Origin of the sequence: Brevundimonas sp. NPDC090276, assembly GCF_044772165.1 — a bacterium.
GTDB lineage: Bacteria > Pseudomonadota > Alphaproteobacteria > Caulobacterales > Caulobacteraceae > Brevundimonas.
This window is the reverse complement of the sequence record NZ_JBIVYK010000001.1, coordinates 500,678-614,039: the sequence shown is the minus strand read 5'-3', so window position 1 is coordinate 614,039 and position 113,362 is coordinate 500,678. Positions and strand designations below refer to the sequence as shown.

The 113,362-nt window shown below is 65.6% G+C and carries 101 protein-coding genes (2 of these 101 cut by a window edge); 56 read left to right on the top strand and 45 right to left on the bottom strand.

Annotated elements, in window-relative coordinates; all coding sequences use genetic code 11:
• From ACIQTU_RS02860 to ACIQTU_RS02830, 7 genes are all read left to right on the top strand, one after another.
• Positions 1–407, top strand: partial view of a ribonuclease D gene (locus ACIQTU_RS02860; RefSeq protein ID WP_400542033.1) — the 3' portion only. It extends 208 nt beyond the left edge of the window; the window shows 407 of its 615 coding nt (coding positions 209–615); the start codon falls outside the window, past its left edge; the stop codon is at positions 405–407.
• Between the two features lie 7 nt (positions 408–414).
• Positions 415–1,077, top strand: a complete 663-nt coding sequence (gene lptC, locus ACIQTU_RS02855) for an LPS export ABC transporter periplasmic protein LptC (RefSeq protein ID WP_400542030.1) — start codon at positions 415–417, stop codon at positions 1,075–1,077.
• On the top strand, positions 1,074–1,556 hold the full coding sequence (locus ACIQTU_RS02850) for an LptA/OstA family protein (RefSeq protein ID WP_400542027.1): 483 nt from the start codon (positions 1,074–1,076) through the stop codon (positions 1,554–1,556). The genes lptC and ACIQTU_RS02850 overlap by 4 nt, the downstream gene beginning before the upstream one ends.
• A gap of 6 nt (positions 1,557–1,562) precedes the next feature.
• Positions 1,563–2,360, top strand: a complete 798-nt coding sequence (gene lptB, locus ACIQTU_RS02845) for an LPS export ABC transporter ATP-binding protein (protein ID WP_400542024.1) — start codon at positions 1,563–1,565, stop codon at positions 2,358–2,360.
• Between the two features lie 107 nt (positions 2,361–2,467).
• Positions 2,468–3,982 carry an RNA polymerase factor sigma-54 gene (gene rpoN, locus ACIQTU_RS02840; protein WP_400542021.1) on the top strand — a complete coding sequence of 505 codons (1,515 nt, stop codon included), beginning with the start codon at positions 2,468–2,470 and terminating at the stop codon, positions 3,980–3,982.
• Positions 3,983–4,058: 76 nt separating this feature from the next.
• Complete coding sequence (gene hpf, locus ACIQTU_RS02835) at positions 4,059–4,709, top strand: ribosome hibernation-promoting factor, HPF/YfiA family (protein ID WP_400542018.1); 651 nt, start codon at positions 4,059–4,061, stop codon at positions 4,707–4,709.
• Between the two features lie 76 nt (positions 4,710–4,785).
• A complete protein-coding gene (locus ACIQTU_RS02830; RefSeq protein ID WP_400542015.1) occupies positions 4,786–5,250 on the top strand; it encodes a PTS sugar transporter subunit IIA in 465 nt (154 codons plus the stop codon).
• A gap of 107 nt (positions 5,251–5,357) precedes the next feature.
• Here ACIQTU_RS02830 and ACIQTU_RS02825 read toward each other — a convergent pair whose 3' ends face one another.
• Both ACIQTU_RS02825 and ACIQTU_RS02820 read right to left on the bottom strand, forming a co-directional pair.
• Positions 5,358–5,609 (bottom strand): DUF1150 family protein, encoded by a 252-nt coding sequence (locus tag ACIQTU_RS02825; protein WP_400542012.1) that lies wholly within the window; start codon positions 5,607–5,609, stop codon positions 5,358–5,360.
• A 59-nt stretch (positions 5,610–5,668) separates the two neighbouring features.
• Entirely contained in the window at positions 5,669–6,088 is a 420-nt protein-coding gene (locus ACIQTU_RS02820; RefSeq protein WP_400542009.1) for an Hsp20 family protein, read from the bottom strand.
• A 205-nt stretch (positions 6,089–6,293) separates the two neighbouring features.
• On the opposite strand from ACIQTU_RS02820, the gene ACIQTU_RS02815 reads away from it, so the two are divergent.
• Positions 6,294–6,968: an OmpA family protein gene (locus ACIQTU_RS02815; RefSeq protein WP_400542006.1), complete on the top strand. Its 675-nt coding sequence runs from the start codon at positions 6,294–6,296 to the stop codon at positions 6,966–6,968.
• Between the two features lie 79 nt (positions 6,969–7,047).
• Here the strand turns inward: ACIQTU_RS02815 and ACIQTU_RS02810 are convergent, their stop codons facing one another.
• The 3 genes from ACIQTU_RS02810 to ACIQTU_RS02800 form a co-directional block, all read right to left on the bottom strand.
• A complete protein-coding gene (locus ACIQTU_RS02810) occupies positions 7,048–8,355 on the bottom strand; it encodes a UDP-glucose dehydrogenase family protein (RefSeq protein WP_400542003.1) in 1,308 nt (435 codons plus the stop codon).
• A 175-nt stretch (positions 8,356–8,530) separates the two neighbouring features.
• Complete coding sequence (locus ACIQTU_RS02805) at positions 8,531–9,691, bottom strand: outer membrane beta-barrel protein (RefSeq protein WP_400542001.1); 1,161 nt, start codon at positions 9,689–9,691, stop codon at positions 8,531–8,533.
• A 167-nt stretch (positions 9,692–9,858) separates the two neighbouring features.
• Complete coding sequence (locus ACIQTU_RS02800; protein ID WP_400543742.1) at positions 9,859–12,045, bottom strand: AGE family epimerase/isomerase; 2,187 nt, start codon at positions 12,043–12,045, stop codon at positions 9,859–9,861.
• Between the two features lie 148 nt (positions 12,046–12,193).
• Here ACIQTU_RS02800 and argB point away from each other — a divergent pair, with 148 nt between their 5' ends.
• The 4 genes from argB (at position 12,194) to ACIQTU_RS02780 (ending at position 17,112) form a co-directional block, all read left to right on the top strand.
• Entirely contained in the window at positions 12,194–13,123 is a 930-nt protein-coding gene (gene argB, locus ACIQTU_RS02795) for an acetylglutamate kinase (protein WP_354087261.1), read from the top strand.
• Positions 13,124–13,131: 8 nt separating this feature from the next.
• Positions 13,132–13,830 (top strand): pyrimidine 5'-nucleotidase, encoded by a 699-nt coding sequence (locus tag ACIQTU_RS02790; RefSeq protein ID WP_400541998.1) that lies wholly within the window; start codon positions 13,132–13,134, stop codon positions 13,828–13,830.
• Positions 13,827–14,696 (top strand): 2,3,4,5-tetrahydropyridine-2,6-dicarboxylate N-succinyltransferase, encoded by an 870-nt coding sequence (gene dapD / locus ACIQTU_RS02785; RefSeq protein ID WP_400541995.1) that lies wholly within the window; start codon positions 13,827–13,829, stop codon positions 14,694–14,696. Before ACIQTU_RS02790 ends, dapD begins: the two co-directional genes overlap by 4 nt.
• A 343-nt stretch (positions 14,697–15,039) precedes the next feature.
• Positions 15,040–17,112: a S8 family peptidase gene (locus ACIQTU_RS02780; protein ID WP_400541992.1), complete on the top strand. Its 2,073-nt coding sequence runs from the start codon at positions 15,040–15,042 to the stop codon at positions 17,110–17,112.
• A 77-nt stretch (positions 17,113–17,189) separates the two neighbouring features.
• On the opposite strand, the gene ACIQTU_RS02775 is transcribed toward ACIQTU_RS02780, so the two are convergent.
• Positions 17,190–18,362, bottom strand: coding sequence for an acetyl-CoA C-acetyltransferase (locus ACIQTU_RS02775; RefSeq protein WP_400541989.1), 1,173 nt, complete (start codon positions 18,360–18,362; stop codon positions 17,190–17,192).
• Positions 18,363–18,513: 151 nt separating this feature from the next.
• Between ACIQTU_RS02775 and ACIQTU_RS02770 the strand changes: the two genes are divergently transcribed.
• The 3 genes from ACIQTU_RS02770 (at position 18,514) to ACIQTU_RS02760 (ending at position 20,270) form a co-directional block, all read left to right on the top strand.
• Positions 18,514–19,224 (top strand): hemolysin III family protein, encoded by a 711-nt coding sequence (locus ACIQTU_RS02770; RefSeq protein WP_400541986.1) that lies wholly within the window; start codon positions 18,514–18,516, stop codon positions 19,222–19,224.
• Between the two features lie 72 nt (positions 19,225–19,296).
• Positions 19,297–19,914: a polyhydroxyalkanoate synthesis repressor PhaR gene (phaR, locus tag ACIQTU_RS02765; protein ID WP_400541983.1), complete on the top strand. Its 618-nt coding sequence runs from the start codon at positions 19,297–19,299 to the stop codon at positions 19,912–19,914.
• Entirely contained in the window at positions 19,911–20,270 is a 360-nt protein-coding gene (locus ACIQTU_RS02760; RefSeq protein WP_400541980.1) for a hypothetical protein, read from the top strand. The genes phaR and ACIQTU_RS02760 overlap by 4 nt, the downstream gene beginning before the upstream one ends.
• 145 nt (positions 20,271–20,415) lie before the next feature.
• Here ACIQTU_RS02760 and ACIQTU_RS02755 read toward each other — a convergent pair whose 3' ends face one another.
• A complete protein-coding gene (locus ACIQTU_RS02755) occupies positions 20,416–20,841 on the bottom strand; it encodes a hypothetical protein (protein WP_400541977.1) in 426 nt (141 codons plus the stop codon).
• 79 nt (positions 20,842–20,920) lie between these two features.
• Complete coding sequence (locus tag ACIQTU_RS02750) at positions 20,921–21,673, bottom strand: glycosyltransferase family 2 protein (protein ID WP_400541974.1); 753 nt, start codon at positions 21,671–21,673, stop codon at positions 20,921–20,923.
• A 105-nt stretch (positions 21,674–21,778) separates the two neighbouring features.
• Between ACIQTU_RS02750 and ACIQTU_RS02745 the strand changes: the two genes are divergently transcribed.
• From ACIQTU_RS02745 to ACIQTU_RS02690, 12 genes are all read left to right on the top strand, one after another.
• Complete coding sequence (locus ACIQTU_RS02745; RefSeq protein ID WP_400541971.1) at positions 21,779–23,452, top strand: ArnT family glycosyltransferase; 1,674 nt, start codon at positions 21,779–21,781, stop codon at positions 23,450–23,452.
• On the top strand, positions 23,452–24,375 hold the full coding sequence (locus ACIQTU_RS02740; RefSeq protein WP_400541968.1) for a hydroxymethylglutaryl-CoA lyase: 924 nt from the start codon (positions 23,452–23,454) through the stop codon (positions 24,373–24,375). Before ACIQTU_RS02745 ends, ACIQTU_RS02740 begins: the two co-directional genes overlap by 1 nt.
• Before the next feature lie 72 nt (positions 24,376–24,447).
• Positions 24,448–25,785, top strand: coding sequence for a glycosyltransferase family 4 protein (locus tag ACIQTU_RS02735; RefSeq protein WP_400541965.1), 1,338 nt, complete (start codon positions 24,448–24,450; stop codon positions 25,783–25,785).
• Between the two features lie 55 nt (positions 25,786–25,840).
• Positions 25,841–28,525: a hypothetical protein gene (locus ACIQTU_RS02730; RefSeq protein WP_400541962.1), complete on the top strand. Its 2,685-nt coding sequence runs from the start codon at positions 25,841–25,843 to the stop codon at positions 28,523–28,525.
• Positions 28,525–30,030, top strand: coding sequence for a hypothetical protein (locus ACIQTU_RS02725; protein ID WP_400541959.1), 1,506 nt, complete (start codon positions 28,525–28,527; stop codon positions 30,028–30,030). Before ACIQTU_RS02730 ends, ACIQTU_RS02725 begins: the two co-directional genes overlap by 1 nt.
• Positions 30,027–31,148, top strand: coding sequence for a hypothetical protein (locus ACIQTU_RS02720; protein ID WP_400541957.1), 1,122 nt, complete (start codon positions 30,027–30,029; stop codon positions 31,146–31,148). The genes ACIQTU_RS02725 and ACIQTU_RS02720 overlap by 4 nt, the downstream gene beginning before the upstream one ends.
• A complete protein-coding gene (locus ACIQTU_RS02715) occupies positions 31,142–32,224 on the top strand; it encodes a hypothetical protein (protein WP_400541954.1) in 1,083 nt (360 codons plus the stop codon). Before ACIQTU_RS02720 ends, ACIQTU_RS02715 begins: the two co-directional genes overlap by 7 nt.
• A gap of 4 nt (positions 32,225–32,228) precedes the next feature.
• Positions 32,229–33,323, top strand: a complete 1,095-nt coding sequence (locus ACIQTU_RS02710; protein WP_400541951.1) for an NAD-dependent epimerase/dehydratase family protein — start codon at positions 32,229–32,231, stop codon at positions 33,321–33,323.
• Positions 33,320–34,042: a class I SAM-dependent methyltransferase gene (locus tag ACIQTU_RS02705; protein WP_400541948.1), complete on the top strand. Its 723-nt coding sequence runs from the start codon at positions 33,320–33,322 to the stop codon at positions 34,040–34,042. Before ACIQTU_RS02710 ends, ACIQTU_RS02705 begins: the two co-directional genes overlap by 4 nt.
• A complete protein-coding gene (locus ACIQTU_RS02700; protein WP_400541945.1) occupies positions 34,032–35,405 on the top strand; it encodes a glycosyltransferase 61 family protein in 1,374 nt (457 codons plus the stop codon). The genes ACIQTU_RS02705 and ACIQTU_RS02700 overlap by 11 nt, the downstream gene beginning before the upstream one ends.
• A 108-nt stretch (positions 35,406–35,513) precedes the next feature.
• Positions 35,514–36,212, top strand: coding sequence for a hypothetical protein (locus tag ACIQTU_RS02695; RefSeq protein WP_400541943.1), 699 nt, complete (start codon positions 35,514–35,516; stop codon positions 36,210–36,212).
• Between the two features lie 257 nt (positions 36,213–36,469).
• Entirely contained in the window at positions 36,470–36,937 is a 468-nt protein-coding gene (locus ACIQTU_RS02690; protein ID WP_400541942.1) for a hypothetical protein, read from the top strand.
• On the opposite strand, the gene ACIQTU_RS02685 is transcribed toward ACIQTU_RS02690, so the two are convergent.
• The 13 genes from ACIQTU_RS02685 to rfbC form a co-directional block, all read right to left on the bottom strand.
• The gene (locus ACIQTU_RS02685) at positions 36,912–39,020 is read right to left on the bottom strand and encodes a tetratricopeptide repeat protein (RefSeq protein ID WP_400541939.1); all 2,109 of its coding nucleotides are present in this window, start codon (positions 39,018–39,020) and stop codon (positions 36,912–36,914) included. The two genes, ACIQTU_RS02690 and ACIQTU_RS02685, sit on opposite strands and share 26 nt — an antisense overlap.
• Positions 39,013–41,472 carry a glycosyltransferase gene (locus ACIQTU_RS02680; RefSeq protein ID WP_400541936.1) on the bottom strand — a complete coding sequence of 820 codons (2,460 nt, stop codon included), beginning with the start codon at positions 41,470–41,472 and terminating at the stop codon, positions 39,013–39,015. The genes ACIQTU_RS02685 and ACIQTU_RS02680 overlap by 8 nt, the downstream gene beginning before the upstream one ends.
• A gap of 81 nt (positions 41,473–41,553) precedes the next feature.
• A complete protein-coding gene (locus ACIQTU_RS02675) occupies positions 41,554–42,624 on the bottom strand; it encodes a hypothetical protein (RefSeq protein ID WP_400541933.1) in 1,071 nt (356 codons plus the stop codon).
• On the bottom strand, positions 42,621–44,261 hold the full coding sequence (locus ACIQTU_RS02670; protein WP_400541930.1) for an AMP-binding protein: 1,641 nt from the start codon (positions 44,259–44,261) through the stop codon (positions 42,621–42,623). Before ACIQTU_RS02670 ends, ACIQTU_RS02675 begins: the two co-directional genes overlap by 4 nt.
• Positions 44,262–44,307: 46 nt before the next feature.
• Positions 44,308–45,402, bottom strand: coding sequence for a hypothetical protein (locus ACIQTU_RS02665; protein WP_400541927.1), 1,095 nt, complete (start codon positions 45,400–45,402; stop codon positions 44,308–44,310).
• A complete protein-coding gene (locus ACIQTU_RS02660) occupies positions 45,399–45,716 on the bottom strand; it encodes an acyl carrier protein (RefSeq protein WP_400541924.1) in 318 nt (105 codons plus the stop codon). Before ACIQTU_RS02660 ends, ACIQTU_RS02665 begins: the two co-directional genes overlap by 4 nt.
• A 14-nt stretch (positions 45,717–45,730) precedes the next feature.
• A complete protein-coding gene (locus tag ACIQTU_RS02655) occupies positions 45,731–46,900 on the bottom strand; it encodes a hypothetical protein (protein WP_400541921.1) in 1,170 nt (389 codons plus the stop codon).
• Entirely contained in the window at positions 46,897–48,858 is a 1,962-nt protein-coding gene (locus tag ACIQTU_RS02650) for a rhamnan synthesis F family protein (protein ID WP_400541918.1), read from the bottom strand. The genes ACIQTU_RS02655 and ACIQTU_RS02650 overlap by 4 nt, the downstream gene beginning before the upstream one ends.
• Before the next feature lie 135 nt (positions 48,859–48,993).
• The gene (locus ACIQTU_RS02645; RefSeq protein ID WP_400541915.1) at positions 48,994–49,899 is read right to left on the bottom strand and encodes a hypothetical protein; all 906 of its coding nucleotides are present in this window, start codon (positions 49,897–49,899) and stop codon (positions 48,994–48,996) included.
• Positions 49,881–50,564, bottom strand: coding sequence for an ABC transporter ATP-binding protein (locus tag ACIQTU_RS02640; RefSeq protein ID WP_400541912.1), 684 nt, complete (start codon positions 50,562–50,564; stop codon positions 49,881–49,883). The genes ACIQTU_RS02645 and ACIQTU_RS02640 overlap by 19 nt, the downstream gene beginning before the upstream one ends.
• Complete coding sequence (locus ACIQTU_RS02635) at positions 50,561–51,742, bottom strand: chain-length determining protein (RefSeq protein ID WP_400541909.1); 1,182 nt, start codon at positions 51,740–51,742, stop codon at positions 50,561–50,563. The genes ACIQTU_RS02640 and ACIQTU_RS02635 overlap by 4 nt, the downstream gene beginning before the upstream one ends.
• 40 nt (positions 51,743–51,782) lie before the next feature.
• Positions 51,783–52,559: an ABC transporter permease gene (locus ACIQTU_RS02630; protein ID WP_400541906.1), complete on the bottom strand. Its 777-nt coding sequence runs from the start codon at positions 52,557–52,559 to the stop codon at positions 51,783–51,785.
• A gap of 117 nt (positions 52,560–52,676) precedes the next feature.
• Entirely contained in the window at positions 52,677–53,249 is a 573-nt protein-coding gene (gene rfbC / locus ACIQTU_RS02625) for a dTDP-4-dehydrorhamnose 3,5-epimerase (protein ID WP_400541903.1), read from the bottom strand.
• Between the two features lie 203 nt (positions 53,250–53,452).
• Here rfbC and rfbB point away from each other — a divergent pair, with 203 nt between their 5' ends.
• The 3 genes from rfbB to rfbA are packed head-to-tail and all read left to right on the top strand — an operon-like array spanning position 53,453 to position 56,275.
• Positions 53,453–54,511 (top strand): dTDP-glucose 4,6-dehydratase, encoded by a 1,059-nt coding sequence (gene rfbB, locus ACIQTU_RS02620; RefSeq protein WP_400541900.1) that lies wholly within the window; start codon positions 53,453–53,455, stop codon positions 54,509–54,511.
• Complete coding sequence (gene rfbD, locus ACIQTU_RS02615) at positions 54,504–55,406, top strand: dTDP-4-dehydrorhamnose reductase (RefSeq protein ID WP_400541897.1); 903 nt, start codon at positions 54,504–54,506, stop codon at positions 55,404–55,406. Before rfbB ends, rfbD begins: the two co-directional genes overlap by 8 nt.
• The gene (gene rfbA, locus ACIQTU_RS02610) at positions 55,403–56,275 is read left to right on the top strand and encodes a glucose-1-phosphate thymidylyltransferase RfbA (protein WP_400541895.1); all 873 of its coding nucleotides are present in this window, start codon (positions 55,403–55,405) and stop codon (positions 56,273–56,275) included. Before rfbD ends, rfbA begins: the two co-directional genes overlap by 4 nt.
• Before the next feature lie 13 nt (positions 56,276–56,288).
• On the opposite strand, the gene putA is transcribed toward rfbA, so the two are convergent.
• Entirely contained in the window at positions 56,289–59,405 is a 3,117-nt protein-coding gene (putA, locus tag ACIQTU_RS02605) for a bifunctional proline dehydrogenase/L-glutamate gamma-semialdehyde dehydrogenase PutA (RefSeq protein ID WP_400541892.1), read from the bottom strand.
• 117 nt (positions 59,406–59,522) lie between these two features.
• On the opposite strand from putA, the gene ACIQTU_RS02600 reads away from it, so the two are divergent.
• Positions 59,523–59,984: an Lrp/AsnC ligand binding domain-containing protein gene (locus ACIQTU_RS02600; RefSeq protein WP_400541889.1), complete on the top strand. Its 462-nt coding sequence runs from the start codon at positions 59,523–59,525 to the stop codon at positions 59,982–59,984.
• A 6-nt stretch (positions 59,985–59,990) separates the two neighbouring features.
• On the opposite strand, the gene ACIQTU_RS02595 is transcribed toward ACIQTU_RS02600, so the two are convergent.
• Positions 59,991–60,701: an FkbM family methyltransferase gene (locus ACIQTU_RS02595; RefSeq protein WP_400541886.1), complete on the bottom strand. Its 711-nt coding sequence runs from the start codon at positions 60,699–60,701 to the stop codon at positions 59,991–59,993.
• A 408-nt stretch (positions 60,702–61,109) separates the two neighbouring features.
• Here ACIQTU_RS02595 and ACIQTU_RS02590 point away from each other — a divergent pair, with 408 nt between their 5' ends.
• The gene (locus ACIQTU_RS02590) at positions 61,110–62,195 is read left to right on the top strand and encodes a glycosyltransferase family 4 protein (RefSeq protein ID WP_400541883.1); all 1,086 of its coding nucleotides are present in this window, start codon (positions 61,110–61,112) and stop codon (positions 62,193–62,195) included.
• Positions 62,196–62,277: 82 nt separating this feature from the next.
• Here the strand turns inward: ACIQTU_RS02590 and ACIQTU_RS02585 are convergent, their stop codons facing one another.
• The 4 genes from ACIQTU_RS02585 to phnC form a co-directional block, all read right to left on the bottom strand.
• Positions 62,278–63,348: a substrate-binding domain-containing protein gene (locus ACIQTU_RS02585; RefSeq protein WP_400541880.1), complete on the bottom strand. Its 1,071-nt coding sequence runs from the start codon at positions 63,346–63,348 to the stop codon at positions 62,278–62,280.
• A gap of 108 nt (positions 63,349–63,456) precedes the next feature.
• Positions 63,457–64,200 (bottom strand): phosphonate ABC transporter, permease protein PhnE, encoded by a 744-nt coding sequence (gene phnE / locus ACIQTU_RS02580; protein ID WP_400543739.1) that lies wholly within the window; start codon positions 64,198–64,200, stop codon positions 63,457–63,459.
• A gap of 65 nt (positions 64,201–64,265) precedes the next feature.
• Positions 64,266–65,270, bottom strand: coding sequence for a phosphate/phosphite/phosphonate ABC transporter substrate-binding protein (gene phnD / locus ACIQTU_RS02575; protein ID WP_400541877.1), 1,005 nt, complete (start codon positions 65,268–65,270; stop codon positions 64,266–64,268).
• Positions 65,267–66,064 (bottom strand): phosphonate ABC transporter ATP-binding protein, encoded by a 798-nt coding sequence (gene phnC / locus ACIQTU_RS02570; RefSeq protein ID WP_400541874.1) that lies wholly within the window; start codon positions 66,062–66,064, stop codon positions 65,267–65,269. The genes phnD and phnC overlap by 4 nt, the downstream gene beginning before the upstream one ends.
• Positions 66,065–66,326: 262 nt before the next feature.
• Here phnC and ACIQTU_RS02565 point away from each other — a divergent pair, with 262 nt between their 5' ends.
• The 6 genes from ACIQTU_RS02565 to ACIQTU_RS02540 all read left to right on the top strand — a co-directional run bounded on the left by ACIQTU_RS02565 (position 66,327) and on the right by ACIQTU_RS02540 (position 71,587).
• A complete protein-coding gene (locus ACIQTU_RS02565) occupies positions 66,327–67,589 on the top strand; it encodes a type III PLP-dependent enzyme (protein WP_400541871.1) in 1,263 nt (420 codons plus the stop codon).
• Between the two features lie 76 nt (positions 67,590–67,665).
• Positions 67,666–68,760, top strand: coding sequence for a deoxyhypusine synthase (locus ACIQTU_RS02560; RefSeq protein ID WP_400541868.1), 1,095 nt, complete (start codon positions 67,666–67,668; stop codon positions 68,758–68,760).
• Between the two features lie 165 nt (positions 68,761–68,925).
• Positions 68,926–69,234, top strand: coding sequence for a ribonuclease (locus ACIQTU_RS02555; RefSeq protein WP_400541865.1), 309 nt, complete (start codon positions 68,926–68,928; stop codon positions 69,232–69,234).
• Between the two features lie 72 nt (positions 69,235–69,306).
• Positions 69,307–69,807: a hypothetical protein gene (locus ACIQTU_RS02550; protein ID WP_400541863.1), complete on the top strand. Its 501-nt coding sequence runs from the start codon at positions 69,307–69,309 to the stop codon at positions 69,805–69,807.
• The gene (locus ACIQTU_RS02545) at positions 69,807–70,616 is read left to right on the top strand and encodes a phosphatase PAP2 family protein (RefSeq protein WP_400541860.1); all 810 of its coding nucleotides are present in this window, start codon (positions 69,807–69,809) and stop codon (positions 70,614–70,616) included. Before ACIQTU_RS02550 ends, ACIQTU_RS02545 begins: the two co-directional genes overlap by 1 nt.
• Complete coding sequence (locus ACIQTU_RS02540) at positions 70,616–71,587, top strand: right-handed parallel beta-helix repeat-containing protein (protein ID WP_400541857.1); 972 nt, start codon at positions 70,616–70,618, stop codon at positions 71,585–71,587. The genes ACIQTU_RS02545 and ACIQTU_RS02540 overlap by 1 nt, the downstream gene beginning before the upstream one ends.
• Here ACIQTU_RS02540 and aguB read toward each other — a convergent pair whose 3' ends face one another.
• The 5 genes from aguB to ACIQTU_RS02515 all read right to left on the bottom strand — a co-directional run bounded on the left by aguB (position 71,588) and on the right by ACIQTU_RS02515 (position 78,845).
• Positions 71,588–72,454 (bottom strand): N-carbamoylputrescine amidase, encoded by an 867-nt coding sequence (gene aguB, locus ACIQTU_RS02535; RefSeq protein ID WP_400541854.1) that lies wholly within the window; start codon positions 72,452–72,454, stop codon positions 71,588–71,590.
• Positions 72,455–72,456: 2 nt separating this feature from the next.
• Positions 72,457–73,458 carry an agmatine deiminase family protein gene (locus ACIQTU_RS02530; protein WP_400541852.1) on the bottom strand — a complete coding sequence of 334 codons (1,002 nt, stop codon included), beginning with the start codon at positions 73,456–73,458 and terminating at the stop codon, positions 72,457–72,459.
• 186 nt (positions 73,459–73,644) lie between these two features.
• Entirely contained in the window at positions 73,645–76,059 is a 2,415-nt protein-coding gene (locus ACIQTU_RS02525) for a TonB-dependent receptor (RefSeq protein WP_400541849.1), read from the bottom strand.
• Positions 76,060–76,229: 170 nt separating this feature from the next.
• Positions 76,230–77,426, bottom strand: a complete 1,197-nt coding sequence (locus ACIQTU_RS02520; RefSeq protein WP_400541847.1) for a capsular biosynthesis protein — start codon at positions 77,424–77,426, stop codon at positions 76,230–76,232.
• A 264-nt stretch (positions 77,427–77,690) separates the two neighbouring features.
• Positions 77,691–78,845 carry an outer membrane beta-barrel protein gene (locus ACIQTU_RS02515; RefSeq protein ID WP_400541844.1) on the bottom strand — a complete coding sequence of 385 codons (1,155 nt, stop codon included), beginning with the start codon at positions 78,843–78,845 and terminating at the stop codon, positions 77,691–77,693.
• Between the two features lie 200 nt (positions 78,846–79,045).
• On the opposite strand from ACIQTU_RS02515, the gene ACIQTU_RS02510 reads away from it, so the two are divergent.
• From ACIQTU_RS02510 to ACIQTU_RS02500, 3 genes are all read left to right on the top strand, one after another.
• Positions 79,046–79,948 (top strand): SDR family NAD(P)-dependent oxidoreductase, encoded by a 903-nt coding sequence (locus ACIQTU_RS02510; RefSeq protein WP_400541842.1) that lies wholly within the window; start codon positions 79,046–79,048, stop codon positions 79,946–79,948.
• On the top strand, positions 79,941–80,258 hold the full coding sequence (locus tag ACIQTU_RS02505; protein WP_400541839.1) for a hypothetical protein: 318 nt from the start codon (positions 79,941–79,943) through the stop codon (positions 80,256–80,258). Before ACIQTU_RS02510 ends, ACIQTU_RS02505 begins: the two co-directional genes overlap by 8 nt.
• Before the next feature lie 153 nt (positions 80,259–80,411).
• Positions 80,412–81,614, top strand: a complete 1,203-nt coding sequence (locus tag ACIQTU_RS02500; RefSeq protein ID WP_400541836.1) for an acetyl-CoA C-acyltransferase — start codon at positions 80,412–80,414, stop codon at positions 81,612–81,614.
• On the opposite strand, the gene ACIQTU_RS02495 is transcribed toward ACIQTU_RS02500, so the two are convergent.
• Positions 81,608–82,315, bottom strand: coding sequence for a helix-turn-helix transcriptional regulator (locus ACIQTU_RS02495; protein WP_400541833.1), 708 nt, complete (start codon positions 82,313–82,315; stop codon positions 81,608–81,610). The two genes, ACIQTU_RS02500 and ACIQTU_RS02495, sit on opposite strands and share 7 nt — an antisense overlap.
• A 111-nt stretch (positions 82,316–82,426) precedes the next feature.
• On the opposite strand from ACIQTU_RS02495, the gene ACIQTU_RS02490 reads away from it, so the two are divergent.
• A complete protein-coding gene (locus ACIQTU_RS02490) occupies positions 82,427–83,038 on the top strand; it encodes a glutathione S-transferase family protein (protein WP_400541830.1) in 612 nt (203 codons plus the stop codon).
• 3 nt (positions 83,039–83,041) lie between these two features.
• On the opposite strand, the gene ACIQTU_RS02485 is transcribed toward ACIQTU_RS02490, so the two are convergent.
• The 3 genes from ACIQTU_RS02485 to otsB are packed head-to-tail and all read right to left on the bottom strand — an operon-like array spanning position 83,042 to position 86,993.
• Positions 83,042–84,448 carry a trehalose-6-phosphate synthase gene (locus ACIQTU_RS02485; RefSeq protein ID WP_400541827.1) on the bottom strand — a complete coding sequence of 469 codons (1,407 nt, stop codon included), beginning with the start codon at positions 84,446–84,448 and terminating at the stop codon, positions 83,042–83,044.
• Positions 84,445–86,232, bottom strand: a complete 1,788-nt coding sequence (locus tag ACIQTU_RS02480) for a glycoside hydrolase family 15 protein (protein ID WP_400541824.1) — start codon at positions 86,230–86,232, stop codon at positions 84,445–84,447. Before ACIQTU_RS02480 ends, ACIQTU_RS02485 begins: the two co-directional genes overlap by 4 nt.
• Positions 86,229–86,993, bottom strand: a complete 765-nt coding sequence (gene otsB, locus ACIQTU_RS02475; protein ID WP_400541821.1) for a trehalose-phosphatase — start codon at positions 86,991–86,993, stop codon at positions 86,229–86,231. Before otsB ends, ACIQTU_RS02480 begins: the two co-directional genes overlap by 4 nt.
• A gap of 183 nt (positions 86,994–87,176) precedes the next feature.
• Between otsB and ACIQTU_RS02470 the strand changes: the two genes are divergently transcribed.
• The 4 genes from ACIQTU_RS02470 to ACIQTU_RS02455 are packed head-to-tail and all read left to right on the top strand — an operon-like array spanning position 87,177 to position 91,131.
• Positions 87,177–88,169 (top strand): SIS domain-containing protein, encoded by a 993-nt coding sequence (locus ACIQTU_RS02470; RefSeq protein ID WP_400541818.1) that lies wholly within the window; start codon positions 87,177–87,179, stop codon positions 88,167–88,169.
• On the top strand, positions 88,169–89,443 hold the full coding sequence (locus ACIQTU_RS02465; RefSeq protein ID WP_400541815.1) for a glycosyltransferase family 4 protein: 1,275 nt from the start codon (positions 88,169–88,171) through the stop codon (positions 89,441–89,443). The genes ACIQTU_RS02470 and ACIQTU_RS02465 overlap by 1 nt, the downstream gene beginning before the upstream one ends.
• A gap of 29 nt (positions 89,444–89,472) precedes the next feature.
• Positions 89,473–90,618 (top strand): polysaccharide biosynthesis/export family protein, encoded by a 1,146-nt coding sequence (locus ACIQTU_RS02460; protein WP_400541813.1) that lies wholly within the window; start codon positions 89,473–89,475, stop codon positions 90,616–90,618.
• A gap of 3 nt (positions 90,619–90,621) precedes the next feature.
• Positions 90,622–91,131 (top strand): hypothetical protein, encoded by a 510-nt coding sequence (locus tag ACIQTU_RS02455; protein ID WP_400541811.1) that lies wholly within the window; start codon positions 90,622–90,624, stop codon positions 91,129–91,131.
• A gap of 3 nt (positions 91,132–91,134) precedes the next feature.
• Here the strand turns inward: ACIQTU_RS02455 and ACIQTU_RS02450 are convergent, their stop codons facing one another.
• The 6 genes from ACIQTU_RS02450 to rpmH form a co-directional block, all read right to left on the bottom strand.
• The gene (locus ACIQTU_RS02450; protein WP_400541808.1) at positions 91,135–92,088 is read right to left on the bottom strand and encodes an LLM class flavin-dependent oxidoreductase; all 954 of its coding nucleotides are present in this window, start codon (positions 92,086–92,088) and stop codon (positions 91,135–91,137) included.
• A gap of 60 nt (positions 92,089–92,148) precedes the next feature.
• A complete protein-coding gene (locus ACIQTU_RS02445; RefSeq protein WP_400541805.1) occupies positions 92,149–92,652 on the bottom strand; it encodes a DUF3617 domain-containing protein in 504 nt (167 codons plus the stop codon).
• A gap of 72 nt (positions 92,653–92,724) precedes the next feature.
• Positions 92,725–93,396, bottom strand: a complete 672-nt coding sequence (yihA, locus tag ACIQTU_RS02440; RefSeq protein ID WP_400541802.1) for a ribosome biogenesis GTP-binding protein YihA/YsxC — start codon at positions 93,394–93,396, stop codon at positions 92,725–92,727.
• A gap of 4 nt (positions 93,397–93,400) precedes the next feature.
• The gene (gene yidC, locus ACIQTU_RS02435) at positions 93,401–95,197 is read right to left on the bottom strand and encodes a membrane protein insertase YidC (protein WP_400541799.1); all 1,797 of its coding nucleotides are present in this window, start codon (positions 95,195–95,197) and stop codon (positions 93,401–93,403) included.
• A 5-nt stretch (positions 95,198–95,202) separates the two neighbouring features.
• On the bottom strand, positions 95,203–95,631 hold the full coding sequence (rnpA, locus tag ACIQTU_RS02430; RefSeq protein ID WP_346506622.1) for a ribonuclease P protein component: 429 nt from the start codon (positions 95,629–95,631) through the stop codon (positions 95,203–95,205).
• 32 nt (positions 95,632–95,663) lie between these two features.
• A complete protein-coding gene (gene rpmH / locus ACIQTU_RS02425; RefSeq protein ID WP_003164000.1) occupies positions 95,664–95,798 on the bottom strand; it encodes a 50S ribosomal protein L34 in 135 nt (44 codons plus the stop codon).
• 167 nt (positions 95,799–95,965) lie between these two features.
• Here rpmH and ACIQTU_RS02420 point away from each other — a divergent pair, with 167 nt between their 5' ends.
• The 3 genes from ACIQTU_RS02420 to ACIQTU_RS02410 all read left to right on the top strand — a co-directional run bounded on the left by ACIQTU_RS02420 (position 95,966) and on the right by ACIQTU_RS02410 (position 98,844).
• Positions 95,966–96,697: a TVP38/TMEM64 family protein gene (locus ACIQTU_RS02420; RefSeq protein ID WP_400541791.1), complete on the top strand. Its 732-nt coding sequence runs from the start codon at positions 95,966–95,968 to the stop codon at positions 96,695–96,697.
• Positions 96,694–98,190, top strand: a complete 1,497-nt coding sequence (locus tag ACIQTU_RS02415) for a sensor histidine kinase (protein WP_400541788.1) — start codon at positions 96,694–96,696, stop codon at positions 98,188–98,190. Before ACIQTU_RS02420 ends, ACIQTU_RS02415 begins: the two co-directional genes overlap by 4 nt.
• Before the next feature lie 141 nt (positions 98,191–98,331).
• Positions 98,332–98,844 (top strand): cell wall hydrolase, encoded by a 513-nt coding sequence (locus tag ACIQTU_RS02410; protein ID WP_400541785.1) that lies wholly within the window; start codon positions 98,332–98,334, stop codon positions 98,842–98,844.
• Between the two features lie 335 nt (positions 98,845–99,179).
• Here ACIQTU_RS02410 and ACIQTU_RS02405 read toward each other — a convergent pair whose 3' ends face one another.
• Both ACIQTU_RS02405 and ACIQTU_RS02400 read right to left on the bottom strand, forming a co-directional pair.
• Complete coding sequence (locus ACIQTU_RS02405; RefSeq protein ID WP_400541782.1) at positions 99,180–99,677, bottom strand: hypothetical protein; 498 nt, start codon at positions 99,675–99,677, stop codon at positions 99,180–99,182.
• Between the two features lie 111 nt (positions 99,678–99,788).
• A complete protein-coding gene (locus ACIQTU_RS02400; RefSeq protein WP_400541779.1) occupies positions 99,789–102,785 on the bottom strand; it encodes a TonB-dependent receptor in 2,997 nt (998 codons plus the stop codon).
• A gap of 223 nt (positions 102,786–103,008) precedes the next feature.
• Here ACIQTU_RS02400 and ACIQTU_RS02395 point away from each other — a divergent pair, with 223 nt between their 5' ends.
• The 4 genes from ACIQTU_RS02395 (at position 103,009) to ACIQTU_RS02380 (ending at position 107,867) form a co-directional block, all read left to right on the top strand.
• The gene (locus tag ACIQTU_RS02395) at positions 103,009–104,685 is read left to right on the top strand and encodes an FAD-binding dehydrogenase (protein WP_400541776.1); all 1,677 of its coding nucleotides are present in this window, start codon (positions 103,009–103,011) and stop codon (positions 104,683–104,685) included.
• Positions 104,686–104,709: 24 nt separating this feature from the next.
• Positions 104,710–105,588, top strand: a complete 879-nt coding sequence (locus tag ACIQTU_RS02390; protein ID WP_400541774.1) for a bile acid:sodium symporter family protein — start codon at positions 104,710–104,712, stop codon at positions 105,586–105,588.
• 75 nt (positions 105,589–105,663) lie between these two features.
• Positions 105,664–106,194, top strand: a complete 531-nt coding sequence (locus ACIQTU_RS02385; protein ID WP_400541771.1) for a PadR family transcriptional regulator — start codon at positions 105,664–105,666, stop codon at positions 106,192–106,194.
• A 68-nt stretch (positions 106,195–106,262) separates the two neighbouring features.
• The gene (locus ACIQTU_RS02380) at positions 106,263–107,867 is read left to right on the top strand and encodes a M20/M25/M40 family metallo-hydrolase (RefSeq protein ID WP_400541768.1); all 1,605 of its coding nucleotides are present in this window, start codon (positions 106,263–106,265) and stop codon (positions 107,865–107,867) included.
• 68 nt (positions 107,868–107,935) lie between these two features.
• Here the strand turns inward: ACIQTU_RS02380 and ACIQTU_RS02375 are convergent, their stop codons facing one another.
• A complete protein-coding gene (locus tag ACIQTU_RS02375) occupies positions 107,936–110,278 on the bottom strand; it encodes a TonB-dependent receptor (protein ID WP_400541765.1) in 2,343 nt (780 codons plus the stop codon).
• A gap of 291 nt (positions 110,279–110,569) precedes the next feature.
• Here ACIQTU_RS02375 and ACIQTU_RS02370 point away from each other — a divergent pair, with 291 nt between their 5' ends.
• The 3 genes from ACIQTU_RS02370 to ACIQTU_RS02360 all read left to right on the top strand — a co-directional run.
• The gene (locus ACIQTU_RS02370; protein WP_400541762.1) at positions 110,570–112,015 is read left to right on the top strand and encodes an aldehyde dehydrogenase family protein; all 1,446 of its coding nucleotides are present in this window, start codon (positions 110,570–110,572) and stop codon (positions 112,013–112,015) included.
• Positions 112,016–112,291: 276 nt separating this feature from the next.
• Positions 112,292–113,290, top strand: coding sequence for a biotin synthase BioB (bioB, locus tag ACIQTU_RS02365; protein WP_400541759.1), 999 nt, complete (start codon positions 112,292–112,294; stop codon positions 113,288–113,290).
• A protein-coding gene (locus tag ACIQTU_RS02360; RefSeq protein ID WP_400541756.1) for an 8-amino-7-oxononanoate synthase crosses the window boundary here: on the top strand, positions 113,287–113,362 show its 5' end (the start). It continues 1,061 nt past the right edge of the window; only the first 76 of its 1,137 coding nucleotides appear in the window; the start codon lies at positions 113,287–113,289; its stop codon lies off the right edge, out of view. Before bioB ends, ACIQTU_RS02360 begins: the two co-directional genes overlap by 4 nt.

Here is a 113,362-nt window from a genome sequence, read left to right as displayed (position 1 = left end):
CCAAGGTGCTGAAGCTCTTCCACTTCGGCCGCTTCGACATCGGCATGTTCGACCTGCACCTCGGCGTCGAGACCCGTCCGGTCTATTGCACCAAGATCGCCTCCAAGCTGGCCCGCACCTATACCGACCGTCACGGCCTGAAGGACGTGGCACGCGAACTGGCCGGGGTGGACATGTCCAAGGCGCAGCAAAGCTCGGACTGGGGCTCGCCCGTCCTGTCGCAGGCCCAACTGGACTACGCCGCATCCGACGTCCTCTATCTGCACGCCATCAAGGCGAAGCTGGACGTCATGCTGGAACGCGAAGGCCGCGCCGAGTTGGCCCGCGCCTGTTTCGATTTCCTGCCCACGCGTTCGCGTCTCGACCTGGCCGGTTGGGACGAGATCGACATCTTCGCGCACGCCTGAGGAAGACATGAGCGACCGCGACGCCCAGGAAGCGCGCAAGCGCGCCGACGAGGCCCGGGTCGCCCAGGCCGGCGAGCGCTGGCGCGCGCGCTCGCGCCGGGTCAAGCTGTACCGCCGCATCCTGCCCATCATCATCCTGATGCTGGCGGGCGGCGCCCTGACATGGACCGTGTTCCGCACCGTCATGTCCGGCGTCGAGCGCAAGGCCAGTGAAACGCGCGAGATCCGCCTGGACAACCCCATGTTCCACGGCCAGGACGCGCAAGGCCGGTCGTTCGTCATCGGGGCCCAGGGCGCCATCCGCGATCCGGCCACCGGCTATTTCCGCCTGGTCGGCCCCCTGCTCCGCCTGAACCTGGGCGGCCGCAAGGTGACGGAACTGACCGCCGACGGCGGCACCTATATCGAGACCAGCCGCAAGGTGGTGATCGGGCCAAACGTCAAGATCTCGGACGGCGGTTCCGGCTTCGTCCTGACCACGCCGGAAGCCGTGGTCGACACCAGTACGGGCGTGGTGACAGGCGACAAGGGCGTCCAGGGGCAAGGACCTCTTGGAACGATCAATGCTTCGTCCTATGCCATCTACGATCAAGGCCAACGGGTCGTCTTCAGCGGCCAGGGCGACAACAAGATAAGCGGCACCATCAAGCCCGCGGGATCCGACAGATGACCATGTCCAAGTCGAACACCATGATCGCAGGCGCCGCCCTGCTGCTGGCCCTGACGGTCCCCGCAGCCTCGGGGGCGCAAGTCCGCGCCGACGCCTCGAAGCAGCCGGTCCAGTACGGGGCCGACGGCGGCGAGTACACGCCCAACGGCTTTTCCCTGCGGGGCCGGGCCGAGTTGACCCAGGGCGGCAACCGTCTGCGCGCCGACGCCATCACCGGCGTCACGGCCAACGGCGACCTGAGCCGGGTCGAGGCGACGGGCAACGTCTATTTCGTCACCCCGGACCAGAGCATGCGCGGCGACCGCGCCGTCTACACCCTGAGCAACGCCGAGGTGGTGGTGACGGGAGACGTCATCCTGACCCAGGGCAAGAACGTTCTGACCGGCAACCGCCTCGTCTACAACGTCCGCACCGAGACCGCCCGCATGGAAGGCGGCAACGGTCGCGTGCAGGGCGTCTTCTATCCGCAAGGGAACTGACCCCGCTTGGCGCGCAAGGAACTCTCAGCCCTCAACCTGGATCAGGTGGACGCCGACGACGCGCCCGCCCCTGAGGAGGCGCGCCAGACCGGCCTGCGCGTCGAGCACATCGCCCGCAGCTTCGGCCAGCGCCAGGTGGTCAAGGACGTGTCCCTGACGGTCCAGCGGGGCGAGGTCTGCGGCCTGTTGGGACCCAACGGCGCGGGCAAGACGACCTGCTTCTACATGATCACCGGCCTGATCCCGGCAGACAGCGGCTCGATCTGGCTCGATGGCCAGGAGATCACCCAGCAGCCCATGTATCAGCGCGCCCGCATGGGCCTGGGCTATCTGGCTCAGGAAGCCTCCATCTTCCGCGGCATGACGGTCGAGCAGAACATCAAGGCCGTGGTCGAACTGCGCGAGAAGACCGCCGCCGGCGTGCGCGAGGAAACCAGCCGCCTGCTGGAAGAACTGCGCATCGACCATCTGCGCCACGCCCCGGCCACCGGCCTGTCGGGCGGCGAGCGTCGCCGCGTCGAGATCGCTCGGGCCCTGGCCGCCCGCCCCAGCTTCATGCTGCTGGACGAGCCCTTCGCCGGCATCGACCCCCTGGCGATCGCCGACATCCGCCACGTGATCCGCTACCTGTCCAGCCAGGGCATCGGCGTGCTGATCACCGACCACAATGTCCGCGAGACCCTGGACATCATCGACCGCGTCTCGATCATCTCGGCCGGTTCGGTCCTGTTCGAAGGTACGGCCGACGAGGCCGTTCGCGACCCCGAGGTCCGCCGCGTCTATCTGGGCGAGATGTACGGCTGACGCCCTGCGACCATCGGGCGAACGCGCCGTTCGCCAGACGTTAAACTCTCTGCCCCACGATCCCAGCAAGAACCGGGCCAAAGGCTCGCGGGAGGGATTGAAACGACGTGATCGGTCAAAGGCTTGAGGTCAGACAGGGTCAGGGGCTGGTCATCACGCCCCAGCTGCAGCAGGCGATCAAGCTGCTGCAACTGTCGAATCTCGAGCTCGAAGCCTTCGTCGAGGGCGAGCTGGAGCGGAACCCCCTGCTGCAACGCGACGAGGGCGATCCGAGCGGCGAAGGCTCAGTCGAGCCTGTCGAAGCCTCCGCGCCCGGCGAAAACGCCGAACTGCAGTTCACCGAGCCCTCGGGCGAGGCCGAACGGGCCATGGATGCCCGCACCGAGGATCTCTACGATGATGCGCCCGGCGAACGTGACGCCGAACGCAAGCGCGATGCAGGCGAGGCCGGCGAACAACCCGGCCTGTCCGAGTGGTCGCGCGCCGGCAGCGGCGGTGCGCTGGACGGCGACGACATGGAGCGCCCCGACACGCGTGACCTGACCCTGTGGGAGCACCTGCAGGCCCAGGCCTCGTCGGCCGGGTTCAGCGCCGCCGACCACGCCATCGCCCTGACCCTGATCGACGCCACCGACGAGGGCGGCTATCTGCGCGGCGAGCTTCAGGAGATCGCCGACCGGCTGGGCGTGGACCTGGCCCGCATCGAGGCGGTGCTGGCTGTCTGCCACGGCTTCGAGCCGACCGGCGTCATGGCCCGCTCGGCGCCCGAGTGCCTGAAGCTGCAACTGATCGAGCGCAACCGCTTCGATCCGGCCATGGAAGCCCTGCTGGACAATCTGGAGCTGCTGGCGCGACGCGACCTCCCTGCCCTGCGCAAGGTCTGCGGCGTCGACGCCGACGACCTGAACGACATGATCGCCGAGCTGAAGGCCCTGACGCCGCGCCCCGGCGCCGGCTTTGGCGGCGAGCCGGCCCAGACGGTCGTGCCCGACGTCCATGTGCGCCCCGATCCTGCCGGCGGCTGGCGGGTGGAACTGAACAGCGACACCCTGCCCCGCCTGCTGATGGACAAGCGCTATCACGGCGTGGTCGCGGCCGGCGCCCGGTCAGAAACCGAAAAGGCCTATGTCGCCGAGTGCGCCGCCCAGGCCAGTTGGCTGGTCAAGTCGCTGGACCAGCGCGCCAAGACCATCCTCAAGGTCAGTTCCGAGATCGTGCGCCAGCAGGACGCCTTCCTGGCCTTCGGCGTCGAGTTCCTGCGCCCGCTAAATCTGAAGACGGTGGCCGACGCCATCGGCATGCACGAATCGACGGTCAGCCGCGTCACCTCGAACAAGTACGTCGCCACCCCGCGCGGCGTTTTCGAGCTGAAATTCTTCTTCACCGCCGCCATCCAGTCGTCCGACGGCGGCGCGCTTCACTCGGCCGAAGCCGTCCGTCATCGGATCAAGACGATGATCGATAACGAGGCGGCCGACGGCGACGTGCTGAGCGATGACCGTATCGTCGAAATTCTTAATGAGACCGGCATCGACATCGCCCGCCGCACCGTGGCGAAATACCGGGAAGCCCTTAGAATTCCGTCCTCTGTCCAGCGTCGACGGCTGCTGAAGGCCGGCTAATCACGCTGCGGCGAAGCGTCACCACAAATCGGTGATCGGCGTTGACACCAAACGCAACCCGTCGCGTTCTATGCCTATGCAGATCCAAGTCAGCGGCAAGCAAGTGGATGTCGGCGAAGCGCTAAGCTCGCGCATCTCCCAGGAACTCGAAGAGGGAATCGGCAAGTATTTCGCCCGTGGCGGCGATGACGCCGAGGTCGTGGTGTCCAAGGACCGCCACGGCTTCCGCGTCGATTGCTGGGTCCGTCTGGCCTCCGGCCAGAGCCTGGTCACGACCGGATTCGGCGGCGACGCCCAGGCCGCCTTCTCGGACAGCCTGGACAAGCTGGAGAAACGCGTCCGCCGCTACAAGCGCCGTCTGAAAGACCACCACATCGGTCCCAGGGGCCTTTCGCCCGAGAAGACCGAGGACGCGGCGCGCGAAGTCGCCGCCATGACCGTCTTCCGCAACCCCGACACCGTAGAGGACGAGGCCTTTGGCGACGCCGGGGCAGCGGATGAGCCGCCGCCGGTGGGCATGGTCATCGCCGAAACCGAGTCGGAAATTCGCACCATCACGGTCGGCCGCGCGGTGCTGGAACTGGACATGACCGGCTATCCGATCGTGATGTTCCGCAACGCCGCTCACGGCGGTCTGGCGGTCGTCTATCGCCGCCCGGACGGCAATGTCGGCTGGATTGACCCGGAGCGGACGCTCAAACCGGCGGCGAACGGCTCAGGATCGTAAGGCTTCCACGCGGAGGGCGAAGGCGCTAGAAGACGCCCGCCCTTCCGCAATGTCGGGTTCGAGCTTCGGGGTCATCATGGACATCGCTGATTTGCTGTCGTCGGGCGGGATCGTCCTGCGAGGCGGCGTCTCATCCAAGCGCCAGGCGCTTCACACCGTGGCCGAGGCCGCATCCATCGCCCTGGGCATCGACGAAGGCCGGGTGCTGGACGCCCTGCTGGAACGCGAAGCCCTGGGTTCCACGGGCCTGGGCTCCGGCGTCGCCGTGCCCCATGCCCGGGTTCCCGGCCTGGATCGGGTCTGCGCCGTCTTCGTGCGGCTGGAAACGCCGGTGGCCTATGAGTCGCTCGACGATCGCCCGGTGGACCTGTTGTTCGCCCTGTTCGCCCCGCTGAACGCGGGCGCCGAGCATCTGCGGGCGCTGGCGGCGGTGTCCCGCGCCATGCGTTCGCCGGAACTGCGCGAGCACCTGCGTCAGGCCCGCACCATCGACGCCGTCCGCGCCCTGTTCGTCAAGGACGTCCCGGCCAGCGCCGCCTGAGCCAGGCGGCGCCCTAGCCAAGCGCCGAACGCGCGCAAGCAGGCCAATGGCCGGTAGCGCACCAAAATCGCGCTCAAGTAGGCCGAACGGCCGATAGCGCCCTAAAACTAATGAACCGAGACGGGCTCCAACTCGTGCGCCGCAGCAGCGGCGAAGGCCGTCTCGCGATCCAGCATGACCGCCAGCCGTTCGCCGTCCGCGCCGTGGACCGCATAGAGAATCTGTTCAGGATCAATGTCGATGCCCGGGGCCTCGATGTGGGCGTCCACCATCACGTCCGAAGCGCGGATCGCGCGCACATAGACAAGATCGGGCGCCCCCAGGCCGGCGAAGTCTTTGTTGGTCATAACAGGCGTCATAGGACCGCCTCCTTACGCTTGACTAAACGCCCGGCGCGCCGAGCGGTTCGACGGCTGACTCAGCCCGTCGTAATGGGAATTCGACGAATCTGCCGGTCCTGTTCGGGCCGGACCATGTCCACGTGAAGCAGGCCATGTTCGAGGCGCGCCTCGGCCACCTCCAGCCCATCCGCCAGAACGAAACTGCGGACAAAGCCACGCGCCGCGATGCCGCGATGCAGGAAGGCCTGCTCGCCCTTGCCGGCGTCGTCGCGCTTGCCCGCGATTGTCAGCTGGCGGCCTTCAAGGGTGACAGCCAGTTCGTCTGGCGCGAACCCGGCCACAGCCAGACTGATGCGCACCGCCGCTTCGCCGAGTTGCTCGACATTATAGGGAGGATAGCTCTCCGCCGCCGCCTTGGCGGCGCGGTCGATCAGGGCGCGGGTATGGTCAAAGCCCAGCAGAAAGGGGCTGTCGAACAGGATGGTGCGTGTCGTCATGGGGCCCTCGCAAACAAGCGACCTCAGCCGTCTGCGCCCTCCCTGAAGCGGCAAGGACGCCCGACCGTTTGCAACAAATGGTTATCCACGACGGATCGGTCAACAGCCCGGCTGGCTCCGGCCATTGTTCACGTGACATACAGGTAGGAGCCTTCACTTTGAGGCCCGATTTTAGCGGTCTGTCCGCTCCTCCAAAGGATAATTCATGCGCGCCAAGCTCATCGTCGTCAGCGTCAGCCTCGCCGCCCTGCTGGGCGCTGCCGCCTGCACCACGACCGATCCCTACAGCTCGACCCCGAACCGTAACAACACCGCGACCGGCGCCATCGCCGGCGCTCTGGGCGGGGCCGTTCTGGGCTATCTGACCAACACCTCCAGCGGCGAACAGGGCCGCAAGAACGCCCTGATCGGCGCTGGCGTCGGCGCGCTCGCAGGCGCGGGCGTCGGCCAGTACATGGACCGTCAGCAGCGCGCCCTGGAAGCCGAACTGTCGGGCACCGGCGTCGGCGTGGCGCGCCAGGGCGACGTCCTGGTGCTGCGTATGCCGTCCGACGTGACCTTCGCCACCAGCCAGTCGGCCGTGGACAGCCGCTTCCTGCCCGTCCTGGCCGACGTGGCGCGTGTGCTGAACGAATATGATCGCTCGATGGTCGACGTCATCGGCCACACCGATTCCTCGGGCGGCGACGCCATCAACCAGCCGCTGTCCGAGCGCCGCGCCTCGTCGGTAGCCGCCTACCTGATCGACAACGGCGTGATCCGCGAGCGCCTCTATGTCGCCGGCAACAGCGCGCGCAACCCGATCGGCGACAACAGCACGGTCGACGGCAAGGCCAAGAACCGCCGCGTCGAAATCCTGATCCGCCCCTTCACGGGCTGATCCGGCGGCTTCGGCTGAAACGGCAAAGGGCGGCGCGATGCGCCGCCCTTCTTTGTTGCGGTCGCGCTTAGCGGGCGCTCTAGGGCCGCCCGATGGATGAGTAGCGGAAGCCGCGCGCCTTCATGTCCTCAGGGCGGTAGACGTTGCGCAGATCGACCATGACCGGCTGTTTCAGCAACAGCTTGATCCGGTCCAGGTCCAGGGCGCGGAACTGGTCCCACTCGGTCAGGATGACCACCACGTCAGCGCCCTCGACCGCGTCATAGGGCCCGTCGCGGAAGATCACCCCGTCCAGCAGCTTGGCGGCTTCATGCATGCCCTCGGGGTCGAAGGCCTGAACCGTCGCACCCTTGGCGATCAGGGCCGGGGCCACATCCAGCGACGGGGCGTCGCGCATGTCGTCGGTGTTCGGCTTGAAGGTCAGGCCCAACAGGGCGACCGTCTTGCCCTTCAGATCCGCGCCGCCTAGCGCCGCCGCAACGCGATCGGCCATGGCCTTCTTGCGCGCATCATTGACCTCGACCGTGGTCTCGATCAGGCGCAGCGGCGAACCCGCGTCGGTCGCCGTACGCACCAGGGCCAGGGTGTCCTTGGGGAAGCAGGAGCCGCCGTAGCCTGGTCCCGCGTGCAGGAACTTCGACCCGATGCGGTTATCCAGCCCTATGCCGCGCGCCACCTGCTGCACGTCGGCGCCCAGGCTTTCGCACAGGTCGGCCATCTCGTTGATGAAGGTGATCTTCAGCGCAAGGAAGGCGTTGGCCGCGTACTTGGTCAGCTCCGACGTGCGACGGCCGGTGAACAGGATCGGCGTCTCGTTGAGGTTCAGCGGGCGATACAGTTCGGCCATGACCGGGCGGGCGCGCTCGTCCTCAAGCCCGACCACGACGCGGTCCGGGCGCTTGAAGTCGCCGATGGCGGCGCCCTCGCGCAGAAACTCAGGGTTTGAGACCACGGCGAAATCGGCGTCGGGGCGGCGGGCGCGGATAATGCGTTCGATCTCGTCGCCAGTGCCGACCGGAACCGTCGACTTGGTGACGATGACGGTGAAGCCTTCGATCAGATCGGCGATCTCTTCGGCGGCGGCATAGACGTAGGACAGGTCGGCGTGGCCGTCGCCACGCCGCGAGGGCGTGCCCACGGCGATGAACACCGCGTCGGCCTTGCGGATGGCCTCCGCGCCGTCCAGGGCGAAGGACAGCCGCCCGTCGCGCACGTTGGCGGCGACCAGATCCTCGAGCCCCGGCTCATAGATCGGCATCTGACCGGCGTTCAACTGATCGATCTTGCCCGCGTCCTTGTCGACGCAGGTCACGACATGGCCGAAGTCGGCGAAACAGGCCCCTGAGACAAGGCCGACGTAGCCGGTGCCGATCATTGCGACGCGCATGCGCTCATCCTCTTGATGCAGTCAGGCCGAAATAGCGTTCAAGCATGACCATTTCCAGTCGACCGCCCAAGCCCTGGGCAAAGAAAAAGGGCGGTCGACCCGAATGGATCGACCGCCCTCAATCTAATCGACCTTCAAGGTCATCGGGACCAGTCGGAACCGGTCCCTCTGAGACTTAGAAGTTGATGTCGATGGTGGCGCGACGGTTCAGCGGCTCACGCACGCCGTCAGCCGTCGGCTTGGCCAGGTTGGTTTCACCCTTGCCGTCGAGGGCGATCACGCCGCCGTTGACGCCTTGAGCGACCAGAGCGTCAGCGACGGTGCGCGAACGACGGTTGGACAGACCCAGGTTGTAGGCCGGCGAACCCGAGGTGTCGGTGTAGCCGACGACCAGAACGCGGGTCGGAGCGCCCGACTTGGCGTAGTTGGCGGCCTGCGTCACCACCGAACGGGCTTCAGCCGTCAGGTCCGAGCGATCCCAGTCGAAGTAGACCACGAACTGACGCGCAGCCGGCTTGGCCGGAGGCGGCGGAGGCGGCGGAGGCGGCGGCGGCGGCGGCGGCGGCGGGGGCGGGGGGGGCGGCGGCGGCGGGGGAGCCACCGGCTCGGCGCCGAAGGCGTAACGCAGACCCAGGGTCACGGTGTGCGACTGGTCATAGTCGCCCGACAGTTCGCCGAACTGGATGGCGCCCGCACCCGAGGAGATCGTGTTGAACGAGGCGTCGCCCGTCAGGTAGCGGTAGGTCAGGTCGATGTTGGCGCGGTCCGAAACGGACCAGGCCAGACCGGCGATCGCCTGAGCGGCGAACTTGGTCGAGCTGTCGTCAGCGACGAAGCTGACCGCCGGGGTGGCGCGCAGACGACCGGCGGTGTCGACGTTGACGTGGTTCACGCCGACGCCCAGACCGACGAAGGGACGGATGCCCCAGGCCGAATAGCCGAAGTCATAGATGACGTTGGCCATCACGGCGGTCGACTCGATGTCGCCTTCCGGGGAATGGCAAGGGCCGGTGGCCGGCGTCAGGTTGCACAGGCCCTGCGTACCCGAGACGGCGCGCACGGTGCCGATGTCGCCCGAGCGATAGCCGCCTTCGAGCTCGACGCGCCAGTTGGGGTTGAAGCGATAACCGAGGCGAGCAAACGCGGCCCAGCCGTCGTTCACTTCCCAGTTCCAGTTGGCGCCGTTGGTCGAGGCTTCCGTGTTGATGTCGTCGATGATGTGGTAGCCGGCGTCGATGGCGCCGTACCAGCCATCAGGCTCAGCCGAAGCGGCGCCCGCCGACAGGGCCAGAGCCGCCGCCGCGCTGGATGCCAGGATCAAACTCTTGACGCGCATATTTGCGGCCCTCCGAGATCTGTTGTTCGAAGACGACGGACACGTCGCCTACCCGGTCCTTATCAGCGTTGCCGTGGGCGGTCGAGCCGCAAACGTTGCCTTTACCAAAGGTTGCATCTCGACCGTGGCCGGAGCGCTACACAAGCCTTATCAATAGACAAATTCTGTTAACCTAATGGACCAACCCCGTCCGTATCTGTGTCAAGTAAATGTGAGAATTCAGCCAACTGCACGAACCCTGACACAATGTGATACAAGGAACTGGCGGGAGCCTCCTCCTCAACAAAACTTCCGTTCTGAAGCTTCTTATCGCGCCAAAGCCCATCCGGGGTGAGATACATCCAAAGCGCTCTCAAGGCGGCGGCGGCATCCCCCATATAGGCGACGCGATCCGCCTCGCCGGCTTCCCGCGCCATGAACAGCGACGCCTTCAACCATTCCGTCTGCGGCCATAGCCGAGCCTGGCTTATCCGCACGGAACCATCACCGTTCAGCGCGTCGATCGCCACGTCGTAGCGCTGACTGACCCCATCACGCCCGGAAACATACAGACGTCGTGCGACGTCCATCCCCGCCTTTTCTCCTCGAAGACGAGCATGACGGGCCAACAGCCAGGCCCACTCAAACTGGTGGCCGGGCTCGATACGTTCCCCACTCTCCAGCCTCCACATACCATCGAGAAGTTCACCCAGCCGGCCAGTGGTCGGGTCGATGAAGATTGTCCGCGCCAATATCGCCAGACGATCAGCCAGCGCCCCCCAGGCAGGATCGTCGCTGACCTCGTCCCAAGCCAGAGCCGCTTCAAGGAGATGCATATGGGCGTTGGATTGGAACGGAAACGCCCCAGCCTCCCTGAACGCCCCATTTTGCACGGCTCTGGTTTCCAGGGCGTCGCGAACCGCTACACCGCGCGCGGCCGCCATCTGCCCATCAATCGCGCCGGACTTCGCCGCCGTCGCCAGCGCCAGAAGATAGAAGGCCTGATCATAGACCATCGCCGCCTCGTCTAAGGGACGATCTTGTGCGTCCAGCAAGGTGCGCATCAGACCATCTTCGCGAAGGAAATCTGTTTCCAGACTCGCCATGCCCGAGCGAACCGCGCGCACCCATGGCCCCTGCCACCCCATGAGGCCAGCCTGAGCAAACACAAAGATCTGGCGAGCCTGCACCCGTGCGCGCCGAGGAGCGGGCAATCGCCGGCCGTTCAGCCCCAGCGCCTCCACGAAGGCGCCGTCTTCGCGCTGCCCTAAGGTCGCCCACGTTGGCAAGGCCATGCGCCGCAACCAGTTCTGAAGGCGCCGGGAGCCAACATCTAGCGGCTCCTCAGTGCGGCGCGCGAAATCCGCATGCTGCGGCGACGACACCCGAATGCGCTCGACGACCTTCTTCACGTCTTGAGAGCGGCTCAGATCACAGACAAGCACTGCATCAGGCTCGGCGATAATCGCCAGATTCTGCACGCCAACCGCCGCAATCAGCATACCATCGGCAGCTCGTGTCAGGCAGCCGTCAACATCCTCCAGAATGAGTTCGCCCGCTTCGCCTTGCCCGCTTGCAGCAATGGCATCCCAAGCGCCGAGGTCCGACCAATTGAAGTTGACCTCAAGAACCGATGCCAGCGACGTCTTCTCCATCAAGGCATAGTCAATCGAGACCTTGGGCGCCTGCCGAAAGGCGTCGCCCAGAACGCCAACCGTCCCACGCCCCAAAGTCTCGACCGCATGCCTGACCGCCCCTTCGATCTCAGGCGCATGGGCCCTCAGCTCAGACAGCAACACATTGGACGCGACGATGAAGTTGCCGCTGTTCCAGAGATAGCCGTCGCGGATATATTGTAGCGCTTGTTCCTGCTCCGGTTTCTCTACAAAGGCGGCGATCGGAGACAGTCCCTGTCCAGTCGGCGCGATATAGCCATATGCCGAGGACGGCTCGTTCGGCTTAATCCCCAGTGTGACGATGCGAGCCTGCCGTGCACCCTCAACAGCGCTGAGCACCGCGGCCCTGAACCCTTGATGATCGGGGATATGATGATCCGAAGCGATAAAGACATTGACCCCGTTCGGATCACGATCGTGCGTCCAGATGGCCGCTGCCGCCATGGCTGCGGCAGATTCGCGCGCCTCAGGCTCCAAAAGCACCTGGGCGTCGGCCTCGATCTGTTCCAGCTGATCAAGGATCCACGCCTTGTGGTCGACGCCGCCGACCACAATCACGCGACCGCCGCCGTCCGCCAAGGGGACAGCTCTCAGCACAGCTTCCTGGAAAAGCGAATGATCGCCCCCCATCGACATGAATTGCTTCGGGCGGGAAGGTCGCGAGACCGGCCAAAGACGCGTGCCAGCGCCGCCGCACATGATCACCGGATAGAGAGTCATGCCGCTTGGATAGCCGACTTCACCGCGATTGAAAGCGATGTTTTGGCTACATCAAGAGCGAGATTCATGCCCCGGCTTGGAGGGAAATCGTGACTCCGCTTCCCTTCGCCGCTATCGAGCGCCCATCATGCAAGAGACTGAACGGCAATCCGAGGAACGCAGCTGGGAAACGGCGAAGACGCTCGCCGAGGCCCTGCCCTATATCCAGGTCTATGATCGCGAGACCGTGGTCATCAAATACGGCGGCCACGCCATGGGCGAAAGCGCCGTGGCCAAACAGTTCGCCGCCGATGTGGTGCTGCTGAAGCTGATGGGCGTGAACCCCGTGGTGGTCCACGGCGGCGGGCCGCAGATCAGCGCCATGCTGGACAAGGCCGGCGTGAAATCGGCCTTCGTCGACGGCCTGCGCGTGACGGACAAGGACACCATGCAGGTGGCCGAGATGGTCCTGTCCGGCGCCGTCAACAAGGAGATCGCCCACTGGATCACCGTCGCCGGCAAGGAAGCCGACGTGCGCGGCGTCGGCCTGTCGGGCAAGGACGCCGGCCTGCTGACGGTCGAGAAAACCAAGCGCACCAAGCGCGATCCCGACAGCATGATCGAACACGAGGTCGACCTCGGTTTCGTCGGCGAGCCGACCAAGGTCGACCCCAAGCTGATCAAGGGCCTGATCGCTTCGGAGACGGAAGACTGGGTGCCCGTCATCGCCCCCATCGGCGTGGCCGAGGACGGCATGACCTATAACGTCAACGCCGACACGGTGGCGGGCGCTGTGGCCGGATCTCTCGGCGCCAAGCGGATGCTGCTGCTGACCGACGTGCCGGGCGTCAAGGGCGCGGACGGCGAGATCATCCGCCAGATGAACCTGGAAGAAGCCCAGGGCCTGATCGACACCGGCGTCGCCAACGGCGGCATGATCCCCAAGCTGGAGACGGCCATGGCCGCCGTCCGCGCGGGCGTCGAGGCCGTGGTCATTCTGGACGGGCGCCGTCCCCACGCCATGCTGGTCGAACTGTTCACCGAGTTCGGGGCCGGCACCCTGGTGAAGGCCCAGTGACGTCAGAGGTGAGCACCTCGCCGCTGGCGGCGAGCACCGAGATCGGCGCAGACCTGCGCCACGTCCGGTCCTGGGTGTTCGACCTCGACAACACCCTCTACCCGCCGGAAAGCCTGTTCCTGAAACAGGTCGAGCAACGCATCAACCAGTACGTGGTGCGCACCTCGGGCCTGGAATCGGCCGAGGCTCTGGCGGTGCAGCGCGGCTACCTGCACGACTACGGCACCTCCCTGGCCGGGTTGATGATGCACTACGAGATCGACCCGCACGACTTCCTGGCCGAGGTCCACGACGTGCCGCTGGACGTGCTGACGCCCGATCCCGGCCTGCATGCGGCGCTGGAACGACTGCAGGGTCCGCGCCTGATCTTCACCAACGGCTCGATCGGCCACGCCCGGCGGGTGATGGAGAAGCTGGAGCTGACGCGCTTCTTCGACGGGGTCTTCGCCCTGGAGGACGCCGACCTGATCCCCAAGCCGGACCCGCGCACCTTCGACAAGATGCTGACGCGGTTCGGTGTCGACCCGACCACCGCCTGCTTCTTCGAGGACACGCCCAAGAACCTGGAGCCGGCGCACGCCATCGGCATGACCACGGTTCTGGTCGGCCCCAAGGCCTTCACGGCCGAGGGCGACCATATCCAACACCGGGCCGCGACCGTCGGCCCCTTCCTGACCACCGCCATGCTGGACGGAGATCCGCAATGACCGACCTGACCCACCTGGAATCCGTCATCGAAGCCGCCTGGGAGGCCCGCGCCGAGGTCTCGGCCGCGACGCGCGGCGAGGTCCGTGACGCCGTCGACACCGCCCTGGCCCTGCTGGACGCCGGCCAGGCCCGCGTCGCCACGCGGGGCGAGGACGGTGTCTGGACCACGCACCAGTGGCTGAAGAAGGCGGTGCTGCTGTCCTTCCGCCTGAACGACAACGTCATCATGCGCGCTGGTCACGCCCCGACCCTGCCGCTGTCGGCGGACCACCCCGCCGCCGTCGGCCCCTTCTGGGACAAGGTGCCCAACAAGTTCGGCGACTGGAGCGCCGCCGACTATCAGGCCGCCGGCTTCCGCTCGGTGCCGGGCGCCGTCGTCCGCCGCGGCGCGCACATCGCGAAAAACGTCGTGCTGATGCCCTCCTTCGTGAACATCGGCGCCTTCGTCGACGAAGGCTCGATGGTCGACGCCTGGGCCACGGTCGGCTCCTGCGCCCAGATCGGCAAGAACGTCCACCTGTCGGGCGGCGCCGGAATCGGCGGCGTGCTGGAGCCCCTGCAGACCAACCCGACCATCATCGAGGACGGCTGCTTCATCGGCGCCCGCGCCGAGGTGGCCGAGGGCGTCATCGTCCGCGAAGGCGCCGTCCTGGCCATGGGCGTCTACCTGTCGGCTTCAACCAAGATCGTCGACCGCGCCACTGGCGAGATCTTCCGCGGCGAGGTTCCGGCCTATTCCGTCGTGGTGCCAGGCGCCCTGCCCGACCCGAACGGCGGCCCGTCGCTGTACTGCGCCGTCATCGTCAAGCGCGTCGACGCCCAGACCCGGGCCAAGACCGGCGTGAACGAACTGCTGCGCGACTGATTTTTCGATACTCTCAACGCAATAACCTTCCGGTCAAGTTCGGAAACGGGCTCGCCAAGGACGCGAACTATGGCCTAATGGCGCCCTGATTTTGGGGGAGGCGACCGTGGGTTTCACGCGTCTGCGCAGCGTAGCGTTTTCAATCGGCGTCGTCAGCCTTCTGGCCCTGCCTCTGGCAGCCTGCGGCGGTGGGGGTGGAGGCGGCGGTGGAACGGGCGGTGGTGTCGTGACGCCACCACCACCACCGCCGCCACCGCCGCCGCCTCCTCCTCCGCCTCCTCCCCCACCGCCGCCGCCGGCCATTCCGTCGGCGACCTCGTCGGAATATCTGCGCAACTACGGGGTGGCGAATACCGGCGCCATCGCCGCCTGGCAGACCGGCGCCACCGGGCGCGGCATCACGGTCGGGGTGGTCGACAGCGGCATCAAGCTGGACCACCAGGATCTGGCGGTGAACATCTCGCCGCGCTCCACGGACATCATCGCCGGACGAAACCAGGTCCAGGGCAGCGATTCTCACGGCACGCGAGTCTCCAGCGTCATCGCCGCCCCGTTCAACAATTTCGGCACCGTCGGCGTCGCCTTCAATTCGACCATCCTGTCGATCCGCGCCGACGTCAGCGACTGCACCAAGCCGGACAGCACAGTCTGTTTCCGCGGCGCTGACCTGGCCAATGCCCTGGACTACGCCGTCGCCAACGGCGCCAAGGTCATCAACCTGTCGCTCGGCGGCGAAGGCGCCCTTGGCTCCGCCTTCGAAGCGGCTCTGCAGCGCGCAATCAACGCCGGCGTCGTCTTCGCCATCGCCTCGGGCAACGAAGCCGGAGCCAATCCCGAATGGCCGGGCCGCTACGCCAGCGACCCGCGCTTCATCGGCGGCATCATCGTCACAGGCGCCCACGACGCGAACGATGTAATCGCCGACTTCTCCAACCGCGCAGGCGTGTCGCAGTCCTGGTTCCTATCGGCGCCGGGCGTGAGCGTCCTCGTCGACTGCGAGGACACCAGTTGCTGGCGCGTCAACGGCACCTCCTTCGCCTCGCCCGCCGTGGCGGGAGCCCTGGCCCTGCTGCTGGAAGCCTTCCCCAATCTGACAGGTCGCCAGGCTGTCGACATCCTGCTGCGCACCGGACGCGAGGCTGGCGATCTGGGCGTCGACGCCGTCTATGGCCGCGGCCTGCTGGACATCGCCAAGGCCTTCCAGCCAGTCGGGACGACCTCCTCGCCGCAAGCGACGGGTGCGGCGGTGAATGTCGCCATCGAACCGGGCGCCTATGTCGGCGGGCCGTTCGGCGACGCCATGGGCCGCACCGGCGCCCTGGGGACCATCGGATATGACGAATACCAGCGCCTGTTCCGCATCGACATGGGCGCAGCCTACCGCATCGCCCCGCGCCGCAGCTACCAGCCGGAAAACCCCACGCCGATGCGCCAGTCGCAGGTGACGATGGACGGTCCCGGCGGGGCGAAGTTGTCGCTGGTCGCCGCTGTCCCGGTCGAGACGCCCGAGCCGATCCTGAACCGCTACACCCCCTTCGACGCTCCCTGGCTGGGCGACGAGGTCAAGCAGGAGGCTCTGTTCGACATCAGCGCCGGGCGCATGTCCTTCTCCGCCTGGCAGGGCAAGGGCGGTTCGCGCTCGCCCTTCCGCACCGGCTCTGGCGACAGCTTCGCCGCCCTGGCCCAGGCCGACCATGCCGTGCGCGGGGCCATGGTGTTCGACGGTCTGGGCTTCGGCCCCCTGACCCTCAGCGCCGAAACCGGCGCCGGCGACCGCCGCGCCCCGCTACGCTCGGTCGAGCAGGACGTCTCCTCCTATGCCCGCGCGGCTCTGGACTGGCGCGGCGAGCATGGCGGCCTGTCGTTCAGCATGGGGGCGCTGGACGAGAAGATGGGGCCGCTGGGCGCCTATATGCCGACGCGTTCGGACTTCGCCCTGCCGTCGCGCACCCGCTTCGCGGCCTTCGGCGGCGACCTGTCGCTGGGTCATGGCCTGGTGCTGAGCGGCGAGGCGGGCTTCGGCCGCACCGAGATCGAGGGCCGGTTCCTGAACCTGTCCAGCGCCGCGATCAGTTCCACCTGGCGCATGGCCCTGCAGTCGGACTGCCCGTCCTGGGCGCTCGGGTGCAGCCGTCTGACCTGGGAGGTCTCCCAGCCGCTGAGGATCGAGAGCGGCACCTTCAGCGCCTTCCTTGCCGACGTGCCGCTGGAGTATTTCGACGCCGTCACCTTCTCGGAGCGCCGATTCTCGGCCAGCCCCTCGGGGCGCCAGATCGACTTCTCGGTGCGCAGCCTGCACCCCCTACCCGGCGGATCCATGTTGCAACTGGAAGCCGTGGCCAGCCGCGACGAGCAGCACCGCGCGGGCGCGCCTACCGGCTACGCCCTGCTCGGCAGCTGGCGGCGCGGTTTCTGACCCCGCGGTTCCAGACATGAGAAAGGCCGGCGGAGCGATCCGCCGGCCTTTTGCTTTTCAGCCTGTGAGACTAGCGCCTAGCGCTCGACGCACATGGCCACACCCATGCCGCCGCCGATGCAGAGGGTGGCCAGACCTTTCTTGGCGCCCGAACGCTTCATCTCGTGCAGCAGGGTGGTCAGGACGCGGGCGCCCGAGGCGCCGACCGGGTGGCCGATGGCGATGGCGCCGCCGTTGACGTTGACCTTGGTCGTATCCAGACCCAGCTCCTTGACCACGCAGAGCGACTGGGCGGCGAAGGCTTCGTTGGACTCGATCAGGTCCAGATCAGCGACGGTCCAGCCGGCCTTCTCCAGCGCCTTCTTCGAAGCCGGGATCGGGCCGGTGCCCATGATCGACGGATCGACGCCCGCCGTGGCCCACGAAGCGATGCGGGCCAGCGGCTCCAGACCGCGCGCCCTGGCTTCATCAGCCGACATCAACACCAGGGCGGCGGCGCCGTCGTTGATGCCCGAGGCGTTGGCGGCGGTCACCGAGCCGTCCTTGACGAAGGCGGGCTTCAGCTTCTCCATCGCCTCGAGGGTGGCGCCGTGGCGGATGTATTCGTCCTGATCCACGACCACATCGCCCTTGCGAGTGGCGATGGTCACAGGGGCGATCTCGTCGACGAACTTGCCGGCCTTCTGGGCGGCCTCGGCCTTGTTCTGCGAGGCGACGGCGAAGGCGTCCTGGGCGGCGCGGTCGATCGACCACTTGTTCGCGATGTTCTCGGCCGTCTGGCCCATGTGATAGCCGTGGAAGGCGTCGATCAGGCCGTCCTGCAGCATGCTGTCCTTGAAGCCCAACTCGCCCATCTTCTGGCCGTTGCGCAGTTGGGCCGTGTGGGGCGACTGGCTCATGCTTTCCTGACCGCCGGCGACGACGATCTTCGCGTCACCCTGGACGATCTGCTGATAGGCCAAGGCCACGGCGCGCAGGCCAGAGCCGCACAATTGGTTCAGGCTCCAGGCCGGGGTTTCATTGGGCAGGCCGGCGCCGATCGAGGCCTGACGCGCCGGGCCCTGCCCTGCGCCCGCCTGCAGCACCTGACCCAGGATGACCTCGTCGACGTCAGCGGCGGCCACGCCCGCGCGTTCCAGCGCGGCCTTGATCGCGACCTCGCCCAGCTTGGAGGCCGGCAGGGTCGACAAGGCGCCTAGGAAGGAGCCCACCGGGGTGCGGGCGGCGGAAACGATCACTACGTCAGTCATAATATTCACTCCGGGGAGAAATTCTGATCGAGGTTGTGCCGCATTGCACACTCCGCGTCACCTCTCGCAAGTGCGAAGTTCAGCACTTCGTCATCATGAGAGCGTATTCTGACGGGAACGATACGCCCGACGGATGCTTTTCAGGGGGGTGATGCTGGTGTGGCTTAAATCCTTTGCGGCCCGGGTCTGGACGCCCGATGACCTCGACATGATCGAGCACTATCAGTCGCGCGCCGAGCGACTGGCCGACCTGTGGGTCCATATCGTGGGTCTGGGGCTGGCGGCGGTCGGCGGCGTCGTCCTGGCGGTTCTGGCAGGGATCTACAGCGGCGTCAGCGGCGTGGTGGCCACCGCGATCTACGCCGTCTGCCTGCTGGCCATGCTGACGGCCTCGACCATCTACAACCAGACCCACCCCTGCGCCGCCCGGCCCGTGCTGCGGCGCCTCGACGAGGCGGCCATCTTCCTGATGATCGCCGGCAGCTACACCCCCTTCACCACCCAGAGGTTCGAAGGCGCCTGGTCGATCGGCTTCACAATCGCCGTCTGGGCCATCGCCCTGTCGGGGGTGGCGGTGAAGATGTTCGCGCCGCGCATCTCGGACATCTTCTGGAGCGCGGTCTATGTCCTGTTCGGCTGGGTGGCGATCTTCGCGCTGAAGCCGATGATCGAGACAGTGCACCCCCTGGCCCTGGGCCTGCTGGTCGCGGGCGGGCTGATCTACACCTCGGGCGTCTTCGTCTTCATCAGCCAGAAGGTGAAATTCCGTCGCGCCATCTGGCACGGCTTCGTCGTCGCGGGGGCGGGCGTTCACTGGGCCGCCATCCTGATCGGGGTCGTCCTGGCGCCCGGCGCGGCCTGACCTTGCGGCGCCCTCTGGTCTTCGCGTCCGCAACGCGTGATAGTGCGGCGTTGCAACAACGCGAGAACAAGCGTGAACGACAAGAAATCCGAGGGCGGAAAAACCCGTGACGGCGTCGTCGTCATCAAGAAGTATGCGAACCGGCGGCTCTATAACACCGCCACCAGCGCCTATGTGACGCTGGAAGACCTGGCGCAGATGGTGCGCGAGGGGGTCGAATTCGTTGTCTATGACGCCAAGACCAATGATGAGCTGACGCGTCAGATCCTGACACAGATCATCTTCGAGGAAGAGAGCCGCGGCGAGGCCCTGCTGCCGGTGCAGTTCCTGCGCCAGCTGATCGGCTTCTACGGCAACTCGATGCAGTCGGTCCTGCCCTCCTATCTGGAGATGTCGCTGGACAGCTTCACCCGCCAGCAGGAGCAGCTGCGCAGCCAGTTCAGCCGCGCCTTCGCCGGCACGCCCGGCGGCGGCCTGATGGAAGAGGCCGTGCGCCAGAACATGGCCATGTTCGAGCGCGCCATGAAGATGTTCCCCGGCATGGCCGCCTATGGCCGTCCCGAGGTCGAGCCGGAGAAGACGCCCGAGCCTGCTCCGACGGCCAAGGCCGATCCGGCCCTGGACGAGATGCGCCGCCAGATGGACGAAATGCGCGCCCAGATCGACCGTCTGGCCGGCGCCGGCAAATGACCGACAGCGTGCGCCCGGTCGGCCCTCTGGAGGGACCCACGGTGCAAGAACGCCGCGAGGGCGACCGACGCGGCCGTGACCGTCGCGCGGCCAAAGCCGAAGAGGCCTCGCGCGCGGTCGTTCCGGCGGAAGAGCGGGTCGATCATGCCGCCTCCCCGGCAAAGCCTGCCGTGTCGCCCCTCGCGCCCCCTGCGCTGTTCGCCGCTCAGGTGTTGGGCCAGAAGGGACAGAAGCGCGGTCTGAAGGGCGGCCCGCCGGTGCTGGACGCCGCTCGCTCGACCTATCTGGGCGCGGAATACTCGGGCAAGCGCGACCGGCGTCCCCGCGTGGGCAAGGCGGCGCAGACCGAAATCTAGGCCCCTCCGGCCGATGGCACGGCGTTTGCGACGGCTCCGACGTCTTCGACCGGAGTTTGCCCCTTGGCCGTCCTCAACCTCGCCGCCCGCCTGTTCGACGTGACCGTGGTCGCCCTGGTCTTCGTCGCCTTCAGCTAATCCTGCGCTAGCGTGGGTTCAGGTCGAAGTCGCGCCGCGAGGCGATGATAGTGACGATGAAGCCCGCCAGCACATCCAGCAGCACCATGGTCAGGATCAGGAAGAAGACCGAGCCTGCAAACCCCGGCAGCAGCAGGAACTCAACCAGGCAGATTACGAACAGCGCCATCGACAGGGCGTGATTGACGATGGCGACCCGCTGGCTGGAGGTCGATTTCAGCAGTTCGACAAACAGCAGTATCAGCGACAGGAACAGGATCAGGTCGCCGATGCTGATGCTCCACGTCGCGCCCGAGGTCATGGGCACGCGGAACAGCACCTCGCCCAGCACCGACGTCGGCCCGAGCAGCGGATCAGCGCCCGCTCCGCCGAGCAGGATCACCAGATTGTAGATCACGACCGGCACGATCAGCAGCGGTATGGCGATCAGCATGGGCGTCCCCTCCAGATCGCCCTGCTTAACCCTGTTTCCGTCGCACGACCATATGGCCCCAAAGACCAGAATGGTCCGATCAGAACTCGCTGATGGCGCCCGGGCGGCGCGAGCGCGACTTCAGCCACATCACGCCCAGCAGGTCCGAGAAGGACGCCCGCAACCGGCCCCAGTTGGTGTATTTCGATTGACCCGTCTCGCGATGGCGGTGATCGACGTCGAGGTAGCGGTTCTCGTACCCCTCGCGGATCATCAGGGCCGGCAGATAGCGGTGGATGTGATCGAAGTAGGGCAGGCGCAGGAAGACGTCGCGGCGGAACGCCTTGAGCCCGCAGCCGGTGTCGTCGGCGTCGTCGGACAGCAGCTTCTTGCGGATGCGGTTGGCCCACAGGGAAGCCTGACGCTTGGCGTTCGTGTCCTGGCGCTTGGCGCGAACGCCGCCGACCAGGGCGACGTTGGCGGGGGCGGCGATCAGGGCGTCGGCCAGGCGCGGCGCGTCGGCGGGCGGGTTCTGGCCGTCGCCGTCCAGGGTGACCACGATGGGCGCGCGCGCCGCCAGGACGCCGGTGCGCACCGCGCGGCTCTGGCCCGCGTTGGTCGAATGCGACAGGACCCGCAAGGCCGGCAGGTCCGCCATCGCCGCCTGCAGCTCGGCCAGGGTGGTGTCCCGGCTGGCGTCGTTGACGAAGATCATTTCGTAGGACCGACCGGCGAAGGCCTCGGCGATCTCGCGCGCCAGAGGCACGGCGGCGCCGGATTCATCGTGCACCGGCACGACCACCGAAATATCGGGGACGGAAATGTCAGGCGTGGAAGCAGGGCTGTCGATCATCCGTCGCTCTGTAGCGCATCGGCGGGGTCGAGGAAAACGGGCGCCGCGCGACGGATGCAAAGCTGAAGCTTCCGGGGGGCGTCGTCGGCGTGGTACGACAGCGCCATGAACCGCCCGAACCTGGATCACCTCATCGCCGGCTGGCGCGGCCCCGTTCTGGCGGCCCTGCTGACCCTGATCGCCGGCCTGCCCAGCCTGATGCTGCTGCCGCCGCTGGACCGCGACGAAAGCCGCTTCGCCCAGGCCACTGCGCAGATGCTGGAAAGCGGCGACTATGTCGACATCCGCTTCCAGGACGAACCGCGCTGGAAGAAGCCGGTCGGCATCTACTGGATGCAGGCCGCCGCCGTGGCCCTGACCTCGGACGTCGAGGACCGCAACATCCAGCCCTATCGCCTGCCGTCGCTGTTCGGAGCCATGCTGGCCGCCTGGGCCGTGGCCTGGGCCGGCGCCGCCCTGTTCGGCCACCGCGCGGGCTTTTTGGCGGGTGCCATGCTGGGCGCGACCTTCCTTTTGTCGTCCGAGGCGGGCATCGCCAAGACCGACGCCATGCTGTGCGGCCTGACCACCCTGTCGATGGCGGCGCTGGCGCGAATCTATATGGCCACGCGAGCGGGCGAGAAACCGGTGCGGTGGCACAAGCTGCTGTTCTGGCTGGGCATCGGACTGTCCATTCTGATCAAGGGACCGATCGGGCTGCTGGTCGTGGTCCTGTCGATCATCGCCCTGTCGGTCTGGGACCGGAACATCAGGTGGCTGGGGCGTCTGGGTTGGGGCTGGGGCCTGCCTCTGGTGGCCCTGCTGGTCGGGCCCTGGGCCATCGCCATCACCATCGCCACCGACGGCGGTTTCTGGCGTGAGGCCATCGGCGGCGATCTGGCGCCCAAGCTGGCAGGCGCCCACGAAAGCCATGGCGGCTTCATCGGCATGTACGCCCTGCTGTCGCCCCTGCTGCTCTTCCCCGTCACCCTGATGCTGCCCGCCGCCCTGTCGACGGGCTGGCATCGCCGCGCCGAGCCGGCCATCCGCTTCGCCGTCTGCTGGCTGGTCCCGGCCTGGCTGATGTTCGAGATCGCCCCGACCAAGCTGTGGCATTACACCCTGCCCACCTTCGGCGCGATCGCGCTTCTGGCCGCCGCCGCCCTGACCCAGCCGATCGGCAAGGTCTCGCGCATTTCCGGCGCTCTGCTGGGCCTGTTCGCCGCCGTGATCATCTGCGCCATCACTGTCTATGGGCTGACCGAGTTCGGGCGCTCGACAGCCCAGACCTGGGCCACCGTGACCATCGTCTTCGCCGTCATGGCCGCGGCGGTCGGCGGCTTCCTGCTGGTCAACCGGGCGGCGATCACCGGGGTTCTGGCCGCCATCCTGTGCGGCGTCATCGCCCACGCCGGTCTGGCCGGGACCATCCGCCAACTGCGTCCCCTCTCCATCGCCCCGCGCCTGGTGAAGACGCTGGAGTCCGCCGAGCTGAGCCCCGCCCAGGGCCGCTATCCCGGGCCGGTGGCCATCACCGGCTTCCATGAGCCCAGCTTCGTCTTCCTGACGGGCCGCGACACCCAGCTGACCGACGGTCCCGGCGCCGCCCGCGCCCTGGCCGAAGGCCGCCCCGCCATTGTCGAAGCCCACGACGACGAAGAGTTCCGCCGCGCCCTGGCTGATCTGGGCGCCGCCGGACGCGCTGTCGGCGTGGTCAGCGGCCACAACTATTCCTCGGGCGACGACGTGCGCCTGACCGTCTACGCCCCCGCCGGGGCCGGCCAGCGGAGCGCGCGCTGATGGGACGCTTCATCCAGATCGTCGAGGTCGGGCCGCGCGACGGCCTGCAGAACGAAAAGGCCGTGCTGACGCCCGCCGTCCGCGCCGACTTCGTGCAGCGTCTCGAAGCCGCGGGCGCCAAACGGATCGAGGCCGTCAGCTTCGTCCACCCCAAATATGTGCCGCAGATGGCCGGGGCTGAAGAGGTCATGGCCGCCCTGCCCCCCGCCGAGGGTCACAGCCGCATCGGCCTGGTCCTGAACGGCAAGGGCTATGACCGCGCGCTGGGCACCGCGGTGGACGAGGTCAATGTCGCCATGTCCGCCACCGACGGCTTTGGCCTGAAGAACCAGGGGCTGAACGTCGACCAGCAGGTGCAGATGCTGTCCGACATCATGGCGGGCCGCGCCAATGCTGAAAGCGTGCCCGGCGCGACGCCAAAGCTGACCGCCACCCTGTCCTGCGTCTGGGGCTGCCCCTTCGACGGCGAGGTCTCGGTCGAACAGGTCAGCGAACTGGTCGCCCGCATCGCGGCCCTGGGCGTCGAAGAGATCGCCCTGGCCGACACCATCGGCGTCGGCGACCCGTGGAGCGTCACAAAAAAGGTCGAGGCCGCCCGCAAGGCCGCGCCAGAGGCGACCCTGCGCCTGCATTTCCACGACACCCGCAACACCGGCCTGGCCAACGCCTATGCCGGGGTCGAGGCCGGGATCGACATCCTCGACGCCTCCGTCGGCGGCATCGGCGGCTGCCCGTTTGCGCCGGGCGCGACCGGCAACATCGCCACCGAGGACCTGGTCTACATGCTGGAACGCGCCGGCTTCTCGACCGGCTACGACCTCGACAAGCTGATCGAGAGCTCTTACTGGATTAGTGAAAAGATCGGCAAGCTCGGCCTCAGCGCATTGAGGAGCGCTGGGGGATGGCCGCCCTCGGCAGCGTAGGCGGCTATTTTTTCGACTGCGCACATCCCTCCTTTGCGTTGCGGTTTCAATCGAAATGAGTGCAATTCCGAAGTGTCGTTTGAAGATCTCCTGAAGACTTCGGCTAAAGCCGCGCGGCCTTCCGTGTGTATCGACGGTTTCAACCTTGCCCTTCCCAAGGGCTCGGGCATCGCGACGTATGGCCGAAATCTGGCGCACGCCCTGCGCGTCGGCTTCTCGCCCCAAGCCCTGTACGGCCCGGCGAGCAAGCGTTCGGACGATCCCCTAGCCAATCTTGCAGCGATCGCTGACGGACCGCCGCCGAGGCATCGGATCAACAAGAATGAGCGTTGGCGGCGGACGCTTACGTCGCGCTTTGGTCGGACCGCTTTCGCCGTCGAACCCAGCGACCAGGTCATCTGGCCGGCAGCAGGCGGGGGACGGCCGTCGGTCGATCTTTTTTGGTCTTGTCCGAACCTCTTCACCTTGGCGAACAGGGCGTTCGACAAGTACGGAAGCCTCACCCCAGTCTCCTTCGAGAAAGGGACCGCGCCTCCGGCAGTCATGCACTGGACTTGCCCCCTGCCAATCTACGCCCGCGATGTCCTTAATATCGTCACGGTTCATGATCTGATCCCGTTGCGCCTGCCGCACACGACCGTGGATGACAGCACCGCCTATGCAACGCGGCTCCGACGGTCGCTCGACCGCGCCGATCATATCGTCGTGGTGTCCGAACAGACCAAGCGCGATTTAGTTGAGTGGATGCACATCGACGAGCACCGGATCACCAACACCTATCAGGCCGTCAGCATCCCGCCCGCCCTCGCCGGACGCGACGAGAACCTCGTCGTGGCCGAAATCGAAGGGGTGCTCGGCCTCGAATGGAAGGGTTATTTCCTCTATTTCGGCGCTGTTGAGCCCAAGAAAAATTTGGCCCGCATCATAGAAGCCTATCTGGCGTCAGGCGTGACCGCGCCCCTCGTCATCGTCGGCGGGCGCGGCTGGCTGGACGATGACGAAAACAACCTGTTGGCGAACCTCTCGGCTCGCGGCGATGATCGCGTACGCCGGTTCGACTACATGCCTTTCAACCTGCTCATCAGCTTGATCCGAGGTGCCCGGGGCGTGCTGTTTCCCTCTCTGTACGAGGGGTTCGGTCTGCCTGTTTTGGAAGCCATGCTGCTAGGCACCCCCGTCCTCACGTCCCGCCTAGGCTCTCTACCGGAGGTCGCCGGCGACGCCGCTCTGTTCGTCGACGCTTATGATGTGGACTCCATCAAGGCTGGCATTCAGTTGCTCGACGCGGATGAGACGCTGAGAAGCGAATTGAGCGAAAAGGGAGCACAACACGTCAGCCGCTTCGATATGGCGTCCTATCAAACTAGGGTCGCCGACCTTTACCAACGACTCGGAATCTGTTCTGCGTAGCCGGCGCCGCCACATCCATGCTTGAACAGTTTTCTGCACTCTGGATCTTGATTTCGTGAATGCGCTGAAGAATGAACGCCGCTCCAGCCTGTCGAAGCGAATCGCACGGTTTCGCAGGGCACTGGCGGAGCCACGCTCGCCCAGAGACATAGAGCTTATCCGCGCAAGCGGGCTCTTTGACGCCCAATGGTATCTCCAGAAATACCCCGACGTCGCTAAGGCGGGCGTTGATCCCCTGTCGCACTACATGACACACGGCGCTCGTGAAGGACGTAAGGCCAGCGCTCGCTTCGATGCGCGCTGGTATGTCAACACCTATCCCGACGCCGCCGCTTCCGACACCCACCCGCTTCTGCACTATATTCAAAACCGGCAGGGCCGCGTTGGCACCCTGTCCGACGTCAAGGCCCTGACGCCCGAGCAGAAGTCGGATGCAACCCTGCTGCTTGCGAGCGCCCATTTCGATGCGGCTTGGTACGCGGAGACGAACGGCCTGGGTAAGGCCGGCCGCCAAGCCGCCCTTCATTATCTACAGTTCGGTGCAGCCAAAGGTTCGGCGCCCAGCCCGTCATTTGACGGCGATCGCTACCTAACGGCCTATCCAGACATCCGCGAAGCCGGCGCCAATCCCCTCATTCACTATATTCGCCACGGTGAGCGTGAAGGTCGACGGGCGTTCGCTCTCGATGATCCCGGCCCCGCAGTGCTCAGCTTCGCTGCCGAAGCGTCGAACGCCCTCCCGGCTCATCCTGTCACTTGGACCGCTGCTTCGCAGCTCGTCGGCGAAGCGACGTCCGCCATCCTCACACTCGGCAAGCAGCCTGCGGGCCTCATCGCCCGACACGCGGCCGGCTCTGGTCTGCCGGGACGCCTGGGTCATGCCGCGGAAATCTTCTGCCGCGTCGGCGGACGCGCTGCGGACAACCTGGCAGGGATCAAGGGCAGCCGTAGACGGGTGAAGCTCGTCGCCGGCGAGGCGCCCGATCTGAATGCACTGCACGCCCCGGTCGACGACGCTTGGTTCGTGAGCGACAATCTACTGACGCTACGCCTCAAGGCCTTGCGAGGCGGGAAATCCGCGACTGGTCATGTGCTCCGGGCGTTCCAGTTCGTCGCCCAAGGCAACAGGCTTGCGCCTGTGGGCGAAGCCTGGGTCAGCGCGCAGGGCGGCTTGGTCGCACTGGCGTTGGAGAACCCGTTCCAGCCGGTTCTTTGCGTCGTATGCAGCCGCGCGGGCGAGGTTCTGGATGGCTTTGTGCTGGCTTTTCCCTCGCTGTATCGCGGCGGCGCGCACGCCGCTGAACTGCAACTGCTGGGACGTGGATCCGAGGGCAGCAGCCGTATCCGCGACTACAGCCGCGTCCTGACACAGGAATTGCTTGGCTGGCCTGACGCGCCGCCGCCGGTCCTTTCCGAAATTCAGGTCGACCTTAGAGGCGCAACTGGCAACGAGCGAATCTTCGGCCAGAACGCGCGCACGTGGCTAGCGGAGGCGGGCGTCGCCGTCACGCCCCGGAACGCCCAGGCGCTTGACGCCAGCGTGCAGTCTTATCTCGCCGCGGCCGCGACGCTCGAACCGCGGCTCTTCCGGGGAGGCCAGGCCGTGCTGCGCTTCTCGGCGGACGCCCTGCCGAGCCTCTGCGTCATGATTTCGCGACGAATGACGGACGGCGCCGGGTCCTATGTCGTCTGCGCCGAAGAGGCTGCGGAACCGCACCTGTCCGTCAGACTTCCACCTATGAGCGAAAGCTTCGCCTCGCTGCAACCTGTCAACCGCGGCCAGCCCTACCCTAGCCTGAGCCTGACTGGCGCGTCCGATCAAAAGCAACAGACCCGATCACGACTTCTGGCGATCCGCTTCATGCAGGCTTCGGCACTGTCGCCGTCCGCCCTGGCGTTTCCCGTAGATGAGTCCGTCGCAACGCCGGTTCTGGAGATTGGCTCGCTGTCGCTCCCGTCGCGAGAGCGCATCACGGCCGTTATCCGGGTCTCGAGCCCAAACAGTCTGCGTCCTCTGCTACGCAGCCTGGCCCGGCAAACCCTCGCCTCGCGCCTAGACGTTCTGCTGGCCATCGACAGCGACATCGAGGTTCCGGCCGATCTCGACGATGCCTTTTCCGGCACTCTCCTTCGCGTCGATTGCCCGCGAGGCATGACCCCGTCCGCCGCGCTGAATTATGCAGTCGAAGAGGTGAGTTCCCCGTGGATGCTGCTGCTGGATCAGCACGTCGTCCTGCATGATTTCAGAACCCTGGAAACCATCCGGACCCTCGCAACCTATCGCCGTGCAGCCACCGCGTCATGCATGCGAATTCATCAGTCCGGCTTCCGCGACGGCGCACCGCTGGCGTTCCATTCCGCAGGGATTTTCCCCTCGCACATCGACTTGCTGGCCGGCCCCAGCCTAGCCTTCGCCACGCCCGTCACGACGGCGGCTTTCCCCTGCATGACCTATCCGGTCGTCGCCAACGGCCTTGAGTTCGCGCTGGTATCCCGAAAAGCCTGGGACGAGATCGGCGGGCTTGATGACGACGCCTATCCGTTCGACGGCTACGGCCTCGATTTCTGCCTGAAGGCGATCCGCGCCGGCTGGACCCATCTCAACACGACCGGGATCAGTGCGCTCGATACGGTTCGTCGCCCGCCAGAGCGCACGGATGTTCTGGGCGCCGACTTGGTCTCCATGGAAGAATGGGGACAGATATTGGCCCGCACCGCCCAGATCAGGCGCCTGGACTGATGAGGATCGCCGTCGTCCTGCTCACGGAAGGTCACACGGCCCTGGCTGGCACGCGCATCCGCTATCAGAGGATCGCTCCGCAGCTACAGGCCCTTGGCTATTCGCTCGACCTGGTGCCGATTTCTCAGTTCTCCGCGAAACTGGCGCCGGATCACGACCTCTATCTCTTCAGCAAGTGCGAAGATGCGCGAAGCCTCGTGCTTGCCCGTCAGTTGCGGCTTCTGGGCCGCCACGTCGGCATCGACGGGTTCGACGACTACTTCAGCCAACATCAGGACAGCCGCCACGTGCGTCACCGCGAGTGGCTCCGGGCCATCGCGCCGTACTGCGACTTCTTCCTGACGTCCACGCCCAGAATGCGGGAGGTGTTCCAAACATATATGCCCGGCGTTCAAGGGCACGTTCTAAACGATCCATTCGACGATTTCGATGAAGAGGCGATCGCTGAACTTGTCGACGCAAAGTTGCAGGTCGCGCGCGCCGAGCGTCGGATCACCTTCGCCTGGTTTGGCGTCGGAGACCACCCGAGCTTCACCGTTGGACTGCCCGACCTCAGCGCCCACGCTCAGGCCTTCAGAATATTGCAGCGACGAGGTTACGAGGTTCGCCTCCGCGTCCTGACCAATCGTCGCGCCCTCACGCCCGGCGGGCTAGCCCTGCTGAGACGACTGGACATTCCGTTCACCGTCGATGAATGGAGCCTTGCGGCGGAGAGCGCGGCGTTGACGGAAAGTCTCGCGGCCTTCATCCCGGTGAGTGCCCAGCCCTTCAGCATCGCCAAGTCGCTGAACCGCTCCGTCACGGCGCTGACAGGGGGCGCCCAGGTCCTGTCACCTGCCTATCCGCTGTATGAACCTCTGGGCGACTTTATCTACTCCTCGGCTGACAGCTTGGCCGACGACATTCGCGACGGGCGGCTCAAGGCCAGCAGGCCGCATATGCATGTCTTGGCGAAGACGCTCGGGCGGTGGGGCAACCCCGCGCAGGAGGCCGCTCTGCTAGCCAGATTCCTCAAGGACCTCACACCTCTGAGCCGTGACGAATCGGAACCTTGGAACAAGGGCCGCGGCGGCATCATCCACGGCTATGTCAGTCCAAACGTCTGCTCCGACCTAGCGAAATCCATGAACCATCTCTCGGTCACCGCGCCCTTCAGCGAAAGCCGCAAGACCGACGACCTTCGCTTCATCAGAAAACCGAATGGCCTTCAGATCCGCATCTCGCCCGCCGGCGAGGCCTGTCTGGCCGCCGGAGTGAAAGAGAAGTGCGTGCAGTTTGGGGAACGTCTCGAGCGTGGCGGTTTTCAAGTGCCGCTCAACGACATTCTGCCAGGGAACCCGTTGGAATCCTACATCGCCGAGCATCCGCTCGCCGCAACGCCGCTCCTGTCCGGCTACGCCGAAGGCATTTCCATCTTGCGTGAAGTCCTGGCGCAACTGACGCCGGGCGTGGTCTTTTTCCTTTCGGAGAAGAGCGCGCCGTTCAAAGAGGCGCCGGCCCAGTGAACCGCCGAAGGATCGTATTCCTCTTCAACCTGTTGCAAGACGTCAACGTCATTCGCCCCGTGGCGCTTCTGGCGCGCGAAATGAATGTCGACGTCCTTTTCCTCTGCTCCCAAAAGTTCGCGCCGCGCGACAAGCAGAAAATCTGGGTGCCGGCGCTGCAAAAGCTTGCGGCCGAATGCGGGACATCGATCGCCGAGTACGATAGCCCGTTCGCCGCCTATCGCCTGCTGCAAGACGGTTACGGCGCCATCGTCACAGCCAGTGAATCAAACCTGCCCGCGCACACCGAAACGCACGATGTCTTCCGGGCCGCGCCCAGCGGCTATACACGCGTCACCCTGCAACACGGATACGAGTGCATTGGCTTCCTTCAGAACCGGGAGCACGACCTTGCGCACGGCAGGAACGTGCGCTTCGCGGCGGACATCCTGGCCGCTTGGGCGCCCGCCGACCGCCTGACGTCGATGGCATGGTCCGAGCGGGACAAGGTCTTCACGACCGGACCCGGCTTACTGTTGCAGCAACCGACCGGACGCGCCAGGTCCGCGGAAGGGATGGTATGCGAAAATCTACACTCCGTCCGCCTCAGCGCCAGCGGCGATTTGCGCCAAGGCTTCATGGCTGACTTCGGGCATTTCTGCACTCATCTCGCCGCGCGTAACGAGACGGTGTGTCTGCGCCCCCATCCGGGCGGACAGTTTCTCATGCGGAACGGCATCGCCCCTCCGACAAACGCGAGAATGGACGCGCGGCCGATCTATGAGGTCGATCTCGGCGCGTTCGCCTATGGCGTTTCGGCTCCCTCCAGCGTGCTGTTGGACATGGTGCTGGCCGGCCTGCCCACCGCCGTCTGGGCCGACCCCGAAGGCGTCATGGACATCGGCAACTACGAGGGGCTGACGGTCATCCGCCGCCCCCGCGACTGGCTTGCGTTCCATCGCGATGTGCGGCTGCGCCCCGCCATGATCTTGGCGCGGCAAAGGCAGTTCACGAAGCAGTTGGCGATGCCGCTCGGCGCCGATCATGTCAGGCGACGTTTTGTCGAGTTGCTGATGCTCGCCTCTCATCGCTTCGATACGCCGGCGGCGCCGTCCCGGATCGGCGGCTCGACATGCTGACCTCCCGCCGTATCCTGATCCTGTGTGACGCCGTCGGCGCAACACAGACGATCAGCTTCAGTCAACCCCTGGCCGACGATGTTGCAGCCGGGCGCGTTCACCTCCAGATCCTGGCGCACGACCCCGCCTGGGGCTCAATCACCGAAGCCCAGGCCCTGGTCGACCGCATCCGACCCGACATTCTGGTGCTGTCCCGCTACACGTCGCCCGGCGCCTTGGGCCTAACGGCCGCGGCGAGAGCTCTGGGCGCGGCCGTCATCTTTCATCTGGACGACGACCTTCTGGCCGTCCCCGAAAGCCTCGGCCGCGCCAAGTATAACTACTACAACCAGCCGGAAAGGGTCGCCGCCCTGAGAGCCGCGTTGAACGCTAGCGATCTGGTCTACGCGTCCACGCCGGCCCTGGCCGACCGTCTGGTCGAGCATGACGTGACCGTCCCGATTACGGCCGGCGACATCTATTGCTCTGTCCAGCCCTCGACTCTGATGGAACCGTTGCCGTCCACGGGCCCGATCATCGGCTACATGGCAACCGGAGGTCACGGCGCGGATCTTGATCTGGTCCTGCCAGCGATCGAGCAACTCCTCGAAGACATGCCGGATCTCCGGTTCGAGACCTTCGGCACTATCCCCCCCCCCGAGAGGCTGGCTCCCTTCGGCGAGCGCGTCGCCCACTTCCGCGGAGAGCCTAATTATTCGGCCTTCCTGACGCGATTGAACGAGTTGGGTTGGTGGGTGGCCATAGCCCCGCTTGAGGACACGCCCTTCAATCGCTGCAAGGCCGATACGAAGTGGATCGAGTACGCCTTCTGCGGCATCCCCGCCGTCGTTTCCGACCTGCCCGTCTACCACAAAGCCTGCGCCGAAGGCGCCGGAGCGCTTGCCGCCACAAGCGAACAGTGGCTCAAAGCCCTGCGCCTGATGCTAGCGGATCAGCAAGCGAGGCACGACATGCTGACCACCGCGCGACAGCGACTTGGCGCCCGCTACGGGCGAGACGTCCTCAGCCGGCAAGTCAATGATATTTTCGATCTGGCCGTCGCGCTGGCGACCCGGCAGAAATGCGAGCGGAGTTGAATTAATGGCGCCCCTGCAAGGCAAACGAATCTTTATCACCGGCGGGGCCGGCTTCATCGGCTCACGACTAACGCGCGCCCTGGCTGACGCCGGCGCCTCGGTCGTGATTTTCGACAATCTACTGGAACAGGTCCACGGTCCTCAGCCGCAACTCGACCTGGCCGGCGTACTGATCAAAGGCGACGTGCGCGACGCCGCCGCACTTTCGACCGCCGTCCAACAAGCCCGCCCCGATATCGTCTATCATCTGGCTGCCGAGACCGGCACCGGCCAGTCCGCCGACGAACCCTCTCGTTACGCCGCGGTGAACGTGGTTGGCTGCGCCAATCTGATCGAAGCTCTGAAAGCCTTGGAAACGCCTCCGCAGCGGGTGGTTCTGGCGGCCACGCGCGCCGTCTACGGCGAGGGCGCCTATATCGACGCCGAGGGTCGCACGGCCGCCCCCGAGCCTCGTTCGGTCGCGTCCATGGCCAACGGCGTCTTCGACCTGTTCGACGATCAGAACCGTCCCCTGACCCCCGCCCCCACACACGAGAGCCTCCCCCCGCGCCCCGGATCTGTTTACGGCTCGACGAAGCTGATGCAGGAGTACTTGCTGCAGCAGACGCCCGCGCCGTGGGATGTCGTCATACTCCGGCTCCAGAACGTCTATGGTCCCGGTCAGTCCCTGCGAAACCCCTACACCGGCGTGCTGTCGATCTTTTGCCAGCAGGCGATGGCGGGCCGCCCCCTTGATATCTATGAAGACGGCGAGATCTACCGCGACTTCATCTTCGTCGATGACGTGGTGGCCGCATTCGTCGCCGCCGCCCTGCGGCCTGACGCTGGGGGGTCACTGTTCAATGTCGGCTCGGGCGAGGCCTCGTCGATCCTGGCCGCCGCAGACATGATCCTCGAAGATCTGGAGCTGAAGAGCCAAGGCCGTCGCATCAGCGGCGCCTATCGGGCCGGCGATATTCGACATGCCGTAGCTGATGTCGCCAAGGCCCGCGACGGGCTGGGCTGGTCGGCGCAGGTGCCATTCCGTGACGGCGTGCGGCAGCTGGTGAAATGGGCCCAGACCAACCAAGCTATTGCCCCAAATGGAGCGGAATCATGACAACGGCTTTTCCTCGTCACCTTCACGGCGGCGTTCAGTACCTCGAGTTCCTGGGACGTTTTGCACCGGCCTGCGGGGCCCGTTCCTACTTTGAAATCGGCGTGAACATCGGCAAGAGCCTGAGGCGGATCGATCTGCCGAGCATAGGCGTAGATCCGAAGTTCATGTTCCGCGAAGACATCATGAGCGCGAAGCCCGAACTTCACCTGTTCCAGACCACCAGCGACGACTTCTTCCAGACGCGCAGCCTGAAGGCTTTCTTCCCCGAGGGCGTCGATCTAGCCTTCCTGGACGGGATGCATCTTTTCGAATTCCTGCTACGCGATTTCATCAATACGGAAAAGGCGATGGGGTCCGACGGCGTCATCTTCATGCATGATTGCTTGCCCCTGAACGCGGAGATGACCGAGCGGGAGCGGCGCCCCGGCCAACGCCGCGATGTGGAACTGAAATCCTACTGGACCGGCGACGTGTGGAAACTGGTTCCGATCCTGCAGCGTTACCGCCCCGACCTGGAAGTCACCCTCATCGACTGCGCGCCGACGGGCTTAGTCATGCTTCGCAAGCTTGACCCCGCCTCGCAGATCCTGAGCGCGAGCTATGACGAGATCATGGAACAGTGGATGGAGGTCGAGATGACTGACGCTAGCTTGGAAGACTTCTACAAGGGGCTGCCGATGTCTGCCGCCTCGGAGGTCCTGAGCCAAGTTGGCGCCTGAAGCCCCCCCGCATCGCAGCCACAAGGTCGGCGAAGCCCTCGTCGTCTTCGAGGGGATGTCGAACGCACGGATCAAAGGCATCCTCGACGCCGCCAGCGCCATCGACCGCGATGAGGCGCCGCTTCAACACGTCGTCATCCCCGCCAGCATCTTCCCCCTGACGGCTCGGGCCGGCGGCGTTTTCACAGGGGGGGTGCGAGCGGAAGACGGGGCAGCGGTCGGCTTCGCCCAGGTCCGGCGTCACGACATCCCAATGGTTGTGACCCCCCCGGAGCCGGAGACGACAGCACCGGCCGCGCCAGGGCTGGACGAAGCCATTTTCGGCGGCGTCCTGTTCAGCGGGTACGGCCATGTTCTGCTCGAGTCGCTCAACCGGCTCTGGTACGCCGTCGAACGGCCTGAACTCGACATCCTCTTCGCCGGGCTGCCCGGCCGTCATGTCGACGCATCCTGGAACCTGCTCAAGGCGTTCGCAGACCTGCTGCAGATCGATCAGAACCGTTTGAAGCTGGTTGTCGAACCGACCCGCATCAGGCGACTGCACGTGCCGCAGTCCGGCCTGGAACTCGGCCTGCGCACCTCAATGCCTTACGTTCGCTTCTTCCGTTCGGCCCTACGGGCGAGGTCTGGGCACATCCAAAAACGCCAGCGGGTCGCCTATATTTCCCGATCGCGGCTGAAGGGCGCGGTGCGCCGGGCCTTCGGGGAAAACGCGCTGGACCATGCCTTCGACGCGTCCGGCAACGCCGTCTACTGGCCGGAAACGTTGTCGCTGGATGATCAGATTCAAGCGTTCAACGCCCATTCCGCCTACGTCGGTTTTATCGGATCGCACCTTCACAACCTGATGCTGCGCTATGCTGAGGGCGACGTCGATTGCGTCTATCTTTGCAGCGAGGCGCCCAATCTGAACTTCCTGCAGATCGACATGCTGTTTCCGGGGCGGAGGACGTATTGTGCCTGCGCGCGCTACGAGCCAGTCTTCGAATTCGGCAACCGAGCACCGTTCCGCATCGATCGGGAGGCTGCAGCGCAAGCATTCCTTACCGCTGGGATCGATCTGCCCCTGCCCCCCTTAGACGGCACCGACGACACGACCTTTATCGAAGAGTGGGCATATCTTCTCTTCTTCTACAAGGTCTTCCGCCCGCTTGACCTTACATCGGAAGCCCAAGGGACGGGGGCTGCCGGGCGCGCGTTCCACGACGGAATCTCGGGACTGCTCAGGCGTTTGACCCAGCAGAACGCGGACCTCGACGCCCTGCGTCCCGCCTTGCTGAACGCCTACGACCGGGTCGCCTCAGCTTACCGACGCTTGGATCAGAATATCGTCCGGGCTGGCCGCGCGCTGCTCGAAGTATAGAAGCCCCCAGTGTCCGCTTTGCGAAACACTCGCAGAAAAACTAAGAATTCCTAGCAATTAGGGGAGCGCTTTCATACACTCAGCTACCCCCGAACTTCGAGACGCCAGATGCTGAAGATCTATGTTGGCTACGACTCGCGCGAAGACATCGCTTGGGAGGTGTGCCGCTACTCGCTACTTCGCCACGCCGTCGGCGAAGTCAGCATCTCTCCCCTAAAGCAGCCCCCCCTTCGCGAGCTGGGCCTGTACAGACGCCCGGCGGACAAGACAGCCTCGACCGAATTCTCGCTGACACGCTTCCTGACGCCTTTCCTAGCCGACACGGACGGCTGGTCGATGTTCGTCGACTGCGACTTCCTTTTCACGGGGGATATCACGGCCCAGATCGCCAGCCTTGACCCCTCGAAGGCGGTCTATGTCGTTCAGCATGAGTATACGCCGCAGCAGACGGTGAAGATGGACGGCAAGACCCAAACCCATTACCCGCGCAAGAACTGGTCCTCCATGATGCTCTTCAATGGCCGTCACCCCGATGTTCAGGCTCTGAGACCGGATGTTGTGAATACGGCTGAGCCTGCGCACCTGCACCGCTTCAACTGGATCAGGAATGCAGCCGACATCGGCGCGCTAGACCTAGACTGGAACTTCCTCGTCGGCGAATACGAGGTGCCCGACAAGGTGCCGACGGCCATCCACTATACCAACGGCGGCCCCTGGTTCCCGAATTGGATCGATGTCGATTATGGTCAGTTGTGGACTGAGGAACGCGACCGAATGCTAGCGGAGCATGACGCGCAGGCAGCCTGATCCCGCGTAGCAGAGGCGGTATCTTTTGGACGTTTAAGCCTGCCCATGCCCCATTCTCAGCCCCCTGCATTAACGCCGACCATATTGGGTTCGGTAATGGCGGATGAGGCTCCGTTAGCGGCGACGCGGTCAACAGATGAAGCCCTGATCATGCTGGGGGAGATGGAAAGAGGCGCGCTATCGGTTCTAGCGCGAGGGGGCCTGCCCGATGTCCAGGGCCTTACCGGCGAGATGCCCCAGAGGCGCCGTGGACTCTTTTGACCACTCCCTCGATGGTTGAAGAGCGCTGGCAAGAGATCCTGACCCGACCGCCCGACGCCGGCTTTCACTATCTGAAGCTCTCCGACGTCGCCCGCGCGGAGCGGCCGGACGTCGCGGAGGTGCAGTCCGCGGCGGCGGTTCTGGATCGGTCGGACGATCTGCGGGCCCTCCTCACCCGCCCCGGTGAGGAGGAAACTCAGAATGACGCCTTGTTGATGTTCTGGCCCACTGTCGAACTGACGAGCGTCCTGTTCGCCGGCAACGGAGACAAGGATCCGATCCGCGCCAATGCCCGCCGTGCGCTCGAATGGGAAACCTGTCGCCGCGAAGCCTTACGCCTCTGGGAGACTTCGCCCGGCCTCTCGCCCCGAACTACAGCCAAGCTGGTGGTGGAGCGGCTATGCCTGTCAGAATCGCACCATTCTGTCCGGCGACGGCTCATCGGTCACCGGCCGGAGGCCTAAACTCCACAGCGGCGGTCAGCCAGTCGAGCGCCTCCTGCACATCGGGTTGGCGCAGGCCGTCGAAAGGCCTCGGCGAGGGTGTGCGCCAGTGCGGATTGACCGACGGATCTTGCCTCAGCGCCGTTCCCCAGCGTTCCACTAGTGCCGTGCGCTCGGCCTGATCCCAGGCGATCCGCGTGCGGGTGACGTCATGGCCGCGCGTGCGCGATTCAAAATGGGTGGCCTCGATATCACCTGCGTAAATGACAGCGAGGCCGCGCCGCCGCACCGCCAAGCAGTAGTCGACGTCATTGTATGCGATCGCCAAACCACGCGCGTCAAAGCCGCCCACCGCCTCAAAGACCTCGCGCCGCGTCGCGAGAAAAGCCCCCGTCACCGCCGCCGCCTCACGGGGACGCCGCCAGCGATCCAAGGGACCGCCCTTCAGCGCCCTCTCACCCACGCCTTCGTGGCGAGGCGATCCCTCGCCCATGCCGAGCACCAGGCCCCCGTGCTGCAAAGAGCCGTCAGGATAGAGAAGGCGCGCGCCCACCGCGCCGACCCCCGGCCGCTCGAGCAAATCCAGCAAGCGGCTATCCCACCCCTGTGTCAGGAGTTCGGTGTCATTATTGAGGAACAGCAGGGCTCGTTCCGTGGTTCGAGCCCCAGCAAGATTATTGAGGCGCGACCAATTGAAAGGTTCATCGACCGCGAAGGCTTCAAACCGTCCTTGATGCACCCCCTCCGCCAGGAAGCGCGCCGTCGAAGCCTCTACGCTGCGATTGTCGACGATCGTGATGTGAACCCGCTCAGAACGATCGGCCCGAGACAGAAGCGAGGCGATGCAGGTCCCCAACATGCCTGCCTGGTCGCGGGTGGGAATGATCACCCGGATGGGTGTGTCGGAAGGCTCCGCCCGCCACGTTGCGGCCGGCGTCGGGGCCGCCTCCAACCACCCCGGCTTCGTATCGCCGGGCTCCGGCAGGCCAGACCGAGCCGTCTGGGGCAGCCGCATTTCGCTGGAAAGAAGAAAGGGCAGATGGGCCGCCTTTCTGTGCGTCGCCGCAGCAACCAGGTCCGCCCGCGCCTCGCCATGCGTATGCCGCCATATCACCGTCGGCAAAATCGGCGTCGTCAGAAGATCGATCGTCGACGGCGCCGGGAAGAAGACCGGATCGTCGAACACTTCCCCGTCGTCGCCGGCTTGCATGAGGTGGTCATGATCGGCGTAGACTACATCCGCATCCGTGCGCTTCGCCGCGTGGGCGAGCCAGGCTAGGGCCAACGGGTGGAGCACGACGCCGGCCTTCATGACGATCTGCGGGGCGTCCGCATTCGGGGCAGCCGAAAAGACGATTCGGGGATCCACGGCCGCGATCGATGCTGTCGGATGCTCGGCCACAGCCCCGGCCCCTGCGACCACAGCGCGCCATTCCACGCCCTCTTGGCGCAGCAAGGACTGCAGGGTGCCCCGCAACCGGAAAGGCGCGGCGCCATCAGCCTCGACCCGCACTTGCACGACCCCGCCCGCCGGATCGACGGGCGGCGCTTCCAGGGCATAGGCCTTACGCCATACGCCATAGTCCGCCAGCGCGGTGATGTCGGCGCGCCGGACGGCGGCGAGCGTCGCCTCGGCTCCGGCAATTGCGCGCTTCAGGGCCGAAAGGTTTCGTCTGGACGGCAGCGTCCCGACGTGGGGCAAACGCTCACGCGCGCCAGCGAGCACCAACCCCTCGCGGCCGTCCTCCCGGTTAGGGAAACGGTTCAGGACTTCCTCAAAAAGTTCGGCGGCTTCGTCCAGCCGCCCCGCGTTCAAGGCCATATAGCCCAACTGGATCAACGCTTCCGGCCCGCGCCGAAGCGCTAGACTCTCCCGATAGGCCGCCTCGGCGCCTGCGGCGTCTCCCGCCTCCTTCAGCATATTGCCGAGTTGTAGCCGACTGCCCGCCCGTTCTGGGCGCATAGCGACATGCCGACGGTAGTGATGCGCCGCCTCGCTCCATCGTCCTTCGGCCTGAGCTGCCTGCGCCAGACGCAGCACTTCGTTTGCAGTGTCGCCGGCCCGCCCGAACTTGAGAAGCTTGGTGAAGATTGAACTAGCCATGAGCGCCAGTCCCGCACGTCGGCATGTTCCGCAGCGCGGCGTCCCTTACATCCGGGTGGTCCGGCGCATGATCGCGATCCAGCGACAGCAGCGGACTGTAAAAGGGGTCGCCCTTCTCAATCATCATCCGCCATCGCGCGGCGAACCGAGCTGCATCATTCGGATGGCGCACCTCTCCGGCCGGGCGCCGCGTGGCCGATTCATGGTGCGTCAGCAGGCTGAAGCCGTCGTTGAGCACCGCAAGCCCTCGCTCTCTCAGCCTCAGACAAAGGTCCGTGTCGTTGAAGCCGACAGGTAGGTCCTCGTCAAAGCCAGCGACCGCATCAAAAACGTCCCGTCGCATCATGAGGCAGGCCCCGGTTACCGCTGACCATTCCCGTGTCGCCACCAGACCACAATTGTAGCCGGGATTGCGTCGACCATTCAGATTCAAAGGCGCGAATTTGAAGGCGTGCTCCGCATAGCCGCCGGGCCCCACGATGACGCCCGCGTGCTGAACACGTCCATCCGGATAGAGCAGTGTCGCCCCCACAGCGCCGACATCGGGCAAGGCGGCCAGAGCGCGCAGGCGTTCCAGCCAGCCCGCTTCCCTCGCCTCGATATCGTTGTTCAGAAACAGCAGGAACTCCCCGCCCGGCGGTGCGGCGGCAACCGCGAGGTTGTTCATCCGGGAATAGTTGAACGGCCCCGAGTAACGCAGCCTCGTCACGCTGTCGCCCAACTCCTCGAGGTAGGCCGCCAGCGCGGGCTCGTTGGAATCATGGTCGATCACCACGATGTCCAGGTCTTCGAAAGGCGCCGTCGCCTTTAACGAGGTGATGCAGGCGCGCAGCAAATCCGCGCCGTTGCGAGTCGGAATGATCACGCGAACCCTGCCGCCGGGGTCCTGGCGGTCGATCCTATAGGTGTTGAAGACCGGTCCCGGCACGGCTTCCCCTGCCTCCCCCACGCGCGCCAGATGCCGATTGATCGCGCCAATGGTCGCAATGGTGGTCTGGGCCGATCGAACGTGCCCCGCGCTGCCCTCATGCGTCCGCCAACGATAAAGAACCGCCGGCACGTGGGCCACGCTGCCGGCCCGTTCGATCAGCCGCAGTATCAAATCTACATCAGCCGAAATGAACAGGGCTTCATCCAGCCCGCCGACCGCCTTCACCAGTTCGCGCTTCGCGACCACGGGGTGCACGAAATAGGGATGGCTGAGGTAGTAATGCCGCGAGAAGGCCGGGCGCGCCACTATGGCGCGCAGGTCCGCCGTGTTCTCGCCCGTGACGACCTCGTCCGCGTAGAGCAGATCCGCCGCGCCGAGATGGGGCGCCAGTCTGGCCACGGCGTCAGGCTCCAGCCGGTCGTCGTGGTCCATGAAGAGAACATGCTCCGCCGTCGCCAGCGTCAGCGCCTTGTTGGTGGCCGCCGCGACACCCAGGCTTCGGGCATGAGCGTGCAGACGGACCCTGCCGCTCTTTTCGGCGGCGGCGGCCAGGATCGCCTTGACCGCAGGCGATGCGGCCCCGTCGTCGATGCAGACCAGTTCCCAGCGCCCGTCGCTCTGGGCGAACACGCTGGAAAGCGCTTCTTCCAGCCAGGCGGGTCGCACGTCATGGACCGGCATCAGGATGCTGAGAATTGGCGCTTGCGTCGCATCTGGGGCGGCGACCGCAGGGGTCGGACGCGACAGCCACCGCTGCAGACCGCGGGTCGCGCTGAGATCCAGCGGCGAGCCCGCCAGATCCCGGGCGTCATCCGCCCGCCGGATGCTGACGACGCCCGCCAAAAGTCCGGCGGTCAGCAACGGCCCGATCTCGAACCGGAAGCCCGCCTCGGGCGGCGCTAGCCCCAGCGCGGCCAGATCGTCGCGCGGCAGACCCGTGTAGGTCCGCGCCAGTTCCTGTCCATCGGCCAGCAGAATCAGCTCGAGCCGGCGCTGGGGCGCTTCCACGTCGAAGGCCCAACCCTCGATGGCCAGATCGCGAAGCCCATCGACTCCGCCGTCCACGATGGGAGCCGACCTACCTTGTTGGTGCGCAGCCAAGAAGGGCATGATGTCCGGCCGCGTGAGTGCTGCGCCGGCCTGCCTGTCGCGGTTCAACGCCCAGGCGGCGGCGTACCAGGCGACGGCCCGATCCGGGCGGCCCTGATGAACCTCCAGTTCGGCACAGGCCCGCAACGCCTCGGGATCCCGAGGCCGGGCGGTCGCCAGGGCCTCGAGCACAGCTCGCGACGACGCATAGTCGCCCGCTTCCTTGTACATGTTGCCCAAACGCAGCCGGACGGCGGCGTGCTCAGGGTGTCGCGTCAAGTACTGTCGGTAGTGCGCGGCCGCCGTCCCCCAGTCGCCCCGGTCTCGCGCAGCATCCCCGGCGCGCCGGTCCGGATGCGAACCGCGGCTCCCCGCGCCCAGAAGACGACGCCAAAACGAAAACAGTCGTGCAGCGGACAAGGATTTCCTCACTGACAAGCCACGCGCACCATCACATCGTGCTAGTCGGCGTGGACAGATACAGCAAGCCTGCCGTTGACGCCTCCGGAACGGTCAACGCACCGCGCCGATGAGGGCGTCGCAAATCGCCGCGCCCCCGTCGCCGGTCCGCACCGAACGTGCCAGGAAGGCCGCCTGGCTGCTGGTGTCGTACTGGCCCGACGCCACTTCCGCGACAAAGGTCCGCCACGCCTCCCATCCGTCCAGTATGCCCAGGCCTTCGTACAGGTCAGCGCCCTCGGTCGGAATCAGAACGACCGGCCGGTTCAGCCAAGCCGCGTCCAGCGCGATCGTGGAGGGGGTGGTGATCACCGCACTCATCCGGCTGATGACGTCGAAGGCGTCGTACCGGCCGATATCATCATCAGGATCGAACATCTCGATGTTCGGGGGCCAGCCGCTTTCGCCGAAACGCGGCAGCCAGCGGCCGCCGGGATGCGGCTTAACGACGAAGCGGACGTCAGGAAAGGCCGCCGCCGTCTGTCTCAGATTGCTCTGGAAGGCCTTGCGGAACCGGTCGTCGTACAGGTTCCAGTGCAGGTTCTCGAACACCCCGATCCGCAGTTCCCGCCCGCCCTGCATATCAACAGGTGAAGCGGGGAAAGCCCGCCCCGTGTGGACCAGGCGCGGCCGAAGCGCGGGCGCGCATTGCGCCGGAATGTGACTGTCAGGGAACCAGACGCAGATGATATCCGTCTCGATGACATAGGCAGCGCTGCTGCCGATGTCATGCGACCTCGATATACCGACGTTGTCGAGACCGTGCTGCATCGTCACGGTGGCCAGTCCCGCCACTCGCGCCTGGCGTATAAAGCGCTGAGCCAAGGCGTGACGAGGATGGTTGGACACCACCGGCGCCAGCGCAACATCAAAATTCGCCAAGGGAACATCGTCCACCGATGCGCTGGCGAGCACCGTCGCTCCGTGACATTCCACAAGTCGTTTGGCCATATGGGGCCGCCCCTGCGCGAAGGCGGGCGATAAAAAGGCCGAAAGGACGAGATCGCCGCGCGTCTCCGCCCGCTGGATCACCGGAAGCACCGCCTCGACCTCGCCCGGTTGATCGAGCAGGAGCGCGACGCGGACGACGCCGCTGAAAGCCGGCCGAGCAGCGCTGGACCTCAAGGCCTCGCGTCCTTGGCCGCCAGATACTTCTGCGCGTTTTCCTTGCGGCTGATCTTGCCGCTGGTGGTCTTCACCAGCCAGCCCGGCTCGACGACCAGGACGGTCTGGAGCGTCAGATCCAGTTGGGAGAAGACGCCCTCCTTGATGGCGCGCTTCAGCGCCGTCCAGGTTTCGGCCGAACGTTCGGATTCCACGACCACATAACCTTCCTCGCTCTGGGTGCGTTCGCTGTAGAGCGCGAAGGCCACGGCCCGGCCCGGCTTGACGCCTTCGATGCGGTTGACGGCCTCCTCGATGTCCGTGGCGTAGTAGTTCTTGCCATGGACGATCAGCAGTTCCTTGCGTCGGCCGCAAATGTAGAGCTCGCCGTCAGCGAAGAAGCCGACGTCGCCGGTCGTGTACCAGCCGTCGTTGAGCGCCTCCACCGTCGCTTCGGGATTGCGGTAATAGCCCGAGAACAGGCTGACGCCGCGCACCACGATGTCCCCGGTCGCCCGACTGTTCGCGGCCGGCGACCAGAGCAGGCGCCCCTCGGCGCTGTCGATGGCGATCTCCAGCCCCTCGATAGGGCGACCATTGCTGACATAGGCGCGCCCGTCGGCCTCGCTCAGCCGCACCCGCTGGGTCCGATCCAGTTCGTCGCCGTCGACACGGCGAATCGCCGGCGGCGTATCGAGATTGGACTGGGTGACGGCGAAAACGGTTTCAGCCATGGCGTAACAGGCCTGGATCGACCGGGGCGTGACGCCGCAGTCGGCGAACCTGTCGGCGAACTGGGCGAAGGTCTCTTCCTTGCACGGCTCGGAACAGGCGATGAAGGCGCGCATCGACGTCAGATCATAAGACGAGCCGGACGGCCTTAACCGGGCGATATGATTGAAGGCGAAGTTGGGCATCCAGCTCAAGGTGCCGCGGTGGCGCTCTATGGCCTCGAGCAGCATGGCCGGCTTCGACACCCATTCGAAGGCGTCCAGCGAGACGATCGTCGCGCCTAGCGCCAAGGGGATCAGGAAGCTCGAGAGCAGCCCCATGTCATGATAGAGCGGCAGCCAGCTGACGACGACGTCGTTCGCGTCAAAATCGATGGCCTTGGCGTAGCCCTCGGTCTGGGCGGCGATCTCGCCGAAGGTGAGCATCACGCCCTTCTTCAGCCCCGTGGTGCCGGAGCTATGCTGAAGCAGGGCCACGCGGTCGGCCGCCGGGTTCAGCCCGGCCTCTCGCGGTTGGAAATCGGCGACCCGCCGCACGTCCAGGACTTCGGCCTGCAGGCCGTCCAACGCCTCGCGCAGGGGCGCGATGTTTTCGGCGTAGGTCAGGACCAGCCCCGGCTCGACCCGACGAAAGAGCTCCCGATGGCTCGACCAGTACAGGTTTGCATCCTGCTTCGGCGTGGGGAACGGCAGGAAGGACGGCGTCAGCCCCGCATACATCGCGCCCAGGAAGGTAGAATATAGCTCGGCCTGATGGCGCAGCACGATGAAGACCACCGAGCCCGCTTCAAGGCCCAAACCGTCGAACATCGCCGCCGCACGCAGGGCCTCGGTGCGCATCGACGCATAGGTCTGCGGCGTGGTCTCGCCTTGCGTGACGAAGTGGACGCACGCCTTGTCGCCCTTCTCGACGGCATGACGGTCCAAGGCTTCCAGGAGGGTGGACGCAATCAAAACAGCACCTTGCTTCACTTCAGAGAAATTTCTGCATGATCTCGCGAGCGAAAACAGCGCTGCTATCGGGGTAAGCCTCGGCATAACGATCTGCGATGCGACGCGCGGCGGCCGATCCGCTCAATTTTTGCAGATGAGGCAAGGCAATCCCCAAGGTCCTACCGCGAGAGTCGTCAAACGCCAGGCGATGGAAAAGAACAATCGCGGCATGCATCAACTTGCCGCGCGTCATCAACGCGCCGACAATGTTACCTGCCCATCGTAGATAGAACTTGTCCGCCTTGTACAACTGCACGCAAGTCAGAAGGTCGGCGATATTTTTCGTGGCGTGATAGGCTTTGAACTTTCGATCAAACAAAGCGTAAGCGACCACGCCGTTGTCCGGAAGCTGGATTTTCATCCCATTTCTCTGTCCAGCAGCAATGACCTGCGCCGACAAATCTTCAGCCGTCCACGTCATCCCCATGGCTGCCATCACGCGCGGATCAGGCAGAGGCCGCATAAGATGACCCACGCCGGCATCCTGGCGCACGGCGGAGAGGAAGGCATCGAAACCGCCCGCCCCAAGCGATTCATCAAGAGCGGACCCGCGCATCAGGCTGAACAACCGCGCGAAGACTTCACCGGTATAGTGGGAATGGCTATAGAAAGCAGGCTCAGCGCGAAACGCCTCCATGACGTAATCGATATCGGATGCATCCCGCCCCGCCGCGATCGCCCCCATCTCGTTAAAGATACGATCCTTGCGGACTTCGAGCCGAATAGACTTTGCTGCCTCGTCAGTTCCGGGAAGATTACTTAACTCGAACGCACCAAATCTGAGGAACGGAACTTTCACCAAGTCATGCTCAATACCCATCGAAATCCATTTTTCCGACAGATAGTGCTTTCCAGGCGTCGCCTGAACGATGAAAATCGGCCGCTCTTTGGCCTCCCGTATCCATCGAAGCCCTTGGTTTAGATCGGTATAGTCCGCCGTTGCACCACCAAAATGAATCGGCCCGTCATAGGGAAGGCCGGCGACACGCACCTCATGGTTTGTCGTAGCCTTCAGCGCCGCGCCGAGATACTGGGCGTGACAATTGCCGCGAATAAGAATTCGACGCGATGTCATTGATCTGCGGTCACGCTGGCCTTGCGGGCCACCTCGATGAGGTCGCCCACGTTTTCACACTCCATCACCCGAGCTATCGGCAACGGATGATCGATTTCTTCCTCGATCAGAAGAATAAGCTCGGTATGCGTTAAAGAATCCCAGCCATCAACATCCATAGCTACAGTATCATCCGAAATTTCTGCGGCCGGAATTTTAAACAGAGATGCAATAACACCCACTATCTTGTTAGAAAAATCATCCATATCCATCACCCCATACTCGTCGATTTCAGGACGAAAAATTAACTGACCCGAAGGTCTGGCGACGCCCAACGCCGTCGTCGCGATCAGCCCTTGATAGCCGACCTAAGGTCCGACTTCATACGGTTGATCGCGCTGGTCAATTCCAGAAACTCGATGCTCGGGAGAATCGCCTGCGCCAGATCGGCCTTTGATACTCCGCCCGAGCGCCAGTTTCTTCTCAGGATCGCCCGCAGCTTTTCGGGTTCGAAAGGCTTGAGGAAACCGGTCTGCATCCGATACGCGTCGGGCCGCTGCAGCAGGTCGTCATAGGCCGCTGACAGGCTGAGATCATCGACGAACGGATGCACAGTCCCCATGATCGAAACCGCCCCCTCCATCGAGACGGGCGCGTAGAGCAGCGTTGGCTTGGCGTACATCTCGAGCTCAAGCACCACGGACGACAACGACGACACCGCCCGCGAACAGCACCGGATGAGCTCCAGCGTCGTCGTGCCGGCCATGGCCTCCTTGGTCAGCAGATGAAGATTCGCGCCGACCTCACTCATGAGCGGCGCATAGAGCGGCTCCAGCTTGCGCTGGAGTTCCGACTGATGCGGCTTCCAGAAAAATTTGGTGCCCCGATGCTTACGCACCAGCCGAGCGACACCCTCATAGAAGAGACGCCGCTCGACTTCCGAGAAAACCGACCGATGCAGATTCGAAAGGATCAGCACATAGCCGTCGTCGGATGCAGGCTTCAGGTCATGGAACTGCGGCAAACCGATCCCGTCCTCACCGGACCAGCCGATCAGGTCGTCGCGGAAATTCCTCGCGGCCGCCCCCATGGCGGCGCTCGGGAAACCCGAGCCTGGCGTCTTGGACACCTCGACGAAGGCGACGCCCAGCTGGAAAAGACCGTGTTGCAGCTCGAGCACGGGAATTCCCAACCGGGAGCAGGCCGTGAAGATCTGCAGCCCTCTGAGGTGCGCCCGATGGGGCGTGGCCAGGGTCGTCAAACAGACAGCAAAATCGTCCATACGCAGCAGGACATCGGTCATATTGCCGATCAACTGGACGTTTGACGGCGCCGCGAGCGCGAGAGGTGCCAAGGCCTCGCCGGGTGCCTCGAAATAGACCGTCCAATCGATCTCAGGCAAAGCCGTGAAGACGCTGGCGTACATATCAAGGTGCCAGGGCCCCTGCGCCACCAACAGAACGCGCCTTGCATTCAATTCCGCGGGATGAAAGGCGCGCGAATAAGGCGTCGCAATCACGTCGGCAGCCTCCGTCCCTGACGCCTCGCCCACCGACAAATCCTCTTGACGCCGCGCCGCGAGCGATTGTCCTCCGTCGCCTGCGCCCACTGTCCGACCGCGGCGCGACGGAGCTCCGCCAGTTCCTCAGCCGTGCGATTGTAGAGCAGCCTGAGCTCGCGATTTTCCGCGACCGCCAACCGCGACGTCTCCTGAGCGCTCTCCAGAACCCGCTTGTCGCCAAGCGCGACCTCCAGGGCGGCGTTGACCTCGGACAGCCGCGTCCGGGCGGCTTTCAGGGCGCGTTCCAGTTTATCGTTGGTGAGCAGCTGAGCCGCAATACGGCGCTCGGTCTCCCTGTCCTTCTCCATCCGCATTTCAATGGACTGTGGAACCATCCAGCTTGCAGCCGCCATCGCCTGGGCCGCATTGCTCGCGGAGATCAATCGCCAGGCAATCTTGCCCCGGGCGGCCAGCAAGGCCGGGATCAGGCGGTTGAATTGCTCGCCCACATCCAAAGTCCGGCGCTGGCTGACGATGTCGTACGAGGACGCCAGGGCAAACGCCGCCTCGCCCCGGAGCCAGAAGGCCGAATGGGGACCATGGAGATTGCTCGCTCCGTCCAGATCACGAAGGCCCAAATCGGCGGCCATGCGACGAATTTCAAACCTGTTTTTCGTCCAGAAAAGGTCGTCCCGGCCCTCGAGATAGGGGCTGGCGGGCGACATCACCATGTCGATCGAGGCGTCCTCAAACTGACGCGCGACGGCGTCCAGCACGCCGTCTCCGGCAACGAGATTGTCGACGTAGAACGAGAGGCGATTGTCGAGCCAAGCGTTTATCCGGCGTCCGCCCGTGAAATCGCCCAGCGACAGCACGAGATCGAAGCGGCGGAAGTCCACCTCCTCGGACCATGAGAACAGCGCAGCCACGGTCGAGGTCGGCGCGCCGACACGCACCACCGCCGCATCTCCACCGACGACCCGCCGCACCTCCGCTTCCATCTCGGCGGATGGAATCCGGACAAAGAGCGTCACCGTGCCTCGGGCGGCCAGGGCCGACAGGACGGGCGCTAGGCCCTCCAGCGCCGCCATATCAACCACGTTCAGGAACAGGCCCACCGCGCCCAGCGGCGTGATCTCGCTCGTGGCCTGCGGCGCAGCGACCGTCACCGTTTGCATGTTGGCGGCGAACGCCGCGGGAGACATGCTCCGAACCAGATGATCGACAATCAGTCGGGCGTCATAGTCCGTGTGCTTGCGAATATGCTCCAGGGTTCGCGCGGGATAGGGCGCCTCCCGGTGGCGCAAGCTTTCCAGCGAGAAGGTGAAGGCTCGGTATTTGAGCGTCGGGCAGCCATCCGCCATCTGCTGGATCGGCGAGGCGATTGTGACATTGCCGAACTCGCCCGCCTCGGTCGGAAATGCCACGTCCCAGGAAAAGCCCTTGGCGGCGAAGAAGGCCGTGAACGCCTTCTCGTGGTGCTCGATCGAGTCATCGATCGACATGATCGTAGGCATGGCGGCCCAGTAGTCGGCAAACGCCTGGCTCCCGGTCAGTCGGGATCGCGCCGCAATGAAATAGGACTGGACGAAGTTCTGCTTCGCATCCTTGAAGTTCGTCACGCCCCAGAAATCGACGCCGGACGCGTCCATCCGGTCGAACATGGCTCCCAGATCGCCCAAGGGCGCGTAAAAAGTATAGTTCAGAAGCACGAATTCGTCGTAGGCCGCGATGGCTTCGACGCCCAGGCGATCAACGGCGTACTTGTAGCCGCCGACGTCAAAACCCGTGTTCTCGCGATACCAGACCTCGTCGGCGACAGCGGCCAGGGCGTCCTGCCCCTCCCTGTCGACCTGGCCGTTGACCACCACGATCAGGTTCTCGAAATAAGGACGAACCGCCGCCAGCGAGACCTTGACGTAATCCTCGACGGTTTCGCTCGGATCCCAGAACAGAAAGACGCCAAGCCGTCGCACAGGCGCCGCCGCCCTCGGAGAAACGTGCTCAGGCGATGCGTCAGGCGATAAGAGCTGTGCTGTTCCAGACGGCCTGGCCATTGGCGGAACTCCTTCAACCTGCTGTTTCAAATTACTCGACCCCGGGAAGCGGAATCAGCGCGCCAGATAAGTGACGTCGGCGTGCAAGAACTCGAATGAGCCGACAAAATGGGCGGCCGCCGCCCAAACCCGCAACTCGGCCGCAACAGGCCTGTCCCAACGCTTTGTCAACTCGACTTCGTAAAGACCCGCCGCCTTGAGCTGAAGCTCCAGGTGTTCAAAATCATCCGTGCCGCCCCACTCGAATCTCAGCGGAGATTCGCGATCTTCGGGGTCCAGGTGAAAGCGCAGCCGGATCCGCCACTCCCCCGATGGCAGCGAAAAACGCGGGCCATGGAAAATAACCCGGGCGCGCCCGGTCAGATCGACTTCAGGAGGCGCGACCAGCGAGCGAGGCGTCGTTCGGAAATTGAAGAGGTCCCAGGGCCAATTCGTTTTGTGCCCGGGCTCCGGTCCTCTCGTAGAGGCTCCGCTGAACATATCGAGCGGGCCCGGATCGAGCGTCGCTGCAGACGACCCCACCTCGATCGAAGCATTGCCGAACACCCTGCCGATCAACGGCAGGTCCGCCTCCGCAGCCGCCCCCTCAACCAGGCAAGCGCCTTCCCGGACCAAGGTGACCGCCGCCGCCAACCGCTCGGCCGCCACGGCATAGGCCTTGATCGTCTTACCTGGGTAGAGCGCCGCCACCGCCAGGCAGATTTCGTCCAATGGATCGCTGATGACCACGCAGGCGTCCAGCGACGGCGCCATGGCGAGGGCCTGTGCGCCGTCTCGCAAGAGAATGACCATGCTATGCCCAGGGCAGTCGTTCGTGGGAGGGACGTCCGCCCCCTTGACCACGCTCCAACCCTTCGCGCGAGCAGCGGCCTTCAGGCCGATACGCCAGCCGGACCCGCGCAATGACGGCATCTGCAGGACGCCCAGTCGCAACGCTTTGCTCACGCCGCTCTCAGCCATGTGTAGATGTCGATCGCCTCGTGAACGTCCGTGAACATCTTGGCGCGGCCGCCCTCGATGATGAGCGCGCGGTCGCAAACGCGGCCGACCGTCCGCATGTCGTGAGACGCCATGACAAAGGCGCGCTGCGCGCGGCGTTCAAAGAGTTCTTCGTTGCACTTGCGCTGAAAACGGGCATCACCGACGGCGACTAGTTCGTCGATCAGATAGCAGTCGAAATCGATAGCCAAGGAAAGACCGAACGCCAGTCGCGCCCTCATGCCCGAAGAATAATGCTTTACCGGCATTGTCATCTTTGAGCCCAGCTCAGCGAAGCCGTCGACAAGCCCCATCAACTCCTTGAAGTCCCGCCCATAGATGCGGGCCAGGAAGCGCACATTGTCCACGCCGGTCAGACTGCCCTGAAAGGCGCCGCTGAAGCCGATCGGCCACGAGTTGGTCATACGCCAGTTGACCCGTCCCTCGGTGGGCGCCAGCGCCCCGCCGAGAATCTTGATCATCGTCGACTTGCCCTGGCCGTTTCGCCCCAGGATCGCCAGACGATCGGACCGACCTACCGTGAAGTTGAGATTTCGGAAAAGCGGCGGCGCACTGGCAGTTCGAGCATAGGTCTTGCCGAGATTGGAAACCTCGAGCCCAATGTCCTCCGTTGACAACGAGGTCAAAGTTGCCGGTGCTCCCTGAGGCCTGCCCACAAGAGGCCGCCCACGCCATACAGCAGCAGCGTCGTGACCAGCACGGCCATAATGCCGCGCCAACGCCGAGGTTCCGTCGCCTTATCAGGAAGATTAGGACTTACCACCCGCTCAAGATAGAGCTTTTGGCGACGCGCAGAGTCCCGGGCGGCGTCCAGCGCCGTGCTGGCGGCGGTAAGCGCGCGATCGGCCAGTGTGCGTTCGAGCATTAGCGCTTCGTATCCGCTGACCTTGGTGGCCAGGGAATCGGCGTTGCCCGCCACCTTGGCCCGCTCGATGGAGAGTTGCTGCTCATAGGCGCGAATCCGGGCGTCAAGGGCAGGCAACTGCGGGCTTTGCGGCGCCTGGCTCGCGAGCAGCGCTCGGTCGGCGCGTAGGCTCGCCAAGGTGCCCTGCAACTCAGCTAGAAAGGCCGCACCTTCCTTGGCCGACGCTTCCGGATCGAGCATGCTTTCGCGATTGCGATAAGTGGTCAGGCGCTGCTGGATAGCGCCCAGGCGCGCCTCGGCCTCCATCACACTGCGCTCCGCATCCTCCACGTCCTGGGCGGCAGAGCGTTCGTTCAGCCGGTTGACCAGGGCTTCACCACCGTCAAGAAGTGCACTGGCGACAGCCTGAGCGTCACGCGGCGTGAAGGCCTGCACCCGCAAGGTGCTGATGCCGGTCGTCGTGTCGTAGCCGACCATCACGCGACGCTGAAATGCCTTGTAGAGGTCTTCCTGGGTAGCGCCCTGCCCGGGCGCCGGGAAACGAGAAAAGGCGTCGACGCCCGATCGCGACAGCATGGCCCTCACGTCGAGATGCGACTGGAGCGCGGTGAGCGCGTCGCGCGAACGGATGTACTCATGGACGGCGAATGAATCCGTCGAATTGGTCGACAGACCGACCCCCTGCAGCGCGACGCCAAGGCTGGACGGCTGCTGCTTGGACGCACTCTGGACGACGAAGTGCGCTTCCGACACGTATCGCGGCGAGGCGATGAACAGGAAGTAGATCGCCGCCAGCAAGGTGGGCAACAGGACCACAACGCCGAAGGCGATCGCTGTGGGCTTCAGGAGGAATGGGCCCGACCCGGCGCGCGCCTGCTCGCCTTGGGCTGCCCCCCCCAGAGCCGCCCCACCCAGAAACGTAACGCGAGAGTCGCTCATTCAGTAGTTTCCTCGCCCTTGGCTCAGGCGCGTCTGAGGTCTAGTCGGCATCAATATGTTCCTTGGCTCTCGAAATCATGATCAAGCCCAGGACGGCAAGCAGCCCCCCCCAGAACAGGGGATAGAGCGGGTCGTAGTGAGTTTCAACAAACTCGCCAAAAATGGCGGCGCGCATCATCTCGACGGTGTGAGGGATGGGGACGGCGAGGTAAACTTCGCGGTACTTAGCAGGCAACCAAGCCGCCATGGTGAAAGCGCCGGAGAACGGTAGAACCGCGTACATGAGCACCGGGACAATACGTTCAACGACATCAAATTCCATGGCGAGCGCACTGACCACGAGGGCGATGCCGATCGATAGGATGAAGAGCGATATCCAGCCGTAGTAAAGCAGCAGGGGGTCCATCGGCCAGGTCACCTGACCGAAAGCCATCAACACCGCGTAGACGATCAGGAAGGCCAGCGTCGTCCCGCCCAGTTCCAGAAAGAACCGCGCCAAGTAGACGTGCAATATTTTGATTTTCTGGTGAAAAAGAAGGCCTAGGTTCCCCGAAATCGCCCCCATGGAATAGCTCACCATGTGTCGGAACATGATCAGCGCCATATAGCCCGTCATGACGAAGGGGGCGAGACGAACGCCGTGCTGATAAGGTGCCTTGATGAACGACCACAGGAGGATAACCGCGCCCGTGAACAGCAGCGGCTCGCCGATCAGCCACAGAAAGCCCAGCCCGCGTCGGCCGTAGCGCGTGATGATCTCCCGCAACATCAGGGAGATCACGATCGTCACGTTTTGGGAAATCGATTTGAACATCATCACCTTGCCGCTTTCACGCCGCCGAAACCCGCGTCATTGCAGGCGAGCGCGCCAGGGCTGTTTTGGCTCTCGACCCTAGACGCTGTCCGCGCCGATCAGCAACGATGGTGCAGCCGATCAGACTGCAAGCGGAAGAAGCGGTCGCCCGTCGTAGGCGAAATCAACATCAAGCTCATCCAGGCTGGGAAGGACGGCATCCTTGTCGGACAGCACCGCCCCGCTCGCCGGAAGGGGCCATTCGATGGCGAGCTTCGGATCGTTCCAGCGCACGCCGCCGTCGCAGTCCGGCGCATAGACGTCCGTCACCTTGTAAGCGATCTCGACGTCCGGCTCGAGCGTGGCGAAGGCGTGCCCGAAGCCCACGGGAATATACAGCTGCTCGCCACCGTCAGCGCTGAGCCTGATCGAAACCCACCGCCCGAAGGTCGGCGACTGACGCCGGAGATCGACGGCGTAATCGATCAGAGACCCGCGCACGCACCGCACGAGTTTAGCTTGAGCGTGGGGGGGGCGCTGAAAGTGAATACCGCGGACGGTGCCCGTCTGTCGCGAGAAAGACTGATTATCCTGAACAAAGGTCTCATTCACTCCGAACTTCGCCATCGACGCCTGCGAATAGGTTTCAGAAAACCAACCGCGCGCGTCTTCAAAGCGACGAGGCGTCAGCAGGAATACGGGCGATTCAGTCATGAATTGAGGTCTCGTTCAGTAGCGCCAAAGAGCGCTGCAGCTTGACATGATCGGCTTCCTTCTAGGATGGCGCGCGGACGGCGGCAAGGCGTCGAGGTGACATTGAGCCACTAGGCAGTTGCGGAGCGGCCGATCTTTGCCCAGAATCATTGTCAGGCTGATCGTCCTTTCCTGACAAGCGATCGTCCAACTTGCGAGTTTTCATGAAAATTCTGGTCACCGGCGGCGCCGGTTTCATCGGCTCAGCGCTAGTGCGGCGATTGATTGAACACACCGATCATGAGGTTCTGGTCTTTGACAAACTGACCTACGCGGGTCTGCTCAGCTCGCTGGAACCCGCCGCCGGCAGCAACCGCTACACCTTCGTCCAAGCTGACATCTGCGACGCCGAGATGGTCGCTCGAACCCTGCAGGGGTTTCAGCCGGACGTCGTCGCGCATCTAGCTGCGGAAAGCCATGTCGATCGTTCGATCGACGGGCCGGGCGAGTTTGTGCAGACCAATCTCGTTGGCACGTTCGTCATGCTGAACCAGACGCTGGGATATTGGCGCAACCTTCCCGAAGCACGGAAGGCGGCCTTTCGCTTCCACCACATTTCGACGGACGAGGTGTTCGGCTCGCTGGGCGAGGAAGGCTTCTTCACCGAGACGACGCCTTACGATCCTCGCTCGCCTTACTCGGCGTCGAAGGCAGGCTCGGACCATCTGGTGCGCGCCTGGGGTCACACCTACGGCCTGCCGGTGCTGGTGACCAACTGCTCGAATAACTATGGCCCGTATCACTTCCCGGAAAAGCTGATCCCCCTGATCATCATCCGGGCCCTGAACGGCGACCCCCTGCCCGTCTACGGCGATGGGAGCAACGTGCGGGATTGGCTGTTTGTGGATGACCACGCGCGCGCGCTTCAGGCGGTCTTCGAAAAGGGCCAGCCGGGTCAGACTTACAATGTCGGCGGGAATGCCGAGCAGAAAAATATCGATGTCGTGACAGCCATCTGCACAATCCTGGACCAGCTCCGCCCGCGCGGCGACGGCCAGGCCTACGCCAACCAGATCACCTACGTCGCCGACCGCCCGGGCCACGATCAGCGCTACGCTATCGACGCTTCCAAGATCAGCGCGGATCTGGACTGGGCGCCCTCGGTGACCTTCGAAGAAGGCATCGCCCGGACCGTGCGCTGGTATCTCGAAAACCAGGGCTGGTGGCAGGATATTCTGGATGCTCGCTACGCGACCCAGCGCCTGGGCGTGGCCAATGGCTGACCCGATCCACATCCTGGTGACAGGCGGCGCGGGTCAGGTCGGACTGGAGCTCGCCGCCGCCGGTTGGCCAGAAAACGTCGTCCTGCACACGCCCTCGCGCGACGATCTGGACCTGGCGAACATCGATTCGGTCAGGGCGGCGTTCGCCCGAACGACCTTCGCCGCCGTCATCAACTCCGGCGCCTACACCGCCGTGGACAGGGCGGAAACGGATGTCGCCGCAGCCTTCGCCGCGAACGCCATGGGCCCGGCCGTCCTGGCCGAGGTGACGCGCGAGGCCGGCGTGCCGCTGGTGCAGGTCTCGACCGACTATGTGTTCGACGGCGCTGGAGAAGGCTTCTACGTCGAAGAGGATTCCGTCGGCCCGCTCGGCGTGTACGGCGCCTCCAAGCTGGCCGGCGAACTGGCGGTCCGCAGCGGCAACCCCCGTTCGGTGGTGCTGCGCACGGCCTGGGTGCTGAGCGTCCATCGCGCCAACTTCCTCAAGACAATGCTCCGCCTCGCTGCGGACCGGCCCGCCCTGAGGGTCGTTGAGGATCAGTTTGGCTGCCCGACGTCGGCCCGGGACATCGCGGCCGCGCTAAAGACCATCACCCTGCGGATGATCGACGACGAACAGGCGCCCGTCGGCATCTTCCACTTCGTCAACGCCGGCGAAACCAGCTGGGCTGGGCTGGCGCGTGAAATTTTCGCGACCAGCGCCGCAGCCGGCGGCCCGTCGGCCGCCGTCGAGGGCATCCCGACCGCCGACTATCCGACACCGGCCCAACGGCCGGCCAATTCCCGTCTGAGGACTACCAAGCTGACTCGCGATTATGGCGTGGCTCCTCGCGCCTGGCAGGATGCTGTCGCGGAGATCGTCGCCGAACTCAATGCCGAAAGGACCCTCGCATGAAGGGCATTATTCTCGCCGGAGGATCGGGCACACGCCTGCACCCCATGACGCTTGTCACCTCCAAGCAGTTGATGCCCGTCTACGACAAGCCGATGATCTATTACCCGCTGTCGACGCTGATGCTGGCGGGCATCCGCGAGGTGCTGATCATCTCCACCCCGCGCGACACGCCTCATTTCCAAGCCTTGCTCGGCGACGGATCCCAATGGGGCATGGAAATCCAGTACGCGGTCCAGCCTAGCCCCGACGGCCTGGCCCAAGCCTACATCATCGGCGCCGAATTCGTCGGAAACCGCCCCTCCGCCCTGATTCTGGGCGACAACATCTTTTACGGCCACGGCATAACCGAACTCTTCACCAGCGCCATGCAGCGACAGGAGGGGGCGACGGTGTTCGCGTATCACGTTAATGACCCCGAACGGTACGGCGTGGTCGAGTTCGACGGGAAAATGCGCGCGCTGTCCATCGAGGAAAAGCCGACTGCGCCCAAGTCCAATTGGGCCGTCACGGGACTCTATTTCTACGACGGCGACGTTGTCGATATCGCACGCGACCTGAAGCCGTCGCCGCGCGGCGAACTGGAGATCACTGACGTTAATCGCGCCTATCTGGAACGCGGCAAGCTGTCAGTCGAGATCATGGGGCGCGGCTACGCCTGGCTGGACACCGGCACGCCCGACAGCCTTGTCGAGGCCGCCGAGTTCGTCCGCGTCCTTGAAAAGCGTCAGGGCTTCAAGATCGCCTGCCCGGAGGAAATCGCCTTCACCAAGGGCTTCATCGACGCCGAGCAACTGGAGATGCTGACCCAGTCGCTCGGCAAGAGCGCCTATGGCCAGTATCTCCGAGGCGTGATGCGAAGCGCGCTCTAGGCGCGTTCCTCTCTTACAGGTTCAGCAGCGCCGGATCGCCGCCCTGGGCGGCGATGTTGACGCTGATGGCCTTCTCTGCGGCGTAGCGGATCAGGCTGTTGGGGCCGCCGGCTTTCGGGCCGGTGCCGGACAGGCCTTCGCCGCCGAAGGGCTGGACGCCGACCACGGCGCCGATGATCGAGCGGTTCACATAGACATTGCCCGCCGGGACCAGACGCACGACCTCGTCGGCGAAGGCCTCGATGCGGCTGTGAACGCCCAGGGTCAGGCCGTAGCCGCGCGCGGCCAGCTTGGCGGCGACCGACTTCAGGTCCTTCGAGTCATAGCGATAGACGTGCAGGATCGGGCCGAAGACCTCGCGCTCGAGGAAGTCCGGCGTGGGGATTTCGGCGATGGTCGGGGCGAACAGGTCGCCCTTTTCCGAGCCCGGAGCCAGTTCGGCGCGGGCGACGATCCTGGCTTCTTTCGACAGGCGCTCGACGTGGGCTTCCAGGTTGGCGCGGCTTTCGGCGTCGATGACCGGGCCGATGTCGGTCTTGGGATCGGTCGGGTCGGCCACGACCTGGGTCGCCAGCGCGCCCTTCAGCCCTTCGATCAGGGCGTCAGCGGCCTCCTTGGGCGCGTAGAGGATGCGCAGGGCCGAGCAACGCTGACCGGCCGAGCCGAAGGCCGACAGGATGACGTCGTCGATGACCTGTTCCTTCAGCGCCGTGGTGTCCACGAACATGGCGTTCAGGCCGCCGGTCTCGGCGATGAAGGGGATGATGGCGCCGGGGCGCGCGGCCAGACCGCGGTTGATGGCGCTGGCCGTGTCGGTGCCGCCGGTGAAGGCCACGCCGTCGATGCCCGGATGGGCCGTCAGGGCCGCGCCGACGATCTCGCCGCGACCGGGGACCAGAGCCAGCAGGTCAGGGTTCAGGCCGGCCTTGTAGAAGAGGCGGACAGCCTCGGCGGCGATCAGCGGGGTCTGCTCGGCGGGCTTGGCCACCACGGCGTTGCCGGCGGCCAGCGCGGCCGCGATCTGGCCGGCGAAGATGGCCAGCGGGAAGTTCCACGGGCTGATGGCGGCGAAGACGCCGCGACCGTGCAGCACCAGTTCATTGGTCTCGCCGGTCGGCCCCTTGAGGGTCTGACGACCGCCGAAGTCACGCTCGGCCAGCAGGGCGTAGTAGCGGCAGAAGTCGGCGGCTTCGCGCACCTCGGCCACGCCGTCGTTCAGGGTCTTGCCCGCTTCGCGCGACAGCAGGGCGACCAGACGGTCCATGTCGGCTTCCAGCACGTCGGCCATGGCGCGCAGGACGGGGGCGCGACCGGCGCCGCCGATGCGGTCCCAGGCGACCTGGGCGTTGGCGGCGGCGTTGACGGCGGCGTCGACGTCCTCGACCGAGGCCTCGGAGACATGACCCAGAACCTGCGAGCGGTCGAAGGGATTGGTCACGTCCTGCGGGTTCACGCCGGCCTTCAGCTTGCCGCCGATGATGGGGCCCGACGTCAGCTTCTCGCTATCGACCCGCTCCAGGGCCTTGGCGTGGCGTTCACGGTCGGCGGCCTGCGAATAGTCGCGGCCGAGGGAGTTCTGGCGATCGCCGTAGATGTTCATGGGAACCGGAATCCTGGGGTGACGGTCGGGCTGGGCCTCGACGGCGGTGATGGGGTCGGCGGCGACAGCGGCCGCGGGAACGCGCTCGTCCAGCAGGGCGTGGACGAAGGAGGAGTTGGCGCCGTTTTCCAGCAGGCGGCGCACCAGATAGGGCAGCAGTTCTTCGTGACCGCCGACGGGGGCGTAGGCGCGGACGATGACATGCTCGTCGGCCCAGGCCTCGTGCGCGGCGTCATAGAGAGCCTCGCCCATGCCGTGCAGGCGTTGGTGTTCGATGGTCACGTTGCGGTCGCGCGCCATGCGCCGCACCGCCGCCAGGGTGTGGGCGTTGTGAGTGGCGAACTGGGCGTAGATGTAAGGCGAGGCCTCGATCAGGGCCTTGGCGCAGACCAGATAGTTGAGGTCGGTGGCCGGCTTGGTGGTGAAGACCGGGTAGTCGGTGCGGCCGTTGACCTGGGCCAGCTTGATCTCGGTGTCCCAATAGGCGCCCTTGACCAGACGCACCATCAGGCGTCGGCCCGAGGACCGGGCCAGTTCGGCCAGTTTCTGCACCGTCTCGGTCGTGCGCTTCTGATAGGCTTGGACGGCCAGACCCAGGCCCTTCCAGTCGCCCAGCTCCGGCTCGCGCGCCAGCCGCTCCAGCAGCTTCAGCGACAGGGCCAGACGGTCGGCCTCTTCGGCGTCGATGGTGTAGTTGATGTCGTACTTGGCGGCGATCAGGGCCAGACGCAGAATGCGGGGATAGAGCTCCTCCCAGACGCGGTCTTCCTGCACCGCCTGATAGCGCGGTGACAGGGCCGACAGCTTGACCGAGACGCCGTGACCGGCCTCCGGACCCTGGCCCTTGGCGGTCTTGCCCACGGCTTCGATGGCGTCGGCGTAGATCTTCTCATAGCGCTCGGCGTCGGCGGTCGTGCGGGCGCCCTCGCCCAGCATGTCGAAGCTGCACAGCCAGCCCTCGCGATCCGAACGCTTGAGCGCCGCCTCGATGGTGCGGCCGACCACGAACTGCTCGCCCATGATCTTGACGGCGGTGGCGACGGCTTGACGGATGACCGGCTCGCCCAGACGCCCGGCGATGCGCTTGAGGAAGCCCGACAGGTCGGTCTTGGCTTCTTCGTCCACGTCGACCAGCTTGCCGGTCAGCATCAGGCCCCAGGTCGAGGCGTTGACGAACAGGCTGTCCGACTGCCCCATGTGCGAGGCCCAGTCGGCCGAGCCGATCTTCTCGGCGATCAGGCGGTCGCGGGTGTCGGCGTCGGGGGTGCGCAGCAGGGCCTCGGCCAGGCACATCAGGGCCAGCCCCTCCCGGGTGCCCAGTGAAAACTCCTGCAGGAAGCTCTCGACCACGCCCTGCTTCTTCTGGCTGGCGCGGGCCTGATCGACCAGAGCGATGGCGTCGCGCAGCACGTCGGCGCGCTCGGCCGTCGTCAGGCCAGGCTCAGCCAGCAGCTCGGCGACCACGGCGCGTTCGTCGCGGAACTTGTTGTGGTCCAGCTCGTCCCAGTGCTTCAGGTCGGTCGGCGTCATCATCTCACCCTGGGATCAAACCCTTCGATTTACGGCGTATATGGCGGACTTGGCCGAATGTGCATTGTATGATCGAAGCTTGGACCAGCGATCCTTCGGCAATAGGGCTCATTCGCCATGCAAACTCTCGACGATACCGACCGCCGTTTGCTGCGCGTGCTGCAGACCGACGGCCGCATCTCCAACGCGGAACTGGCGCGAAGGTGCAATCTGTCGCCCGCCGCCTGCTTCGAACGGGTCAAGCGGCTCAAGGACCGCAAGGTCATCACCGGCTATGCGGCCCTGATCGACCCGGCCAGCGCTGATCGCGCCCTACTGATCTTCATCGAGGTCCTGCTGGACCGGACCACGGGCGACGTCTTCGACGCCTTCGCCGACGTGGTGCGCCGCCAGCCCGAGGTGTTGGAGTGCCACATGGTCGCCGGCGGCTTCGACTATCTGATCAAGGCGCGGGTGGCCGACATGGACGCCTATCGCGTCTTCCTCGGCGATATCCTGGTGCGGATGCCCGGCGTGCGCGAAACGCGAACCTATGCCGTTCTCGAAGAGGTGAAGTCGACGACGGTCCTGCCTCTGTAGCCTAGCTTACGGCCTGCCGCTCTTCTCACGCGCCAGCACCGGACGCTCCCTGGCGACCACCAGATCGCAGGGCAGCAGATCCAAAAGTTCACTGGCTTCTACGTGCACCAGGTCGTCGCTCTTCGTAATTTTCCAGAACAGGAAGCCACGGCCCGTCAGCCAGGAAATGAACTCCTCCGGCTGGACCCTTGAGCGCATCTGGATCAGGTCCCATTCAATGCAAAGCACTATGTCCGGCCTGTCCAGGAGCTTCTCACCTCCACGAAGGATCAAAGGTTCAGAACCTTCTGCATCGATGCGGATAAGCTTGATGTCGGCCAGCTCAAGATCATCGAGCCGAACGCCTTCAACCTCGATGATCTCGGTATCAGCGCCCAGCGCGCCATCCCAGACATAGAGATGACCTCCGCCTGCGAACTGGCGAGACACCGCAAAGCGAAGACGCCCAGTCACGTCCGTCACAGCCTGCTGGCGAATATCGACCCTGCCGCCGTAGCCGTTCATTCGCACTGACCGACGGGATAGGGCAGCCAACCTTGGATTGGCTTCAAAGGTCGTCACAGACCCTGTCGCCCCAACCTTCTGGGCCAGACCTAGGGTATAATAGCCGACATGACCTCCAACCTCGAGCACATGGTCGCCCGGTTGGACCAGGCTGAGCACCACGTTCCTCACGTTCGCCTCCCACTCGCCACGGGCGATCAGGTGTGAGCACACACTCTCCTCCAGGGGGTCGACGTAGATGAAGTGCCCGCATCTCAGACGCGTAAGCGCTAGAGATTCGCCGAGGTAGTAGTACGGCCGCGCAGCGGCCAACTGCCTTCCCTGCCTCTTGCGACGCCCTCCGAAAAGCTGCGAAATGTATCTCATTGCGACCTCTCACAGCGACGTGATGGCTCGGGTTTTTGCGCCACAGCCAAGCTGGCGCAGGCTAGTCCACATAACGCGCATCCAAACAAGCCTGAAGCGCTGTTTTGAGAAACTCCAAGGCGGTCTGATCCGGCACGTTTGGCGACAACGTCGGTGAACGACACACACCGAGATCGGAAACCTGTCTCGCCTTCGTCATGCGAAACGTCTAGTACTTCCAGTTCAGCGAAACGGCCCGGGGCCCACTCGATTTCAATGCGCATCGTCCTGGTCACCGACGCCTGGGAGCCTCAGGTCAACGGCGTCGTCCGCACCCTGACCCGCACCGTGGCCGAATGCCGCGCCATGGGTCATGAGGTGGAGGTCATCGAACCCAGCCAGTTCAAGACCATCCCCTGCCCCACCTATCCCGAGATCCGGCTGGCTCTGGGCGCCGAAGAAGAGATTCGCGAGCGCCTGCGCGCCTTCGAGCCCGAGGCCGTCCATATCGCCACCGAGGGACCGCTGGGCATCGCCACGCGCCGCATCTGCGTCGAGTGGAAACTGCCGTTCACGACCAGCTATCACACCAAGTTCCCGGAATACGTCTCGGCCCGTTTCCCGATCCCGGTTCAGGTCGGCTACGCCTACATGAAGTGGTTCCACAAGCCGTCGGGACGGCTGATGGTGGCGACCCCGACCCTGCGCGACGAACTGGTCGAGCACGGCTTCCGCAACGTCTCGCCGTGGACGCGCGGCGTGGACACCGACCTGTTCCGCCCCGACCTGGAGCCCATCTACAAGGAGATGGGCGGCGACGCTTGGCCCCGCCCCTTCTTCCTCAACGTCGGCCGCGTGGCGGTCGAAAAGAACATCGAGGCCTTCCTCGAACTGGACCTGCCGGGCACCAAGATCGTGGTCGGCGACGGCCCGGCCCGCGCCGAGCTGGAAGAGAAGTACCCCGAGGCCAAGTTCCTGGGCGCCCGCTTCGGCGCGGACCTGGCCCGCTGTTTCGCCGACGCCGACGTCTTCGTCTTCCCCAGTTGGACCGACACCTTCGGCCTGGTGATCCTGGAGGCCATGGGCGCCGGCACCCCGGTCGCCGCCTATCCGGCGCACGGCCCCATCGACATCATCCCTGGCTCCAACGCCGGGGTCATCGACGACAATCTGACGACCGCCTGCCTGGAAGCCCTGAAACTGGATCGCAAGGACGTGCGCGCCTACGCCGAGAAGTTCAGCTGGCGCGCCTCGGCCGAGCAGTTCGTCGAGAACCTGCAGCCCTATCCCGAGCCCGCGCGCGGCCGCTTCTGGCGCCGCCTGCGCCGGATCGCCCGGCTGAGGCGCAGGGCGGCGGCGTAGAGCCTCCTCGTCGGATTTCAGACAGCAAAACGCCCCGGACGATGATCGTCCGGGGCGTTTGTTTTTCTGCGATCTGACGCCCTTAGTTAGGACGGGCCATCGAGGTCATGGCGGCGGCCTTGGCGCGTTCGGCCGTCAGCTGGTCGGCGGGCAACGGCACCAGGCCGCGGTCCTGCAGGTAGCCGCCGCGGCCGGCGGAGCCTTCCGACATGAACTCCTGGACGAACTGCTCCAGACCCGGCGTCACGCCCACATGGGCCTTCTTGACGTAGATGTAGAGGCTGCGGGCCAGCGGGTAGGTGCCGTCGGCGATGGTCTCGGCCGAGGGGGCGACACCGTCGATGGTCTCGGCCTTCACCGTGTCCATGTTCTGCTCCAGGAAGGAGAAGCCGAACACGCCCAGCGAGCCGGGGGTGCGGGTCAGGGTCTGGACGATGGCGTTGTCGTTCTCGCCCGAATCGACCCAGGCGCCGTCTTCACGCAGGGTGTGGGTCAGGGTCTCGAACCTGGTCTTGTCGTCCTTGAAGGCGGCCACCGCAGGGATCAACTTGCCGCCCGGAGCCATGCCCAGTTCCAGGAAGGCGTCGCGCGTGCCCGAGGTGGGCGGCGGGCCGTAGACCTGAATGCGCTGGTTCGGCAGGCCCTTGTTGACGTCGCTCCACGTCTTGGTCGGATTGGCGATGAAGGTTCCGTTCGGGCCGGGAACCTCCTTGGCCAGACCTTCGTAGAGGTCGTTCAACTCGAAGTTGAAGCTGTTGCCCGTGCGGGCCGTGGCGATGACAATGCCGTCAAAGCCGATCTTGATCTCGACAATGTCGGTGACGCCGTTGGCGACGCAACGATCGAACTCGCTCTGCTTCATCGGGCGCGAGGCGTTGGCGACGTCGGGGGTCGAGGGGCCGACGCCGGCGCAGAAGGCCTGAATACCGCCGCCGGTGCCCAGCGACTCGATGCGCGGCGCGGCCGTGCTGCCCGAGGTGCGGGCGAAGTTTTCAGCCACGCGGGTGGCGAAGGGGAAGACGGTCGAGGAACCGGCGGCCCAGATGCCCGCGCGAGCCTTCTGGCTGCCGGGGGCTCCGCCCTCGTTGTTGCCGCAAGCCGCCAGGGCCAGCAGGGCCGCTGCACAGGCGGAAATTTTCAGGGAACGGATCATTGGCCGGACCTCTCCAGACGTCAGTTGGAGACGCTTAGAGCAGCGAAGTGTGACGGTCCGGCCAGACCTTTGTGACAGTCAGGGCAAACTTGCCCCGACCGGCTTCGGTTACAACAGGCGCTTGCGCATGACCTGGGACAGGGTGTCGATCAGGGTCACGGCCACGACCACGATGATGACGATGGCCGAAACGGCGCGGAAGTCGAAGGCGTTCATGCTGTCGAACAGCACCTGACCAATGCCGCCGGCGCCGATCAGACCCAGGACGGTGGCCGAACGGCTGTTGGACTCGAAGCGATAGAGGGCGAACGAGGTCCACAGCGGAGCCACCTGCGGGATCACCCCCCAGACGATTTCGTGCAGCTTGGACGCGCCGGTGGCGCGCACGCCCTCGACCGGGCCCTTGTCGATCGACTCGACCGCTTCCGAGAACAGCTTGGCCAGGACGCCCGCCGTATTCAGGGTGATGGCCAGAACACCGGCCAGGGGGCCGAGGCCCACGGCGGTGACGAACAGCAGGCCGATCACCAGATCAGGCACCGAGCGCAGCAGATTCATGACCCAGCGCACAGGGGTCACGACCCAGGCCGGCGCCATGTTGCGGGCGGCGGCGAGACCCAGGGGAATGCCGAACAGCACGGCCAGGAAGGTACCCCACAGGGCAATCTGGACCGTTTCCCACATCTTGCCGACGAACATCTTCCATTGGGAGAAGTCGGGACGCATCAGGTCGTGGACGAACAGCCGCGTGCTGTCATTGCCCGAGAACAGGCGCGAGATGTTGCCCAGATCGACGGCGTCGATGCTGTACAGCAGGACGGCGATGACGCCGCCCCAGACCAGGACGTCCATCGCCCAGGAGACGGCGGACTTTTGCGGCGCGGCCGGAACCGCGGCCGGCGTCAAGGGAGCAGAGGTCAAGGTTGGACCTCACGCAGGCTGCGCAGACGCTGAAGTTCAGCGGCGGCGGCGGCGGCCCCGGCCTTGTCGCCCTTGGCTTCGGCTTCGCCACGCTTCTGGTCGGCGATCATCTCGCGGATCGGATTCAGGTAGCTGTCGTCAGCGGCGGCGAAGCGCGAGTATTCCAGACCGGCCAGAACCTTGCGCTGACGCTCGGCTTCGGGGCCTTCGCCCTGGCCATAGGTCAGGAAGAAGCTGCGGATCTTTTCCTTCAGCGCCGGGTCAAGGTCTTCACGGACGACAATGCCGCTTTCGGGGATCGGCGGCGAGACCCAGATCTCTTCGATCTGATCGGCCAGCTGCGGGTTCTCGCGACGGATGAAGATGGTGTTGACGCTGTTCGAGGTGGCGACGTCGATCACGCCCGTGGCCACGCCGAAGGCGTTGGCCTGATGGTTGGCCGAACGCACCGTCTTGAAGCATTGCGACGGCACGACGCCGCGCGCGTTGAACAGGAAGGTCATGGGCGCCAGGGTGCCCGAGGTCGACTGGGCGTCGCCGATGCCGAAGTTGTACTGCTTGCCGCAGGCCAGCACCTTGTCCAGCGTGATGCCCGAGCCCTTCTTGACGATCAGGGTCGACTGGTAGCTGTCCAGGCCTTCACGGTTGACCGTGCGGGCGATGACCTCGGCCTTGGCGCGGTCGATGGCCTCGACCTCGGGCTTGGCCGAGAACCAGCCCACTTGGGTGTGGTTGCCGCGCATGGCCTCGACCAGAACCGTGTAGTTCGAGCCGAAGTAGGGCTTCACCGGCACGCCGATGGCCTTGGACATGTCGTCCAGCAGCGGCTGCCACAGCGGGCCCGACGAGGCCTGGCCTTCCGCCGACAGGATGGAGAAGGTGATCTCGGTCGGGGCGGCGCCCGGCGCCTTTTCTTCGCCCTTGCCGCAGGCGGCGAGGCCCAGGCTCATGGCGAGGGCGGCGACGCCCAGAAAACGGCGGGTGATGGGGGTGCGGGTCATGCCTTGGCTTCCCAGAACGCGTCCTCGTACTCAGGACCGTAAATTTCAATCAGGCGCTTGGAATCGAGACCGGTCGAGGGCCCATCGTAGACCACCTTGCCCTTCTGCAGGGCGATGACGCGGTCGCAATAGCGGATGGCGTAGTCGACCTGGTGCAGGGTGACGATCACGCCCATGCCGTCGCGCTTGTTCAGCTCGACCAGCAGTTCCATGACCTTGCGGGCCGAAACCGGGTCCAGCGAAGCGACAGGCTCGTCGGCCAGGATGGCTTGCGCGCCCTGGACGATGGCGCGGGCGATGGCGCCGCGCTGCTGCTGGCCGCCCGACAGGGTGTTGGCGCGCTGGGCGGCGTATTCCGACACGCCGACGCGGTGCAGGGCCGCCATGGCCCGATCCTTGTCCGCCTTGGGCCAGACGCCGAACAGACCGCGCCAGCCGGGCAGACGCCCGAGCGCGCCCAGCATGACGTTGGAGAAGAGCGACAGACGCCCCACCAGATTGAACTGCTGGAAGATCATGCCCAGCTTGCCGCGCGCCTTGCGCACGGCGCCGGTGATGCGGCCGTTCTGCTGAACGGTTTCACCGAACACCTGGATCGTTCCCTGACCGGGATCGATGGGGTGCAGTCCGGTGATGGATCGCAGCAGGGTGGACTTGCCCGATCCGGACGGACCGATCAGGGCGACCATCTCGCCGGCGGCCACTTCGACGGACACGCCGTCGAGCGCCTTTCTGGCTCCGTAGGTCTTTGACACATCCCTTACGGACGCGACAGCGGCGGTTGAAGAACTCATGAACCCGTGGGTGGCGGTTGCAACAGGGGGCGCCGCATGACGCGCCACGCGCGTTTCGACAAGTCTTAATGGCACGCCTGCGTCGTTTTCGTCCAGTGCGCGGGGCCTTTCCGCCCGTTCCCCTGTGGATCAGGTCATGAAATTACCGCTTTACATGACGGTCGAGCATCCCTACATCGCGCGTTCCGGCGGACCCCGTGGTCTAACCGTTAAGCGCTGCTAACGCCGGTCTGGGTTAACAATTAGCAGGGGGTTACGTGAATTGCGCACGTACCAACTTCCCCTGGACCTGGTCCGTGAGCGGTCCCCTGAACGTCCCGTCGCCCTCGTGCGACCGCGTTCGGTTTCCGTAGCGGCGCGCTGGTTCCAGGACAATTTAAAAGCCGACGTCTTCTATGCAGTGAAGGCGAACCCTTCGCGCTGGGTCATCGAGACCCTGGTCGAGCAGGGCGTCAACGCGTTTGACGTCGCGTCTCTGGCTGAGATCGAGCTGGTTCGCTCGGTCAGTCCGAACGCGCGCCTGGCCTTCATGCACCCGGTCAAGAGCCGCGGCGCGATCCGTGCCGCCTACGCCGACCACGGCGTGCGCACCTTCGTGCTCGACAGCCATGACGAACTGCAGAAGATCATCGAGGCCACCGACAACGCCGACGACCTGAACCTGGTCGTGCGCATGGCCGTCTCGGCCGACGGCGCGGCCTATTCCCTCTCGGGCAAGTTCGGCGTCTCGCCGGATCAGGCCCCCGCCCTGCTGCTGGCCGTGCGCCAGGCGGTGCAGGACGGCCTGATGGGCGTGTCGTTCCACGTCGGATCGCAGTGCATGCGCCCGTCGGCCTATGAAGCCGCCATGTCGCAGGTCGGCCGCGCCATCAAGAAGGCGGGCGTCTTCGTCGACATCGTCGACGTCGGCGGCGGCTTCCCCTCGGTCTATCCGGGCATGGTCCCGCCGGATCTGCAGGAATACGCCGACGCCATTCACCGCGGCTTCAACGAGATGCCGGTGTCGGAGACGACCGAGTTGTGGTGCGAACCCGGCCGGGCCCTGGTGGCCGAGTCGTCGTCGGTTCTGTGCCGCGTGGACCTGCGCAAGGGCGACGCCCTCTATCTGAACGACGGGTCCTACGGCTCGCTGTTCGACGCCACCCACTCGCGCTGGCCCTTCCCGACCAAGCTGGTCCGGGACGGCGAAGCCACGTCGGAGCTGAAGCCCTTCCGCTTCTATGGCCCGACCTGCGACAGCATCGACCATATGCCGGGCCCGTTCTGGCTGCCGGCCGATGTGCAGGAAGGCGACTTCATCGAGATCGGCATGCTCGGCGCCTATGGCGTGGCCATGACGACCGGCTTCAACGGCTATGGCGAACACGAGATCGCCGTGGTCGAGGACGCCCCGATGGGCTCGATGTACGGCCTGGCCCCGCGCTCCATCCCGACCGTGCGCACCACGGCCGAGGAAAACGCCCGCAAGATCGTCCGCCTGTCGCGCCCCAAGGGCAAGGCCGGCGTGCGCAAGCGCAAGCGCTGATCGCCTGACCCAATAGCGTCTTCGGACGTTGATATGAGATCCGCAGCGGCCCGTCGCTCCGTCCGGGCCGCTGCGTATGCTTGACGACGGGCGCTCATATCTCAGGGAAACCGCCGAAATGAACGCTCCCGTTCAGTCGAACCAGAAGGCTGCGCTGCTTCAGAACACCGTCGAGCACGTCGACATGACCAGCTTCGACGCCCGTCCGATCATCGACAGCATGCGCAAGATGTCCTTCAGCTCGCGCGACACGGCACGCGCCGCCGACATTTTCAACATGGCGCTGGAAGACAAGGCCTGCTCGCCCTGGCTGATCCTGGCCGGGTCGACCTCGGCCGGCGGCTGCATGCACGTCTACCGCGACATGGTGAAGTTCGGCATGGTCGACGCCATCGTCGCCACCGGCGCCTCGATCGTGGACATGGATTTCTTCGAGGCCCTGGGCTTCAAGCACTATCAGGCCGCCGGCGAGGTGGACGACAACGTCCTGCGCGACAACTACATCGATCGGATCTACGACACCTACATCGACGAGGAAGAACTTCAGGCCTGCGACCACACCATCCTGGAGATCGCCAACCGCCTGGAGCCGCGCGGCTATTCCAGCCGCGAGTTCATCTGGGAGATGGGCAAGTGGCTGTCCGAGGGCAATGCGAAGAAGCCCGGCTCGCTGATCCAGACCGCCTATGAAGAAGGCGTGCCGATCTTCTGCCCGGCCTTCGTCGACAGCTCCGCCGGCTTCGGCCTGGTCAAGCATCAGAAGGAGCGCGCCGCAGCCGGCCTGCCCTATCTGATGCTGGACGCCATCGCCGACTTCCGCGAACTGACCGACATCAAGATCGCCGCTGGCGTCACCGGCCTCTTCATGGTCGGCGGCGGCGTGCCCAAGAACTTCGCCCAGGACACCGTCGTCTGCGCCGAGATTCTGGGCGTCGAAGCCGAGATGCACCGCTACGCGATCCAGATCACCGTCGCCGACGTGCGCGACGGCGCCTGCTCGTCCTCGACGCTGAAAGAGGCCGCGTCGTGGGGCAAGGTCCAGACCACGCACGAACAGATGGTCTTCGCCGAGGCCACGACGGTCGTACCGCTGATCGGCTCCGACGCCTGGCACCGCGGCGCCTGGAAGACCCGCGAGAAGCGCCGCTGGAACAAGCTGTTCGGGAAGTAGGTGGCGCTCGACCGAGCGGACGCGTGCCTCAAGCAATGCGACGCGCGCCAGGCGTGAACAGAATGAGGGCCGGCGGATCTCTCCGCCGGCCCTTTGTTTGATCGCCTTCTCTTGTGGAACCCCCTGCCCGCTCCTCCGCGTTGTTCACGCAACAAGGAGACGATCATGGCCTGTCCCGAGAGCGAGAACGAAGAAGCCCGCGAGGCCGCCGACATGGGCGAAAAGCCGGATCGCGGCCATGCCGTCGACGCCTTGAAGAAGGCGCTGGAAGGCACGGATTCGGGTTCCGACACGCGCGCGGGTTCCTTGCGCGGCGGCTCCGCCTCGGGCTCGGAGATTGATCCGGATCAGGACGTCATCAACGAAGCCCTGGCCACCGAAGGCATGCGTTTCGCCGATCATGCCTCCAAAGCAGCCGAAGGACGCCCATCGACGGACAAGCCCGACGACGAAGTTGACGCTCCGACAGGCTGAACCGCCTTGCTGCGGCCTCACGGATAGGCCACGGTGTTCAGCAAGTTGAACAGTCTCAAGGACGTAGGCGGGATGAAGCGTAGCGTGGCAGCCGTCGCCGTGGCCCTCACGGTCGGTCTCGTCGGATGCGATGAGCGCAGCGAGGCTGCGCCCGAGACCAGCCTGCCGCCGCCCGCCGACGCTCCCGCCAAGATCGCGCCGGTCGCCGCCGCCCCTGCGGCCGAAGCCGCCGCCGCACCGGCCGCACCCGCGTCGATCGACGGCGCCCCGGCCTTCGCCGCCCTCTATCCCGGCGCCCAGGCCGACGGCCCCGCCACAGTCGCCAACGGCCCGACCGGACCGGGCGGCCTGATCACCTTCACCACCGACGCCGCGCCTGACGCCGTCGTGGCCTTCTATCGCCAGCGCGCCGAGGCCGCCGGTCTGGCCCCCGTCATGGCCATGAACCAGGGCGAGGCCCGCGCCTATGGCGCCGCCGCCCGCAAGGCTGACGGCGCCACCCTGCAGGTCGTGGCCTCGCCGGGTGAAGGCGGCCTGACCTCGGTCCAGCTGACCTGGAGCGCCGGGGCCTGATGAACCGCCGGGGGGCCCTCATCATCGCTGCAGCCGCCTTGCTGACGGGCTGCGCCGGCACCCCCGCCGCCCTGCGCCCTCAAGCCGCCAAGGCGGTCGAGACCAAGGGCTATCTCAGCGGATCCCTGATTCAGGCCCTGGCCGACGCGGTCCCGCCGCCGCCCGTCGCTGGTTCGCCCGTCGATCTGACCGACAAGGCGCGCTCCGCCCGGTTCAAGGCGCTGGAGGACGGCGATCGCTGGCTGCTGGCCACCGCCCATGCCGAGCTGCGGCCGCCGCTGGCCCTGCAGCATTTCGACTGCGCCCTGGGCGTGCGCCTCGGCTCGGCTGCCACGCCCAACCTGAACCGGCTGATGCAGCGGCTGTTCGACGATTCCGACGCGGCGGCCGAGCTGGTCAAGGCGCGCGGCTTCCGCGCCCGCCCGGTCGGCGACGATCCCGAGCGCCGCCCCTGCCAGCGCGTCACCGAGGCCGGGCGCAAGACCGCCTCCTACCCCTCGGGCAGTTCGACGGTCGCCACCGTCTATGGCGAGGCCTTCGCCGCGCTGGAACCCGAACGCGCGACCGAGGCCCGCCGCATCGCCCACGAAATGGGCCTCAGCCGACTGGTCTGCGGCATGCACTATCCCAGCGACGTCGCCGCCGGCGAGGTGCTGGGCAAGGCGGTGTTCGACGCCGCCGCCGCCACGCCCGGTTTCGACGCCGATCTGACCGCCGCCCGGGCCGAACTGACCGCCGTGCGCGCTACCGGCCTGACCAGCCCCGGCTGCGCCTCCGAGCGCCTGGCCCTGGCCACGCCCCTGCCCTGATGGCGGCCTGGCTGGCGGCCCTACTGCTTGGTTCCGCCCCCGATGCCTGGGCCCTGCCCGCCGCGCGCCCCTGCACCGCCGCTGAACTGAGTGAGCTGACGGCGGACGCCGCCACGCCTTACCGCCTGACCTGCCGCGCCGTCCTGCCCCGGAGCCAGCGCATCCTCCGTCCCATCCTGATCGAAGGCGCCGAGGCCTCCGGCGCCGGACTCGACTGTCAGGGCGGCGCCATCGGACGCCCCGGCGCCGCCGTCACTACGCGCCAGCCCACCATCGCCATCTGGTCGCGCCGCATCACGGCTGAGCACTGGAGCCGCCCCACCGACATCCGCATCGAGAACTGCACGATCCACGGCGCCGTGCGCGTCTGGGGCATGGGGGCGGACGGCGGCTATGACGACCTGCGCGCCTCGTCGCGCACTGCCGAGCATACGGCCACAACGCAAGGCGCGGCGCCGTCGCACATCGAACTGGACCGGGTGGCCATCGTCGGGACCGGTTCCATCCCCCTCTATGTCGGGCCGGGCGTGACGCGGCTCAGCCTGACGAACTCGACGCTGACCGGCCGCAGCGACGCCACCGCCCTCTATCTGGACGCCGAGAGCGCCGACAACCGGATCGAGAACAACACCATCGCCGTGGCGACTCGCCGCGAGGCCGTCGCCGTCGACGGCTCGGCCCGCAACCGCATCACCGGCAACCGCTTCAATCTGAATGGACGCCCCGGCGTCTTTCTCTATCGCAACTGCGGCGAGCGCGGCGTGATCCGGCACCAGACGCCGTCGGACAATCAGATCGCGGACAATGTCTTTTCCCGCGCCGCGCGCCTGCGGCCCCAACTGGTCGTCGTCGGCGCGCGCGAAGGCCGTCGCGCCTATTGCAGCGCCGATCGCGGCTATCCCTTCGGCAGCAGCGCCGACGACGGCGACCGCGCCACGAACAATGTCGTGGCGCGCAACACGCGTCGCTGACTAGACCGGACGGCCCGTGGCCAGGGCGCCGTACAGTTCGGGACGACGGTCGCGGAAGAAGCCCCAGGCGGCGCGGTACTGATCCAGGAAGTCGAGGTCGAAGGTGTGGACCAGCACGCCCTCCTCACCCGTCAGGCTCTCGACCAGATCGCCGCGATGGTTGGCGATGAAGGAGTGGCCGTAGAAGCTCTGACCGGCCTCGGTCAGGGTCTCATGGCCGATGCGGTTCGAGGCGATGACCGGCATGGCGTTGGACACGGCGTGACCCTGCATGGCGCGCTGCCAAGGGGCGGCGGTGTCCAGGGTGGCGTCATGCGGCTCCGAACCGATGGCGGTCGGATACATCAGGATGTCGGCGCCCTGCAGGGCCATGGCGCGGGCGGCCTCGGGGTACCACTGGTCCCAGCAGATGCCGACGCCGATGCGGCCGAAGCGGGTGCTCCAGACCTTGAAGCCCGTGTCGCCGGGACGGAAGTAGTACTTCTCCTGATAGCCGGGGCCGTCGGGGATATGGCTCTTGCGATAGACGCCCAGAGCCTCGCCGTCAGCGTCCAGCATGACCATTGAGTTGAAGTAGTGCGGGCCTTCCTTCTCGAAGATCGAGACGGGGATGACCACGCCCAGTTCCCTGGCCACCGGCTGCAGCTGGACCACGGCCGGATGCTCGCGCCACGGATAGGCCGAGGTGAACCAGTGCTCCTCCTGCGTCACGCAGAAGTAGGGCCCCTGGAACAGCTCCGACGGCAGGATGACCTGCGCGCCCCTGGCTGCCGCCTGACGGATCAGGCCGATGGTCTTGTCGATGTTCGCCTGCATGTCCTCGCCATACGAGGTCTGGAGGGCGGCGACGGTGACGGTGCGGGTCATCTTTACGCGGGCTCCTGCTGGCTGATGCAGTGGAAGGATCCGCCGCCGGTCAGGACGGCGTTGGACGGCGACAGGACGATCTCGCGGTCAGGGAAGACCGTGGCCAGGGCCTCGCCCGCCAGACGGGCGGCGACATCGTCGCCATAGGTCGGCACCACGATGGCGCTGTTGGCGATCAGGAAATTCATGTGGCTGGCCGGGATCGGACGCTCGTCGGCGTCGAGCACCAGACCCGGCGACGGGACGCGCAGGACCTTGAGCTTGCGGCCCGTGGCGTCAGTCGTCTCCATCAGCAGGCGCGCGGTCTCGTCATAGACCTCGGCGTTCGGGTCCTTGCGGCCAAAGGCGATGGGGCAGGCCACGACGCCCGGCGCGACGAAGCGGGCCAGGTTGTCGACGTGGCCGTCGGTATGGTCGTTCAGCAGGCCGTCGCCCAGCCAGACCACCACCTTGGCGCCGACCGAGGCGGCCAGGGCGGCCTCGGCGTCGGCCTGGGTCCAGCCGGTGTTGCGGTTCCTGTTCAGCAGGCACTGGCGCGTGGTCAGGACCGTGCCCTCACCGTCGTGGTCCAAGGCGCCGCCTTCGAGGATGAAGTCATGGCGGGTGGTCGGCACGCCGGAGAACTCGGCGATCTGATCGGCGACCTCGTCGTCGTGGGGATAGTCGTACTTGCCGCCCCAGCCGTTGAAGGCGAAGGCCTGGGCCGTCTTCGAGCCCGCGTTGAAGATCGGGCCCGTGTCGCGCAGCCAGATGTCGCCGAAGCGCGCGGCCACGACCTCGACGCCGTCGACGCCGTCCAGACGCGCACGCGCGCCGGGCAGGGCCTCGTCATTGCCGACCATCAGCTTGACCTTCTCGCGGCCCGAACCGGCCAGAGCGCGGACCAGGGCTTCGACCTCGTTCTGGGCCTGCGCGAAATACTCGCCCCACAGCTCGGCATGGCTGGGCCAGCCAACCCACATGGCCCGGTGCGGCGTCCATTCGGCGGGGATGGGTTGGGTCATGGGCGAAGTCGATCCGAACGGGAGAAAGGCAGACCGCGCCAGATAGGCCGAGACGCCCCCCGGTTCAATGTTTGCGGGCGATAGGCCGCAGCCGGCCTCGAGTAGCGCGAAGCGCGATAGGCCTACAAACAAAGAAAGGGCGGCCCGTTGCCGGACCGCCCTCCCCTGTCTTGATGCCGGCTCTTCTTAGAAGGAAGCGCGCAGCGAGATCATGGCCGTGCGCGGGGCGCCCAGCTGGTATTGGGCCGAACCCGTCGTCGAGGTCGAAATGTCGCCCAGGTACTCTTCGTCGAAGAGGTTGATGACGTTCAGCTGGATGTAGGAACCGCCAGCGCCGACCGAAGCAAGGTTGTAGCGGACGTCCAGGTCGAAGGTCAGGTAGTCAGGCGCGACTTCCGTGTTGATGTCGTTCGAGAAACGCTCGCCGACATACTTGCCCTGCAGACCCAGGTCGAACTTGCCGATCGTGTAGGCGGCGCGAGCGCCGAACTGCCAATCAGGGGTTTCGACCAGTTGGTTGCCGGCGATCTTGATGAAGATCGGGTTGCCGGTGACCTTGTCCGTGCCGTTCGGCAGGTCGTTCTTCACTTCGCTGTCGGTGTAGGTGAACGAACCGGTGAGGTTCAGGTTCTCCATCGGCGACCAGCCGATCTGACCGTCCACGCCCTGCAGGGTCACGTCGCCGACGTTACGCGTCAGGAACAGGCCGGCGGCTTCGTCGAAGGTGCGCACGATGCGATTGGCGTAGTCCGTCTTCCACACGGCGACCGAAGCGATGACCGAACCCGACTGGAAGCGGTAGCCCAGGTCATAGGAGTTGGTGGTTTCCGGTTCCGGGTTCACGTCGACGACGTCGTACAGGTCGTCGGTGCGCGGCGCCGAGAAGCCTTCAGCATAAGAGGCGTAGACCGACTGGTTCGGGGCGAACTTCCAGGTCACGCCGGCGTTCGGCAGGAAGGCGTCGTATTTCTTGTCGAACGAACGCGGCTTGCCGTATTCCAGCGGCTCCGGGTTCGGATTGGAAGCCGACGGCTGGGGATTCGGGTTCATCGACGACGTCGGGAAGGTGACCAGACCGTCGCCGTCCGCGTCAACGCCAACCTGCGTGGTGCAGTAGGCGTTGAAGGTGTCGCGCTGGTAGCAGTAGTTGTTCAGTTCGCGGTCGAAGAAGGGAGCGCGGGCGCCCAGGGTCACGTCGACCGTGTCGTTGAAGAACGAGCCGCGGTATTCGGCCGCGATCTGGTTCAGCATGGCGTAGGACAGACGGTCGCGGCGGCGCAGGATGGTGCCGTCGGGCAGCTTGACCGGGCGACCGTTACGACCCGCGAACGGATCTTCCGGGAAGCCGTTGGCGTCGATGTAGCCGAACTGGCCGGTCTGGCGGTGGCGGCCCCAGTCGAAGGTGTAGGCCAGGCGGAACTGGTGATCTTCAGCCGCGTCCCAGATCAGCGAGCTGGTGACGCCGTACCGGTGCGTGTTGGTGATGTTCGGGCGGAACAGGGTCACGGTGGTCGCGCCGTTGATCACGCCGTCGCCGTTCAGGTCGACGCCGGCGGCCGACGAGTTGCCGATCAGCTGCGGATCGGTTTCGCGCATGTTCTGCGTGCCGCCGCCGTGCGCCAGGGTGTACTGGAACGACGGGTCGACCGTCAGCTTCAGCGTGTCGCTCAGGGTGAAGCGCGACTGGCCGCGGATGTTGCCGGTGTTCGACGGATTGATCGCCGTGGCTTGCGAGCGGACCGTGTTGTAGTTGTCCTTCTCGTAAGCGCCGCCCGCCTTGAACTGGGTCAGCGTGACGCGCGGCATGAACTCGTTGCGGTTCTCGTTGTAGTGGGCGGTCACAGCCATGAAGTCGCCGTTGTCGCCCAGCGGCTGATAGATGCGGCCGTTCAGCTGCATCTTGTCGACGCCGCCGGCGCCCACGAAGTGGTCATAGACGGTCTTCGAGGCCGCGAACCAGGCCGAGGTGCCCCACGGACCGACTTCGCCGGTGTCGAGCAGGGCGAAGATGCGCTTGTAGCCGTACTCGCCCAGCGAGGGCTGCAGGATGACGCCGAAGTCCTTGGCCGGACGACGCGTGATGTAGTTGACGGTGCCGCCGGTGGCCGAAGCGGTCGGGCTGTCGACGTCGGTCGTGCCCAGGTTGACCGAGGCGCGCTGGATCAGTTCCGGGTCCAGCTGCTGGTTCGAATAGATGGCGTAGTTGCCGGTGTCGTTCAGCGGGATGCCGTCTTGCGTCAGCGAAACGCGCGCTGCGTCAAAGCCGCGGATGGTCAGGTCGCCGCCGGCCGAGCCGTAGGCGTCATTGTTGGTGAAGTTGACGCCCGGCAGCAGGTTGATCGAGTTCAGGATCGTCTGGCCAGCGGCCTGGGTGCCAATGAAGGCTTCCGTGATGGTCGCGCGCGACTTGGGATTGTTTTCAGCGACGACGCCTTCGATGGCGCGCGGGCCGCGCGGGCCGGTGACGACAACGTCGCCGACTTGCGTGGCGCGCTCTTCAACAGCTTGCGAAGCGGTCGACTGGGCCGAGGCGGCGCCGGCCATGAGAACGCCGCTCACGAGGGCGGTCGTCGCCCAGAACAGCTGTTTACGGGTGGTCATCTGTCTGTATCCCCAGTGATGAAGGCATAGCGCCCTGCGGCGGCCTTTTGGCTGCCGAGATGGGGCTGGGCCTTAAGGCCGCTGCGGGAAGTTTGGGCGACAATGGTGTGACAGTGATATGACAACGCCCGAGGGTGGCCATATCGCCACACCCCTGTGGATTGTCGGAATCAGTCCCGCGGCGGGCGCGGCCGACCAAAGGCGTCGGCGATGGCCGAGGCGGTCCAGACCATGGCGCGCGGCTCGTGATAGTTGCCGTTGATCTGGGTGCGGGCGATCACATGCGCGCGGAACCGCGTAAATAGCGCGGCGTCGGCGGCCACAGGCGCACGCCAGAAACCGTCCAACGACTGCTGGTCCGTCATGCCCGCGAAGTCGAAGAAAGCCTGCCCCAGAACCTTGACGGGCGTCCGGAAGCCCAGCGCCGACAAGGCGGCGCTGGAATTGTTGACCACCATCCCGCAAGAGGCCCGGCACAACTGGGCCAGATTGCCGCCGTCAATGAAATCGACCCGGCCCGTCAGCCCGCGCTCAGCGGCCAATCGACGCGTGACGGCGGCCAGGTTGACCAGTCCAGGGTCCAGCGGGTGGTTCTTGACTACCAGTCGACGATCCGCAGGCGCATGGCGGGCGAAGCTGTCCATCACCTCGGCCAGGAAGCCGGCGTTGTCGGCGAAACGAGAATAACGCAACAATTGGGCGTCCCCCTCGCGCTGAAGGCAGGCGATGAAGAATGGGCCACGCGCCGCGATGACGTCCGCATTCAGCTGGCGCCGCGACTGGAAGACCAGCCCCAGATAACGGCCGATATGGCCCAGGCACTGAAGCCAGGGCGCAACCGAATACGGCGAGCGATATCGGGGATAAAGAGGGCGTCCTAGCCAGGCTGCAAAGTGGTAAAGGCTGATGTTGATGACATGGTGCGGCAGGATCTTGCCGATCGGCCGCGTCACCGGCAGCGGCGGCGTCGGGTCCGCATAGCTCTCGGCCTGACGCGGCAGAACACTGGAAGCGTTGACGCCGTTGCGCTCCACCGTCACCCAGTCCGGACGGAAGTATCCATTTTCGAGAACCCAGACGACGGCGCCCAGCCGATCGATCTGGGTCAGCACGCCCTGATTGTAAGGACCACCCTCGCCAAAAACGATGATGTCGGTGAAGTCGCGCGACAACTCGAGCAGCCGTTCAGGCCAATGGCTGGCGCTCTGGTCGAAAACCACGGCGCTTGGTTGCCGCCATCCCGCGGCATCGCCAGCATTGAAGATCATGCGGCTGACGTCGGCGCCTCGACGCCGGAGCGCTTGCGCCAGAACACGGTCGAACCGGCCGAAGGGGGCGGTTACGATCAGGAAACGACGGCTTTGCAAAGACGCACTGACCGATGGGTCGGCGTTCTGCTGATCAGGATCAAATGGCGCAAGCAAACGCTGGGGTTCTTTCCTAGGGACGCGCCCCTCTCCTAGAGCCAAGGCTGTATAGATGACAAGGTAGGCGGGCGCGATGATGTTGATCCGCACAGCTGAAAAAGAATAACCGCCGACTCGATTTGGGCCGACGGTTAGCTTTTTCGACCTTCCAGCCCCGAGAAGCCGAGTGCAAACCAGGGTCGCCCTCGGCCTCTCCTCTTTGGGCTAGAAGTTGATGTCGATGGTGGCGCGACGGTTCAGCGGCTCACGCACGCCGTCAGCCGTCGGCTTGGCCAGGTTGGTTTCACCCTTGCCGTCGACAGCGATCACGCCGCCGTTGACGCCTTGGGCGACCAGAGCGTCAGCGACGGTGCGCGAACGACGGTTGGACAGACCCAGGTTGTAGGCCGGCGAACCCGAGGTGTCGGTGTAGCCGACGATCAGCACGCGGGTCGGAGCACCCGACTTGGCGTAGTTGGCGGCCTGCGTCACCACCGAACGGGCTTCAGCCGTCAGGTCCGAGCGATCCCAGTCGAAGTAGACCACGAACTGACGCGCAGCCGGCTTGGCCGGAGGCGGCGGCGGGGGCGGCGGCGGGGGCGGCGGCGGAGGCGGCGGCGGCGGCGGAGGCGGCGGCGGCGGGGGCGGCGGGGCCGACTCGGCGCCGAAGGCGTAACGCAGACCCAGGGTCACGGTGTGCGACTGGTCATAGTCGCCCGACCATTCTCCGAACGGAATGGCGCCCGCACCCGAGGTCGTCGAGTTGAACGCGGCGTCGCCCGTCAGGTAGCGGTAGGTCAGGTCGATGTTGGTGCGATCGCCCACAGCCCAGGCCAGACCGGCGATCGCCTGAGCGGCGAACTTGGTCGAGCTGTCGTCAGCGACGAAGCTGACCGCCGGGGTGGCGCGCAGACGACCGGCGGTGTCGACGTTGACGTGGTTCACGCCGACGCCCAGACCGACGAAGGGACGGATGCCCCAGGCCGAATAGCCGAAGTCATAGATGACGTTGGCCATCACGGTGGTCGACTCGATGTCGCCTTCCGGGGAATGGCAAGGGCCGGTGGCCGGCGTCAGGTTGCACAGGCCCTGCGTGCCCGAGACAGCGCGCACGGTGCCGATGTCGCCCGAGCGATAGCCGCCTTCGAGCTCAACGCGCCAGTTGGGGTTGAAACGGTAACCGAGGCGGGCAAACGCGGCCCAGCCGTCATTCACTTCCCAATTCCAGTTGGCGCCCGTGGTGGACGATTCAGCGTTGATGTCGTCGATCATGTGGTAGCCGGCGTCGATGGCGCCGTACCAGCCGTCTGGTTCAGCTGACGCCGCGCCAGCTGCGAACAGCCCTGCGGCGGCGACACTGGCGAGAAGTTTCAGCTTCATGGTGTCCTCACACTTCAAGTTGATCCGAATGCCGACGCACAAGGGCGGTAGCGCTCGAAGGGCCGAACGGCATGGGATCGCTCAGGTTCCGCCATTCTTCGCGGGATTGCGGCGACTGTGGCGCCGTTTCAACACAAAACCCCGTTTTGCACCCCATTCTCGCCTGCTACGACCGTCTTGAAACAAAACGGAGACGCAGGATGAGCATCAGGTTCGACGGCCAGGTGGCGATCGTGACGGGCGCAGGCGGCGGCCTGGGCCGCGAGCACGCCCTGGCGCTGGCGGCGCGCGGCGCCAAGGTGGTGGTCAATGATCTGGGCGGCGCCCGCGACGGCTCGGGCGGCTCGGCCACGGCGGCCGAGGCCGTGGTGGCTGAAATCGAGGCCGCGGGCGGCGAGGCCATGGCCAATGCGGCCTCTGTGACCGACGCAGCCGCGGTCGACGCCATGGTCGCCGAGGTCATGGCCCGCTGGGGTCGGATCGACATTCTGGTGAACAACGCCGGCATCCTGCGCGACAAGAGCTTCGCCAAGATGGAGCTGGCCGACTTCCGGCTGGTCATGGATGTCCACCTGATGGGCGCTGTCCACTGCACCAAGGCGGTGTGGGACATCATGCGGGCCCAGAACTATGGCCGCATCGTCATGACCACCTCGTCGTCGGGCCTGTTCGGCAACTTTGGCCAGGCCAACTATGGCGCAGCCAAGATGGCCCTGGTCGGCCTGATGCAGACCCTGGCCATCGAGGGGGCCAAGAACGACATCCGCGTCAACGCCCTGGCCCCGACCGCCCACACCCGCATGACCGAGGACCTGCAAGGCCTGCCGCTGGAGGCTCTGGGGCCGGAACTGGTCTCGCCGGGTCTGCTCTATCTGGTCAGCCGCGACGCCCCGACCCGGGCCATCCTGGCCGCCGGCGCCGGCGGCTTCGAACGCGCCTATGTCACCCTGACCCAGGGCGATTTCGCCGCAGGCCCGGACGCCCCGGAACAGGTCGCCGCCCGCTTCGACGCCATCTCGGACCGCACGAACGAGATCGTGCCGGACATGGGCGCGGCGCAGGGCATGATCGAACTGACCAAGGCCCAGAAGCATCATGGCTGAAACGCTGTCCCCCGGTGATGTCTTTGAACTTATGATCTCCGATGAATGGAATCCGAGGTTCGAGCCCGAGCGACCTGTCATATTGGCCTACAAGGGGACGATCGGCCCGCGTGATCATCGGTTCGATATAATCAGCGGCGGGATCAATGATAGGCTGACCGGCACGCGTTTAGCGACGCTGTCGGTTTTCCCATCCAGCGGTCCGGACGCCGTCGGACACCTTTCCGGGGTCAAGATCGGCGCCGGGGGAATACCCGTGGGACGCGCCAACATCCGTAAGGAAGGCGCGCCCCTTCCCCCCTTGCGTTGACCCGACGTGAGGCGCCTATCCTCTCTCTGTTAGGCAGGAAACGCGCTTACCCAGCGCGCGTCCGCATCGCCAGCGATAGCGCCCTCTTCGGCGCTCAAGCAGCGAGCGACCGCGTCGCGAGCGATAGCGCCCCAAAAAAGAGAGAACTTCTCGATGCGTGAAGCCGTCATCGTCTCCACCGCCCGCACCCCGATCGGCCGGGCCTATCGCGGGGCCTTCAACGACACCCAGGCACAGGCGCTCGGCGCCCATGCCGTCAGGCACGCGGTCGCCCGCGCCGGCGTCGATCCCGCCGAGATCGAGGACGTCATCATGGGCGCGGCCCTGCAACAGGGCTCGACCGGCACCAACGTCGCGCGTCAGGTGGCGCTGGCCGCGGGCCTGCCCGCCTCCGTTCCCGGCATGAGCCTGGATCGGCAATGCGCCTCGGGCCTGATGGGGATCGCCACGGCGGCCAAGCAGGTGATCTTCGACAACCAGAAGATGGCCGTCGGCGGCGGACTGGAGAGCATCTCCCTGGTCCAGAACCAGCACATGAACCTCTATCGAATGAAGGACGAGGCGCTGCTGAAGCTGTCGCCTCACATCTATATGTCGATGCTGGAGACCGCCGAGGTCGTGGCCCGCCGCTATGACATCAGCCGCGACGCCCAGGACGAATACGCCCTGCAATCGCAGCAGCGCACGGCCGCGGCTCAGGCCGCCGGTCATTTCGACGCCGAGATCGTACCGATGACCACCTCCATGCTGGTCATGGACAAGGCCACCGGCCAGACCTCGTCGCAGGAAGTCACCTTGTCCAAAGACGAGGGCAATCGCCCCGAGACCACCCTGGAAGGCCTGAAGGCGCTCAAACCCGTCTTCGGCGGCGGCGAGGAAATCCAGCAGGGTGAGTTCATCACCGCCGGCAACGCCTCGCAGCTGTCGGACGGGGCCTCGGCGGCGGTCGTCATGGAGGCGGGCGAGGCGGTGAAGCACGGCCTGCAACCGCTGGGCGCCTATCGCGGCATGGCGGTGGCGGGCTGTGAGCCCGACGAGATGGGCATCGGCCCCGTCTTCGCCGTGCCCAAGCTGCTGAAGCGCCACGGCCTGACCGTCGACGACATCGGCATCTGGGAACTGAACGAGGCCTTCGCGGTGCAGGTCCTCTATTGCCGCGACACACTGGGCATCCCCAACGACCGGCTCAACGTCTCGGGCGGCGCCGTCTCCATCGGCCACCCCTATGGCATGTCGGGCGCGCGGATGACCGGCCATGTGCTGATCGAGGGCAAGCGGCGTGGCGCCAAATACGGCGTCGTCACCATGTGCATCGGCGGGGGCATGGGCGCGGCGGGCCTGTTCGAGATCTACTGAGGCCCGCACTCGGCGGCCCGCCGCGCCTCCATCGCCGCGAACCAGCGCTGGCGCAGGACGGCGGGCCGGCCGGGGTAGCGGTCGTCCAGAAACTCGGCGTCGACCACCCGGTCGGCGCGGAAGCTGCGGAAGTCCTCGCGCGTCTCGCACCAGGCCAGCAAAAGCCGCGCCCGCTCGTGATAACCGATCAGGAAGGGCCAGATGACCCGCGTCGTCTCGCGCCCCTGCTCGTCGGCGTAATGCAGCCGCAGTTTGCGCCCGGCGTGGATCCAGGCCCGCACCTGGGCCAGGTCCACCGTCTCGATCTTCTGCTCCCACGGCGGGGGCGTGGCCACCGAGGGCTCCAGCACCACCGGGCGCAGACGTTCCGGCACGATGGCGGCGATCTTGGCCGTCAGGTCGCGCGCCGCGCGGGCCAGGGCCGGATCGCCGCGCGCCGCCACCCACTGCGCCCCCAGCACCGCCGCCTCGATCTCGTCCGAGGTCAGCATCAGCGGCGGCAGGTCGAAGCCTCCGTCCAGCACATAGCCCAGCCCCGCCTCGCCCCGGATCGGCACCCGCTGGCCCAGCAGGGCGGCGATGTCGCGATAGATGGTGCGTTTGGAGGTCTCCAGCTCGGCCGCGATGGCGTCGGCCGTCACCGGACGTGTGGCCCGGCGCAGCACCTGGATGATCTGGAACAGTCGGTCGGCGCGTCTCATGTCCCCACCCTGGCCGAAGACTGCTGACAGCATGGTGGCAGCAGGCTGGCAGTAGTCAAGACGGACCGCCGCCGACGCCCCGTCACGGCGCGATATCTGGGAGGATTATCGATGCTGTCCCTGTTCCATGCCCCTTGGTCCCGTTCCTCGCGCCTGGTCTGGCTGGTCGAGGAACTGGGGGCCAACTGCCGCATCGAGTATTGCGACATCCGTCGCATGGACGGGGCCGGCGCCGCTGATCCCAAGAACCCCCATCCCGACGGCAAGGTCCCGGCCCTGCTGCACGACGGCGCCCTCATCACCGAGTCAGCGGCGGTCGCCCTCTACCTGACCGGTCTGCATCCGGAGGCAGGCCTGAGCTTCCCCCCGGATTCGCCGCAACGCGGGCCCCTGCTGACCTGGATGTTCTGGGCCTCGGGCGAACTGGAGCCGTCGCTGTGGAACAAGATCACCGGCGCAGTCGACGCCGACGCCCATGCTCGTGCGCGTTACGACGCGGCCGTGACCCGGCTGCTGGAGGCCCTGTGGGAAGGCCCCTGGCTGATGGGCGACCGCTTCACCGTGGCCGACGTCCTGATCGGCAGCACCGTGGCCTGGGCGCGCGACCACCTGCCGGACAGCCCCCTGCTGGACGCCTATGTCGAGCGGCTGGCGGCGCGTCCCGCCCACGCCCGCGCCATCGCCCGGGACGGGGCGCCGCCGCAGTTCGCGAAAGCCAGCTAGGCGTCAGTCCGCAACGATGTCGTCGTCGGCGCGGACGGCGACGTTCTTCAGCGCCCCGACATAGCTGTCGCGCCAGATGGCGACGTCGGTGTCCCGCACCACCTGCATCAGCGCGGTCCATTTGCGGATGCGCTCCTTCAGCGGCATGGTCAGGGCCTTCTTGATGGCTTCTGACAGCTCCTCGCGGCTGAAGGGATTGACCAGCAGGGCCTCGCCCATCTGCTCGGCGGCGCCGGCGAAGCGCGACAGGATCAGCACGCCGGGATCCTCCGGGTTCTGGGCCGCCACATATTCCTTGGCCACCAGGTTCATGCCGTCGCGCAGCGGCGTGACCAGACCGACCTTGGCGGCGCGATAGAGGCCCGCCAGCTGGTCGCGGCGGAAGGTGCGGTTCAGATAGCGGATCGGCTGCCAGTCCATGTCGGCATAGGCGCCGTTGATGCGCCCGGCCAGGGCGTCCAACCGCCCGCGAATGTCCTGATAGGCATCCACGTCATCGCGCGAGATGGGCGTGACCTGCAACAGGAAGACCTCACCGCGCATGTCTGGATTGTCTTCCAGGAACTGCTCGAAGCCCAGCATCCGCTGCTCAAGCCCCTTGGAGTAGTCGAGCCGATCCACGCCGACGATCATCGACCGAAACGCCGCCGAGGCCGCCATCCGGTCATAGGTCTTGTTGCCCAACACCGAGTCGCGCGCGGCCAGGAACCCATCCACGTCGATGCCGATGGGGAAGACCCCGCCCTGAACCCGGCGGCCGAAGGCCTCGATCACATGGTCGGACGACACCCGCCCCCGCGCCTCGACCTCGACATAGCGTTCGAACAGACCGAGCCATTCCTTCGTGTGGAAGCCGATCAGGTCGAAATAGAACATCGCCTCCACCAGCCGCCGATGGTGCGGCAGGGTCACCAGCAACTGACGCGCCGGCCAGGGCGTGTGCAGGAAGAAGCCGATCCGGTTCTTCACCCCCAGACGGCGAAGGTCCCGCGCCATCGGGATCATGTGATAGTCGTGGATCCAGATGATGTCGTCGGGCTGGATCAGAGGCTGCAGCACCTCGGCGAAGCGGCGGTTGGTGCGCTCATAGCCCTCGCCGTAGGACCGCTCATAGGCGGTCAGATCGACCCGGTGATGGAACAGCGGCCACAGGGTCTTGTTGGCGTAGCCGTTGTAATATTCGTCGACGTCCTGCGGCTCCAGGTCGACGGTGGCGACGGTGACGCCGGCCCGTTCCTCGATGTTCAGTTCGCCGGTGAACTGCTCCACCGTCTCGCCGGACCAGCCGAACCACAGGCCGTCGTATTTCCGCAGCGCCGCCGACAGGGCCATGGCCAGCCCTCCGACCGAGCCAGAAGCCGGGTCCTTCGGGGCCGAAACACGGTTGGAAACGACGATCAGGCGGCTCATCGCGCGTCCTGCCACGAACGACTGAGCAGGACGGCGCAGTTGATGATCCCGACCAGGGAATAGGTCTGCGGGTAGTTGCCCCACAGCTCGCCGTCCTGAAGCGCGATGTCCTCGCTGAGCAGACCCGCATGGGTGCGACGGCTGAGCATCTCGTCGAAGATGGCCCGCGCCTCCTCCGTCCGGCCGTTCAGATGCAGGGCCTCGATGAACCAGAAGGTGCAGAAGTTAAAGGCCGTCTCCGGCTCGCCGAAGTCGTCGGGGTGGATGTAGCGGAACAGGTAGGGACCCTTTTTCAGGTCCCGTTCGACGGCCTCGAAGGTCTTGACCTGACGCGGGTCGCGGGCGTCGAGGAAGCCCAGATCGGTCATCTGCAGCAGGGAGGCGTCCAGCTCGGTCCCGCCAAAGCTGGCGGCGAAACGGCCCTCGTGCGGCAGGTAGGCCTCGGCCTCGATCCGCGCCCGGATCAGGCGGGCCCGCTCGTCCCACAGCTCGCCACGCTCGGTCAGCCCCAGGTGCCGCGCCGCCTTGGCCAGCCGGTCGCAGGCGGCCCAGCACATGACCGAGGAATAGGTGTGGACGCGGGCGATGGTGCGGAACTCCCAAAGCCCCGCATCGGTCTGATCGTGCATGGAGAAGGCGCGATCGCCGACCTTCTCCAGCGCATGGAAGTCCTCGATGGTGCCGGGGCGCAACAGGCGCTCGTCGAAGAAGGCCTGCACCAGGGGCAGGACGATCTGGCCATAGACGTCGTGTTGCAGATGCTCGTGCGCCTGATTGCCGACGCGCACCGGCTTCATGCCGCGATAGCCCTCGACGGTTTCGACGACGCTCTCGCCGATGTCCGCCTCAAGCCCCACGCCATAGACGGGCTGGACATGGCCGCCCTGGGCGTCGTCCACCAGGTTGCGCAGGTAGCCGAGGTAGTTCTCGAGGATATCGACAGCGCCCAGCCGGTTCAGCGCCCGCACCGTGTAGTAGGCGTCGCGCACCCAGCAGAAACGATAGTCCCAGTTGCGCCCGCTCTCGGGGAACTCGGGCACCGAGGTCGTCATGGCGGCGACGATGGCGCCGGTTTCCTCATAGACGCAAAGACGCAGGGTGATGGCGGCGCGGATCACCGCCTCCTGCCAGTCCAGCGGCACATAGAGGGTCCGCGTCCACAGCTTCCAGTGCAGGATGGTCAGGTCCAGCGCCGCCGAAACGCCCGCCGTGACCGACTGATCATAGCCCTCGTCCGGGCCGAGGAAGAAGGCCAGTTCGCCCTCCAGCCGGAAGGTGCGCTCGTTCTGGACATGGGTGACGGGGCAGTTGGTGGTCAGCCGCAGCGTCAGGTCGGTGCACAGATAGCGGATGTGGTTGGAGCCCGAGGTCTGTTCGGCCCGGCGCGCGCCCCAGTCCGCTGAAGGCCGCAGCCGCACGGTGATGCGCGGCGCCCCCGACAGGGGCCGCACCACCCGGGCGAAGGCTATGGGACGATAGATGCGCGAATGCTTCAAATGGCGCGGCGCGAAGTCGAGGATCTCGACCGAGGCGCCGCGTTCGTCGGTCATCACCGTGCGCAGGACGGCGGTGTTGCGAACATAGGCCTGTTCGATCGAGGCCATATCGGCCAGCTCGATAGCCCAGAAGCCGTGCTCGGGATCGTCGCCGTCCATCAGGGCCGAAAAGACCGGATCGCCGTCGATGCGCGGGGCGCAGGCCCAGACGAAGCGGCCCGTCCGGTCGATCAGGGCGCTGACCGAGCAGTTGCCGATGGGGGCGAGGTCGAGGTTGGGTCGGCTCATGCGGGGCCTCCTTCGATCTGATCCAGCCAGTCGAGCACGGTGGCGACGTCATCCAGCCTATAGCGGGCGGCGGTCGGGCGGTCGGGGCCCACCAGAACGCCGAACCCGCCCAAGGCCTCAGCCGCCTCGAAACCGTGCTCGTCGGTCAAATCGTCGCCGACCATGATGGGCAGCGCTCCCCTGAACGGCGCCTCGGCCATGAAGGCGGTCAGGGCCGCGCCCTTGTCCGTGCCGGGGGTCTTCAGTTCCAGCACCATCGAACCGGGCTGCAGGGCCAGGCCCGTTTCCTTCGCCAGCGACGCCGCCAGGGCCAGGGCCTCCGCCGAGACGCCGGGTGCCTGGCGATAGTGCAAACCCGCCGCCAGGGTCTTGTCCTCGACGATGACCCCCGGCCGTTCGGCGGCGAAGGCGTCGAAGGCCGCGACCACGCGTCGCACCGCCGGGTCCGGCGTCCGGTTAGCGAAGGTGCCGTCGCCGCGTCGTCTTTGCAGGCCGTGCACGCCCGAGGCGGCGCGGGCCGCGCCGTCGCTGATCCGGTCGATCTCGCCCAGGGTGCGCCCGCTGACGATGGCGACGCGGCCCTCCAGCCGATCCGTCAGCCGCTTCAGCACCTCGGTGCGCCGGGCGTCCGGCCCGACCGCGTCCGGCGTCGGCGCCAGGGGCGCCAGAACACCGTCCAGATCCAGGAAGAGGGCGGGCTTCTTCAGTTCAAGAGGCGGTTTGGGCAGGCGTGAGGCGATCGCCCCGGAGGCAGACAACATAAGGTCCGGACTCGTTTCGATGCTGTTGTCGAGACTGTTGGAAACGCGCCGAGGCCGGGAAGGTTGTCCGTCGAGGTGACAATTCCGTCGCAGCCTCGCCATTGTGCGAACAATCCAGATGGGGCAATTCGCGGATGCGCCACGAAGAACCGCTGCGACGGTCCGGCGTTGAGGAGCCTGCCCATGCCCGATTCCGTTCACTCGTCGCCGGAGCAGATCGCCGCGATGACCGACCGAGCGCGCGAGGTCGTGCGACTGAACATCGAGGCCCTGGAGGCGCTGGAGCGCTCCATCGACGTCTCGATAGCCCGCGCCTGCGACATCATCCTGTCGCGTCCGGGCTATCTGGTCGTCACCGGCATGGGCAAGTCGGGTCACATCGGCGGCAAGATCGCCGCCACCCTGGCCTCGACCGGCACCAACTCCTTCTTTGTCCACCCGGCGGAGATGAGCCACGGCGACCTGGGGATGCTGCGGCCTGACACGACCCTGCTGGCCATCTCCAACTCAGGCGAGAGCCGCGAACTGCGCGACCCCCTGCTCTACTGCCAGCGCAACAACATTCCGGTCATCGGCATCACCCAGCGGGCCGGCAGCTTCCTGGGCCGCCATTCGGCCGTCAGCCTGACCATGCCCAAGGTGGCCGAAGCCTGTCCCAACGGCCTGGCGCCGACGACCTCGACCCTGATGACCCTGGCCATCGGCGACGCCCTGGCCATGGTGCTGATGGACCGGCGCGGCTTCACTCGGGAGGACTTCGGCCTGCACCACCCGGGCGGGGCCCTGGGCATGAGCCTGCAGAGCGTGCGCGAATGGATGGGCGACAACGCCGCCACGCCCGCCAGCGTGCCGCTGGACGCCAGCTTCAGCGAAGTCGTCTCGGCCATCAGCGCCGGTCGCAAGGGCGCGGTCGCTGTCCTGCACTCCGACGCCAGTATGGCGGGCGTCATCACTGACGGCGACATCCGCCGCGCTTTCTCCAGCGACATCACGACCATCCGCGCCGAAGACATCATGAGCCGCAGCCCGATCACGGTCGATCCCGACGCCCGCATGAGCGACGTGGTCGATCTTCTGAGCGCCAACAAGATCGCCAACCTGTTTGTGGTTGAGAACAACCGTCCCGTGGCTGTCATTCACATCGCCGAACTGATGCAGGCCGGCTACGTCTCCTGATGACCCAGGACATCCTATTCGACGCCAGCCGCCTGCTGAGCCGTACCGATCGCAGCGCGCCGACCGGCGTGGATCGGGTCTGCCTGGCCTATGCCGAATGGCTGATCGATCACCCGGATTACCGGATGGTGCCTGTGCGCTCACGTCACGATCAGTTGGCGGCGGTGGAGCAGCAGTGGTTCCGCGACTGCATCGTCGAACTTCGCCGCCGCTGGACCGGTGGCTCGACCGACCGCCCCCTCAACGCCCATGAGCGTCGTCTGTTCGCCGCCCTGGAAGCCGAGACACCGACCGCCTCTGTCATCGGGGAAGCGCCAGACCCCCATCAGCCAAAAAAGAAGCGCAAGAAGGCGCGGGTCTGGAAACAGTATTTTCGTTCGCGTCGGGTCGCCGCCCCGCCGCCAGCCAGGCTCTATTTCAATGTCGGCCACACCAGCCTGAACACGCCCGAGATCCTGACCAGTCTGGGCGCGCAAGGCATCGAACGCGTCGTGATGCTGCATGACCTGATCCCCGTCACCCACCCCGAGTTCTGCCGGCCTGGCGACGGCGACAAGCACCGACGGCGGGTGCTGACCACCCTGCAGTACGCCTCGCGTATTCTGGTCAACTCCCAATACACCGCCGACGAAGTGCTGGCCTTCGCCGATCGCGAAGGGCTGAAGGCGCCGCCCGTCGAGGTCGCCCACCTGGGTCTGGAGCCGATCTTCCTGAAGGCCGATCCCGGCGTCCGACGTCGTCCATACTTCGTCCATGTCGGCACCATCGAGGCGCGCAAGAACCTGGCCTTCCTGCTGACGGTCTGGCGTCGCCTGCAGGAAAGCATGGGCGACCAGACCCCGCGGCTGGTCTTGATCGGGCGCTATGGCTGGGAGAACGAGGCGGTGCTGGATCACCTGCAGCGCTCGCCCAATCTTCAGGGGTTGGTGCATCAGGTCGAGAACCTGCCCGACACGGCCCTGGCCGACCTGATGCGCGGCGCCCAGGCGGTGCTGGCGCCCTCGTCGGTCGAAGGCTTCGACCTGCCGGCGGTCGAGGCCTGCGCCATGGGCGTGCCGCTGATCGCCTCCGACATTCCGCCTCACCGCGAACTGGTGCCACAGGCCGCTCTGATCGACCCGCTAGACGGCCTGGGATGGCTGAACGCCCTCGAGACCGCCACGCGACAACGCCCGATCGCGCCAGCCTACGAGCCGCCCACCTGGCCGGCGCATTTCCAACGGATTGAGGATCGTCTTCTCGCGCCACTGGCGGCGACGGTCGCTGCCGGGTAAGCATCAGTCGAACTTGAAGCAGAGCTGCAATGACCCGTACCGCCGCCAGTCTGATGATCGTCGCCCTTCTCGCCGGCTGCTCGACCCTGCCACGGGACGGGCCCTCGGGCGTGGGCGTGGTCAACCGCGCCAGTAATGCTGAGCGCCAGGGCGACTACGCCCTGGTCAACCTCGACTTCGCCCTCAGCGAGCGGCTAAAGGCGGCGCCGCAGCGGTCGTTCTCCACCCTGGCCCTGGCCTCCAGCGAAGCGCCGACCGACATCATCGGAATCGGCGACACTCTGGCCGTCAGCATCTTTGAACCCGCCGGCGGCCTGTTCGGCGGCGGAGCCAGCCGCAATACCGAAGGCGGCAATCAGACCCTGCCGCCGCTGATCGTCGATCGCAATGGCGCGGTGGCTGTGCCCTTCGCAGGTTCAGTCTCCGTCCAGGGCCTGACCCCCGCCCAGGCCTCGGCCGCCGTGCGCCGCGCCCTGAGCGGCAAGGTCGCCAACCCCCAGGTCATCGTCACCTTGGTCGGCAACACCTCGAACGCCGTGACCGTGCTGGGCGAGGTGCGCAATCCCGGCCGCCAGCCCCTGGCGGCCAACCACGACCGCATTCTGGACGTCATCGCTGCAGCCGGCGGCTCCTCGCGCTCTGTCTATGACGTCACCGTCCGCATCCAGCGCGGCGGCCAGACCTATGCCGCTCCGATGTCGATCGTGACGACCGCGTTCAACGAGAATGTCCGACTGCAGCGAGGCGATCAGGTCAATCTGGTCTATCAACCGCGCCGCTTCAGCTCGTTTGGCGCCTTTAACGCCGTGGCCCGCACCGACCTGCCGCCCGGCCCGCTGACGCTGGCCGAGGCCTTGAGCGGCGTCGGCGGCCTGGATTCCAACCTGGCGGACGCCAAGTCGGTTCTGGTCTTCCGCTTCGAGCGCCCCGAAGTCGCCGACGCCCTCGGCATCCAGCAAGCCCCCACGCAGCGTGGTGTGCCGGTGGTCTATCGCCTGAACCTCAACGAAGGCTCTGGCTTCTTCATCGCCAGCAATTTCCAGATCGAGCCGGACGACATCATCTACGCGCCCCGCGCCAGCGCCGCCGAGGCCCGCAAGTTCTTCGAGTTCGTTCAGAGCGTGACCCGTGTCGTCTATGACGTCTCGGTCACCAGCACGATCAATCTCGACTGAGCCATGTTCCTGCGCCCTCCTCGATCACGGCCAGCCGTCGAGGAGGCGCACGGCGACGCCGCCAGTCCATTACTGACACCGGAAGAGAGCGACGATCTGCGCGCCCTGCTCGACGAGGTCGATGCAGCCGCCTTGGCCGTCTACGCCCTTCACGACCTGCCCAGCGCGCCCGGCCATTATCGACAGGCCCCGGACAGCGGCGCCTGGGAGCACCTCGGCGGCGCCCTTTCGCCAGCCGAGAAGTGGGACTTGCTGAACCAGCATCCCATAAACCACGGCTGGCGCTACGCCTCGCTGGAACGGCTGGGAGCGCGCTCCACAATCCCAGACGTGCGCTACGCCTCTGGCCTGTTGGCCGCCTGCCAGGGCTTGCGCCTGAGGCTCGACACGCACATGGCGCTCAGCTCTCAGGACCTGGCGGACGCTATCCGCCTGGGGGCAGCCTGGAGACGCCTGACTGAGGGCGTTCGGAGCCGTTCTGATCTGACATTTACGGCGCCGGACGAAAGCTGAAACTCAGCCCTGCCCGACCGCCTGCGCCAGAAGTTCAAGCGACCGCACCCGCGCCGCCGGATCCCAGATCTGGCTGGTGACCATCAATTCATCGGCTCCGGTCTTGGCGATGAAGGCCTCCATGCTGGCGCGCACGGTCTCAGGCGAACCGACGGCTGAGCAGGCCAGGGCGGCGTCGATCATGCCCCGCGCGGCGCCGTCCAAAGCTTCATAGTAGCCCGCGACCGGGGCAGGCAGCTTGCCGGGGCGACCCGTTCTCAGATTGACGAAAGCCTGCTGAACAGAGGTGAACAGCAGACGCGCGGCCTCATCCGTCTCGGCGGCGAAGACGTTGTAGCCCAGCATGGCGTAGGGCTTGTCCAGATGTGCGGACGGCCGGAAGGTCTGGCGATAGATGTCCAGGGCCCGCATCATCTCGCCGGGCGCGAAATGACTGGCGAAGGCGTAGGGCAGCCCCAGATGGGCCGCCAGCTGCGCCCCATAGGTGGACGACCCCAGGATCCAGATCGGCACGGCCTGACCCTCGCCGGGGTTGGCGATAATGCGCTGATCCGACGTCGCGGGCGCGAACCACTGCATCAGTTCCATCACGTCCTGAGGGAAGGCGTCCACGTCGCCTTGCAGCGTACGGCGCAGCGCCCGCGCCGTCGCCTGATCCGAGCCGGGCGCCCGGCCCAGACCCAGGTCAATGCGGCCGGGGTAGAGGGCGTTCAGGGTGCCAAACTGCTCGGCGATGACCAGGGGCGCATGATTGGGCAGCATGACGCCGCCGGCGCCGATGACGACCGAGGTCGCGGCGCTGGCGATGCCCGGCATGTTGTGATGCTCGGCCAGCCAGTAGCGCTTGTAGCCGAGACGCTCGGCGTGACGGGCCAGGTCGAGAGTGTTGGCCAGCGACTGCGAAACGTCGGAGCCCTCGGGCACCGGGGCGAGGTCGAGAATGGAAAGCGGGATCATCTGACCGATATGGGGCCGCTTTTCAGCGGCGCCATATCGGCCGAAAGGATAGCGGCGTTCTCAAGTCGCAGGGCAGTCGCCTATGCGCTCGGCGGTCATGGTCATCTTGGTCTGAGCCATCTGCGGCGTGGGCGGCGGCGTCAGCTTCGTCGTCACCTCGGTGACGTAGCGGCTGTTGAAGTCGCCCGTGACGCGGATGGTCGAGTCCATCTTCATATTGCCCGGCAGGGTGCAGGCGGTGGCCGCGACCATGGCATCGCCCTGACGGGCGAAGGCCTGGGTGGTGCAGTCGGCGCCGGGCTGCTGGGCGTTGGCCGGCGGCTCCAGCTTGGCCTCGGTGACGCAGACCTCCTGCGGCGGGATGGTCGCGCCGCCGGGCGCCCCCTCCATGGCGGTCGAGACCCGCCACAGGCCGGGCCGGGGCGCGTCCAGAGCCGCCTCGATCGAGCCAGGGGCCTTCTTCGCCGCTTCGCCCGCAGGCGCCTCGGTCTTGTTGTTGTTTCCGCAGGCCGACAGACCCAGCAGGCAGGCGACGGCGACGCCGCCGATCAGTACTGAACGCATGGAACGCTCCCCTCTCGTTGAAACCGAGGGGTCAACGCGGTTCAAGCGTCGCGGTTCATCCGCAGACGACGATCAGTCCAGCGTCACGCCCGTGGTGCGCATGATCTCGGCGCGCAGTTCAGGGATGCCGAAGCCCTTTTCGGACGAGGTGACCAGCACCGCCGGATAGGCGGCGGGGCGCTTGGAGATGGCCTTCAGCGTCGCCGCCTGAACCTTCTCGGCCTCGCCCTTCTTCAGCTTGTCGGCCTTGGTCAGGACGATCTGATAGCTGACGGCGGCCAGGTCTAGGGCGTCCAGCGCCTCGTCGTCGACCTTCTTGAGACCGTGGCGGGCGTCGATCAGCAGATAGACCCGCTTCAGCGTCACCCGGCCGCGCAGATAGTCGCGGCCAAGGTCCTGGAACTTCTTGACCGTCGTCTTGGACGCCTTGGCCCAACCGTATCCCGGCAGGTCGACTAGACGCATCCGGCCGTCCAGATCGAAGAAGTTGACCTCGCGCGTGCGGCCCGGCTCGTTCGACGCTCGCGCCAGCTTGTGCATCCCCACCAGGGCGTTGATCAGGCTGGACTTGCCGACGTTGGACCGGCCCGCGAACGAGATTTCCGGCAGGTCGGGGTCAGGCAGTTGCTCGATCTTGGCGCAGCCCAGGACGAAGGTAGCCTGACGCGCGAACAGCACGCGGGCCGCCTCGATCTCGGCGTCCGAATATTCTCCGACCTTGGGCTCGTCCGACGGATGCTCCAACGGATCAGGCCTTCTTGAAGCGGGCGAGGAAGGTGTCGATCGGGTTCTCGGCCTTGAAGCGGTGCATGATGACGTACTGCTGCGCGATCGAGAGGATATTGTTCCAGGCCCAGTAGATCAGCAGACCGGCCGCGAACGGGGCCATGATGAAGGTGAAGATGAAGGGCAGGAAGGCGAAGATCTGACGCTGCATCGGATCCTGGGCCGGCGGGTTCATCGACTGCTGCAGCCACATGGTCAGGCCATAGATGATCGGCAGGACGCCGAGGTGCAGCGGACCGTTCAGCAGGTTGCCCAGCAGCGGCAGGCTTGCGGGGTCCCACGGAATGGCGCCGAACAGGTTCCAGATCGTCGACGGGTCGCGGGCCGACAGGTCCTTGATCCAGCCATAGAAGGGCGCGTGGCGCATTTCGATGGTCACGAACAGCACCTTGTACAGGGCGAAGAAGACCGGAATCTGCACCAGGATGGGCAGGCAGCCCGCCAGGGGATTGATCTTCTCCCGCTGATACAGGGCCATCGTCTCCTGCTGCTGCTTCTGCGGGTCGTCCTTAAATTTCTTTTTGATCTCCTCCATCTTGGGCTGGAGGGTCCGCATCTTGGACAGGCTCTCGTAGGACTTGTTGGCCAGCGGGAACATGACCAGCTTGACCACGACAGTCAGGGCCAGGATGGCCAGGCCGAAGTTGCCCAGGACGCCGTAGAAGAACTCCACGATCATGAAGATCGGGCGGGTCAGGAAGAAGAGGTGGCCCCAGTCGATGGCGTAGACGAAGCGCGGCAGGCCCAGGCTCTTCTCATAGCCGGCCAGGATCTCGTTGCGCTTGGCGCCGGCGAACAGACGCTGGGTCTCCTCGATCTGGCGGCCCGGCTGGATGGTGCGGGTCGCGCCCAGCATGGCGGCTTCGTGGACGTTCAGACCTTCAGGATCGCGGACGGCGAAGCGGCCCTCGATGGCTTCCTTCTGGTCCGGGATGAGGGCGGCCATCCAGTACTTGTCGGTGATGCCCAGCCAGCCGCCGGTCGACTGCTTCTCGATGCGCGGTTTCTTGGCCCAGTCCTTGTACTTGACCTGTTCCGTGGTGAACTTGCCATTGGCGCCGAAGGTGCCGATGGCGCCTTCATGCAGGATCATCTGCTTGCCCAGATCAGCGGGCACGCCCTGGCGTTCGACGCGGCCATAGGGAGCGATGGTGATCGGCTGGCCGCTCAGGTTGGCGACGGTGTCGGTGACGGTGAAGACATACTGGGCGTCGATGGCGATGACGCGGGTGAAGCGCAGGCCGGCGCCGTTGTCCCAGGTCAACTCGACGGGCGTGGTCGGCGTCAGGGTCGCGCCCTTGGTCAGGGTCCAGGGCGTGTTCGGGCCGGGGACGCCGCCGGCGACATTGGGGCCGCTCCAGCCGAACTGGGCGAAGTAGGCGTGCTCCATGCCCTGCGGGCGGAACAGCTCGACCGGCGGCGAATTCTTGTCCAGCGTTTCCTTGTAGTCGGTCAGGTACAGGTCATCGATGCGGGCGCCCTGCAGCGACAACGAGCCCTTGAGCTTGGGCGTCTGGATCGGCACGCGGGCCGCCGTGCCCAGGGCCTGGGCGCGGTCGGCGACGAAGGCGGCCGGAGCGGCGGAGCCTGACGTCAGACCGGCGTCGCTCGCCGTGGCGGCTTTCTGCTCCGCAGCCGCGACCTGCTGCTGGCGGCGCATCTCGGCCTGGGGACGCATCACCATGAAGTAGTACACGCCCATGATCAGGGCCGCGCACACGAAGAAGATGATGGTGTTGCGCGAATTCTCGTTCTGCATCGGGGTCAGCGGTCCTGGCCGGAGGGGCGCGAATCGTCAGAGGCGCGGGCGGGCGATTTCGCCGCATCTCCCATATCGGGAGCCGCACGCGGGGTTGCGAGCCTTGTAAGGGCCGATTTCACATCGTCAAGCAGACGGTCCCAGTCGCGGTCCGCCGTGCCCATGCGGGCGATGAACACATAGTCGCAGCCGGGACGCCCGTGCAGGGGCGCCAGCAGGCGCGCGGCCTCGCGCAGGCGGCGTTTGCAGCGGTTGCGCACCACGGCGCCGCCCACCTTGCGGGTGGCGGTGAATCCCAGGCGGATCGTGGTCTGTCCGTCCTGACGGTCCAGTTGCTGAACCACCACGGCGCCGCGGGCCTGAGAAACACCTTTGGCGGCCGCCAGAAACTGGGGCCGCCGTGTCAGGCGATCGATTTTCATCGGATCGGTCATGCGCCCGCCCAAAGGGTAATGGGCGCGTGACGTTAGGCCGTCAGGCGCTTACGGCCTTTTGCGCGACGACGCGCAACAATCTTTTGACCGTTCTTGGTGGCCATCCGCGAACGGAAGCCGTGACGGCGCTTGCGCACGAGTCGCGACGGCTGATAGGTCCGCTTCACGTTCGGCTCCAGGGCTACAGGGTTTAGCAACGGACACAGTCATCCGATGCAGGAGGCGGGCGTATAAGCGGCGGCGACGGACGAGTCAACGCCGACAAGCGATCCAGACCGCTGCAACCGGCCTGAATCTTCTAGGGAAGCTGCACAGCGTCGGTTACGGAGCAGGAATGAACCGGGTCAAACGTTTTCTGCCCCTCGCCGTCCTGCTGGCGGCGATCGCCCTGATCTTCGGCATGGGCTGGAACCGCTACCTGTCGCTGGACACCCTGCGCGAGCACGGCGCGGCGTTCCAGGCCCTGGCGGACGAGCACTATATCCTGACCCTGCTGGCCCTGATGCTGACCTTCGCCCTTCTGACCGCCAGCGTGGTGCCGGGCGTGGTCTTCATCACCGTGACGGCCGGCTACCTGTTCGGCCCCTGGGTCGGAGGGGTTTCCACGGCCTTCGCGGCCACCGTGGGCGCACTGGCCATATATTATGTAGGCCGCACCGCCCTGGGCGAATCCCTGCGCCGTCGCGCGGCCCAGGACACCGGCCTGCTGAACAGGGTTTGCGAGGGCGTGGACCGGAACACCTTCTGGTATGTCCTGGTGGCGCGTCTGGTGGTCTCGGTGCCCTTTCACCTTATCAATGTAGCGGCGGGCGTCATGGCCGCGCCCCTCCGCCCCTATATGATCGCCACCTTCATCGGCCTGTTGCCGGCGCACATCATCTATTGCTGGATCGGGTCCGGCCTGAACGAAATCCTGATCCGCGATCCGAACCCCGACCTGCAGAGCCTGTTCGCCCAGTTCATGTGGCCGCTGATGGGCGTTGGTTTCCTGTCGATGCTGCTGCCCCTGGCGCTCAAATTAGTGCAGAAATGGCGAGGTCGGCACGACGGCATGGACGCTGCATGACGGAACGGAACGCGATCGAGACTCGACTGCCCACACGCCCCCGAAATGAGACGGGCCTGGTCGCGCGCCTGTCGGCCGTTCGCCTGCCTCCGGTCTGGCGTGAGCGCCTGACGCCGCGCGCCCCCGACGGCCTATCCAGCCGCCTGCTGCTGTTGACCGTGGCCTTCACCCTGGCCGTCGCCGCCCTCATCATCGTGCCCAGCGCCGCTTCCTTCCAGGAGCGCTGGCTGATGGACCGGCTGCAGGCGGCCGAACTGGCCTCGGTCGGTGTCGAGGCCCTGCCCTATTCCGCCGTCGAGGACTCCACCGCCGAACAGCTGCTCAGCATCGGCGGAGTGCAATCCGTGGTCGTCGGCGAACAGGGCGTGCGGCGCCTGCTGCTGCAAGCCCCCAACCTGCCCCGCGCCCCTGATCTGATCGACCTGCGCCAGCGCAATGTCGGCGCCCGACTGCTGGACCCGTGGAAGACCCTGTTCGGCCACCCCGACCGCTCGCTGCGGGTTCAGGCCAAGCCGCGCTATCGCTCGGGCGACTTCATCGAGATCCTGGCCCCGGCCCAGCCGCTGAAGACCGAGCTTAAAACCTTCCTGCTGAACAGCCTGATCATGTCGCTGCTGATCGCCGTGGTCGCCGGCGGTCTGCTCTACGCCAGCCTGTCCTTCCTGGTCCTGGCCCCGCTGCGCCGGGTGACGCGCTCGATCGAACGGTTCGCCGCCGACCCCGAAAGCCCCGCCGAGACGCCGTCCGACCGTCACGACGAGATCGGCCGGGTCGAGCGCGAGCTGGCGCGGATGCAAGAGGAAGTGCGCCAATCGCTGCGCTCGCGCGCCCGTCTGGTGGCCCTGGGCGAGGCGGTGGCCAAGATCAACCACGACCTGCGCAATATGCTGACCTCGGCCCAGATGGCGTCCGAGCGTCTGTCCAGCTCGTCGGACCCCCTGGTGGCCAAGGCTCTGCCCCGGCTGGAGCGGGCGCTCGGCCGCGCCGCCGCCCTGGCCCGCAACGTGCTGGAATACGGGAAATCCGAAGAGGCCGCGCCGCAACTGCAGAAGATGCTGCTGGCCCGTGTCGTCGCCGTCGCCGCCGAGGACGCAGGACTGGAGGAGGACGGCGTGCGCCTGGTCCGCAACCTGCCCGCCCGCCTGACCGTCAGGGCCGACAGCGACCAGATGCATCGCATCCTGGTCAATCTGATGCGCAACGCCCGCCAGGCCATCGAGAGCGACCCCGCGCGCGAGCGGAAGGGCCGGATCACCGTCCGCGCCGAGGCCCGCGACGGCCTCGTCGTCCTGCACGTCATCGACGACGGCCCCGGCATTCCCGAACGCCTTGCCGGACGGCTGTTCGAACCCTTTGTCAGCGGTCGCGCGTCAGAAGGCACCGGCCTGGGCCTGACCATCTCGCGCGAACTGGCGGCCAACCACGGCGGCGAGCTACGGCTGCTGGACACCGGGCCGGAGGGCACGACCTTCGAACTGCGCCTGCCGGCCTGACCGCTTGCCTGACCGCCGGCTTGGCCCCGGGCTGAGGATCGCCGCTCGCCATCGCAGAAGGCCGCAACCATAGGCCGCCGGAAGGCCTTGGTGTAGTTAGCGTCTGAACGTCACGTCGACCCGCGCCAGGAGGGCGCCGCCATGACCCACCGCCTGCTTCGCACCGCCTTCATGGCCCTCACCGCCGCCCTGGCGGCGCAGACCGCCCTGGCGGCGCAGACCGCCCTGGCGCAGACCGGCGACAAGGCCGCCAAGCCGGGCGCTTCTGCGCAGATCGCTCCGAGCGACCCTGTGGCCGACCTGTTGCGCCGTCAGGGCGAGCGCTATCACCGCGCCCCGGATTCAGCCCAGGATCCCGACGAGTTGCGCCAGACCCAGGCGATGAACGATGAAATCGTCGCCCAGAACGATCTGGCCGAGAGCGAGGACCGCGCCAACGCCGCCGCCTACGCCCGCGGACAGGCCCGCTATCAGGCCGAGCTTGAAGCAGCCGAGGCTGAGCGTCTGCGCTATGAATCCGATTTGAGCACCGCCGCCCGAGCCCAGGACGACTACGAGCGGCAGATGGCTGACTGGCGCGCCACGGTCGCCGCCTGCGAACGCGGCGACCGGAGGCGCTGCAACGCCGGACGTCAAGCTGCGACGCCGCACTAGGCCTGGTGAAAGGCCCCCGAGAGGCGTGAACGCCCGTTGGGGCCTTCGCCCGCCGCAGTCCTCGCGGCCAGGAGAAGGGCGCACACAGGGCGGCTTCGATGGAGGCGAAGACGTCCCATCAGCCTATGCCTCGAGACAGGCAGCCGTACTCGCATGCCGCGCCCTTCGCCGGCGCTCGGCTCCATCTCGCTACAGCATGTGCGTCGCCCCGCGACGCCTGTTTCAACGCCGCCAGCGGACGCGAGCCGCCAAGACCGTACAGAGGCACAACCCGCACAAATGAAGAGTGGCGACAATGATTGCCGCCACTCCATTAGATTAAAAGTATAAAAAATTTAGATCAGCTGCACGTTCGAAACAACGCTTCCGCTGACAACATAACAACCGGTCGGCGTACCGCCAGCATAAGTCCCATCGATCAGCTCATCATTATCAAAGATGATTTCCGAGCCGCCCGATGGCAGATTAACAACGTCAGCAACAACCCAACCCTTGCATGGCGTGCCAATGATCGTATTGGCGCCAAGATAGATAACAATCTGGTTGTAGTTTCCGGGAATGGTTTCCGCATGCCAGGTCGAGTACGGCGTAACAGCCCACCCACACGTAATGCTGGGACCGGGAGAGAACGTCTTGGACGTAATATTGATAAGCGACGAAGAAGCGATAGTTCCGCCAAGGCTAACGTTACAAGTAGCGCCCGCGCTGTTCAGCAACGCAACATTACCGCTCGCGCTAAAAGAGCCAGACGAAGGAGAAAAACTTTGAGCAGATACAGAACCCGCTGCCGCCATCATGGCCACAGCAGCAACAACCGTGGATAGCATCTTCATAACAAATGTCCTTCCAGTCATTGAGAAACCAAATCTATAATTAGATAAGGCAGCAAACGATAACACCAGAGGTTGAAGTCATGCAAATTATAATTTTACACGACCTGCAATTTAAAATTTCTTGGTTACTGAAAACCCATAGAAACGCGGATCAAGAGTAAACACATTTGTAGTTAATCCTGTGTCATCACTATTAATAAAAGCATCCGTGATAGGCGCATCATCAAGAGCGTTCTTTACGTATGCCTGCAAGACAACGTTACTGTTAACGTTTTCAACGGTCAGAGATAGATTAACATTATCCCAAGACCGGATGACGTCGTGATGCGTATTAAAGATGCGGAAATAGCTGTCATCCTGCCAATAGTAGTCAGCCCTCAGGGTCGCATCCCAGCCGCCGGCCGAAACGGTATACTGAGTGCCTATATTTGCCGTCCACCGCGGGGAATTAGGCAGCTCATTGCCGCTGAGATCGGCGTCAAAGCCGCGGCCGAAATTCGGCGCATCCACAAATGGATCATATTGGAAGCCGAACCTCTGCCAGAGCGGCAGAATAGAAGGATAGTTGGGACTGAAGCTGCCCGATCGCGCAGACCCGCCACATAGCGCCTGCATATAGAGCGCCGTCTGCTCGCCCAGATTGCCCGCCAGAACGGTTTCCACATGCTTCGCGGGCGCGATGCAATTCGACGGGACCTGAAGCCACGGCCGCAAGACCACCCAGTCACTATTCCCCTGGGTCCGGTCCATCACATCTATAGATTTCTCACCATCTGCAATCTTGGTTTTCAGATACCCAAGATTGGCGTCGATGCGCCATGCATGCGTTATATTTGCCGACAGTTCGAACTCAGCCCCCCAGATCGTTGCATCGAAATTCTCATTGAGAGAAATTCTGTCCACAATCTGAGAAACTTGATAATCCTTGTAGTCATAATAGAACGCGGTGGCGTTTAACCTTACTCGTCCATCATGAAGCGTGTTTTTCGTGCCCAACTCAAAGGCATTGACGTACTCAGGCTCGAAGCTCTCAGCGAGCGGCATATACTGAAGAACCTTGGGGTTGATATCCACGCGAGGCGGATTCATCCCACCGCCCTTATAACCCCGCGAGTATGAGGCATAGACCAGCGTATCATCAGTAAAGGAAAGCTCCGGCTTCCAGTCTACGACAAAACGACCCGTCACAGCCTGCCAGGACTGCTTGACCTTTTCAGCCTCAGGATAACCCCTGCTGACGTAGCCGCCAGAAATTGGCCCCGAGGCGCCCGACGCCAGCGCGCCCAGCAGAAGCTGGCTCGGGATAGGCGTGGTCTCCTTCGCATCGTCGGTATACCGGAGCCCCGCCGTCAGGCGCAGGCTGGGCGCAACCTGCCAGTAGGCCTCGCCAAAGACCCCATATGAACGAATGCTCACCAGGTTTCGGCTTCTGAAATAATTGTGCCCGTCCCCAGCCAAGTTCGAGATCGACGAGGTATCGACGTAGACGCACTCCCTATTCGCAGGGAAGGCGGCGTCACACGGGAGCGTAGCCAAGCCCTTGGTCGCCAGAACAGTCAGATTCTGATCTCTATTGTAAAAATACTCTGCAATATACGAAAATAGATTGCTGAATACGTAATAGTTATCCTCAGTTTCAAAATCTAAATAGTTTGCACCTATATTGAAATTGAACACTCCGTCAAATTTTGACGACGCCCGGAATTCCTGGCTGAATTGATTGTTATCCGACTGACTCAGGTCAGCAGAAAGAAGGCGATTAGACAGACCGAGCTGGGGGTCATTATAATATCCGCCAGGAGTCGTGTAGTTCGTCTGCAGAGGTTGACCGCTCTGCCTTCTCAATGGCGTCGTCGAGTCTGCGAAAATTGGATTACTGACAAATCTATTGTAATCTTGAGTCGAGAAATAATCATCTTTCGAGTATGCCGTCTGAGAATACAGAGTCACACCATCAGTCAACTCGTACTCCAAGTTCAGCTGCACAACATCATTTGATGCTTTGAACTTGGGATCGTAAGAGGTGGATATTTCTCTCAAATTTCGCGACTGAACAATGCCAAGATACGGGTCCTTCGCATAGTCGACCGCCATAAGAAGGACTTTGGGATCGAAGTTGGAAACCCCCTGACGGTTCCCAAGGCTAATTTGTCCAGCCTGGAAAACATGCGCAAATGACCCGCCATTCGGCGCACCATAGGCGGAGTCTCCATAGAGCCCCCCAGGCAAGCACCCTTGGCTGAGGCGGTTTTGCGTCAGGACGTTAGGCACATTCTGCGCCCCGACGCGGCTGAGGCCCGGATCGCGATTACACAACTGCTTGCCCGTACGGGACCGATTGTCGTCTTCGCCAAAATGCTCCCAGATCAGGTTGGCGCTGAATCGGTCACTGGGCTCCCACGCCGCCGACAGACGGGTTGAGTAGAGATCACGACCATTCACCCGGGTATCAAGGAAGGTGTTGTGGTCGAAGCCGTCACGCTTGGTCAACGACGCCGCCGCCCGCACCCAGAAGGTGTCGGTCAGCGGGATGTTGACCATCATCTGACCCCGTACCGATCCGTAGTTGCCGGCCTCAGCCTTCAACATGGCGTCAAAGTCTGGCCCAGGCAGGTTGGGGATCATGTTGACGACCCCTGCGGTGGCGTTTCGGCCATAGAGCGTGCCCTGCGGGCCCCGCAGGACCTCAACCCGGTTCACGTCCAGGTACTCCTGCTCGAACAAACGATTTCGGATCAGCGGCGTATTGTTGAAGCTGACCGCCACAGCCGGGTCGGACGACGCCGAAACCGCCTTGGTCCCGATCCCGCGGATCGAGAAGTTGTACATGGAGAAGTTGTTCTTGGAGAAACTGACGTTGGGAATGGCCCGCATCAGCTCCGAACCGCCATCGATCTTCATCGCATCCAGGGTCTCGGCCGAGAAGGCGGACACCGCGATCGGCACGTCCTGAATAGATTCCTCTCGCTTCTGGGCTGTGACGATGATGTCGTCGACTGCTGTGGCAGAGCCATCCTGAGCAGTCTGGGCCAATGCCGGCGCCGCGATGCACAAGGCCAGAAGCGACACGGTTGCAGCCAGCCGCGCATGAACGACGGATGTCGCCATTGAGAACCCTCCCCAGGGTGCGGCCCGTTCCCCAACGGGTTCCGCAACGTTTCCACGCCGCCGAATAATTCCGCGAGCCGGGGCGGCGCCGGCAGCGGTTAGTCTCAGACGATCACGCTACTCACCTACCTGTCAATACATATTAACACGCGTGTACGCCAAGGAAACCCTCGTTTCATACTGACATTCATGTTAGCTATGCAGCAGCAGCGGAGCTATAGGTATGGACGCGGACGTCATTGTAGTGGGCGGGGGACTGGCGGGACTGGTCGCCGCCAATGAACTGGTTCAGGCCGGCAAGCGAGTGGCCCTGGTCGATCAGGAGAATCCTGCAAATCTCGGCGGACAGGCCTTCTGGTCCTTCGGCGGGCTTTTTCTGGTCAACTCGCCGGAGCAGCGGAAGCTGGGCGTGCGCGACAGCTTGGACCTGGCCTGGCGCGACTGGCGGGGCAGCGCAGGCTGGGACCGGCTGGACGGCGCCATGGCCGAGGACGAATGGGCGGTGCGGTGGGCCCGCGCCTATGTCGAGTTCGCCGCTGGCGAAAAGCGATCCTGGCTGAAGCAGCACGACATCAGCCTGACCCCCATGGTCGGTTGGGCCGAACGCGGCTGCGGACAGGCGTTCGGGCACGGCAATTCCGTGCCGCGCTTCCATGTCGCCTGGGGCACTGGAACCGGGGTATCGGAGCCCTTTGTGGATCGCGCACGGGCGGCAGCCAGGGACGGACGCCTGACCTTCCACCACCGTCGCCGGGTCGATCAGCTGCTGGTCGAGGGGGGACGGGTCACAGGGGTAACCGGCGCGATCCTGGCCGCCGACGAGGCGCCGCGCGGCGCACCCTCGAACCGGCAGGTCATCGGCGATTTCACCCTGAGGGCCGGAGCGGTCGTTCTGGCCTCGGGCGGCATCGGCGGCGACCATGACAAGGTGCGGCGCTTCTGGCCCGATCGCCTTGGGTCGCCGCCCAGGTCGATGATCACGGGGGTGCCCGCCTATGTTGACGGACGGATGCTGGACATCTCAGCCGAGGCCGGCGCGCGGCTCGTGAACCGCGACCGTATGTGGCACTATGTCGAGGGGGTGCAGAACTGGGACCCGATCTGGCCCCGGCACGCCATCCGCATCCTGCCCGGCCCGTCGCCCCTGTGGCTGGACGCCCTCGGGCGGCGGCTGCCGTGGCCCGCCCTGCCCGGCCATGACACCATGGCCACGCTGAAGCATCTGCGGACGACGCCGGATCTGGCCGAGCATGACCACTCCTGGTTCATCGTCAGCCAGAAAATCCTGGAAAAGGAATTCGCCCTGTCGGGCTCCGAGCAGAACCTCGACATCACCGAGCGCAAGCTGCTGAAGGTGCTGATGTCGCGACTGGGCAAGGGCGCGCCGCCTGCGGTGGACGCCTTCAAGCACAAGGGCGCCGACTTCGTCTTCGCCGATGATCTGGAGACCCTGGTCGCCAGGATGAACGGCCTGACCGAACGCCCCCTGCTGGACCCGGCCCTGGTCCGCCGCCAGGTCGAAGACCGCGACGCCCAGATGGACAATCCCTACGCCAAGGATTTCCAGATCATGAGCATCCACAACAGCCGCCGCTATCTGGGCGACAGGCTGGCGCGGACGGCGACGCCGCATCGCCTGCTGGACCCCAGGGCCGGCCCGCTGATCGGGGTCAGGCTGCACGTCCTGACCCGCAAGTCCCTGGGCGGACTTCAGACAGACCTGTCGAGCCAGGTGCTGAAGGCGGACGGCACGCCGTTCGAGGGACTATACGCCGCAGGCGAGGCGGCGGGTTTCGGCGGCGGCGGATTACATGGTTACAATGCGCTGGAAGGCACCTTCCTCGGCGGGTGCATCTTCTCGGGCCGGGCGGCGGGACGCGCTCTCGCCGGTCGGGTTTGAGGGTTCTCGGGGGAGGAAGAGACCATGGATTCACCCTTGGCCATGATCGGTCTGCCGGTCGCGCTGGGCGTCATCATGTTCGGGCTCGGGCTGGACCTGACGCCAGGCGATTTCGGCCGCATCGGCAAACGGCCCAAGGCGGTCGCCCTGGCCCTGGCCTGCCAGCTGCTGCTTCTGCCCGCCGTCTGTTTCGGCCTGGTGCTGCTGTTCCGCCTGCCGCCGGTTCTGGCGGTGGGGATGATGCTGCTGGCGGCCTCGCCCGGCGGGACCACGGCCAATCTCTACAGCCACCTGTTCCGAGGCGACGTGGCCCTGAACATCAGCCTGACCGCGATCAACTCGGTCATCGCGGTCCTGACCCTGCCGGTGATCGTCAACCTGTCGATCGCCTGGTTCCAGCCGGGCGACATGACGGTAGGGCTGCAGCTGAAGAAGACCATCGAGGTCTTCATGATCGTGCTGGCGCCGGTCTGTCTGGGCATGCTGGTGCGCGGCTTAAAACCCGGCTTCGCCCGCGCCATGGACAAGCCGGTGCGGCTGGCCTCGGTCGTCATCCTGACCCTGGTGATCGCCGGGGCGGTCGTGTCCAACTTCGCCGTTCTGAAGGACGACTTCATCGCCCTGGCCGGCATCGTCGTCAGCTTCTGCATCCTCAGCCTGGGCATAGGCTTCATCGTCCCGCGCCTGTTCCGCATCAACCGCGAACAGTCGATCGCCAGCGCCTTCGAGGTCGGCTTGCACAACGCCACCCTGGCCATCGTCATCGCCGAGTCGGTGCTGGCGGTCCCGGACATGTCCCTGCCGGCGGCGGTCTATGGCGTGCTGATGTTCCCGCTGGCGGCGGTGTTCGGCCTGCTGATCTCGCGCAAAGGGGCGCTCAAGACGGCCGTCGCCGAGAGCTGAGACTTCACGACCAGGGTGGTCTCGGCGGGGTTCACGTCTAAAGTCCCGCTTCGCACGACCACCGCCGAGAAGCCGATGTCCCTGCCGCACGCCCTGCTGACCGCCCTGACCGAACACCCCGGTTCAGGGTCTGAGCTGGCCGGCCGGTTCGACCGGTCGATCGGCTACTTCTGGCAGGCGACGCACCAGCAGATCTATCGCGAGTTGGCCCGGCTGGAGGCCGCCGGCTGGATCGAAGCCCTGCCGGTCGAGGGCGCACGCGGGCGCAAGCGGCGCTATCGTGTGCTGGCGGCCGGCCGCGACGAACTGCAACGCTGGGTGGCCGAGCGCCAGGACGTCCTGCCGATCCGCGACGAGCTGATGGTCCGGTTGCGCGCCGAAGCCATCGTCGGCCCCACCGACCTGGTCGAGACCCTGGAGCAGCTGGCGGCCCAGCATCGCCAGAAGCTGACGACCTATCAGGCCATCGACGCCCGCGACTTTCCCCGTGAACCCGAGGCCAGGGGCCAGAAGCTGCAGCATCTCGTGCTCAAAGCCGGCCTGACCTACGAAAGCCAGCGCCTCGCCTTCTGCGAAGAAGCCATCGCCATCCTGCGCGCCGGCTAGCGTCTCGGTTTGCAGCGCGCCGCTTCATGGCGTCTTATGCCCGCCTGTACATTCCTGGGGGTTTTCACATGAAACATCTGCTCGTCGGGCTGTCGGCCCTGTGCATCGCCACGCCTGCGCTGGCCCAATCGGTCGACCGGGTCGCCATCAACGGCATCATCGATCAGGGCCTGAACCACAGCGAGGTCATGCAGACCGCCGCCTATCTGACCGACCGGATCGGCGGGCGGATGACCAACTCGCCGCAGATGCGTCAAGCCGAGCAGTGGAGCCAGCAGCGCTTCCGCGACTGGGGCCTGTCCAACGTCCGCGCCGAAGGCTTCGAGTTCGGACGGGGCTGGTCCATCGTCCGTTCCAGCGCGCGCATGACGGCGCCGCGCCCGATCGAACTGCGCGCCATTCCGGTGGCCTGGACGCCCTCGACCAATGGAACCATCAGCGCCGTCGTCGTCGTCGCCCCGATCACCAGGGTCGAGGACTTCGACAAGTGGCGCGGCAAGCTGGCGGGCAAGATCGTCATGCTGTCCCGGCCCGACACGGGCTCCGAGCCGACCGAGCCGGCCTTCCGTCGCTGGACCGACGCCGAGTTGCGCGACCGCAACACCTATGTCCAGCCGCAGCATTCGCCGGCCTCGGCCGAACGCCAGCTGAAGACGGCTGATTTCACCGCCCGCCTCGACGCCTTCCTGGCCGAGGAAGGCGCCCTGGCCTGGGTGAAGATGTCCCAGCGCGACGGCGGCCTGCTGCACGGCACCGGCTACACCTACCAGGTCGGCGCCACGCCCAAGCTGCCGGGCATGGAGATCGCCGCCGAGGACTATCGTCGCCTCGCCCGTCTGGCCCTGACTGACACGCCGCCGATGCTGTCGCTGCTCAGCGAAGTCCAGTTCCATGATGAAGACGTCAACGCCTACAATATCCTGGCCGACATTCCCGGCTCGGACCGCTCCGGCGAATACGTCATGGCGGGCGCCCACCTCGACAGCTGGGTCGCCTCGGACGGGGCCCAGGACAACGCCGCGGGCAGCGCCGTCGTCATGGAGGCCGCCCGCATCCTGTCGCAGCTGAAGGTCAAGCCCAAGCGCACCATCCGCTTCGCCCTATGGAACGGCGAGGAACAGGGCATCCTGGGGTCGCTGGCCTATGTCGACCGCTATCTGGCCACCCGCGCGCCATCGTCGGACCCGGCCCTGGCCGCCCTGCCCAACAACCGCACCTGGCGGAACCGCTGGCCGGTCGAGCCGCGCCCCGGCTATCGCGACCTGGTCGCCTACTTCAACCTGGACAACGGCTCGGGCAAGATCCGCGGCATCAACGCCGAGGGCAATGTCGCTGCCGCCCCCATCTTCCAGGAATGGCTGGCCCCCTTCGCCAGCATGGGCGCCACCACCGTGTCGCTGCGTCCTTCGGGCGGCACGGACCACGTCTATATGCAGACGGTGGGCGTGCCCGGATACCAGTTCATCCAGGACCCGCTCGACTATTCCAGCCGCATCCACCACACCAGCATCGACAGCTACGACCACCTGAAGCCCGAAGACCTGCGTCAGGCGGCGGTCATCCTGGCCAGCTTCCTGCTGAACGCGGCCAACCGCGACACGCCCCTGCCGCGCATGCCCCTGCCCACCCAGCCGACACCGACCGATCCGTTCGAATATCCGGCAGCGGACTGAGGCTGATCCCCAACGCAAAAACCCCGCAGCAGAAGCTGCGGGGTCCATGCCTGATCTGAAGTCGCGGCTCAGTACTTCAGCGCCAGCTCCAGGCCGAAGGTGCGCGGCGTGTTGAAGTTGCCGTAGTCGCCGATCGTCGCCCGGTTCGACGGATCGCGGCGATAGACATACTGCTCGTTGAGCAGGTTGCGCGACCACAGCGACACCGTGGCCAGAGGACCGCCGGGACGCGTGGCGATGTCGGCCAGGGCCAGACGGGCGTTGACGATGAAGGAGCTGTCGTTCTTCAGCTCGAACTGGTCGAAGGCCTGTGTCGCGTCCGCGTAGTTGGCGTCCACATGGGCCTTGAAGGTCGCCCCGAACAGCGGCGCCGTATAGTCGGCGGCCAGGTTGAAGGCGTTCTTCGGGGTGAAGGCGATGAAGACCTGCTGGACCACGCCGTTGAACGGGTTGCGCGTCGGCGGCACCTCGGCGTCCGTATAGGCGTAGGAGGCCGACAGGGTCAGGCCGTCAGTGACCTGCATCAGGCCTTCCAGTTCCACGCCCTTGATCTTGGTCGTGCCGGGAGCGTTGATCGTTTCCAGCGTGTTGCGCGTCGAGGCGCCGGTGACAGTCACCAGGCTGAAGTCGATCTGGCTGTCTTCACGCTCCGAGTAGAAGGCGGCGGCGTTCACGCGCAGGCGATGTTCCAGCCAGTCGCTCTTCAGACCCAGTTCGTAGGAGGTCAGGTCTTCCGGGCCGAACGAGCGATAGGTCAGCGAGCGCGAGCTGGCGCCGCCGGCGCGGTAGCCGGTGGCGTATTTGGCGTAGACGTTGACGTCATTGCTGACGTCATAGGCCACGGTCACCATCGGGTTGAAGCGTTCGTTCTTCTCGTTGAAGGTGAAGTTGGTCGCGGCGTTGTTGACCTTGGACAGGACGCCCGACTTGTCGTCCCAGGTGAAGCGACCGCCGGCGGTGATGTGCAGGGCGTCGCTCAGAACCGCGGGGGTCCAGGTCGCCTGACCGTAGACAGCCTTGGATTCGGACTCGGCGCGGCTGGCGCGGTCGATCGAGCGGAAGCCGCGGATGGTCGGGGTCGGGTCCAGGATGGTGTAACCGGTGCCGTCCGCGTTCCACCTGTTGGTCGACGGCGTCGCGGCGTCGTCCGAGGCGGTTTCCTTGAAGTAGTAGAGGCCGCCGACGTAGTCGATGCGGTCGCCCAGCGAACCGACCGCCTGGAACTCCTGGCTGAACTGGTGCTGCCACAGGCCAGCCAGCGAGTAGCGGCTGAAGTTGGCGTTGGGGCCAACGACCGGCGGACGGTGGGCGCCGGCGATGTTGTCGTACTGCTCGACGTCGACTTCGCGGTAGGCCGTGATCGAGCGCAGTTCCAGATTGTCGTTCGGACGATACGACAGGTGCAGGTCCACGCCGCGGGTGTCGTCGACGCTCCACTGCTGCGGCGTGCCGATATCGGCCCGCTTCATGATGCTGTCGCCGTTGACCTGAACGATCGGGGCCAGGGCGCGGATGCTGCCCTTGGGCACGCTGGTCGAGGCCCAGGGCACGACGGTCAGGCCGTCGGGATTGAAGTTCAGCAGTTGGCTGTAGAAGGGAGTGTTCTTGTCCTTGCCGATGTCGGCGGCCAGGTCGGCGGTGAAGCGATCGTTCGGGGTCCAGCGGACCTGGCCGCGCAGGCCGCGACGGTCATAGGCGCCGAAGCCTTCCTCGCCCGGAAGGATGTTCTTGGTGACCGGCCCCTGGACCGAGATCACGCCGTCCATCTTGATCGCGAAGTCGCCGATGGCGTCGAAATCGACGTGCAGTTCGCTGTTGTAGGCGCTCAGGTTGCCGACGCCGGCCTTGGCGCGCATGCCGAACTCGCCCGTCGGCTTGCGCGTCACGAGCGACAGGGCGCCGCCCTCGGTGTTGCGGCCGAACAGGGTGCCTTGCGGGCCCTTCAGGACCTCGATGCGCTCGACGTCGAGCAGGGCGGCGCCGAGGCCGTGCTGGCGACCCAGATAGACCCCGTCGACATAGACGCCGACGCCCTGTTCGCGGGCGGGCTGGTTGGCGTCGTTCGGCACGATGCCGCGAATGCCGATGGTCAGGGCCGACTGGCGAGCTTCAAAGGTCGCGATGCGCAGGCCGGGCACGGCGCCGTCGGCCAGGTCCATCAGGCTCTGCACGTGGCGGTCTTCCATCGCCTCGCTGTTCATCACCGAGATGGCGATGGGCGTCTTCTGCAGGTTGGTGGCGCGCTTGGTCGCCGTCACCACCACGTCGGGCAGCTGCGTCTCGGACAGGGCGCCGGCGGCGGCCACGGCCTCCGGGGCGGGCTCTTCAGCGCCCGGCGCACCAGCCTGGGCCTGTCCGGCGAGAGCGAAGGAAAGCGCAGCCAGCGAAACGGCCGATGCAAAGCGTATCATGTGGGATCCCCTCCTCGCGCTTCGTGCGTCGAGTTGATGGGGCGTTTAGTCGCACTCGGTGAAGCGCCCGCGACCGATGGGCGGCGCCGACGCGACAGCTTGGCGGCGGTTTCACTACGATCGATCCGCTCACGGACAGGCGCCGGCGTCCGTCAGCCTGGGGCGCCGAGCACTCACCCACCGGACGACATCATCGGGGTCCATTAGAGAGCGAGGAAGCGAATTTTACGGCTTGCCGGAGGCGCCATTCATGGGCGACGACGGAACGAAGTCTTCTCAAGGATCGCCCGCATGACGACCGCCCCTCTTTCGCTCAGCCACTGGATCGACGGCGAAAAGGTCGCCGCTGACCGCCCGGCCGAGAGCCTGAACCCGTCCGACGTGCGCGAGGTCGTGGCGCGAACGCCGCAGGGCGGCGTAGCCGAGGTCGACGCAGCCGTGGCCGCCGCCAAGGCGGCCTTCCCCGCCTGGTCCGAGGCCTCGCCCGAGGTGCGCTCCGACGTGCTGGACCGGGCCGGAACCCTGCTGATGGAGCGCCGCGAGGCGGTCGGCGAACTGCTGTCGCGCGAAGAGGGCAAGACCCTGGCGGAGGGGATCGGCGAGACGGCGCGCGCCGCTCGCATCCTGAAATACTTCGCCGGAGAAGCCCTGCGTCTGCACGGTCAGAACCTGGCCTCGACCCGCCCGGAGGTCGAGGTGCAGACCTATCGCCAGCCGGTCGGGGTGTTCGGCTTGATCACGCCTTGGAACTTCCCCATCGCCATCCCGGCGTGGAAGGCGGCACCCGCCCTGGCCTTTGGCAACACCGTGGTGCTGAAGCCCGCCGGCCACACCCCCGCCACCGCCGAAGCCCTGGTCGCCATCCTGCATGAAGCGGGCCTGCCCAAGGGTGTGCTGAACATGGTCGTCGGTCGCGGCGACGTGGGTCAGGCCATCGTCGATCACCTCGACGTCGACGGCGTCAGCTTCACCGGCTCGCAGAACGTCGGCGCGGGCGTCGCGGCAGGCGCCGTCGCGCGTCAGGCCCGCGTGCAACTGGAGATGGGCGGCAAGAACCCGCTGATCGTACTGAACGACGCCGATCTGGAGCGGGCCGTGGCCATCGCTCTGGACGGCAGCTTCTTCGCCACGGGCCAGCGTTGCACAGCGTCCAGCCGCCTGATCGTACAGGACGGCATCCACGACCGCTTCGTCGCCCTGCTGGCCGAACGGGTCGCGACCCTGCGCGTCGGCGGCGCGCTGGATCCCAACACTCAGATCGGCCCGGCGGTCAGCGAGGACCAGCGTGAGACCTCCTACCGCTACATCGACATCGCCCGCTCTGAAGGCGGCCGGATCGTCGCGGGCGGCGAGCGCCTGAACCTCGATGCGCCCGGCTGGTACGTCCAGCCCACCCTGATCTCCGACACCGACGCCTCGTCACGGATCAACAACGAGGAAGTCTTCGGTCCCGTCGCCTCGACCATCCGGGTCAAGTCCTACGAAGAGGCCCTGGCCGTCGCCAATGGCGCCGAATTCGGCCTGTCGGCGGGCATCGTCACCCAGTCGCTGAAACACGCCCGCGACTTCCAGCGCCGCGCCAAGGCCGGCATGACCATGGTCAACCTGCCGACCGCCGGGGTCGATTATCACGTGCCCTTCGGCGGCACGAAGAAATCCAGCTATGGCGCCCGCGAGCAGGGCTTCGCCGCCGCCGACTTCTTCACCCAGATCAAGACCAGCTACAGCGCGGGATAGGTTTCCCTGAGGTCGTTGACCACCTGACCTGCGACGCCCGATGCCGATGCCTCAAGCTTACCTGTCATGGGCAGGAAGCAGGCGTCCGCTCGCCTGGCCCACCGGACTCGTCCTCACCGCACGCGAGGGGGCTTCCGGCTGCGGCAAGCAGCAAGCCCAACCGCCAAGCGCGGCTTGCCGCATTTATTATATATTATAATGAATCAATAGCGAGCGTGTGGAAATTGATATCTATTATTTATCTGAAAATCGCTCGACCGGCGACCAGAGGCATAAATGATAGATAATTTAGCAACGGATGCGCAAGCGATCTACAATGCTCCCTTCATGGAGTTGCTCTACCGCGCCCAGACGGTGCACCGGGCCCACTTCGAGCCCAGCACGATCCAGTGCTCCAAGCTCCTGTCCATCAAGACCGGGGGCTGCCCCGAGGATTGCTCCTACTGCTCGCAGTCGGCGCGCTACGACTCGGAGCTGTCGGCGTCCAAGATGATGGAGGTCCAGCGGGTGCTGGACGAGGCGCGCAAGGCCAAGGCGGCGGGCGCAACGCGCTACTGCATGGGCGCCGCCTGGCGCTCGCCCAAGGAACGCGACATGCCGGGCGTCCTGGCCATGATCCGGGGCGTCAAGGACATGGGTCTGGAGACCTGCATGACCCTGGGCATGCTCAGCGACGATCAGGCGGCCAAGCTGCAGAAAGCCGGTCTGGACTACTACAATCACAACATCGACACCTCGGAACGCTACTATTCCGAGGTCATCACCAGCCGCACCTTCGCCGACCGGTTGAACACCCTGGACCGCGTCCGCGCGGCGGGGATCAACGTCTGTTCCGGCGGCATCGTCGGCATGGGCGAAACCGCTGACGACCGCATCGACATGCTGCGCACCCTGGCCTCGCTGGAAGAGCCGCCGGAATCCGTGCCGATCAACATGTTGATGCCGATGAAGGGCACGCCGATGGCCGACATGGCTCCGCTGGACCCGATCGAGATGGTCCGCACCATCGCCACGGCCCGCATCCTGATGCCGCGCGCCTATGTCCGCCTTTCGGCTGGGCGTTCGGAGATGAGCGACGAGTTGCAGGCCATGTGCTTCTTCGCCGGCGCCAACTCCATCTTTGTCGGCGACACCCTGCTGACCGCCGACAACCCCGGCGAGGACAAGGACGCCCTGCTGTTCAACAAGCTGAACCTGCGCGCCGAGGCCGCCCCGGTCTGCCTCAAGCCCGCCCAGGAGCAGACCCGGGAGCAGACCCAAGAGCAGGCGGCGTGATCACCCACCCGCGCCATCGCGCCGGCCTGGACGCCCTGGCCGCGCGCGATCGGCTGCGGGCGCGAGCGCCGG

What these genes read in the sequence shown, in the direction of transcription:
- lptC (WP_400542030.1), top strand. Translation starts at nt 415, where the DNA reads ATGAGCGACCGCGACGCCCAGGAAGCGCGCAAGCGCGCCGACGAGGCC.
- ACIQTU_RS02850 (WP_400542027.1), top strand. Translation starts at nt 1,074, where the DNA reads ATGACCATGTCCAAGTCGAACACCATGATCGCAGGCGCCGCCCTGCTG.
- hpf (WP_400542018.1), top strand. Translation starts at nt 4,059, where the DNA reads ATGCAGATCCAAGTCAGCGGCAAGCAAGTGGATGTCGGCGAAGCGCTA.
- ACIQTU_RS02830 (WP_400542015.1), top strand. Translation starts at nt 4,786, where the DNA reads ATGGACATCGCTGATTTGCTGTCGTCGGGCGGGATCGTCCTGCGAGGC.
- ACIQTU_RS02825 (WP_400542012.1), bottom strand. Translation starts at nt 5,609, where the DNA reads ATGACGCCTGTTATGACCAACAAAGACTTCGCCGGCCTGGGGGCGCCC.
- ACIQTU_RS02820 (WP_400542009.1), bottom strand. Translation starts at nt 6,088, where the DNA reads ATGACGACACGCACCATCCTGTTCGACAGCCCCTTTCTGCTGGGCTTT.
- ACIQTU_RS02815 (WP_400542006.1), top strand. Translation starts at nt 6,294, where the DNA reads ATGCGCGCCAAGCTCATCGTCGTCAGCGTCAGCCTCGCCGCCCTGCTG.
- ACIQTU_RS02810 (WP_400542003.1), bottom strand. Translation starts at nt 8,355, where the DNA reads ATGCGCGTCGCAATGATCGGCACCGGCTACGTCGGCCTTGTCTCAGGG.
- ACIQTU_RS02805 (WP_400542001.1), bottom strand. Translation starts at nt 9,691, where the DNA reads ATGCGCGTCAAGAGTTTGATCCTGGCATCCAGCGCGGCGGCGGCTCTG.
- ACIQTU_RS02800 (WP_400543742.1), bottom strand. Translation starts at nt 12,045, where the DNA reads ATGTGCGGCGGCGCTGGCACGCGTCTTTGGCCGGTCTCGCGACCTTCC.
- argB (WP_354087261.1), top strand. Translation starts at nt 12,194, where the DNA reads ATGCAAGAGACTGAACGGCAATCCGAGGAACGCAGCTGGGAAACGGCG.
- dapD (WP_400541995.1), top strand. Translation starts at nt 13,827, where the DNA reads ATGACCGACCTGACCCACCTGGAATCCGTCATCGAAGCCGCCTGGGAG.
- ACIQTU_RS02775 (WP_400541989.1), bottom strand. Translation starts at nt 18,362, where the DNA reads ATGACTGACGTAGTGATCGTTTCCGCCGCCCGCACCCCGGTGGGCTCC.
- ACIQTU_RS02770 (WP_400541986.1), top strand. Translation starts at nt 18,514, where the DNA reads ATGCTGGTGTGGCTTAAATCCTTTGCGGCCCGGGTCTGGACGCCCGAT.
- ACIQTU_RS02760 (WP_400541980.1), top strand. Translation starts at nt 19,911, where the DNA reads ATGACCGACAGCGTGCGCCCGGTCGGCCCTCTGGAGGGACCCACGGTG.
- ACIQTU_RS02755 (WP_400541977.1), bottom strand. Translation starts at nt 20,841, where the DNA reads ATGCTGATCGCCATACCGCTGCTGATCGTGCCGGTCGTGATCTACAAT.
- ACIQTU_RS02750 (WP_400541974.1), bottom strand. Translation starts at nt 21,673, where the DNA reads ATGATCGACAGCCCTGCTTCCACGCCTGACATTTCCGTCCCCGATATT.
- ACIQTU_RS02745 (WP_400541971.1), top strand. Translation starts at nt 21,779, where the DNA reads ATGAACCGCCCGAACCTGGATCACCTCATCGCCGGCTGGCGCGGCCCC.
- ACIQTU_RS02740 (WP_400541968.1), top strand. Translation starts at nt 23,452, where the DNA reads ATGGGACGCTTCATCCAGATCGTCGAGGTCGGGCCGCGCGACGGCCTG.
- ACIQTU_RS02725 (WP_400541959.1), top strand. Translation starts at nt 28,525, where the DNA reads ATGAGGATCGCCGTCGTCCTGCTCACGGAAGGTCACACGGCCCTGGCT.
- ACIQTU_RS02715 (WP_400541954.1), top strand. Translation starts at nt 31,142, where the DNA reads ATGCTGACCTCCCGCCGTATCCTGATCCTGTGTGACGCCGTCGGCGCA.
- ACIQTU_RS02710 (WP_400541951.1), top strand. Translation starts at nt 32,229, where the DNA reads ATGGCGCCCCTGCAAGGCAAACGAATCTTTATCACCGGCGGGGCCGGC.
- ACIQTU_RS02705 (WP_400541948.1), top strand. Translation starts at nt 33,320, where the DNA reads ATGACAACGGCTTTTCCTCGTCACCTTCACGGCGGCGTTCAGTACCTC.
- ACIQTU_RS02695 (WP_400541943.1), top strand. Translation starts at nt 35,514, where the DNA reads ATGCTGAAGATCTATGTTGGCTACGACTCGCGCGAAGACATCGCTTGG.
- ACIQTU_RS02685 (WP_400541939.1), bottom strand. Translation starts at nt 39,020, where the DNA reads ATGGCTAGTTCAATCTTCACCAAGCTTCTCAAGTTCGGGCGGGCCGGC.
- ACIQTU_RS02665 (WP_400541927.1), bottom strand. Translation starts at nt 45,402, where the DNA reads ATGACATCGCGTCGAATTCTTATTCGCGGCAATTGTCACGCCCAGTAT.
- ACIQTU_RS02645 (WP_400541915.1), bottom strand. Translation starts at nt 49,899, where the DNA reads ATGGCTGAGAGCGGCGTGAGCAAAGCGTTGCGACTGGGCGTCCTGCAG.
- ACIQTU_RS02635 (WP_400541909.1), bottom strand. Translation starts at nt 51,742, where the DNA reads ATGAGCGACTCTCGCGTTACGTTTCTGGGTGGGGCGGCTCTGGGGGGG.
- ACIQTU_RS02630 (WP_400541906.1), bottom strand. Translation starts at nt 52,559, where the DNA reads ATGATGTTCAAATCGATTTCCCAAAACGTGACGATCGTGATCTCCCTG.
- rfbC (WP_400541903.1), bottom strand. Translation starts at nt 53,249, where the DNA reads ATGACTGAATCGCCCGTATTCCTGCTGACGCCTCGTCGCTTTGAAGAC.
- rfbB (WP_400541900.1), top strand. Translation starts at nt 53,453, where the DNA reads ATGAAAATTCTGGTCACCGGCGGCGCCGGTTTCATCGGCTCAGCGCTA.
- rfbD (WP_400541897.1), top strand. Translation starts at nt 54,504, where the DNA reads ATGGCTGACCCGATCCACATCCTGGTGACAGGCGGCGCGGGTCAGGTC.
- rfbA (WP_400541895.1), top strand. Translation starts at nt 55,403, where the DNA reads ATGAAGGGCATTATTCTCGCCGGAGGATCGGGCACACGCCTGCACCCC.
- putA (WP_400541892.1), bottom strand. Translation starts at nt 59,405, where the DNA reads ATGACGCCGACCGACCTGAAGCACTGGGACGAGCTGGACCACAACAAG.
- ACIQTU_RS02600 (WP_400541889.1), top strand. Translation starts at nt 59,523, where the DNA reads ATGCAAACTCTCGACGATACCGACCGCCGTTTGCTGCGCGTGCTGCAG.
- ACIQTU_RS02590 (WP_400541883.1), top strand. Translation starts at nt 61,110, where the DNA reads ATGCGCATCGTCCTGGTCACCGACGCCTGGGAGCCTCAGGTCAACGGC.
- ACIQTU_RS02585 (WP_400541880.1), bottom strand. Translation starts at nt 63,348, where the DNA reads ATGATCCGTTCCCTGAAAATTTCCGCCTGTGCAGCGGCCCTGCTGGCC.
- phnE (WP_400543739.1), bottom strand. Translation starts at nt 64,200, where the DNA reads ATGGACGTCCTGGTCTGGGGCGGCGTCATCGCCGTCCTGCTGTACAGC.
- phnD (WP_400541877.1), bottom strand. Translation starts at nt 65,270, where the DNA reads ATGACCCGCACCCCCATCACCCGCCGTTTTCTGGGCGTCGCCGCCCTC.
- phnC (WP_400541874.1), bottom strand. Translation starts at nt 66,064, where the DNA reads ATGAGTTCTTCAACCGCCGCTGTCGCGTCCGTAAGGGATGTGTCAAAG.
- ACIQTU_RS02560 (WP_400541868.1), top strand. Translation starts at nt 67,666, where the DNA reads ATGCTTGACGACGGGCGCTCATATCTCAGGGAAACCGCCGAAATGAAC.
- ACIQTU_RS02555 (WP_400541865.1), top strand. Translation starts at nt 68,926, where the DNA reads ATGGCCTGTCCCGAGAGCGAGAACGAAGAAGCCCGCGAGGCCGCCGAC.
- ACIQTU_RS02550 (WP_400541863.1), top strand. Translation starts at nt 69,307, where the DNA reads ATGAAGCGTAGCGTGGCAGCCGTCGCCGTGGCCCTCACGGTCGGTCTC.
- ACIQTU_RS02545 (WP_400541860.1), top strand. Translation starts at nt 69,807, where the DNA reads ATGAACCGCCGGGGGGCCCTCATCATCGCTGCAGCCGCCTTGCTGACG.
- ACIQTU_RS02540 (WP_400541857.1), top strand. Translation starts at nt 70,616, where the DNA reads ATGGCGGCCTGGCTGGCGGCCCTACTGCTTGGTTCCGCCCCCGATGCC.
- aguB (WP_400541854.1), bottom strand. Translation starts at nt 72,454, where the DNA reads ATGACCCGCACCGTCACCGTCGCCGCCCTCCAGACCTCGTATGGCGAG.
- ACIQTU_RS02530 (WP_400541852.1), bottom strand. Translation starts at nt 73,458, where the DNA reads ATGACCCAACCCATCCCCGCCGAATGGACGCCGCACCGGGCCATGTGG.
- ACIQTU_RS02525 (WP_400541849.1), bottom strand. Translation starts at nt 76,059, where the DNA reads ATGACCACCCGTAAACAGCTGTTCTGGGCGACGACCGCCCTCGTGAGC.
- ACIQTU_RS02515 (WP_400541844.1), bottom strand. Translation starts at nt 78,845, where the DNA reads ATGAAGCTGAAACTTCTCGCCAGTGTCGCCGCCGCAGGGCTGTTCGCA.
- ACIQTU_RS02510 (WP_400541842.1), top strand. Translation starts at nt 79,046, where the DNA reads ATGAGCATCAGGTTCGACGGCCAGGTGGCGATCGTGACGGGCGCAGGC.
- ACIQTU_RS02505 (WP_400541839.1), top strand. Translation starts at nt 79,941, where the DNA reads ATGGCTGAAACGCTGTCCCCCGGTGATGTCTTTGAACTTATGATCTCC.
- ACIQTU_RS02500 (WP_400541836.1), top strand. Translation starts at nt 80,412, where the DNA reads ATGCGTGAAGCCGTCATCGTCTCCACCGCCCGCACCCCGATCGGCCGG.
- ACIQTU_RS02495 (WP_400541833.1), bottom strand. Translation starts at nt 82,315, where the DNA reads ATGAGACGCGCCGACCGACTGTTCCAGATCATCCAGGTGCTGCGCCGG.
- ACIQTU_RS02490 (WP_400541830.1), top strand. Translation starts at nt 82,427, where the DNA reads ATGCTGTCCCTGTTCCATGCCCCTTGGTCCCGTTCCTCGCGCCTGGTC.
- ACIQTU_RS02485 (WP_400541827.1), bottom strand. Translation starts at nt 84,448, where the DNA reads ATGAGCCGCCTGATCGTCGTTTCCAACCGTGTTTCGGCCCCGAAGGAC.
- ACIQTU_RS02480 (WP_400541824.1), bottom strand. Translation starts at nt 86,232, where the DNA reads ATGAGCCGACCCAACCTCGACCTCGCCCCCATCGGCAACTGCTCGGTC.
- otsB (WP_400541821.1), bottom strand. Translation starts at nt 86,993, where the DNA reads ATGTTGTCTGCCTCCGGGGCGATCGCCTCACGCCTGCCCAAACCGCCT.
- ACIQTU_RS02470 (WP_400541818.1), top strand. Translation starts at nt 87,177, where the DNA reads ATGCCCGATTCCGTTCACTCGTCGCCGGAGCAGATCGCCGCGATGACC.
- ACIQTU_RS02465 (WP_400541815.1), top strand. Translation starts at nt 88,169, where the DNA reads ATGACCCAGGACATCCTATTCGACGCCAGCCGCCTGCTGAGCCGTACC.
- ACIQTU_RS02460 (WP_400541813.1), top strand. Translation starts at nt 89,473, where the DNA reads ATGACCCGTACCGCCGCCAGTCTGATGATCGTCGCCCTTCTCGCCGGC.
- ACIQTU_RS02455 (WP_400541811.1), top strand. Translation starts at nt 90,622, where the DNA reads ATGTTCCTGCGCCCTCCTCGATCACGGCCAGCCGTCGAGGAGGCGCAC.
- ACIQTU_RS02450 (WP_400541808.1), bottom strand. Translation starts at nt 92,088, where the DNA reads ATGATCCCGCTTTCCATTCTCGACCTCGCCCCGGTGCCCGAGGGCTCC.
- ACIQTU_RS02445 (WP_400541805.1), bottom strand. Translation starts at nt 92,652, where the DNA reads ATGCGTTCAGTACTGATCGGCGGCGTCGCCGTCGCCTGCCTGCTGGGT.
- yidC (WP_400541799.1), bottom strand. Translation starts at nt 95,197, where the DNA reads ATGCAGAACGAGAATTCGCGCAACACCATCATCTTCTTCGTGTGCGCG.
- rnpA (WP_346506622.1), bottom strand. Translation starts at nt 95,631, where the DNA reads ATGACCGATCCGATGAAAATCGATCGCCTGACACGGCGGCCCCAGTTT.
- ACIQTU_RS02420 (WP_400541791.1), top strand. Translation starts at nt 95,966, where the DNA reads ATGAACCGGGTCAAACGTTTTCTGCCCCTCGCCGTCCTGCTGGCGGCG.
- ACIQTU_RS02415 (WP_400541788.1), top strand. Translation starts at nt 96,694, where the DNA reads ATGACGGAACGGAACGCGATCGAGACTCGACTGCCCACACGCCCCCGA.
- ACIQTU_RS02410 (WP_400541785.1), top strand. Translation starts at nt 98,332, where the DNA reads ATGACCCACCGCCTGCTTCGCACCGCCTTCATGGCCCTCACCGCCGCC.
- ACIQTU_RS02405 (WP_400541782.1), bottom strand. Translation starts at nt 99,677, where the DNA reads ATGAAGATGCTATCCACGGTTGTTGCTGCTGTGGCCATGATGGCGGCA.
- ACIQTU_RS02400 (WP_400541779.1), bottom strand. Translation starts at nt 102,785, where the DNA reads ATGGCGACATCCGTCGTTCATGCGCGGCTGGCTGCAACCGTGTCGCTT.
- ACIQTU_RS02395 (WP_400541776.1), top strand. Translation starts at nt 103,009, where the DNA reads ATGGACGCGGACGTCATTGTAGTGGGCGGGGGACTGGCGGGACTGGTC.
- ACIQTU_RS02390 (WP_400541774.1), top strand. Translation starts at nt 104,710, where the DNA reads ATGGATTCACCCTTGGCCATGATCGGTCTGCCGGTCGCGCTGGGCGTC.
- ACIQTU_RS02385 (WP_400541771.1), top strand. Translation starts at nt 105,664, where the DNA reads ATGTCCCTGCCGCACGCCCTGCTGACCGCCCTGACCGAACACCCCGGT.
- ACIQTU_RS02380 (WP_400541768.1), top strand. Translation starts at nt 106,263, where the DNA reads ATGAAACATCTGCTCGTCGGGCTGTCGGCCCTGTGCATCGCCACGCCT.
- ACIQTU_RS02375 (WP_400541765.1), bottom strand. Translation starts at nt 110,278, where the DNA reads ATGATACGCTTTGCATCGGCCGTTTCGCTGGCTGCGCTTTCCTTCGCT.
- ACIQTU_RS02370 (WP_400541762.1), top strand. Translation starts at nt 110,570, where the DNA reads ATGACGACCGCCCCTCTTTCGCTCAGCCACTGGATCGACGGCGAAAAG.
- bioB (WP_400541759.1), top strand. Translation starts at nt 112,292, where the DNA reads ATGATAGATAATTTAGCAACGGATGCGCAAGCGATCTACAATGCTCCC.